Here is a 112,381-nt window from a genome sequence, read left to right as displayed (position 1 = left end):
GATTCGTTGACGAGGCCGCCGGTGGTGGTCACTCGCTCGGCTCAGTGGTCAAGGGTGGGTGACGGGCCCCCGGGTTCGTGGGTGCCATGCTCGCGGCTGGCACCGTCGGAGGGCTCCGTCGACTCTCTTTTTGCCACTGGGGATCTACTGCTCAACCTGGAAGCTCTTACTCGCGGTCGGGACCACGGAGGCACCCGACATCGCACTGAGGAGATCAGGAACTCCGCAAGTTCCAATAGCCGGACCTACCAATATGGAACCCGCCGGACCCCAGCGCCTGGTCCTCGCCGCCGTCGACCCCTACGTCGACCGCGACGTCCTCGACCAGCAGGTTGCCCGCGAGGAAGAACAGCGCCGCACCCTCGCCGCCTTCATGAGCGGATGGGACGCGGCCGGTGGAACCCCGTCCCAGCGCTGCATCAGCGCAGCGCAACACCGAGGCGTTGCGCCCCTGACCTGCGGTTTCACGCCGGACGGGGATGCCCAGGGCCGGTGTTGCAGCACCGCGTTGCAGCACGCGCGAGGCCCCGGGACATCGTGTCCCGGGGCCTCGCGCGGTCCAGCTCAACGGCCGGACGGCGGCGGTGTCACGCCCACTCCATGCCCGGCTCCCGCAGCGCGTTGTCCGGTCGCGTTTCTTGTTGCATCGTGACCGTTCACCGAGCTGGCGGGTGAAGAGCGGCGGGGACGCCAGCTCCGCGGGTGACCTTGGTGCGGAGCTTGACCGTGGAGAACGTCGACTCGATCGGGTTCGTGGTCCGCAGGTGGATCCAGTGTTCGGCCGGGAAGTCGTAGAACGCCAGCAGTTCCTCCTCGCATCGTTGCCACCGGTCTGCCACGCGTGCGCTGCTCCGCAGCCATCCCACCGAAGCGGCGGCCGGACGCCAGTAGCCGTTCCGACAGGGCAAGATGCCGGGCGCATCGTCCCGGTATCTTGCGCTGCTCGGTCGTCCCGGGCATGTCCAGCCCGGAGAAGAAGCAGTACTTCGTGCCGGGTTCGTCGGGGTGCATGAATAGGCCGTCACGGATTCGTCGGCCTGGACCAACAGCGGTGCCTGATATCCCTCCTAGGGTCGCACTGGAGGCCAGCAGGTGCTCCAGTGCGTCCTCGACGAGGAGACGAAAGCATGCAGACACTTTTGCGTGGTGGCCGTGTCATTGATCCGGGAACAGGGTTCGACGGCATCGCCGACGTCCTCGTGTCCGACGGCGTGGTCAGCGCCGTCGCCGCAGGGCTCGACGCGCCACCGGGATGCGCGGTCGTCGACGTCACGGGTTTGGTCGTCGGTCCGGGGTTCGTCGACCTGCACAGCCATGTGCACTCCATCGCGGGGCAGCGGCTGCAGGCCATGGACGGCGTGACGACGGCCCTCGACCTGGAAGCGGGCCTCATGCCCATCGGGCGTGCGTACGCCGAGGCCGCCGCGGACGGACGCCCGCTGCACTACGGCTTCTCCGCCTCGTGGGGTGGTGCCCGGGCCCAGGTGCTCGCCGGCATCCAGCCCGACGCACAGATCGGGAGCGGCCTCGCGGTGCTGGGAAACCGCGCATGGCAGCGCTCCTCCACCGATCGTGAACTCGCCGAGTGGCTGGCCCTGATCGAGGGTGAGCTGAGCGCCGGAGCGCTCGGCATCGGAGTCCTCCTCGGGTACGCGCCCCACAGTGAGCCTGCCGAGTTCCTTGCTGTCGCCCGGCTTGCCGCGAAGGCCGGCGTGCCGACGTACACCCACGTCCGCGAGCTGGTCGAGGTGGATCCCGGAACTCCCGCAGACGGCTCCGAGGAGATCGTCATCGCCGCGGCCGAGACCGGTGCAGCGATGCACCACTGCCACGTCAACAGCACTTCGGGCCACCACATCGACCGGGTACTCGGCGCGTTGGACGGTTCACGGCGGTCGGGATCTCGGGTGACGGTTGAGGCCTACCCGTACGGGGCCGGCAGCACGGCGATCGGAGCGGCCTTCCTCGACGCCGAACGCCTGCGGATGAAGGGCCTGTCCCCGTCGAGTGTCGTGATGCTCGAATCGGGGGAGCGCATCGCCGACGAGGGGCGCCTGCGGCAGTTGCGGAACAGCGACCCCGGGGCGCCCTGCATTCTGGAGTTCCTCGACGAGGGCAACCCGCGCGAGCTCGCGATGTTGCACCAGTCGCTGGCCTTCCCGGACGCGATTGTCGCCAGTGACGCGATGCCCGTCTTCTGGCCCGACGGCAGCAACGACAGCACCGAGTGGCCACTGCCGCCCGGGGGAACGACGCACCCGCGCACCGCGGGAACGTTCACCAGGACGCTGCGCGTGATGGTGCGGGAGAGCGGTGCCTGGGACTGGCCGGAGGCGTTCCGGCGGTGTGCCCACCTGCCGGCGCGGGTCCTCGACGAGGTGGCGCCGGGCGCTCGGGCGAAAGGACACCTCGGGGTCGGCGCGGACGCCGACATCGTCGTACTCGACCCCGTGGCGATCACCGATTGCGCGACCTACTTCGGCCCCACGCGGCCGTCTGTGGGCGTGCGGCACTTGTTTGTCGGTGGTGTCCCGGTGGTCAGTGCGGGGGAGTTGCAGGTCGACGCGCTTCCCGGACAGCCGCTGCGAGGTGAGCCACGATGACGGCGACGCGCGCCGAGGTGGCGGTGGAGGCCCTCGTCGCGGACATCGAGACCCTGGTGCGGTGCGAGTCGCCGTCGTCCGATCACGAAGCCGTCGCCCGCAGCGCAGACGTCGTGGCGGCACTGGGGCGCAGGCTGCTGGACACGGAACCGGATCGCGTGGTGATCGACGGGTGCACGCACCTGAGGTGGCGGTTCGGCGAGGCGCCGCGTGTGCTGCTGCTCGGACACCACGACACGGTGTGGCCCACCGGATCGGTGGAGACACACCCGTATGCCGTCCGGGACGGAGTGCTGCGCGGGCCGGGCTGCTTCGACATGAAGGCGGGTGTCGTGATGGCGCTGCACGCCGCCGCTGCCGCCGGGAACCGGTCGGGTCTTTCGATCCTGGTCACCGGTGACGAGGAGATCGGCTCGCCGTCGTCGCGACGGCTGATCGAGGAAGAGGCTCGCGGCTGCGACGCGGTGTTCGTGTTGGAGGCTTCGGCAGGCGACGGAGCGTTGAAGTGCCGCCGCAAAGGCGCCTCCCTGTACCGGATCGAAGTGGACGGCCGGGCCGCGCACGCCGGGCTCGAACCGGAGAAGGGGGTGAACGCCGGGGTGGAGGCGGCGCACCAGATCCTCGCAGTCGCGGCACTGGCCGACGCCGAGCGGGGCACGACCGTCGTGCCGACGGTCCTCTCCGCCGGCACCACGACCAACACGGTTCCCGCAGGCGCCAGCGTGGCGGTCGACGTACGTGTGTGGGACGAGGCGGAGCAGCGGCGGGTCGACCGGGCCGTGCGGGACCTCCGCCCCGTACTCGAGGGCTCGCGGATCCGCATCTCGGGTGGCATCAACCGCCCGCCGCTGCAGGCGGACGCGTCGTCGAGGCTGTTCGACCTCGCTGCAACGATCGCTGCCGAACTCGGCCTCGGAGCTCTTACCGCCGCCGCTGTCGGTGGCGCCTCGGACGGGAACTTCACCGCCGGCCTCGGGATCCCCACCCTCGACGGCCTCGGCGGCGTGGGCGGCGGTGCGCACGCGGACGACGAACACGTCGTCGTAGCCGAACTGCCACGGCGCACCGCCCTGCTCACCGCCCTGATCGACGCTGTGCTGGCGAAGTGAACTCTGTGCGCTACGACGAACGCGGCGGACAACCCTGGTGCGGCACCACGGTGACCCGCCCGGTAAGCCCGGAAAGGAAAGTCCCGTGAGAGATCTTGCGACATATGAGTCAGGTCTGGTTTCCCCGGCCGTGAGCGGAGCCGCGCTGGCCGCCGCGACCGCTGCTGCCGCCGCCTCACGTGTGGAAATCCGGGACCTGACCGAGGTGTCCGACCTGACCGATGTCTGCCGGCTCTTCGCATCGATCTGGCAGCCGGGCACGGGCGCCCAACCGGTGACGACAGAGCTGTTGCGGGCGATGGCCGCGGCGGGGAACTATGTCGCGGGCGCGTACGAAGGGGAGGAGCTGCTGGGAGCCTGCCTCGGCTTCTTCGGCAGCCCGGCCACGGCGAGCCTGCACAGCCACATCGCCGGCGTGGCGCCGCGAGGGCTCGGGAGGGGGATCGGATTCGCCCTCAAACTGCACCAGCGCGCCTGGGCGTTGCGCCAGGACGTCTCGCTGGTCACCTGGACGTTCGATCCCCTGGTGCGGCGGAACGCGTATTTCAACCTGGCCAAACTCGGCGCCGGCCCGGCGCGCTACCTGCCCGACTTCTACGGGCCGATGCGCGACGGCATCAACGGCGCCGGTGACACCGACCGGCTGATGGTCCGTTGGGAGCTTTCCGGCCCGGCGGCGTCCGCCGCTTCGCTCGGTGAGGCTGCCCGAGTCGAAGTAACCGCGCTGCGAGAGCGCGGTGCGGCCTCTGCCTTGTCGGTCGCACCTGACGGGGGACCGCTGACCGCAGTGGCCGACGGGCCGGTCGTGCTGGTCGCCGTGCCGCCCGACATCGAGACACTCCGGCGCACGGACCCGGATCAGGGCCAGGCGTGGCGCGTCGCGCTGCGGGAGGTGTTGGGAGGCCTGATGGCGGAGGAAGCCAGGGTCATCGGATTCGATCGTGCCGGCTGGTACGTGGTCTCAAGGGAGAAGTCGTCATGAAGCCCAATGGTGTGGAACTTCTGCGTGTCCAGATGCCTTTGGTGGCACCGTTCCGGACGTCGTTCGGTACGCAGAACGTACGGGAACTGCTGCTCATACGAGTCGTGACACCGAACGGCGAGGGTTGGGGCGAGTGCGTCACGATGGGAGAGCCGCTCTACTCCTCGGAGTACGTCGACGGGGCCGAGCACGTGCTGCGGAACTTCCTGGTCCCGGCCCTGATGGAGGGCGAGGTCACCGCGAGCCGAGTCGCGCCCCGCCTGGCCAGGTTCAAGGGTCACCGGATGGCGAAGGCCGCACTCGAGATGGCCGTGCTCGACGCTGAACTCCGAGCACACGACCTGTCCTTCGCCACCGCGCTCGGGTCCACCCGGGACTCCGTGCCCTGCGGGGTTTCGGTCGGCATCATGGACTCCGTCCCACAACTCCTGGACGTCGTAGGCGGCTATCTCGACGCCGGCTACGTGCGGATCAAGCTGAAGATCGAACCCGGTTGGGACGTCGAGCCGGTGCGAGCGGTGAGGGAGCGCTTCGGCGACGATGTGCTGCTGCAGGTCGACGCCAACACGGCGTACACGCTGTCCGACGTGTCCCAGCTCTCCCGACTGGATCCCTTCGAGCTCCTCCTCATCGAGCAGCCCCTGGACGAGGAGGACCTCCTGGGCCACGCCGAGCTGGCCCGTCGCATCCGCACGCCGATCTGCCTCGACGAGTCGATCGTGTCCGCCCGTTCCGCTGCCGACGCGATCACGCTGGGTGCCTGTCGCATCGTGAACATCAAGCCCGGCCGGGTCGGTGGTTACCTCGAGGCACGGCGGGTGCACGACGTCTGCGCCGCCCGCGGGATCCCCGTGTGGTGCGGTGGCATGATCGAGACCGGGCTTGGGCGGGCGGCCAACGTCGCGCTCGCCTCGCTGCCCGGGTTCACCCTGCCCGGCGACACCTCGGCGTCGGACCGGTTCTACCGGAACGACATCACGGAACCGTTCGTCCTGAAGGACGGACACCTGCCCGTGCCCCAGGGGCCGGGCCTCGGCGTCACCCCGATTCCCGACCTGCTGGCGGAGGTCACGACCTCGAAGGTGTGGCTCGGTTCGTAGCACGCGACGAACTCGCCGTGAAATCCGGTCGGATCGGACCAACAGGTTCCGGTGCGGCCGGAGTTACCTTTGGGCGGTGCTGACACCGACGTCTGGCAAGCCACACACAAGCCTGGCGCGCGTTCTCGAAGACCTAGGGGACGTGTTGCTGGAGTCGATAGCCGGCGGCGCGGGCACGCGCCGGCAGCTGAGCGGCGTAGTCATCCACGACCCGCTCGACGAGGCGCAGTTCCCCGCCCAGGCCGTCGTCCTGGGGGTGGGCTTCCACGAACCGGACGACGTGGTCCGCCTCCTGTACGAACTCGGCCGCAAGGGCGCTGCGGCGCTCGTCGTCCGGTCACCCTTCACCGCGACCGTGGAAATCCGGCGGGCCGCCGACAAGTCCGGCGTCGCACTGCTCGGACTCACCCGAGGCGCCTCGTGGGCGCAGGTCGCCGCCATGCTCCGCACCCTGCTCGTCGAGGGGGACATCGGCGACATCTCACCGCAGACGCTGGGCGGCATGCCGTCGGGCGACCTGTTCGCGCTGGCCAACGCCGTGGCCGCGCTGTTGGACGCGCCGGTCACCATCGAGGACCGCAGCTCACGGGTGCTCGCCTTCTCCGGCCGCCAGGACGAGGCCGACCAGTCCCGAGTGGAGACGATCCTGGGCCGCCAGGTACCGGAACGGTTCACGCTTGGCCTGGCTCGCAACGGCGTCTTCGAGCGTCTCCATCGCGGCCATGCGCCCGTGTACGTCGACCCGCTCCACGACGAGACGATGACCGTTCCCCGGGTGGCGCTGGCGGTGCGGGCCGGCGACGAGATCCTCGGTTCGATCTGGGCGGCGGTGCCCGGGCCCTTGTCCAAAGAGCGGACGCAGGCGCTGATCGACGCCGGCAAGCTCGTCGCGCTCCACATGTTGCGTCTGCGTGCGGGCGCCGATGTCGAACGCCGCCTGCGCGCCGACCTGGTGAGCACCGCCCTCGAAGGCGGCGCGGGCGCACCGGAGGCGATTGCGCGGCTCGGGCTGGTGGGGCAGCCCGCGATCGTGCTGGCGCTGGGTCTGTTCGGTGGTTCGGACGCCGATCCGTCGACGGAGGACGGTCTGCGCCGGGTCGCGGATCGCCAGCGGGTCGCGGACGCGCTGGCCATGCACCTGAGTGCGGTCCAGGCGCGCTCGGCCGTGGCGCTGGTGGGCGACGTGGCCTACGGCATCGTGCCGATGCCGGGAGGCCAGGCGGACTGCCAGGAGCGGTCGATCCGCGTCGCGTCGACCTTCCTGGAGCGCACCGGGCAGCGCGTGGACGCGGCGATCGGCATCGGCCCGCCCGCACTCGACGGCTCCGGACTCAGCCGCTCGCGCGACGGCGCGGACCGAGCGCTGCGGGTGCTGCTCGCCAACGAGGGCGCCCGGCGGGTGGCCACGGCGGAGGACGTCCACGTCGACGCTCTCATGCTGGACCTCGCCGATCTGGCCGCCGCGCGCGGGGGCGTGGCGACCGGGCCCGTCGCCCGCCTGCTCGACTACGACGTCCGGCACCAGTCGCAACTCGTCCACACGCTGTCGTGCTGGCTGGACACCTTCGGCGACGTGGCCGCCGCGTCCGCCGCGGCGTACGTGCATCCCAACACCTTCCGGTACCGACTGCGACGGGTCGCAGAGGTCGGTGAGATCAACCTCGACGACCCTGGCGAGCGGTTCGCGGCGATGCTGCAACTCCGGCTCCACACGCCCGGCACCATGAGCAGAAGCCGGACGCCGCAACGAGTCAACATTCGTCCGCACCGCCCGAACACCACCTGAAGGTTTGTGGAACTCCACGAATCCGCTGCGTCACCTGATGTCCAGGATGGGCCATCACCCCCGACGCAGCGGTACGGAGGCAACCATGACCGCGGTGGTCACCGAGGACACCTGGACACCTGAGCGGGTCAACCGGACAGCAACGATCACGATGGTGGTCATGCTGTGCGCCTGGTCGATCGACTACATCGACCGGTTCTCCATCAGCATGGCTCTGCCGTCGATCGGAGAGGAGTTCCATCTCGGCAAGACCGCGCAGGGCTCGCTGGTCACCGTCTTCGCGCTGGTCTACATGATCTGCCAGATACCGGCTGGCTACCTGGCCGATCGGTATGGCTCCCGCAAACCGATGCTGATCACGCTCGTGCTGTGGTCGCTGTTCACCGCTTTGACCGGAATGGCCGGCACCTTCGGTCTGCTCCTGCTGTTCCGTGGCCTGTTCGGTGCTTGTCAGGGCGCCTTCCCGGCGGCGTCGTTCAAAGCCATCGCGGAACGGACGACACCGCGGAGACGGGGAACCGCCACCAGCGTGATGTTGTCCGCCAGTGGGATCGCCGGCCTTGCACCCCTGCTCGTCGCCCCACTGCTGACAGCCATCGGCTGGAGGCACACCTTCCTCTGGATGGCGGGTTGTGGCGCGGCCATCGGCATCGGGCTGTGGGCGCTCCTGCCCAAGGCGTTGCCGGACCGGCTCAGCCGGCTCCCGCAAACGACGGTGACGACGCCCGAAGTCTCGCGTGCGCAAGTGCTGAAGTCCCCGGCCGTGTGGAAGTTCGCGGTGCTGTTCTGCGCGATGAACATGCTCAGCTACGGCCTGGTCACCTGGGTGCCCAGCTATCTGCTCGAGGCCAGACACCTGTCGCTGAACGCGACCGGCGTGCTGTCGGCGATCCCGAGTCTGGTGGGCTTCGCGACGACCATCTTCGGCGGCTGGCTGTTCGACCGGTACTTCCATGACAAGGCCAGGTGGTACCTGGTGTCCATCGCGACGGTGACCGCGGTCCTGCTCGCCCTGATGGTGTCGGCGGGCAGCGCGGCGACATTCACGGTCTACGAGACGTTGGCCGTCGGAGTGTTCGGGATGGCGACGATGTGCGTCTTCGGCCTTCCGCTGCGGGTGCTTCCCACGGCGGTGGCCGGACTCGGTGCCGGGATGACGAACTTCGGCGGCCAGGTCGCCGGCGTCATCGCGCCGCTGGCGATGGGCTGGCTGGCCGACGCGTTCTCCTACACCGCGGCGTTCGGCTTCCTGATCGGCACCACGCTGCTCACCGGAGTGATCGCGTTCTGGGTCCCGCAGCGCGCCGAACAGTTCAACTTCCCGTCGACCGGAACCAAGTAGTCGGTTGGCGCACCAGCAAACAGATCCGGTCCGGACAGAAAGTCCGCACCGGACAGACAGAAGGGATCACCCCATGGTCACCGAATCGGAACTGATCGCGACAATCACCGCCCGAGCGGCGGAAGTCGGCGTCCGCGTCTGGCTGCACGCGGCCGATCTGGACGGCCCGCGACAGATGGGCATCGACGCCGAGGAGCCGGTGGTCACCGCCTCCGTGTTCAAGGTTCCCGTGGCAGTGGAACTTGCCCGGCAGGCGGCCGACGGTGAATTCGACCTCGCCGAGCGGATCGCGGTGGCACCGGGACATCCGACCGCCAGCCCGTACGGCCTTGCGACGTTCCGCCACGACGTCACGATGTCCTGGTACGACCTGGCCGTCCTGATGATCGGCATCAGCGACAACGTCGCCACGGACCTGATCCTCGGGAAGGTGGGAAAGGCCGCGGTCGCCAAGACGCTGCGGCGGCTCGGCCTCCCGCACACGGCCGTCCCCCACGACTGCGGGGAGCTGTTGCGCACGATCGGCGAAGACCTCGGGATCGACTACCAGGACGACGAACGGATCCTGGCCGCGCTGCCGGCCGAACAACTCGCCAGGCTACGTGCGTTGACACCCGAAGAGACCTGCCGGACCACCGCCGCGGAAAGCACCCGGTTGCTGGGCCTGATCTGGCGAGACGAAGCAGCCCCCGCGGCGGCATGCGTCGACGTCCGGCGCTGGCTGGAACTGCAGCTGTGGCCGCACCGACTGCGCTCCGGCTTCGCGGACGACGACGTCAGGATCAGCGGCAAGACCGGAACGCTGCCCTCGCTGCGCAACGAGATCGGCGTGGTGGAGTACCCGGACGGCGGCCGGTACGCAGTCGGTGTCTTCACCAGAGCCATCGACGCCCGATCGAGAGTTCCCGAGCGTGACGCCTTCATCGGGTTCGCCGCCGCCCGGGCGGTGGACTGGCTTCGGCGGTAACCCATACCGGCGGCCGGGTGTTTCGTCGGCCGCGATGAAGGTATCGCCAGTTCTCGTCGTTTCTCACGAATCGGCCACGAGCGCGTAGGTCGTACCCTCCCGGAATCACCCGTTCTCCCTCGCAGAGACAAGAGGTGCACATGCACGAACTCAATGAACTCTGTAGCTGGTTGGAAAGTCGCCTTCCCGAGTTGCTGTCCGAGTACAAGGTGCCGGCCGCATCGATCGCCGTATACGCACACGGCGAGGTGATCGACCGCGCGGCCGGGGTACTGAACAAGGACACCGGCGTCGAGGCCACTGCGGACTCCGTCTTCCAGATCGGTTCGATCACCAAGGTCTGGACGACCACGCTGGCGATGCAGCTCGTCGACGAGGGCGCGCTCGACATCGACGCCCCGGTCCGGGGGTACCTGCCCGGATTCGCCGTCGGTGACGAGACAGCATCCGCGAAGATCACCGTCCGTCAGCTGATGTGCCACACCTCCGGTTTTGAGGGCGACATCTTCCTCGACACCGGACGCGGCGACGACGCGGTGCACAAGCTCGTCACCCTCCTCGCCGGCGTGCCCCAGTTGTTCGCGCCGGGCGAGATGTTCTCGTACAACAACGCCGCCTTCTGTGTGCTCGGACGCATCGTCGAGGTGCTGCGCGGCAAGTCCTACGACGACTGCCTGCGCGACCACCTGTTCACGCCACTGGGGCTGACCCATGCCGCCCCCAGCCCGTACGAGGCCGTCAGGTTCCGTGCCGCGTCGGGGCACCTCTCGCCGGAGCAGGACGCCGAGCCGCAGCCCGCGCAGGCCTGGGCACTGCCCCGGTCGAACGCGCCCGCAGGATCGATGCTGGCGATGCGAGCGCGGGACCTGCTGACGTTCGCGCGGATGCATCTCGACGGGGGCAGGGGGCCCGATGGGACGGCGGTGCTCACGCCGGAGAGCGCGCTCGCCATGCGGCACCGCGAGGTGGACCTGCTGGATCTCGGTCTGATGTGCGACGCCTGGGGACTCGGCTGGTCGCTCTTCGACTGGCCGGGCGGCGCGGTGGTCGGCCACGACGGCGGCACGCTCGGCCAGTCCGCCTTCCTGCGGGTGGTTCCCGACCGCGACATCGCGGTGGCACTGCTGACCAACGGCGGCAACCCGCTCCCGCTGTACGTCGAACTCGTCGGCCGAGTGCTGCGCGAGCTGGCCGGAGTGGAAATGCCGGCGCTCCCGGTGCCGGACGCCAACGCCCCACGCGTCGAGACGGCGAGGTTCGTGGGCGAGTACTCGTCGTCCGTCAGTGACACCGTGGTCAGCGAGGACGCCGACGGCCGGCTGTGGGTCCAGCGGAACCCGAAGGGGGTGTTTGTCGAGCTCGACGGCGGTCCGTCGGAAAGGATCGAACTGGTCGCGTACGACGGCGACAAGCTGATCCCGGCCGAGCCGCAGCACGGCATGCACATGGTGCACGCGTTCGTCGGTGACGACGGGAACGGGCGGGCGCAGTTCCTGCACACCGGCCGGGCCGATCGGCGGGTGAGCCGGTGAACGCCATCGCTCGAAGAGATCGAAGCCGCCCGCACGCCCGCTGGCGGCTGGAAGCGTGACCAGCTTGCCGCCTGGGGCGTTCCGTGGCCCCCGCCGAAGGGCTGGAAGGACAAGCTGACCGAGTGCTGGAAGGCCGCACAGCAGGACGGCGCACCACTGCCCCGCCCGACCCCGGCCGCCCCCGCACAGGAGACGCTCGACTTCGGCTGACCGACGACATTGGGGCCGGACAGGATCACTCTGCCCGGCCCCACTATTCGTCCGTACGCTGCTACGCCCACTGCATCCCGATGGCGAGTGCGGGCCTGCCACCGGTCATAGGTAGCCGAGTGAGCGGGCGGTTTCGCGAAGCAGGCGCTCGGTGATCTTCGGGCCGTTGCGAAGGATCTCGGCCTCGGCAGCGGCCACGGCTCCAACGGACACCCCCACATACCCGAACCAACCGATTCAGCCACCCGCGAAGTACGGAGCTAGTCAGCACCTCCCGCACAACGAGGTGCCTCTGTGTCTTGTCAAGTCACGTGAAATGGCTGGTGTTTAGACCTGCGCTCGTCGGCGATCACGCACCACACGTGGTCGGCGAGACGGCGCTTCAGTAGGGTCGGGGACTGGCGCGGTTGCTGACGCTCCGTTTCCAGTCCCCGCCGCTTCAAACCGTGCATGCAGTTCTCCCGCACACGGCTTTCCTCCACGGCCGCCCCGCCCTCGTGGCCGGCTCCTGCACGCCAGAGGCGTCAACGTAACCGTCTTCGGCATCGACCCCGTCCGCCCCGGCAGGCATTCCCGCAGAGCCTCGCCGTCGCTCCCAGCGAGAGCACGCTGACCGGGGCCGTCCGCCAGAGAGCAGTCCACGGCACGCACAATGTGCGATCGCAGAGTCTTATGCAGATGGTGCATAAATGACGAGCTGCGGGACACGCAACTCGACCGGACCGGCGCAAGTTGGCGGCCCGGTCGTTACCGCCCCACCGCCGTCGGCTGCGCCAGCCCTGCGGCAGCCGCTTTCGCCTCGGCGTCGGACACACTCAGGGCGTCCTCGCATCCGGCGTGCAGGTCAAGGCCGACGCTTACGTCGGCCACCTCCGGTCGCACCTGGCCGCGGGTGCACTGGTGTTCGAGGTGTGGGAGGCGCTGTGCGCAGTCAGTTGTGCTATCCAGCTCGTCGAAAACTGAAGTGGGCGTTGGTCGACCCAGTGGGTGTGGCAGTCATGGAATCTCCGTCGACCACAACGTCGAGACTGTTCGGCACTTCGACAGTGACGCACGATGAATGCTTCGGAAACTCGATCCTAAAGCTCTGACCTTTGCCATCGGAGCCTTCGGTCGCTTCCACCGTGGCATCTCCGCACATGCTCATGGGCGAGCTGCCCAAAGTGGCAGTGCCGTCCTCATCGACGCTGATCAACGCTCCGTCAGCGAAATCGGCATATCCTGTCGGCTGTGGTCCGTCCGCTGTCGCTTCCACGATTGCGCTGGACAGCCACGGTAGGGGCGGCTCCGGGCCGCCATGCCGACTGGCTCTCAAGCAGGCCGGATCGCCGAACTGCTGAACCAGCTCGAGATTCAGCATGCACCGGATCGTGGAAGGCCACCCGGACACAGCGAGCAGAAGCCGGCAAGCCGACCACTGACGGACGATCTACTCCCCAGACAGCCGCCCACGACCAGCGCGAGTACCCCGAGAGCCGGTCACACCAGCCCTTTGACCAGCGACTTCAAGTTGGCGGAGGCTCAGTGATCTGACCTGCGTACGCAACCTGCGAACCACAGGTGACGACGAGCGCTTCGACCTGGGTGGTCAAGGTTCAGTGACACAAACCGCCCTCTCTACGCGATGCGGCTTGACCTCTAGGCTCCTGAGATGTCTACGGCCAGGTGGCGAGTAACGCTGGGTAATGTTCCGGGCTGTCGTTTCCCCTCGTCCGCGATTGCCGTTGTCGCGGGTGATCGCGAGGCCCGGTCACGCGACCAGGCGCAGCCAGGCCGCCGCGAGTGCGGCGTGACCGGCCGGCGTGGGGTGTACGCCGTCCGCGGCCCAGTACTCCGGCCCGGTCTTCGCGGCGAGCTCGGCGAACATGTCGTCGGCGTCGAGCAGATGCGCGCCGTACTTGCGGGCGAGCTTGCGCACGGCCTGGATCTTCGGGTCCAGATCGGTGCGCCATTCCTTTCGCTCTTCCTCTCCGATGAGTGCGACTCCGGCACCGGCCTCGACGACGCCGTGGATCGGCAGGAGGAACGGCTCGAGGAGGATCAGCTCCGTGCCCGCCTCGGCGAGGGGCGCGAGCAGGCGGTCATAACCCGCTTCGAACTCCTCCACGGCGATCACGTACCCCTTCGGGTCTAGTGTCCTGCACCGGAGATCCATCGTTAGTTCCTGTATGAGTGTTTCTGCGGGTGTGCCCGCACCGCGTCGTGGTCCGAAGCTGGAACCGTTGTTGTTGTCCGTTGACGAGCGTGCGGTGCTGGAGCGTTGGGCCCGGCGGGCGACGTCTGCGCAGGCGGTGGCGTTACGGGCGCGGATCGTGCTGGCGTGTGCAGGCCCTGACGTTCCGCCGATTGTTGTGGTGGCGCGGGATCTTCGGGTAGCGGCGGATACGGTCCGCAAGTGGCGTCGGCGGTTCCTGGCCGCCCGGCTGGACGGGTTGATGGACGAGCCCCGGCCGGGTCGACCGCCCACCATCAGCGTCGACCAGGTGGAGGCCGTCGTGGTCAGCACGTTGGAGGAGATGCCGAAGAACGCCACGCACTGGTCGCGCAAGTCGATGGCCGACCGCAGCGGGCTGTCGAAGTCGACCGTGGGCCGAATCTGGCGCAAGTTCCATCTCAAGCCTCATCTGACGGACACCTTCAAACTGTCGGCGGACCCCTTGTTCGTGGAGAAGGTCTACGACGTGGTCGGGCTGTACTTCAATCCGCCCGAAGGGGCGGTGGTGCTGTCGGTGGACGAGAAGTCGCAGATCCAGGCGCTGGACCGGTCTCAGCCGGTGCTGCCGATGATGCCGGGCATGCCCGAGCGTCGCACCCACGACTACGTCCGCAACGGTCTGACCACCCTCTTCGCGGCCTTCGACGTCGCGACCGGCGAAGTCATCACCTCGCTGCACCGTCGGCACCGGGCAGCGGAGTTCAAGAAGTTCCTCATCAAGATCGAAAAGGAGGTTCCCGGGCACCTCCAGGTCCACCTGATCTGCGATAACTACGGCACCCACAAGACGCCCGCCATCAAGGCATGGCTGGCCAAACACCCCCGATTCCACCTGCACTTCACCCCTACCAGTTCGTCCTGGATCAACCAGGTGGAGAGGTGGTTCGGCTTCCTCGCCGACCAGAAGATCCGCCGCGGCTCCCACAAAAGCGTGCGTTCCCTGGAAGCCGACATCCGTGCGTGGGTAAAGGAGTGGAACGAAAACCCAACACCGTTCATCTGGACCAAGACGGCCGAGGAGATCCTCGACTCCCTCGCCCGCTTCTGCCGACGGATCTCCGGCGCAGGACACTAGCGTGTGCCAGCCCATGTCATTGACCCCGACGAGGATCGACACCACGTCCGGGCGCGCGTCGAGCACGTCTGTCTGCCAGCGGGCTTCGAGGTCCATCACCTTGTTGCCGCCAATCCCGGTGTTCAGCCACGTCACGGGCCGGTCCGGGTGCCGGAAGCCCCACTCGCCCGCAACGCGCAGCGGGTAGCCGAACCCGAGACCGTCTTCGCTCTCCAGCCGTTGGCAGTCGGTGATCGAATCGCCGGTGAACATCACGGTGCTTCCCGGTCGGACAGTGATCGTCATGTGCGCTCCTTGAACTCGGGTGGGGAGAGGAAAGCGGAAACCCACAGCCGGATGGGCACCCGGCAGGACCTCTCGAAAGGTGCCAGACCCCACCGACACCGGACCGACAGCCCCCGATACGCCACCGACACCACGGCTCCGCCGCCCGATCCTCGGGCTCACCAGGACGCCCTGACGAAACCGGACGTGATCACTTCGCGCAATGGCCTGGACCCACATCAGCAGCGATGCGCGGCAATGGCGGAAACGTTAGGGTCACGGATCGGCAATGTCAGCACATGTTTTCCGTAACGCTGGCACATTTGGTTGACCGACCAGCGAATGGGGCCTGAATGTCGTCTCCGAATCCACCTCAGCCGCCTCGCGGGACACCGATATTCCTCGACAGCAGCGGAACCCTGACAGTCGGCCAGTGGCATACTCCCGCGAGCGGCGCAACCGTCCAGACCATCGACGGCACAGGCAAGCGAATCACCGTGACACGATTGTTCGCGACCGGCCTGTTCGCCTTCGCACTCAAGAAGAAGACCGGTGCGCTGTCTGTCGTGATCTGTGGAAGGGACGGAGACAGCACAACGGTGAAGGTCTCGGCCAAAAAGGCACAGGACGTCATGGCCTGGGCTGTCGCATTCAACGGCTGGTCCGAAGCTAACAGTTGACAGGCGTCAACCCTCTGTCAACTCCTCTCCCGACGGCTACGCCTGCCAGGTCATCGCTGCCACAACGCCCCCTCCCCCACCCCTACCCAGGCGCGCGTGAGATCCGGATCGACATCGACAACCGGTTCTTCGACCAGCGCGCTCCTGTACGGGCGACGACACCGCCGGGCGTGCGGCCGAGGTGCTGTTCGAGATCGAGTTGGCCTTTAAGGGTCTCGTTGACCGACTCGGTGATCTGCCGTAACGGCTTGAGTAACGGCGTTCCGCGCCGCTCCGGCTTGCCCTTGTGGGCCGGCCGAAGTAGCCGGATGTCCTGCTCGGCCAGCTCGTGCTCGAAGCCCCGGCCGAAGTAGTTCTTATCGCCGATCAGTGTCTGGGCAGGACGTGCGGCGACGAGGCCGGGTTCGGCGGCCAGGAGGTCCAGCAGCGTCTCGCGCTCGTCGGCCTTGGCCCCGGCCAGGGCGAAGGCGACGGGCAGGCCCTGGAGGGTGCACACCAGGTGCAGCCGCAGTCCCCAGAAGAAGCGGCTGCGGCTGGCGCAGTACCCGTACTCGGCCCATCCGGCCAGGTCGGAGCGTTTGACGGTCTCGCGTGAACGGCCGCACTCCACCGGCGTGGAGTCCACGATCCACACCTCGTCGCTCCACACAGACGTGTCGGTGGCCAGCAGCCGGCTGATGCGCCGGAGCAGTCCGGCGCCCTTGCACAGCCGCTTGTTGTAGCCGGGCTGCTTGGGCAGGTAAAGGAAGAGATGTCGCAGGTAGGAACGGGCGTGGCGGAGCCACCTGGCCTCGGAGGTGAAGCCGAGCATGGCCTGCATCATCGCCAGTGTGACCAGCTCTGCGCCGCTGAGCTTTGGGGCGACCCCCACGGCTGGCCGCCATGGCGCGAGTTGCGGAGACGCTTTCAGCGCATCGTCGGTCTTCACATGGAGTGCGGTCGCGAGGGTGTCCAACTCTGGTTTCACGCACCGACGTTGGACTTCCATCTTCCAGACACGCAGGCAATTCTCTGGAAGCGATCAGCATTTTGCCTCCAGCGGACTCAGGCGCCCACGGTCCCGTCGACACCCTCACGCAGGAAGTCCGCGTGCCCGTTGTGGCGGCCGTACTCCAAAAGCACATGCACCATCACCATTCGCAGCGATACCTCCTCGCCCCATCTTGGCTGATGCCCGGCCAGGTCCAGGGATTCAGCCTCCCGCTCGATGCGGCGCGAGTTCTCCACCTCGGTCTCCCAGGCTGCGAACGCCTCGGCCCTGGTCGACGCGCTCGCGTCGTACGCCGCCTGGAAGTCGATTTTGTCGGACCAGACCATGGGCGCGTCGTTGTCCTCGAACACCCGACGGAACCACGCGCGCTCCACCTCTGCCATGTGCCGCACCAGGCCGAGCAGCGACAGCGTCGACGGGGGCATGGACTGCTGCCGCAACTCCTCGTCGGTAAGCCCTTCACACTTCATGGCGAGGGTCACACGCTGGTAGTCGAGGAAGGCCCGCAACGTATCGCGTTCGCTGCCAAAGCTGGGCGGTCCTATGCGATTGTCGCTGGTCATTGGCCGTGCTCCTCATCTGTGCCTGTATTCAGGGCAAGTATCTACTCTCGTCGGCGTCCCAGGATGAGGGCCGTCCGCCGGACCCGACTGCCACCACAGGAGCCGACCTTTGCAGAGATCAGCGAGGCTTGTCCGTCACCCGCAACCATAGATGCCCCTTGGGATCAATCGGGCCCTGACCCCGGATTTTGAACACTGGAGAGACTTGGATCTTGATGGTCCAGAAGAACGGAGTCCCTGTGGGGATGAAGCACTACCCCGCCGAGTTCAAGGCGGACGCGGTCGCGTTGTACCGGTCCCGTCCAGGAGCGACGATCAAGTCGGTCGCCACCGACCTCGGAGTGAACACCGAGACGCTGCGGAACTGGATCCGGGCCGCTGACGGACGCCGGTCCGGCGCTCACTGGACGCGGACACAGACGGTCACTGGGAACAAGCCAACCACTATCTCGACGGCCTCGACGCCGAGGCCGTCGTCCTCGGACTACTCTGTCACAGCTGAGTCGTCAGACCGGGCCGACCCACAGAGGTAAGCCCGGCGGCTGTGCGGCAGGCGCCCATGATCGCCCGGACAGGCTCCAACCCTCCGACGGCTGCTCGCCAGCCTTCTCGACAGTCGCGGTGTACAGGGCCGTCCGGCGACGGTGGTGTCCCCGCCCAGGGGACCGGGGACACGCCAGCCGCCCCGCTCCAGTACCCGGGTGGCGGCCGCGGGGCATCGCGCAGTGGCTCATCGCCCTGCTCAGCTGTCGAACCAGACGACAAGTCTGACCGCCTCGTTCCCGTGCAGACCCGCGAGAGTGCGCATGACCGTCCAGACCGGCTTCCACTGCCCGTCCGGACGGACGACGTCTTTGCGCCTGAGGCGGCCTATGCGAAACAGCCGGTCGCCGTCGGGCCATTGGGTGCCTTCGGGGAAGTGGAGGCCGGCCCTGTAGGCGACGTCCTCGGGGCAACCGCAGAGGTCGAGGAATGCTTGCGGGGCCCCAAAGTGCCGTTCGTGAAACTGCCAGTCGCCGTCGGCGTTACGACGGTACTCGTGTACGTAGGGGTCCGGCTGCAAGGACAGCTCATCCCAGTCGACCTTCTCGACTTCTGCCCAGCTGATCGAGGTTGCGCTGTGCCCCTCGTGGTCCTCGTACAGGTCACGGACGCGTTTCGACACATCGTGTGGAAGGCCGCGGCCGGCGGCGAGCGGTTCGAAGGCTTCATCGTTGAGAATCCCGAAATCGTTGCGGACCCCGAAGAGGCATCCGAAGGCGTCGTAGTCCCGCACATCGTTCAGGTGATCCAGGTTGATGGCGGCGTGCCAGTACGAGTCGTTCTCGTAGTCGCGATAGCTGCGGCGGCATTCGATGAAGCCGTGTATGTCACATCCCATGCAGACCATCTTCGTGATCCAGGACAGGCGCCCGCCACCCAAAATTGAGCGGACGTCAGCCAGTCGCCACGATGGCGGGATCGCCCGCTGTTTTCGGCAGGGTGAACGGGAGCCACTTGGGTAACGGGAATGGGAGCCACCTTGCTCTGTTCGTGGCGGAGTGGGACCGCGACACAGGTCCGTGATCGGCAACGAGATTGGGAGCCACCCCTATCGGGTGACAGACGACGCTGCCGGGATGGGTGTCTTGTCGTTCTCGACATCACCGCGGTTGACGAAGCGACCGTCCACGCGGTCATGACCGTACTCGAACAGCGAGTTCAGCAGAGTAATGCCGATACCCGCGTACGGCTCGGGTTCCAGCGACAGGACCGTGAGCGGCTCCCCCGCCTTCACCGCGTGCCAGGCGATCGCAGCCGCGTGAGCCACCGGCCAGTCACGGCTAATCGAACTCCAGAAGCACTATTACAAACTTGCTGGCGACTCGAACGGCATCGCGGGGCGGGCGGTGAAAACCTGCTGACGCCGGGCTCCGTGGGCTGCAGAGCGCCGTGCCCTCGGGTTGTCCTAACCTCGGGCTTTCACGTGGCTGGGTGTCCGATGCGTGATCGGAAACGCGAAGAGTGCTCCTGACCTGCAACGATGGGACTTGTCTAGGGTCCAGGTCGGCGCATGAAAGAAGCACTCCTCAGGTGAAGAAGCGTATCGGGTCCTATCCGCGTGTCCGCATCGAGGGCGGCGGGAGCGGGGTGGTCTCGCAGGCTGGCGGAGTACTGCTGGTCGAGACTGCCCGTAAGACCGGCCTGGATACCGAGATATCGGCGGCGCTGACGCCGTGGCGGCGGCCTCGGGCGGTGCACGATCCGGGCAAGATCCTGCTGGATGTGGCTCTCGCGGTCGCGCTGGGCGGGGACTGCCTGGCCGATGCGGGACTGCTGCGGGCCGAGCCGGCCGTGTTCGGGCCGGTGGCCTCCGACCCAACGGTCTCCCGGCTGATCGACACCCTCGCCGCGGCCGGGGACAAGGCCCTGACCGCGATCCGCTCGGCGCGCGCCGAAGTGCGCGAGTACGTCTGGACGTTGGCCAAAGATGCGGCGCCGGATAGGGGCGGCCAGGTGATTGTGGACCTGGACGGAGTGCTGGTCCTGGCCCACTCCGACAAGCAGGACGCGGCCGCGACCTGGAAGAAGTCGTTTGGACATCACCCCCTGATGGGCTTCGTCGACCACGGAAGCGGTGGCACCGGGGAGCCGGTGGCAGCACTGTTGCGGCCGGGGAACGCGGGATCCAACACCGCCGCCGACCACATCACCGCCACTCAACTCGCTTTGGCCCAGCTCCCCAAGCGTCACCGGCGCGGCCGGTCCACACTGATCCGTACCGACTCCGCGGGCGGCACCCATGAGTTCCTCGCCTGGCTCACGAAACGGGGCCGGTGGCTGTCGTACTCGGTCGGGATGACCATCACTGAGCAGATTCATCAGGCCGTGTTGAAGGTCCCGGCCTCCGCCTGGACCCCAGCGGTCGAGCCGGGCGGCGAGATCCGCGACGGCGCCTGGACCGCCGAACTCGACGGCGACACACTCAAGGGCTGGCCGAAGGGAATGCGGCTGATCGTCCGCAAGGAACGGCCCCACCCCGGCGCCCAGTTGCGCTTCACCGACGCCGACGGCCTGCGGCTCACCTGCTTCGCCACCAACACGACGGGCGGGAAGATCACGGACCTGGAACTGAGGCACCGCCGACGGGCGAGGGCAGAGGACCGCATTCGGAACGCACGGGCCACCGGCCTGCGGAACCTGCCCCTGCACGAGACCGCACAGAACCGGATCTGGCTGGAGATCGTCCAGCTCGCCCTCGACCTGCTCGCCTGGATGCCGATGCTCGCTCTGACCGGCAAACCCCGCCTCTGGGAGCCCCGCCGCCTGCGGTTGCGGCTGTTCTCCGCCGCTGCCCAACTCATCACCACCGCCCGCCAACGGCACCTGCGATTCGCCCACCACTGGCCATGGACCGACGTGATCACAGACGCGATCAGACGGCTCGACACCCTCCCGAACCCACGCTGACCAGCAACAACCCGTCCCGACGAGCAGAAGAGCCACCGACCGGAACCGTGGAATCCGGCGCCCACCCGATGCGACGATCGGGCCACCCGTATGCCCGCACACGCTCCACAACGACGCATTGGCCGCCAGCCGAAGCTGACGACCAATCACGAAAGATCGAGGCTAAGGGACGTAAAACGCCGGTTCCTCGCGTACTCTTCTCCATCACGCTTGCCGGACCCGCCCCATCTGGCAGTACTGGACACGTCCCGGCTTTGTCAGGGCCGCTCTCGCCCTCCCCGGCATCACCCGGATCAGGCTGCCCTCAGCTTCAACCCACCTGCTGCGACAGAAGGTTGGTGCAAGTCTTCCACCTCCACTCGAACCAAACAGCGCCTCACGACGCAACCAAGATCTGCGCCAGAACCCAAAACTCATGAAGATCCGCGGAGTCCTTGGCCGGACGACGGCGTCAGAACTCTTCAACAAACGCTGTCGCAAGACATGAACGAAGCCAGGGGCCGAGATCGAAAACTTCCGGAGTGCCCGATTCCCCCATTGTCGGGCTCGGGTACTCCGCCCCTTCGGAATCAACATCATGTTGACAACAGAGTGTTGATGCACTGAGGTGGTGTGGTGCCCCTCAGTGATCAGGACCGTGCTGCCGACCTCGACCGTGCCCGCGCTGTGGTCAACGACGCCGGCGCCGCCGGTCTCGAACGACGACCATGGCAGCAATCCGGACAGCCCGCCTCGGACGCCGACTTGGTGCGGTTCACCACTTGGACCGCGCGTGATGCGAAGACGGCTGATCCCACGGTCATGAACGCGGGGCTGCGACTGTTGGCCTCCGCTCGGGCAGAGCTCGACCAGGCCGAGTCCGCCTTGTTGTTCGCCGCACGCGGGGTGGGGATGACGTGGCCGCAGATCGCCGGCGCTCTCGGCCTGGCCTCGGCTCAGGCCGCTCAACAGCGCCTGAATCGAGTGCTCACCCGGACCAGCGATCCCGAGACTCGTGCTCAGCCGTGATGATCCCGCTGAGTCACGCCGATGAACGGTGCGGGGCCAAGGCCGCCAACCTCGCCCGGCTGCTGCGCGAGGGCTTTGCCGTGCCGGCTGGGTTCGTGATCGAGGACGTGAGCGACGACAGTTGGGTCCACGAGCTCGAGTCCGCGCTGCGGGGTCTGGGTTCCGGGCCGTTCGCGGTGCGCTCCTCCGCCGTGGGCGAGGACGCCGTCCAGGCGTCATTCGCCGGCCAACTGCACACCACTCTCGGCGCGACCACTACGGCGCAGGTGGCCGTGGCGGTGCGGCGCACCGCCATGTCCGGAACCAGCCCGCAGGCCGCCGCGTACACCGCCCGGACAAGTCGGTTACCCGGACCCGCGGTGTCGGTCATCGTGCAGAGGCTGGTCCGCGCCGAAGTGGCCGGGGTGTTGTTCACTCGCCAACCGGTCACCGGCGCCGACCAGGTGGTGATCGAGGCGGCTCGCGGACTTGGCGACAAGCTCGTCAACGGGAGCCTCACCCCGCAGAGGTGGACCATCGACGGCGACGTGCTCACCACCCCGGACACCATCGTAAAAACGGTCCTGACCGCGGCGCAGGTGCGCGCGCTGGGCGAGACCGGCCGCCGGATCGAGGCCTCGTTCGGATGCCCACAAGACGTCGAGTGGGCCATCGCCGACGGCACGGTATGGGTGCTGCAAGCTCGCCCCATCACCACGGTTGCCGTGCCGGACGGACATGCAGCCCGCAATGCCGGCAAGGCGCTTGTCACAGGCACGCCAGCCAGCCCCGGCACCGCAACCGGGCTGGTACGGATGATCGGCGGACTGGACGACTTCACCCGCTTCAGGTCCGGTGACGTGCTGGTATGTCGCACGACCTCACCGGCCTGGACCCCGCTGCTGGCCCGCGCCGCCGCGGTCGTCACCGAGGTCGGCGGGGTTCTCAGCCACGCTGCGATCGTGGCCCGCGAGTTCCGGATTCCGGCAGTCACGGCCGCCAACGACGCGACGACTGTGCTGGCCGACAGACTTTGCGTCGTCGTGGACGGCAGCCGCGGCAACGTCGCCCTCGCTGGACAGGCCCGGCAACGAGATCACACCACGGAGCGCAGATGAGCCAGACTTCCCCGATCGACCTCCTGGTGCTGCACGCCGTTCGGACCATGGGCTACGCCGACACCGCACGGGTAGCCGCTCGCCTGAGCATGACTGAGGACGAGGCGCGTGAGTACCTGCTGGACCCCCAGGCCCAGGGCTGGATCACCTTCTCTTCCTTCGCCGGTGACGGGGGCTGGTCGCTGACCGAGTCCGGCAAAGCACATGGGGAGCGGCTGCTGGCGGCTGAGCTCGACGAAGCCGGCGTCCGTGCAGCTGTCGAGAAGGTCCACCGGGACTTCCTGCCGCTCAACGACCTCATGGCCGCCGCCTGCACCGCCTGGCAGCTGGCCGAGATGGGCATCGACGATCAGACCGTGACCCTCGCCCAGACGATTACGACGCTCGAAGGCCCCGCCGCTGCGCTGGCCGGGCTCGAGGGCCGCCTGACGGCCCATCTCGACCGGTTCTCCGGCTACCAGCAGCGTTTCACCGAAGCCCTGACCAAGGCACATGCGGAACCTGCCTGGATCACCGGCACCGACCGTGACTCCTGCCACCGGGTCTGGTTCGAGCTGCACGAAGACCTGATCGCCACCCTCGGCGTGACGCGCTGATCCCGCCCGAACAAGCAGGGGGAGACCGGGGCCACCGCGAGTTCGTGTCACCGAAGTTTGAGTGGCAGGCAACGTAGCTGGTCAGAAGGCTGGCCCCGCGCGGGTCAGGCGGCCGGCCCGCGGGAAACGTCCAGCGGGTGCGCCACATCGGCCGTTCCTTGCCGTCGGTGTCCTGCATCTTCCGCCGAAAGAACCTGGCGTACTTCTCCAGCTTGTCGGCGATCTCCTTCGCAGTCTCATGGCAGTTGTCGACCTCGATGAACAGTAGGGGCACGTCGTCCTGCGGGGCGGTGAGGACGATGTCGGCCTGGGCGCCGCCCTTGTCGGGCCCGTTCCAGATGCCGGTGGCGGGCAGCGGGACCTCGGTCCAGTACGAGGCGATGGTGCCGATCCCGTCCGGCGCGTCGACGGCGGCCTGGGAGGGCGTCCGGGCCCCAGAACCCGATGCTCTCCTCCAATACGGACATCAGTAGGAGAAAAGAGGGTTGTGACGGTGCCGAATTCGCGCCGAATCCCGGCCTGACCAGGGGCTTTTCCCCGACCCCGGGTACGGAGCACCAAAGGGGGTTCCCAAGTGCCCTCCGAAGTGGGGCCCGCAGGAGACCACTTCGGCTTGCCCGCCACGGGCCGGCCTTCTTCCGGCTCGATCGGCCCGAGCGCTGCCCCGCCCTTGAGTGGGTGGTCGTCATCATCTCGTCTCCTTCGCTGCCCCAGCCCGGGGCGTTGATCCGAAGGAGCAGCGTGCAAGAGCACCCCTTGGCCGCGGTCTAACGGTGACCGGCAACGAGGCTGGCCAAGGGGGAACGTGGGCGCGCCACGATCTGGGCCCCGGGCGGACTACACACGCGGCCTGTACACGGCCCGTGGTTCAGCCGACGTCGGGATCGAATCCGGTACTCGTACGGGTGGGATGCGCGGCGCTGGCGAACCGATGAGAAGACGACCGCGTCAGGATGAGGCATGGAACGGATCAACGCGCAGCACGTCAGAGAGCCCGGCCTGGTGGTCCTGGACATCACCGCCCCCGATGAAGCAACCGCCCAAGCAGTGATGGTTCCTCTGGAGCAGGGGTGGGCACCTCCGGTATCACACCCGTACGACGCGAACCCGGAGCGCAGGGTGTGAAGGCCCGTGTGTACGCGGACACACGCCGCAGCCCCGCCACCTCCGCATGAATCAGCGGCCGCGTGCTGGAGATCGGGACGGCTCGATCCCCAGGGTCAGCGGCGGAGGGCGTAGTGGGTCAGGCGGGAGCGGGCGGCCTGTTCGCTGATCCCGAGCGCCTGGGCGACGGTGTCCCACTGCGGCCCGTCCACGGTGTCGACGCTGAACGCAGCGTCAGTTGCCACACGGTCGGTGAGAAGCCGTTGTCCTTCCGATCAGGCGGTCGCTCTTGATCGAACAGGGTCCTGGATCGGGTGAGTTGGCGGCCATACGCGCATGGAGAGGGACCTCCTGGTAGCTCACGGTTGTTGAAGCCAGAGCGAGCAGGAGGCCCTGTGGCGCGGTTGTACGCTGAGTGGTTCCTGATCAGACTGCGATCGGGAGCTCCGCAATCCAGCATTCGACTGACTTCGCAGTGATCACGGCTTGGGCCTCTTCCGCTTCGGCTCTGGTCAGGAAGACGCCCGCTCCCTTGACGTCGGGCCCGTCGGAGCGGATGACCCGCATCATGACAACGTAGACGTAGCGGTGACGCTCCCGACGTATCGTGGCGTTCTCTTCAGCCAACAGTGCGTCGATGAGTTCCTGAGCCGAGGCAATGTTGAGGCCGGCGTCGGGCCCGCCGAGAGGTTGGTAGGGCCAGATCGCCGAGGCGGGGTGGAAATCGTCGAAGAAGCTTTGGCGCGTTAGATCGAGTATCCCCTCCGTCCAGCCGACGGCCATGGCGACCACGTAGTCGGACTCGCCCTGGCTCTCCAGAACGAAGACGTGATCCTCGCCAGAGGAAACGCTGGTGTAGTCGGCTTTGACCTGCGCACTCTCGGCCGCGGTCGCGCACCTGATCGCCAAGCCGCGATAGTCATCACGGATCTTCACTACGATGGCGGGCTTGAACAGCAGGTCAATCGTTGTCTCGGGTTCGCCAGGAGTGTCGGGCTGGCCGATGCTCCGCATCAGGAGACGGCCGTGGCTATTCGAGTAGGCCAAGAGGTGGAACCTGCGCTCGCTCCGAAACACCTCCTTGCCGGGAATGAGCTGGTGACTGCGGCGGTTGAGCCACGTGCTGTCCGTCATGCGCTTACGATCTCTGTCTCGCCCGAGCTGGTCAACGTGATTGGTCAGCGGAGAAGCCGCTGCCCGACCGAGATGCCCATCCTGTGGGCACTGGCGAACCCGAAGCTGGACGAGCGGGAAGTGCTGTCGGCGATGCTGGACCGCGAACCGCACCCGGCCACGGACCGGCCGAGCCTGCTGGTGATCGCGGACAAGGGCTTTGCCTCCAAGGAGTTCGAGGCCGATCTGGCCTTCCGGGGCGCGGAGTTGCTGCGTCCTTCCTTCAAGCGCGAGAAGAAGCGCAGGGGCCAGAGCCTTCTGAAGTCGGTGCGGCAGCTGATCGAGTCGGTCAACGACACCCTCAAAGGCCAGCTCGACCTGGAACAGCACGGTGGCCGGACCTTCGAAGGTGTCGCCGTCCGCGTCGCCCAACGCATCCTCGCGATGGCCGCCGCGATCTGGCACAACCACAAGACCGGCCGGCCCCTCATACGATCCTTGATCGCCGAGCGGTGCCGTTCCTTCCACGCCGTGATCACCGGCTCGATCAGAGCCCACTGCTCGTCCGATAAGTCGCTTGGGTACGGCGTGCGTTCACTCACCCCGCCACCCCAACAGAGCACCGGCTGCGGACCGGCAGATTGCGCCCGCACCCACACCATCAGGCGACGACAGAACCACTCAAAGTCTTACGAACCGCCCTCCGACAGCAACGCCGGCTTCCTGGTTCGTTCCTACTCGGACCCCGGACACTGGGGCTCGCCCCGTCCAATGCGACCCGTCGACGGCATACCTCCGATGATTTCAGCCCTTTCTCGCTGCAAGCTCCCTTGACAGGCTTTATTAGGCAGCCTCAAGATCAATAGAACCGATGTTTGAGTCTTCAGTCGGATGCCAGGAGATCCCACTCACACACGGCTGCAGAAGCAGCGGGAGGACAGTGACGATGCACCCCCAAGTCACCAGTTTGACCAGAAGTTTGAAGGCGGCGTTCGCGACAGCCGCCCTCGTGGCCGGTTGTGCTCTGGCCGCCGGCGGCCCGGCCCAGGCCAATCCAGCCCCCAAGCCCATCGATGCCTACCCCGCAGCGATCCCGCTGAGCACCGACACGAACATCGCGAACTGGGAGAAGCTCCAGTTCGGCATGTTCGTGCACTGGGGCATGTTCTCCTCCTACGGTGGCTACTACAACGGGGTGCAGCAGACCATCGGCTACCCGGAGCAGATCAAGGCGTGGATGAACATCCCGACCTCCGACTACCTGGCCGGCGCGCACCAGTTCACCGCCGACAAGTTCGACGCTGCCCAGTGGTGCGCCACCGCCAAGGCGGCGGGTGCCAAGTACTTGGTGCTCACGTCGAAGCACCACGACGGCTTCGCCATGTGGGACACCGCGACCACCGACTACAACGTCGTCGCTCAGACACCGTTCGGCCGTGATCCCATCAAGGAGCTGAGCACCGCCTGCCGCGCTCAGGGCATGGGCTTCGGTCTGTACTTCTCCATCATCGACTGGACGTTGCAGACCCCCGAGCCGTATCAGAACCTGAACCCGATTCCCGACTCGATGATGCCGTACATCAAGTCGCAGCTGACCGAGTTGCTGACTAAGTACGGGCAGCTCGACGAGCTGTGGTTCGACATGGGCAAGCCGACCGCCGCACAGAGCGCGGAGATGGCGGCGACGGTGCACCAGCTGCAGCCGCAGACCATGGTCAACTCCCGGGTCTGGAACAACAAGGGCGACTTCGAGGTCGGCGGCGACAACTCGGTGCCGACCAGGCAGCTGCAGGCACCGTGGCAGTCTGCCTACTCGATCTTTCCGATGTGCTGGGGTTACTGCACCTGGCCGAACGCCGATCGCTCCGACGCCTCCAAGACGTCCAAGACCACCCAGCAGGTCAGGTCCCTGTTCACCGTGACATCGGGCGGCGGCAACTACCTGTTGAACGTCGGACCGCAGGGCAACGGCGCCATCGACGACTTCCAGGCCGGTGTGATGGCCGGAATCGGCGCCTGGAATGCACGCCACCCCAACGCCGTCGAGGGTGCCCGGCCTACGCTCTACGGCCGGATGTCCTGGGGCGACAGCACGATCAAGGGCAACGCGGTCTACCTCGGCGTGAGCAGCTGGCCGAACGGCGGTGGCGACATCAGGCTGCCCGGTATGGCCAGCACGATCCTCGACGTCACAGTGGACGGCACGGCTGACCAACTGCCGTACCGGATGGACGGCAACGATCTGGTGATCACCCTGCCGGCTCAGCCGACCGATGCCGACCTGCCGGTCATCAAGGTGCACACGGACGGTGCGCCGCTCGTGCGGCCGGCCGGCACCGCCGTCAGCGCGGACCGGCACTTCTCGATCGCCGCCGGTTCTCTGACCAGTCGGCTCTCACCCATCAACGGCGGCCGCAATGCGTCCTCCGTGACCGGGTGGCTGGCCGGCCAGGATGGCAACAGCGGTTGGAACGCGGCCAGGGTCACCGTGTCCGGCACGTTCAAGGCGGACACGAAGTACCGGATCACCCTCGGCGAGACGTCCGTGGTGGCCACTGGAGCGCAGTTGGCTTCCGGAGCGGTGGACGGCCTTCGGTACCGATCGCAACGGATCACGCCGATCACGATCGCGCTGGCCGACCCCGACTACTTCGCTGATCCGTTGGGGGCGACCGTCACGAACATCACCGTCGACGGCTACCGCGGGAACTCCTGAGCGTCCGATCCCGGTGCCGACTTCCCTCCCGAGCCGGCACCGGGGTCCTCTCTCCGGCTCATGAGCGCCGCGGGCGGTGGGGTGCACAGCGCCCTCACCACCCGCGGCGTTCTTACGGCCCCGACGACGTCTCGCGGACGGCCTCGGCGACAACGTCGACGAGCTGACCCGTCTTCTCGTTGCACCCGAGGTGCACGGGCCGCTGCAGGCGGAGGTCACTACATGCGCGGTCATGGGGGTGTACGTCATGCCCGGATGCATCGAATTGACGCGAATCCTCGCCGTGCCCAGCTCCACCGCGCCGACGTTGGTCAGCCCGCGCACTCCCCACTTGGCGGCTCCGTAACCAGCGGTCATCGCCAGGCCCATCAGGCCCGCCGACGAGGAGATGTTGACGATCGAGCCACCCCCTCGCCCCTTCATGAGCGGGATCACGCTGCGCATGCCAATGAAGACACCGGTGAAGTCGATGTCGTCGAGGGTCCGCGTCACCGGATCAACGGCCCGCATCTCTCCCTCCTCCCGCGAAGGGCAGGGTAATCGCTTCCTCTCACTGTGCCGGAAGGGGATCGGGGTGCTGACGCGTCGGGTTCATCGCCTCGACTGCCGTGACCAGGGGAGCCAGCTCGGGGTTCTTGGCGGCTTCGTCAAGCGCCTTTCCGAGGGCGGTGTCGTTGGTCGGCCGGGCCTCTTGCAGGAGCTTCAGGCCCGCGTCACTGACGTCGGTGTAGATGCCGCGGCGGTCGGTCGGGCACAGGTAGCGGGAGAGTAGGCCACGGTCCTCCAGGCGGGAGACCAGGCGAGTGGTGGCGCTCTGGCTGAGCACCACCGCGTCGGCTACCTGCTTCATCTGCAGGTGCCCGCCCTCGCCGTCGTGCTGGCGGCTGAGCACGTCGAGCAGCGAGTACTCCCGCACGCTCAGGCCGTGCTCGGACTGCAGGGCGCGCTCGATGTGCGCCTCGATCCTGCTGTACAGGAGGGAGAGGGCTGCCCATCCGTTGGCAAGGGCGGTCAGCGCGGGATCCGTGGCGGTCATGGTCCGGGTCTCCTTCTGGATGCGACTGGAGTCCAGGATAAGCCCTTCCTGAAAATATCAGCCAGAGCCTGCATAAGGCTTTTGCAAGCATCTCTTTGGGGGTCGGACCGGGGCGAGTCGATCGCGTTCCGGCCCCGCCTTTCGCGCGGGCGGGCACGCTCCCGGCGTTCCGGTTCTTCGGTCCGGCTGGCCGAGCACCGTTGTTCGGGAACCCCGGCGCCGCGCACGCCCATGGGCTGCCAGGGGTGACCGGATGCTCATAGCGGCAGCGTCGACGGCGGAGCACCACTTCAAGGCGGTACCCCGCAGGACGTTCGGCACCCGCCGCAGGGCGGCTATGGGGTGCCCGGTGTCGGCGAAGAGCGGGCGGCCGCCGCGGCGCGGACCGCATCCACACGCCGTCCCGCCGATGCGGCTTTAGGCGAGGACGCGACCCGGACCGCTTCTCGCCCGGACAGAGCAACGGGCGACACCGGCGCGCCACCGGGCCCCGAGCGCCACTGGAATCCAAGACCCAGGAGGAATACCCGCCCTTGCACTTATAACGCGTATGCAATTATTGTTGAGGCTCGTAAGACGCACAAGCAATCGCACGGAGGGTAGCGCCATGCCTCTCGCACTTCTCGCTCTGGCCATCGGAGCCTTCGGGATCGGGACCACCGAGTTCGTGATCATGGGCCTGCTGCCCGAGATCGCCGGAGACTACGGCGTGTCCATCCCCACCGCCGGCCTGCTGGTCACCGGCTACGCGCTCGGCGTGGTCATCGGCGCCCCGCTGATGACCGTGCTCGGCAACAGGATCAGCCGCAAGACGATGCTGATCCTGCTCATGGGCTTGTTCGTGGTCGGCAACCTGCTCTCCGCGCTCGCACCGAGCTTCCCGCTGATGCTCGCCGGCCGGATCGTGACCTCGCTGGCCCACGGCGCCTTCTTCGGGATCGGCTCGGTGGTCGCCGCCGACCTGGTCGCCCCCGACAAGAAGGCCGGTGCCATCGCCACCATGTTCACCGGGCTGACCATTGCGAACATTGTCGGCGTGCCGCTGGGCACGTTCATCGGGCAGGCAGTGGGCTGGCGCACCACGTTCGCCGTCGTCGCCGCGCTCGGCGTGGTCGGCCTGCTCGGCATCGTCAGGCTCGTGCCCGCCATGCCCCGGCCCGAGGGCGCGCGCCTGCGCGGGGAGCTGACTGCGTTCCGTAACCCGCAGGTGCTGCTCGCGATGGCGATGACGGTGCTCGGCTTCGGCGGTGTCTTCGCCGCGATCACGTACATCGCCCCGATGATGACCCGTGTGGCGGGCTACTCGGACGGTGCGGTCACCTGGCTGCTGGTGCTGTTCGGCGTCGGCATGTTCCTCGGCAACCTGCTCGGCGGCCGCTACGCCGACCGCAAGCTGATGCCGATGCTGTACACCACCCTCGGCGGACTCGCCGTGGTGCTCGCACTGTTCACCGTGTTCGCGCACAACAAGATCCTCGCCGCGATCGCCATCCTGCTCGTCGGGGCGCTCGGCTTCGCCACCGTCCCGCCGCTCCAGAAGCGCGTCCTCGACCAGGCCCACGGTGCGCCGACGCTGGCCTCGGCGGTCAACATCGGTGCCTTCAACCTCGGCAACGCGCTCGCCGCCTGGCTGGGCGGTCTCGTCATCGCCGCCGGCCTCGGCTACACCGCCCCGAACTGGGTCGGCGCTGTCCTCGCCGCCGCCGCGCTGGTCCTCGCCTTCTGGTCCGCCGCCCTGGAGCGCCGCACCCCCGCGCCTGGGGCCGCGGCCGCCGTCCCCGCCCCCGTCCACCACTGACCTCCCCTCCCTCCACATCCCCTTGCCCCAGGAGAACCACCCTCATGAGCACCACCGCCGTCACCCCGCTGACCACCGCGCCGCCGCCGAGACTCTGATCGCGGCCGCCCGGGCCGCCGCTGAGGAGGCCGGGGTCCCGGTCAGCGTCACCGTCCTGGACGCGGGCGGGCACCTGCTCGCCTTCCGCCGCGACGACCGCGCCGTCCTGATCTCCGGCGAGACCAGCACCCGCAAGGCCTACACCGCCCTGCAGCTCGACGCGCCGACGGCCGACCTGGTCGACCTCGTGAAACCCGACGGGCTGTTCCACTCCCTGCCGACCGCGCTCGACCGGCCGCTGCTGTTCATCGCCGGTGGCGTCCCCGTCCACCGCGACGGCCGTCTGATCGGCGCGGTGGGTGTGGGCGGCGGCGCGCCCGAGCAGGACCACTCCTTCGCCACCGCCGCTCTGAAGGAACTCGCCCGATGACCCGCACCCCGCAGGAGGTCTTCGCCGACCACGGGAAGCGGCTCGGCACCGAGGACCTCGACCTGATCGCCGCGAACTACACCGAGGACGCCGTCCTGATCACCCCCGCAGGGGTGTCCCACGGGTGGCACGGGGTCAGGCAGGTCATCGGCCGCTTGCTAGCCGATCTTCCGGACGCCGACTGGCAGCTCACCCCGCAGTTCGCCGGCGAGGTGCTGTTCCTCCGGTGGAGCGCGTCCACCCCCGCCCACCAGGTCACCGACGGCATCGACACCTTCGTCTTCCGCGACGGCCTCATCAGCACCCAGACCGTCCACTACACCCTCACCGACCGCACCGACTGAAAGAGCCAGACACCATGACCACCATCCCCACCGTGAAGCTGAACAACGGTGTCGTGATCCCCCAGCTCGGCTTCGGCGTCTTCCAGGTCCCCGACGACCAGACCACCGCCGCCGTCTCCGCCGCCCTGGAGGCTGGCTACCGCAGCATCGACACCGCGGCGATCTACGGCAACGAGACCGGCGTCGGCCGGGCCCTCACCGCCTCCGGACTGCCGCGCGAGGACCTGTTCGTCACCACCAAGCTGTGGAACGCCGATCAGGGCTACGACTCCACCCTGCGTGCCTTCGACGCCAGCCTCGCCAAGCTGGGCCTGGACCGGATCGACCTCTACCTGATCCACTGGCCCACCCCGGCCCGCGACCTCTACCTGGACTCCTGGCGGGCCATCGAGCGCCTGGCCGCCGACGGCCGCATCGGGGCGGCGGGCGTCTCCAACTTCCAGCCCGCCCACCTCCAGCGGCTGCTGGACAACAGCGAGCTCGTCCCGGCGGTCAATCAGGTCGAACTGCACCCCGGCCTGCAGCAGACCGAGCTGCGCGCCTTCCATGCTGAGCACGGCATCGCCACCGAGGCGTGGAGCCCGCTCGCCCAGGGCGCCGTCCTGAGCGATCCGGCGATCACCACGATCGCCGAGCGCACCGGCAAGTCCCCCGCCCAGGTGGTCCTTCGCTGGCACCTTCAGCTCGGCAACATCGTCATCCCCAAGTCGGTCACCCCGTCCCGCATCCGCCAGAACCTCGACGTGTTCGACTTCCAGCTCACCGACGAGGACATGGCCGCGATCGCCGCCACCGACCGCAACCTGCGCACCGGCCCCCACCCGGACCAGTTCAACTGAGCCGCACGTCCGAGCCGGTACACCGTCACCGATACGGCTCCCGAGCTGTACGGCTCGGCCCGTACACCCCTCCGCTTCGTTCCGGGCAGACCGCCCGGAACGGGGCGCCGTCCCCCGCCCCGGAAGGACCCACCGTGGCATCCCCGCACCCCGCACTCGCCCGTCTGGCCCCCGCCCCCGGGCGGCTCACCCTCGGACTCGAACTCCCCCTCGACAACGACTGGGACCCGGCACGGCAGCACGCCGTGCGCGAGGCCGGCCGCCCCTTCGGCGTCCCCGACCTGACCGGGCACACCCGGCTCGCCCGGCTCGCCGACCGGCTCGGTTTCGCCGCCCTGTGGCTGCGCGACGTCCCGCTCTACGACCCCGTGCAGTTCGGCGACGCCGGATCGGTCTTCGAGACCTTCACCACCTCGGCCACCTGGCCGCCGTCACGGACGACGTCGTCCTCGCCACCGGCGCGATCGTGCTGCCCCTGCGCGAGCCCCTGCTGGTCGCCAAGGCCGCCGCCAGCGTGGACGTGCTCTCGGGCGGCCGCATGCTGCTCGGGCTCGCGAGCGGCGACCGCCCCGTGGAGTACCCGCTGTTCGGACGGGACTTCCAGCAGCGTGGCAGAGCGTTCCGCGAAGGCGTGGAGACCCTGCGCGCCGCCTGGCACGGCGGCCCGCTGGAACTGCCCCGGGCCGGCCTCGGCGCCGACTGGCAGCTCGACGCCCTGCCCAAGCCCGTCCACAGGGCGGGCATTCCGATCGCCGTCGCCGGCAGCGCGCAGCAGACTCCCGAGTGGATCGCCGAGCACACCGACGCCTCCCTGAACTACCCGCGCAACCTCGGCGCCCTGCGCCTGAAGACGCGCGAGTGGCAGCGGCTCACCGCGGGCGGCGGCAAGCCGTACCTCACGCCCATGGTGCTGCGCCTGCGGGAGGACCCCGACGCCCCGCCGCAGCCCATCCGGCTGGGACTCAGCACCGGGAGCAAGGCCTTGATCGATCACCTGGGGCAGATGGCCGATCTCGGCGTCGCCCATGTCTCCTTCAACCTGCGGCCCAACGAGCGGCCCGTCGACGACGTGCTGCACGAACTCGCCGAGGACGTCCTGCCGCACTTCCCTCGCCAGGACCTCGCGTAAGAACCCCTTGAACCGCGGCCTGCTCTCCCGCTACCTGTGCCCCATCGACCGTCGCGGCATCTACACCAACGTGAGCGAGGACGGCCTGAAGCTGCTGGCCAAGGCCCGCCCGACCAGTGAGGCCGCCCTGCGCGAGGCGCTCGCCGAAGCCACCCCGCCATCCCGAGCCGGCCTCGCTGGTCACCGCGGTCGAGGCCGTGAACACCTCGCGACGCCGGTCGCGCCGGGCCGCTGCCTTCCCAGCCGGACCAGCGGGGAAGGCAGCGGACCGGCGCCCCGTCTCGGGAGCACCTGGACAGGCTAGTTCCCCGCGCGGCCCCGTGTTCCGGCGGGGATTCTTTGTTCCGGCCGTCCAAGGCGCTCATTCGCGTGCGTGTAGTGCGCCGGTGAACCGGACTGCCCGGCCCGGCGAGCTGTGGCTCATGCCCGCAAGCTTTCCCGGGACCCCGAGGAAGGAAGCACAGGCATGGAGGCATACGCACAGATCGGCGTGACGGGGCTGGCGGTCATGGGCCGCAACCTGACGCGGAACTTCGCCCGCGACGGCTTCACGGTCACGGTGCACAACCATCCCCCGGGACGGACCGGGGCCCTGATCGAGGAGTTCGGCCACGAGGGCGCGTTCGTCCCGACGGAGTCGCCGCAGGAGTTCGTGACGGCGCCGGAGCGCCCCCGCAGGCTGCTGATCATGGTGAGGGCCGGTGAGGCCACCGACGGGGTCATCGAGGGGTTCGCCCCCGCTGCTGGAGCCGGGCAACCTGGTCATCGACGGTGGCAACGCGCACTTCGCCGACACCCGCCGCCGCGAGCGGGCACTGCGCGAGCGTGGCCTCCCCTTCGTCTCGGCTCCTACCTCATCGGAATCACCGCCGAGCTCCTCGCCCACACCGACCCCGACACCGGCAGCTCCTTCCCCTGCGCAGCGAGCGCCTGCCCGCCGCCCCGCTCCAGGGGCTGCGCGACTTCTTCGGCGCCCACATCTACCGCCGCACCGACGTGCGGGCAGCTTCCACACGCGATGGGCCGAGCCCGGCCGTCCCGGGAGGCCCGCCGTCCCGAGAGGCCCGCGCGGACGCCGGGGCGGCGCAGGCACGAATCGGACACGGCCCGCCACCGACGGGCCGCCACCACTTCTGGAGAGGTACTCGCCCGATGCAGATCGATCTCAGCGGACGTATCGCCCTGGTCACCGGGTCGACGGCGGGAATCGGCGAAGCAGCCGCGCAGGCGCTCGCTTCCGCCGGGGCCGACGTCGTGGTCAACGGCCGCAACGCCGACCGAGTCGCCGAAACGGCGGAGCGGATCGGCGGACGCGGCGTCACAGCCGACGTCGGGACGGCCGAAGGGACGGCCGACCTGATCCGGCAGCTGCCCGAGGCCGACATCCTGGTCAACAACACCGGCGTCTTCGAGACCAGGCCCGTGTTCGAAATCCCCGATGCGGACTGGCTTCGCCTCTACGAGGTCAACGTGCTCTCCGGCGTGCGCCTGGCACGCCACTACACGCCACGGATGGCCCGGCGCGGGTGGGGCCGCGTGATCTTCGTCAGCAGCGAGGCCGGCGTCCAGACGCCGACGGACATGGTCCACTACGGGATGACCAAGACGGCGCAGCTGGCCGTGTCCCGCGGCATGGCCCAAGAGGTTGCCGGCACCGGGGTCACGGTGAACTGCGTGCTGCCCGGACCGACGATGAGCGACGGCGTGCTGGCCATGTTCGACGAGCTCTACCCCGGCCTCGACCCCGGTGAGCAGGAGCGGCGCTACCTGGCCGAGAACCGTGCGGCCGCGTCCCTGCTCAAACGCCTGATCCGCCCCCACGAGGTGGCCAGCATGATCACGTACGTGGCATCGGAACAGGCCTCGGCGACCACGGGCAGGGCGCTCGGCGCCGACGGCGGCCTCGTCCCCACGATCGTCCCCTGAAACGGGCATCCGGCATGGTGCCGGTACCCGTGCCGGACGGCTCGCACCCGACGCGTGCACGGGGTGATCCACGGTGCCGGTCCGCTGCGCCCGGTTCGCCCTCCTCGGCGCGTCCGGCATCACGATCGGCAGCGCGCCCCGGCGCAGGGCCGTTGCGGACGACAAGGCCGACGCGCTCGACCGCCATGGCGCCTTCCACCTGGGCGAGGGGCGGTGTGGTTCCTTCTCCGGGATGCGCTCCGGCCGGGAGCCTCGGCGACGCGCGCGGCGTTCCCCCCGGGATGCGGTGCGCCATCGTCGGCGCGGGCGGGCGGTCGTCGTGCGGACGCCTTCGGCTTGCAAGCCCTCGTGTCGGGTGAGGGTGATGGCAGGGAAGGCCTGTGCCTCATGGGCCTGGCGCCCGAGCCCGGATCGACCGGCCCCGGTGTGGCAGCCACTGCATTACCTAGCGTCTGCAATTATTGTTCTTACATGTAAAGCGCTTCTGCATCTATCTGCGCCGCGCACCTGGCTCCGGCAGGACGCCACCGTGCATCCACTGCCACGGCTCCGCCGACAGAGCCGCCAACCGCAGAGGCATCCGTTCACTCATGCCTCATCCCCGCGCCGGGACGCCGTCGCACCCCGGCTCCACTGATCGAAAAGGCACCGTCATGTCCCTCAAGGAAATCCTTCCCGGCCGGCTCGGCTTCGGCACCGCCCCGCTCGGCAACATGTTCCGCGCGATCCCCGACGAGGAGGCCGCCGCCACCGTCGAGGCCGCCTGGGACCAGGGCATCCGCTACTACGACACCGCTCCGTTCTACGGCGCCGGCCTCTCGGAGTCCCGCCTGGGCGAGGTCCGGTCCACCAAGCCCCGCGACGCCTACGTCCTGTCGACCAAGGTCGGCCGGGTCATCCTCGACGAGCTGGAGGAGGGTGCCCGCGACCTCGGCGAGAAGGGCGGCCTGTTCGAGCACGGCAATCCCAACAAGATGCTCCACGTATGGACCGCCGAGGCCACCGAGCGTTCCATCGAGGACAGCCTCAAGCGACTAGGCACCGACCGGCTCGACATCGTCTGGGTCCACGACATCGCCCAGGACTTCCACGGCGACCTGTGGCTGCAGAAGTTCGAGGAGGCCCGTACCGGCGCCTTCCGGGTGCTGTCCCGGCTGCGTGACGAGGGCGTCATCAAGGCCTGGGGCCTGGGCGTCAACCGCACCGAGCCGATCGAGCTGACCCTCGCCCTCGACGAGCCGCAGCCGGACGGATTCCTCCTCGCCGGACGCTACACCCTCCTCGACCACGAGCACGCCCTGCAGCGGCTGCTGCCCATGGCCCAGGAACAGAACGTCGACATGGTCGTCGGCGGCCCCTACAGCTCCGGCGTCCTCGCCGGCGGCACCCACTTCGAGTACCAGCAGGCCCCGCCGGAGATCGTCGAGAAGGTTTCCCGCCTGAAGGCCCTGGCCCAGAAGCACGGCGTCTCCATCAAAGCCGCCGCCCTCCAGTTCTCCCTCGCCCACCCGGTTGCCGCCGCCGCCGTTCCCGGCGCGACCCGGCCCAGCCGCATCGCCGAGGACATCGCCGCCCTGAACGAGACCGTCCCGGCCGCGTTCTGGCACGAGCTGCGCACCGCCGGCCTGGTCAGCCCGGCCGCCCCGCTGCCCAACGGCGCCTGACCACACGCCCCGAAACCCCCACCACAGCACCAGGATCCAGGAGAAAGATCATGGCTTCCACCTCCGTCAGCCGCATAGTGCCCGCCTCCCCCGACAAGGTCTGGAGCCTCATCGGCGGCTTCGACGCCCTGTCCGACTGGCTCCCCTACATCCCCGAGAGCACCCCGCTCGAAGGCGGCCGCGTCCGCCGGCTGACCAACCCGGACGGCGAGGTCATCATCGAGCGCCTCGTGGACTTCAACGAGGCCGAGCGCCACTACAGCTACGCCATCCTCCAGGCCCCGTTCCCGGTCAACGGCTACGTCTCCACCATCCGCGTCCACACCGTCCCCGGCCGCGACGACATCGCCGAGGTCCAGTGGTCCGGCCGCTTCAACCCCCACAACGCCACCGACGACGAAGTCGTCGACCTCTTCACCGGCATCTACCGCGACGGCCTCGACGCACTCCACAACACACTCACGGCCTGACACCGGGGCCATCCATCGCGAGGCCCCACCGCGCAGCCCGGGTACGCACCCCGCATACCCGGGCTGCGGTGTGCCCGGGTCGCACAGTCACCCACCGCGACGGCCGGCACGTCCAGCACGTGGCGCCGGAGCGGATCGCTGCGCTGCCGGAGGACCGCCAGGCGGTCACCACCCCGATCGACCGACCTCGGAGGCCGAGCGCCAGGCACCCTCGCTCGCGCCGTGTGCTCGCCCGTACCGACGGGCGCACGGGCGCACGGGCGCACGGGCGCACGGCAGCGCCATACGCGAGCACACTTGTGGCCCGAGCCCGCCCGAAGGGTGGTGAACCGCACGGTGTCGTCGCCGGGTTCGGCGTTGGCGGCGATGATGCGCGGGCTGCCCAGCAGCGCGTCGGCGATGCGGACACCGTCGTGGTCGGCGTCGAACAGCGGGTTCTTGTCGCGGCCGATGAGCGGTGTGCCGAGGCGCGGTAGCTGCCACCGTCGAGTTACGCCGACCTGCGATCTTTCATGAATGAGGCACCGTAGTTGTCACGGGCGAAGCAAGGTACTTCGCACCACTTCTCCGAAAGCATGGCGGCTGTCTTCACCGAGGTGGAGCGCTTCGTTCTCTGGCGTCAACACGCCCTTTTTTTACACGTCGGACGGACCCGCCGTAGCCGGAGGTCAGTCCGCGTACACGAAGATGAGACACAGAGCTGCGAAGGGCACGACGGACCCGCCGAGCAGCGCCAGCACCGCCGGGACCGCCGCCGTCAGTCGCCTCTTGCCCTTGCGCCGGCCCGAGCGGAACACCACACGGGCCAGGACGAGCGGCAGCGCCACGAGGGCGAGGAAGATCACCGGCACCAAGAACCGGCTGAACGCGGTGGTGCCGGTGTCGGTGATCAGATGCCAGGCGGTCGTACCGAAGAACACTGCCGGGCCGGCCAGCAGGTAGAACGAGAGGCCCAACGCCACGGCGACGGTCACTCCTTCCGTCAGCCGCTCGGCCCACGCATGCTCCCGGCGCACTTCCGCTATCCCTCTGTCCCCCATGCCCATTCCCCCCAGTTGCCGCAGTTCGGTGTCGCCGCGCCAGCGCTTCGGTCGAACAGCTCAGTCCGTGGCCAGCAGAAAACGATAGCGTCAGGGCCCAGGGCGGCGGACACGATGATCTATGGGCCTACCGGCCCGTCAGACTCCTCCGCTCCTCTGTACGACTGTACGACTGGCGTTCCGCTCGGCCAGCGACCCCTTCCGCGGCCGGTCTCGCACCCGCGGGACATACGCGGGCTGTCCTCCGGGGCAGGTGGCGGTGAAGTCCCGGCCGATCAGATCCGGTGACGGGGCGGCCTTGGTGTCGGCCTTGGTCAGACCACGGCGCCGGATGCGCCGGCTGTTTCCGGCGATGCCGTGCTCCCGCATGACCCGCTCCACCCGCTTGCGGTTGACCGGACGGCCTCGCCGGCGCGGTTCGGCGGTGACGCGCGGGACGCCGTAGTTCCGCCGGGACGCGAGGTGGATCACCGTGATCTCGTGGGCCAGGGCCTCATCCTCCCATTGCCGCGTTTCGCGGGCTTCCCGTCCGGCCACCCATGCGTAGGACGTGGAGCGGGCCGTTTTCATCACCTTGCACAGCAGCGTGACGGTGTGGCTCGCCTTCTCCGCGTGGATGAACCGGCATACCGTGCTCACCGGTCGCTCTCCTTCACGAAGAAGGCGGTGGTGAGCTCAAGGGGTCAGCGCAACAGCTGACGCGAGTTTATCAGCGGGGGTTTCGTACCGGAGGGTCTTACGGGGCCGGGCGTTGAGTTTCAAGGCGACGGCGTCCAGGTCGGCCTGGGTGTATCCGGACAGGTCAGTGCCCTTCGGGAAGTACTGCCACAGCAGCCCGTTCGTGTTCTCGTTTGATCCGCGCTGCCAGGGGCTCTTGGGATCGGCGAAGTAGACCTGGACGTCCGTGGCGAGACTGAAGCGCTTGTGCTCGGCGAGTTCAATGCCACGGTCCCAAGTCAGGGATGTCATCAACCCCTTTGGCAGGGAGCCGACTTGGTGCGTCGGCGCGGACACGACGCTGGTAGCGTCCTTCCCTGCGACGCGGACCAGCATCACATAGCGGGAGTGACGCTCGACGAGGGTCGCGATGTGGCTGTTCTTCGCGCCGGTGATCAGATCGCCCTCCCAGTGGCCCGGCACGGCCCGGGCCTCGGCCTCGGCAGGGCGTTCGCGGATGGACACTGCGTCGCCGATCTGGCCCCGGCACCGACTCCTACCGCCTCGCCAGCACTCGGGCACGGGCTGATGAGCCCGCCGCGGCCAGCTGACTCCTGCGGTTCCCTCTCGACGGCCCGCCGCCCGGGAGGGCGGCGGGCCGCCCCATGCGCTGACGTCATTTCGGAGGGTTCCGTCTGGCTTCTTGTGGCCGACGATCTCGTAGATCACCAGCCCTGGCACAAACACGCAGGTCGCGTCTTCAACTCGCCGGGACCAGCGCCAGCGCCTCGTTCAGGTGATGCTCGGCAACTCCCCGCATGAACTCCCGGTCGGGGAAGTCCCCGTCGAGCAGGCGCAGCGGGCCGGCTGTCAGCGATAGATGCTGGGTAAGTTTGTAGAGCGCAAGGCGATCTTCATCGAGGCCGTCCACCGTCAGCTGCTGGTACTGGCTGCTGGTATGGCGCAGGCGTAGGAACGCATGCTCCCACTCGACGTCAAAGTACAGCAGGTTCTCGATGTCGATCACGACGGGGCGACCGTCTCGATCGACCATGACGTGGTCCAGGCCCAGCTCGCCGTGGACGACGGAGTACTCGGCGCGCGGCCGCACCGCCGCGGTCAGCTGACGCAGCCGCTCCTCCAACTGATCGCGGGCCGCGGCGATCCTGTGGTCGCGCGCGGTCGCCTCGGCAAGGCAGCGCAGCGCGAAGGCGAGCGCTGCCTGCTCGCATGAGGCCGAACGTGACGTGCCGCCTCCCTCGATCAGGGCCACCTTGCCGAAGGACGGTGCCCGGTGGCCGCGCATCATCGCCAGGCTCTCAGCGAGGCGCATCATGGTCGGCTCTGCGGCGCGCGGGTCGCGGTTGCGCAGATCCATCAGATCCTCGCCGGGCACGTCCTCGACGATCGCGAGGTCGGCCGGGTAATGGGTGCGGTCACGGTCGACCAGGTGGATCTTGAGGACCCGAAGGCCCAGCGCCTCCAACCGCGTGTGCGCGGCCTCGAACAAGTTGAGCCCGATGCCGGGCGAGAACGGGTCAGCGAGATCGCCATCGTGCTCGGTGATCGGCCAGTAGTTCTCGGAGTCCTCCCACAGATAGGCGATCGCCGTCATGGCGTCGTCCATCGTCAGCCGGTAGACGCCCTTCGTGGTGCCGCCCGCGAGTCGCTCGACCGCCTCCAGTCGTCGCCCACCGCCCAGCGCGGCCCGCGCCGCACCCGCCAACTGATTCCGCGTCACTCTCTTCGGTGCCACGCCCGCAACCCGCCTTCCGCCTCGATGACGGGGGCACCCTACGCGAGTCATCGTTCAACACCGAACGAATTGTTTCGAAGGTGTCATGCATGATTCGAGAACAGGCACCAGGCGGCATGCCATCCCATGCACTGACGTCATTTCTCGTAAACATTCGCGCGTCCATCGGCCTCCAGATGCTGCCCAAAGCGCCGGACAAACGCTGCTGCTGAAAGCGAACGAAGCCAGGAGGCGGTCGTCATGAGGTGGCGGCCCTTGGGTGTGCGTCGGTCAGATGCGGTAATCGGCGTGCGGGACGGCCAGCTCCCACACCGACCGGAAGGCCTCGGTGCACAGCTTGATCGCGCTGGGGTCTTCGGTGTGGTCGGGTTCGAGGGCCTGGCCATCACCGGAGAAGACGTTCCAGCGCACGACCTGGGTCGTCGATGAGCCAGAAGTCGTTGCCGGGCAGTGCGAGCGTGGAGGCGCGGCGGCGGCCGAGCCAGCGGATGTCCTCGCCTGCACGGAGGTTGGCGTCAGTGATGGCGTGCTCGAGGCGGATGTAGTCGGTGACGGGCTCGGACACGACCCGGGCGCGGAGGACCTTCACACCTCGGGCGATGGTTCTCTCCACCAGCGGCAGCCATCCACTCCAGAAAGCAGAGTCGTCCGCAGGCACGCTCCCGTCTCTCAGGAACGCGTCGTAGACCTCGCATTCCTCCCTCACGGCGTAGACGTCCCACAGTTCCAGGTGCAGGGCGCTGCTGGGCGGAGTCGAGCAGGTCCTCAAAGCTGGGTGCCGGCGGCCTCTGCGGCATCGCACGCCTTTCTGATCTGCGGCACCATCCGGGCCGGGATACGGATGACCGTCTCGTCGTCCGCGGGCGGGCTGTCCTGGCCGCAGGAAGCCCGGGTGGCCACGTCGACGGCCCCTGCAGGACCAGTTCCGGCCCTTCGGGGGTGTCGGGATCGACCCACACCGCGGGACAGTTCCCTCCGCCCGAGTTCGGGTCCGTGCCGAAGAAAAGTAACGCCGTGCTCGCCTCCCGAGCGAGCCGGTTGCGCGTAGTTGCGCACCGACCGTCCCGCGCCGTGACGTCGGGGGTCAAGAGCACAGACAGCACCGCGACCGGTTCGTGTGACGCACGGGGCCGGATCATCGTCGGCCTGTGCGATTCCAGGGGGCGGGCCCCGGGATGTCATGGCTGATCCCCCGGCGCCCGTGGTGTGTCCGGACTCGGGGTCAGATCTCTCCGGCCGCCGTGGCGGCGACCCACGCGGCGGCTTCGGCCTCGGTCAGGAGCAGCACCTGCGTCGGGTGGGCGGTCCAACCCTGCACGACGTGGACGCGGGTGCGTGCTGCCCTTCGGGGCGGGGTCGACCTGCGGGGCGAACCGGTCCCAGGTGCTGGTGGGAACCCGTGCCAGGACCACGGTGGAGAACAGCTCGCGTCCTTCCGCGCCGTCGAGGGCGCTGTTGGTGGGGTGGCCGTCGAAGAGGACGTAGATGCGGGCCTGGCGGCCCGCGAAGAGGATCTCGTTGAGGGCATCGACGGCCGGGGACGTCTTCGGGTCGTCCTTCTGCCGGATCGTGTCCCAGTAGCGGGCCAGTTTCCGCAGGGTGGCGTCGGCTTCCTCGAACACCATCGTCAGGCGCGGCAGGTCGTCGGCGTTGCCGTGCTGGTCGGCGTGGTCGATGCGGCGCTGGAGTTCGGTCGCGAGTCCGACCAGGGCGTCGTGGATGTCGGCGCGCTACGTCACCGTCGGCAGGTCGCGCGCCCACCGGTGGGAGACCCGCTTGATGCCGAGGACCAGGGCCTGGGCGCCGCGCTGCAGGGGCTGGGCCGCTCCGGCCAGGGCCATGGGCGAAAGCGGCCGCAACGCGGATGTCAGCTCCCGACCACACTCATACGCACGCACGTGGTGCCCTGGGACAACTCCGGGACGCGGTGAAGGCTTGCGCAACAGACGTCGCAACCCGGCGCGGTTCAGCGCTCCTGGGCGCAAGAGGCCGCCCAGAGGGGCCTCATACGGCCCGTGCCGCTTCCCGACAGTCCTGGTGATGACACGGCTGTACCCCGGGCCAGAACGCTGATCCGGGGTACAGGGTGCTGGGGTGAAGAACTGATCACCGGGTGGTGAACCGGCCGTCCTGCCGTCTCAGGAACGAACCGAGATCAGCGGGTCAGGTGAACCGCCGAGAAACATCCAGCTAAGCCTTGATCCACCGATCTGATGGCTGTGGATGACTCTTCGAGAAACAAGGAAGTGCCTTGTGACCTGCGATGATGGGAGTTCTTGAGGCTTCCAGCACGCACGATCGGCAAGGCACTTCCGAGATGCAAGTTTCCCATACTCCAGCGGCGGTCTCCGCTGCGTTCGATGACCCGAATCTGGTCGCGCATGCCGGGCTGGTTCCGGTGATGCGGCTGGCCGAACGGTGCGGGCTGTCGGGCCTGGTGGCGCAGAAGGTGAAGCTGAGCGGGACGAGGAACGGCGCGGGTGCGTCGGCGGACGTCAAGGTCAGCAGCATCGTGGCCGGCATGGCGGCGGGCGCGGACAGTATCGACGACCTCCATATCCTGCGGCACGGCGCGATGCCGGCCCTGTTCCGGGGGGCCCGTGCGCCGTCCACGCTGGGCACCTTCCTCCGTTCGTTCACCCACGGTCACGCACTCCAACTCCACGCTGTCCACCGCAGGTTCCTCGGTCAACTGGCCGCGCACGCCCCGCTGCTGCCCGGTGCCGGCGACAAGGCGTTCATTGATATCGACTCCACCCACAAGCGGGTCTACGGCCGGGCCAAGCAGGGTGCCGAGTACGGCCGGTTCAAGGGCATCCGCACCCTGCACCCCCTGCTCGCCACGATCTGCACCCCGCACGCGCGGCCGGTGATCGCCACAGTACGGATGCGCCGCGGCAAGGCAGCCGATTCCCGTGGGGCCCCGAAGTTCGTCAGTGAGGCGCTGTCCACCGCCGTCGAGGCGGGCTGCACCGGCACCCGGATCCTGCGAGCGGACTCGCAGTTCTACAACGCCGGGGTGATCTCGGCCTGCCGCCGGGCCGGAGCCCACTTCTCGATTACCTGCGGGTTGAACCCCTCCATCAAACGGGCCGTCCTCGGCATTCCCGACCAGGCCTGGCAGCAGATCACATACCCGACCGCGGTGCCCGATCCTGCAACCGGTGAGCTCGTCTCGGACGCCGAAGTCGCCGAGATACCCGCCTACACCGCCTTCGCCAGCCGCACGAAAGCGCAGCGGGTCACCGCGCGGCTGATCGTGCGCCGGGTCCGTGACCTGGCCAAACCCGCCATTGTGGGTGAGCAGGGCGAGTTGTTTCCCGTCTGGCGCTACCACCCGTTCTTCACCGACCAGCCTGCACAAACCCTCCAGGCCGAACGCGAACACCGCCACCACGCGGTCATCGAGCAGGTCATCGCCGACAGCAAAGCCTCCGCCCTGGCCCACCTGCCCTCCGCACACTTCCACGCCAACGCAGCATGGCTCACCCTGTGGGCGATGACCTACAACCTGCTGCGGGCCACCGGCGCACAAGCCTCCGCCTTCCACGCCAGGGCCACCACCGCCACGATCCGCACCCACCTGGTCCATGTTCCGGCCCGGATCGCCCACTCCGCCCGCCGCATCACACTGCACCTACCGCACAACTGGCCCTGGCAGCACGCCTGGACACACCTGTTCTCCACGGCCCACGGACCGGCCGGCTGATACGAACAGCCCCTGCCCACCCCGCCCGCAAGGGCCCGACCGGAACCGAACCGTGGAAATGCTGGGCAGACCAGCGGAAACAACCTGCCCTCACCCGACCACCCGACCCCAAGCCGATCAAAAGACCACTCTCAAACCACCTCGGTGGATCAAGGCTAAGGCTCAAGGGGTGCCACGGCCGATGCTGTGCTGCAGTGTCGGCGCTCGATTCCTCATCGAGAGTCAGCCGTCCTCTTGGGTCAGGCGCCGGCTGCCTGGCTGGTGTGGTGTCGTCACCAACGGTCGTGTTCGTGCCGGTGGCAGCGTTCACTGCGCCTAATGCCGGTGGGATCGGTGGCGGTGTGGGTGGTGCTGTCGCCGCCTCCGGTGGCTGTGACGGTGTTGGTGCGCTGGGAGGGGGCGGTACAGGAGACGTGCACCCTGAGTGTGATGGGCGGGTAGCTGTTCCCGGCGGGGAGGACGTCGCTGCGGGTGCAGGTCAGGGTGGATCGGGTGCAGTTCCATCCGGTGCCGGTGAGGCGGGTGGCGGTGAGTCCTGTCGGCAGTGTGTCGTGGACGGTGACGGTGCGTCCGTTGGTCGGGCCGGGCCCGGTGTTGCCGACGGTGATGGTGTAGGTGCCGCGCTGTCCCTGCGTGAAGTGCCCGGTGTGGCTCTTGGCGATGGACAGGGACGCTGACGCATTCGCCGCGATGGCGTCTCCGAACGGATTGGTGATGCCGGTGATGGTGGTGCTGACGGTGTTGGTGCTGGTATCGATCACCGACACCGAGCTGGTGGAGAAGTCCGTGACGTAGACGCGTGTGCTGTCCGGGGTGGCCGCCAGCTTGTAGTTGCTGGACCCGGCGCCAATGGTGATGGTGGGGGTGTTGGTGCTGGTATCGATCGCCGTCACCGTACCGTCGTTGAGGTTGCTGGCGTAGACCTGCGTGCCATCTGGGGTGATCGCCAGCCCGTACGGGGCGAGGCCGACGGCGATGGGGCTGCCCACGATGGTGTTCGTGGTCGTATCGATCACACTCACCGTATTGGTGCCGAAGTCGGCGACGTAGGCGTCCAGGCCGTCCGGGGTGATCGCGATACCGGTCGGCTGGGTGAAGCCGGTGATAGTGGTGGTGATGGAGTTACTGGTGGTGTCGATCACCTGCACCTGGCCGAGCCCCAGCTCGGTGACGTAGACGAACTTGCTGTCCGGCGTGATCGCCAGGAAACCGGGGGTCCGCGCCGCTGGCGAGGGTGATGGGGCTGCCCGCGATCGTGTTGGTGGTCGTATCGATCACGTACACGAGGCCCGAAAAGGTGATCACGTAGGCATGGAGGCCGTCCGGTGCGATCGCGATTCCCTGCGGGCCTCCGGTGAAGCCGGTGATAGTGGTGCTGACGCTGTTGGTGGTGGTGTCGATCACTGACACCGTGTTGCTGGTGCGGTTGGAGACGTAGACGTGTGCGTTGTCCGGGGTGATGGCGATGGAATTAGGGTTGGCTCCGACACCGATGGTGGTAATGGGGGTGTTGGTGGTGGTGTCGATCACCGTCACCGAGCTGGCGGTGTAGTTGGCAACGTAAGCGTTGCCGTTCGTGACGGCCCAGGCCGGGGGCGGGGCGACGGCCGGCAAGGCCAGCCCTGCCAGCACTGCCAGTCCCGCCATGCAGACCCGCTGCCACGCCGCCCAGGACCACAGACGTCGCTTTCGGCTCTTGGGCCCCGGACCGCGGTGTGGCCCAGTCTGCTGTCTCTCGCGCCTGGTCACCGGAACCTCCAGTTAGGGAACATTGGGCGGCTTACGGCGACCACACCCATGGCGCCGACACCAAGCCGCGAATCACTCAGCGTGATCGCAGCTCAGATTAGGTACCGGTGAAGCGTTTACTGCTATTTGAAACGGTGAATCCTTTTAACGAAATATGCCTGATAAGCACGAAAGTCGCTGTTCGTGATTCTGGGCCCAGCGACTTCCTCGGCTCCCCTCGGGGAGCAGGGTCCACTTCCGTCCACTCGGCCCCGCTGCGTTCGGGGGTGACGGTGCTCTTGCCGATTTCCCCATCCGCCCTGGTCATGCGGCGCGTGTGTACTCGTGGAGGATGCCGCCGAGGCGATCGCGTCGTCGTACATCGAGGCGGGCGATCCGGTCCGGACCGGCGATCGGCTCAGGCAATGGGTGGAGCGGGCGGGCGAGAGGGCGTCTCACGGGTGAGGCTCCGCCTTCTCCAGGCAGTATGCGTACGGCCTGTGAAGTCGGCCCGGTATGGCCCGTCTGCCGTACGACGAGAAATGGCCGGGGGCATCAACACCACAATTCAGTTGGTAGACGGCACACGAGCGGCAGGGCGGGTTCCACAGCCATCCACCACTGCACCTTCGTATCCATGGCCTCACGGACCGTCACCACCGGGAGCGGGACAGAGCCGAACGATTTACAGTCCCCAGAAAACGGCTGCCTTTCCCCGTGCTGTCCCGGCTGGCCTCCCCGACCAGCCGGGACCACGCTTGGTTCGAGTCCCTCAGCCGATGATGGCGACAGGGGCGTCCCAGGCGTTGCGGTCGACCGTGATGGTGTAACCGCCTCGGGTTTCCTTGCTGTTGACCATGTACTGGTGGCCGCGGCTGTGGTCGGTGTACTGGGCGGGGTTCCACGGCCAGTCCGTGGTGGTCGTGTTCTTCTTGTCCCACAGCGCGTACCAGAGGTTGCCTGGCAGGTCTGTCTTGTTCGTGGCGGTGGCGATGGCCTTGGCGCTGGAGCTGCTGAAGCCGTAGAACCCGCCACGGTAGGTTGCGTTGCGCAGCGTCTTGGTGAAGGAGCGTACGTAGGTCAGGACGGCGTCGTTACACGCCTTGTTGGTGACGTCGTACGGTTCCATGTCCAGGTAGATCGGGCTGCCGGCTTTCATCCCGAGCACTGACGCCTTGGCCACGGCGTCCTTGGCGTTGCTCGCACCAACAAAGGCAGCCGTGGACGCGGTGAATCTTTCAGGGTTCGCACTCTTTTGACAGGGTGGCTGAGCGCCGACGTAGAGCGGTATGAGCTTCCAGCCGGTGGAGTTGACCGACTTCACCCAGGACGCGGTCAGGTTGGGCTGGGCGCAGCCGCGGTTCTTGCCACCGATGTAGACGGCGGCAGCGCCGTAGAACTTCGTGTTCCACGCTTTCATCGCTGCGAGCGAGGGCGCTGTGCACGTATCGAACGCTCGACCGGTGAAGGTCTTCTGCGCAGGCCAGGCCGTGGCCGCCATGGAGGCCTGTGCCGCGATTCCGGCACCTGCGGCAACGACGACGCCCGTCGTCGCCCAAGCGATGTAGCGGCCCTTTTTGGACAGCCGATGTCTGGACAATTCCCACCCCATTCATACTGCGGCCCCTGGCCGCACGAACCCGATCCGCTTGCAGAGAACAGCCCGCGCTGCGACACAACAGGACTGCAGTACGGAGGCAGCGTCCGCATATAGGAGCCTGCGGTATCTCGGCTCCGGATGTCCGAAGCGGATCGCAGAATAGCCGACGTCTGTACCATGACGGACGGGCAGAAGCTGATTAGCGGGTCTGGCGTGTTGCTGGCCGGCTGCGGCCTTCGCGGCGGCAACCGCTTCGGCCGGCTCCCCCGCGACCAGGTCGGGCTTCGGGCGGATCAGCGCGATGACCGTCTCGTTCACCGCCATGGGGTGGGAGGCGCCCGAGCGGCCCGCGCTCTTGGGCATGCCGCCCATCTCCTCCGGCTCGCAGTCCAGGTCGATCGCGGCGGCGGCCAGCCCGTCCTTGGTGAGCAGCCGGACCTCCTCACCGCTCAAGTACGGCCGCCGTCGACGGACAGACCGTGACGCCGCAGATCGTTCGCCGCGCCACGGTGGGAGGCGGTGCGCGCTTCCTTCCGCTTGGCCGCCGTGTCCTTGAGCGTGTGCCGGTAGGTCAGGTGCGGCGAGGCCAGCCGCTGGATCTGGTCGGCGATGGCGACCTTGAGCACTCCGAGTACGCGCAGCACGTCGCCGCGAAGGTCGTTGGTCGATCCCGCCTCGTTCGCCTTGCGCTTGCCCGCGTCGTCCGCGCCCGGCCTCTGGCCGGACGCGGACGCCGGGCTCGGCCGGGACGGTTCCCGCTGGCGGCTGGCGGATCAACAACCCGGCCAAACGCAGGGAACCCACACCACAAACCCCATAGCGTCAGGACCGTCTCACTGGACTTGAAATCTTCCGGCCCGCGGGCGGGGGTTAAATGACGACGCTGCAGACTTCACTTCATGTTGCGGACTGGTCGGTTGCACGCCCCCGAAGGGCGCTTGTCACTCCACTTCGACGCCACCATTTCGAGTGACGCCGGGAGTCAGCTACCGGGGACCCTGGAGTCTCCCCGGACTTACACCGGCCGGCTATCCTGAGCTTGACGTCCGGTTACATCACCTGCACCCCTTCTGATCTGCAATGACGCCCGGACTGCTGGACGTACGCTTGTCGTTTAACCCTGTCAGGGCGTGACGTAGTCGCCCCAGCCGAAAGTGGCAACGTAGGCCCGCCGGAGGGCATCCCCGCCACGTCCACCGCGGAGGCGAATGACTGCCAGCGCGAGGACAAACCAGGCGGTGAAGCACCCGGAGACGATCAAGGTCCAGCGAGGACCTGAGAAACTGGCGATGACGACCAGGGCAATGACCGTCACGAGCAGTCCAATGTGGGCACCGCCGACGTCTGCGCGCAGTGCTTGCCGTATGGCCTGACGGTCAGCACGGATATCTTGCGTGTACTGGTCCGATGATGCTCCGGCGTCATTGCCGGACTTGCCGCCATGTGTCATGAGATCCACCCGTCGAAGTCATGTCAGCCCACGCCACGAGCAGATTACGACGCTCTGCCACCGGTGTCGGCATGGCTTCCTCGCCGGGGTTTGGTCCCCTTCTTGTGATGGGCGGGGCGGCTGTATGCCTCGCCGGTGGCAAGGACCCGGCCGACGTCATGCCGGGTGGCCGGTCGGCGGTTCTTCGAACCTGGCGGCCGACCGGGACCTGGGTGGGAAGGTTTCGGTGCACCGGCTGGGGAGCCGGCCTTCGCACGCAGGTTTCTGAACCCCTTGCGGACCCGGACAGGCGTGAGCCTGTCCGGGTCGGCGGGCTTCTCCCAGGGCCTGCGGAGGTCAGTGGCCAGCGGGCGGGCGAGCCGCAGCTTGGCATGGGCGGCGATCACCAGCCATGTCCACCGGTCGGCCGCCTCCGAGCTGCGAAGCCGGGGCTTGGTCCGGCCGAGCGTCTGCTTGAACAGGCGGAATGTGTGCTCGATGTCGAAGCGACGCAGGAAGGACTGCCAGCAGCGGTCGACGTCCGCCGCGCTGGCGCCGGTGCCCGACCACCACAGCCAGACCGGCTTGTTCACCCCGCCGCTGGGCAACTTCTCGACGACCAGGCGGACGACGTTGCCTTCGATGATGGGCAGCGGGCCGTCGTGGTCGTTCCAGGCCGCACGGCGGGTGAGCCGCGGGTGCAGCCGGGCCCACGCTTGCGCGGTCGCCTTCCCGTAGAGCCGGGTGTCCATGGTCGTCACGGCCTGTTCGGTGCCCCAGGTACTGGGATCGCCGAAGACGGACTCGCCGCCGTGCTTGGACGGCCGTCCGCCCTTGGGGTCGTAGACCCGTGGCGATGTCGCCCGACGCATCACGCGGTCGGAACGGAGCCGGCCGAGGATCTCGACCGGAAGACCTGCCAGCAGGTGGGCGATGCGCGGGGCATCGTATCCAGCGTCCAGCACCACCAGGACCTCCGGGTCACCCGGCTTCCACTGGCCGGCGGCGACGAGCCGCTCGACGACTTCGCAGATCTGCACCGTGGTCACTGCGGCGACGTCGGCGCCGGACTCCAGACGGACCGCGTCCAGGAGGTGCGGCCGGTCTCCAGCGCGACCACCATCGAGTACGGCCAGCCGCGCACCATCTGGTGCTTGCCCTTACCTCGGCCGAATGTGTGACAAAAGGCCCGGTCAGCACAGGTGTTGGCGTCCGGCCGCAGCCACGGCGAGACATCCACGGCCAGCACCAGCCGACCGTCCGCCGCCCTCGGCAGCGGTAGCCCGGCCAGCCCACGACGCAACCGTCCGAGTTCAATCCGCCCCTGGTTGAGCCCGCCATTCAGAGCTCCGTGACCGCGACGGTGTTCCGGTGCGAGCGCGAGATCGACCAGCGTCCGCACCGGCCCATCGTGCACAGCAGCGCGTCGCATAACTCGAACAACGCGTCGCCCCGCGCGGTCATGCACGCGTACAAATCCGACCGGAAGTGTGACACTTCCGCGAACGCATCCCGCAGGACGCCCTGATGTACCAAGCTCACGACCACGGCCTTCTCGCTGTTCCTCTGCCTCTGTGACGGAGCACAGGATCAGACAAAAGGCCGCCTTCACGCCCGCTGAACTGCGAAAATGCCGATCAAGTTCGAGCCACGCTCGACGGCGGACCATAAATGACGAGCTGAGGGACCGTTGGCGGGGGTGCGGTGCGGTGCTGGGCCGCGACGTGGGACAGGAACGTTGAGGGTCGGCTTTCGGGCGGGGCGGGTGGTGCGGTCTGGTCTCGGACGGTGATGCCGGCGGGCGTGCTGCCACCGGTGTCGCGGGGGGTACTGCCACGCTGCTTCTTCGCGTTCTCCGTCTCGGTGTAGGTGCAGTTGCGGTTCAGTGCCAGGCGTTCGGGCGTGGCGGCGCGTGACCGCCAGGGCAACCCGACCGGCGCCTCGTCCGGCCCGTACGCGCACGGTGCCGCGCGCCTCGCGATTGCTGTTGTGGGGTCTTCGTGGGTGAAGGCCGCGCGGAGGTTTTCCAGGGCACGCGGGAAACGTGACGAAGCCCTTCCCCGGTGGGGAAGGGCTTCGTGAGTGAGCGCTGGGCAGGCCTTGCACCTGCATTTCCCCGCAGGAAGCGGGGCGTCTTTCCTTGGACCACCAACGCAGTGTCAGTCACCACCGCGAGTTGCGGCGAACTTCCAAGATCAACTATAGCGCATGCGGCCGTCGGCGAGCCTCGGCCATCGCCGAGGCTGTCGAGCGGCAGACCAGGGCGATGCGCGCGCGGCTACGCGCGGCAAGTGCGTCTTCGTGGTGCCAGCCGCCGCGGTGATCCGGGCCGAACTGCCGTTACTCCTCCACGTCGCCGATGGCGACACGCAGCGCATGCATGCCCGTCAGCACTTCGGCGACCGCCCCTTCGGCCCGGTCCAGAGCCCGCCGGGCGCCTTCCTCGTCGCCCTGCGCGGCTTGGAGGTGCGCGCTGAGCAGGTCCGCTGATGCCACCACGGCGGCCATGGACGCTGCCTGGCCGACGGGAGGCGGCTCTTCTTCGTCGGTGCCCATCAGCTGCACGGCGGTTCGCTGCATCCGGTTGGACAGCAGGAGGGATGCCAGAGGGGAATCGACCCCCACCTTCTCCATCCACCCCATGACCGATTCAGCAAACTCCTCGAACAGGTCCTCGCCCGATCCGGTCGCAGCGGTGATCTCCAGTTCCACGGTGGCCAGCAGTGCGCCCATCAGCCGCAACCGGTCCTCCGCCTGCGGCCCTGCGGGCCACAGATCCGGGTCCAGCACCGGTTCGGCGCCCAACGCGACCAAGGCCGAGTAGATCTGTTCCGCACTCACCGGATGTTCGCTGCTGATGCCCACGACTTCAGCTTCACCGAAACCAGCGCCAGAGCGCGCGGCCACGCCGCCCTGCGGACGAAGGTTCGCCCAGGCTTCCATTCTTTGGCGAGGGACGCGCGTCCCGGAGATGGCCGAGCTCGGCGGTATCACCGCCTCCACCCTGCGGGCCTACATCTCCCGCGGCAACAGCGAGGTTCCCCAGCCGCAGGCGACGGTGGGCGGCCGTGACCAGTGGGCGAGGGCGATGGCCGACGACTGGGTGGAAGCGCGCTAGCGGTGGTTTGTTAAGCCGGGGAGTAGAGGTCAAGCGGGTGGCCTGCGCCGACGGCGTTGATCAGGGCTTGGAGTTCGGGTGGTGGGGGTGCATTCGTCCAGGCTCGCCAGCATCGTTGGAGGCTGGTCCAGGGGTCGAGCCAGGCCCGGACGGCGCGTATCGCCTTGGGCCAGGTGGCCGTGTGGGGCTGGTGGGGTCTGGTTGGTCCCCCTCTCGGGCCGGCCCGGTTCTTCGGGCGGCTCCGGTGGTGCTGTTTCGGGCGAAACCTCGGGTGGTGGACTGAACCAGGCGTCCCAACAGAACGAGAAGGCGCAGGTGACCAGGGTCTGGTGGCGGCGGATGGCGGTGTCGGAACGGACTTGGAAGTCGGCCCACCCGAGTTCGCCCTTGACCTGTTTGTAGCTCTGCTCGATCCAGTGTCGGATGCCGTAGATCCGGACGACTTCGTGCAGCCCGGCGGCCGGTTCGGGGCTGTCGGCCTCGCGGGGGCCGCCGGGGCGGGGCAGGTCGGTGGCCAGGTACCAGGTGGCTTGCGGGGGCAGCGTGGCCGGGTCGGTGGTGGCCACGACCAGGCGGACGTTCCCGTCGGGTCCCCACCAGCCGAGGCGGGCGTCGGCGGCCCACCAGGTCTCGGTGTGCCCGTCACGGAAGGTTCGCTCGACGGCGGTCCAGTCACCCGGATGCTCGGGGTCCGTCCAGGTCAAGGCGCGGGCGGCATCGACGGGAGTGTAGGCGTCCTTGCCGTAGGCCCAGGTGCCGTGGCTCGGTTTGAGGTCCATGACGAACGGTAGCCCTGCCGAGGCGAGTTGTCTGCGGAAGCTGTCCTGGTCGCCGTAGGCGCAGTCGGCGGCCACGGCCCGGAAGCCCACCCCGGCAGTCTTCGCGGTGCGGGCCAGCTCTGCGGCGATCTGCAGCTTGGTGCGGAAGCCGGGGTCGCTCTTGCCCTTGGGGAAGTGATGGGCGGGGCTGTAGGGCACGGCGTGCAGCGGGTAGTAGAGGTTCTCATCGGCCCAGCAGGTGGTCACGGTGACGATGCCGTTGTCGGTCTTGCCCAGCCGGCCCAGCCACTGCCGTCCGATGTGCGCGGTCGCCTTCCCGTCCTTACGGTCCCCGGAGTCATCGATCACCAGCACCCCGCCCGGGTGCGGCGCGGTCGCGGGGTCGGCCAGCAGCAGTTCCACCCGGCGGGCGTTGACCTGCTCGTGGTCCCAGGTCGATTCGGACAGGAAGAACTGCAGCCGCTGCACCGAGGGGTGCTGGGCCCCGACGACGGGTTCGGTGCCGGCCAGGCAGGTCAGCGTCTTGTTGCGGTTCCGCGGCAACAGTAGCCCGGTCAGGTACTCGCGGAACCCACGGCGCTGTGCCAGTGTGGAGAACAGGTCATCGAAGCGTGCGGCGTAGGCTTCCAGCGGGCCCGGTGCGGGCGGACACGGCAGACGACGGGTCATCACAAGCCCCCAGGCGGCGAGGCAACGTTCCTCTGCTACCGGCCTACTACGGCCCTGACCCGCAGTCAACAAACCACCGCTAGTGTCCTGCGCCGGAGATCCGTCGGCAGAAGCGGGCGAGGGAGTCGAGGATCTCCTCGGCCGTCTTGGTCCAGATGAACGGTGTTGGGTTTTCGTTCCACTCCTTTACCCACGCACGGATGTCGGCTTCCAGGGAACGCACGCTTTTGTGGGAGCCGCGGCGGATCTTCTGGTCGGCGAGGAAGCCGAACCACCTCTCCACCTGGTTGATCCAGGACGAACTGGTAGGGGTGAAGTGCAGGTGGAATCGGGGGTGTTTGGCCAGCCATGCCTTGATGGCGGGCGTCTTGTGGGTGCCGTAGTTATCGCAGATCAGGTGGACCTGGAGGTGCCCGGGAACCTCCTTTTCGATCTTGATGAGGAACTTCTTGAACTCCGCTGCCCGGTGCCGACGGTGCAGCGAGGTGATGACTTCGCCGGTCGCGACGTCGAAGGCCGCGAAGAGGGTGGTCAGACCGTTGCGGACGTAGTCGTGGGTGCGACGCTCGGGCATGCCCGGCATCATCGGCAGCACCGGCTGAGACCGGTCCAGCGCCTGGATCTGCGACTTCTCGTCCACCGACAGCACCACCGCCCCTTCGGGCGGATTGAAGTACAGCCCGACCACGTCGTGGACCTTCTCCACGAACAAGGGGTCCGCCGACAGTTTGAAGGTGTCCGTCAGATGAGGCTTGAGATGGAACTTGCGCCAGATTCGGCCCACGGTCGACTTCGACAGCCCGCTGCGGTCGGCCATCGACTTGCGCGACCAGTGCGTGGCGTTCTTCGGCATCTCCTCCAACGTGCTGACCACGACGGCCTCCACCTGGTCGACGCTGATGGTGGGCGGTCGACCCGGCCGGGGCTCGTCCATCAACCCGTCCAGCCGGGCGGCCAGGAACCGCCGACGCCACTTGCGGACCGTATCCGCCGCTACCCGAAGATCCCGCGCCACCACAACAATCGGCGGAACGTCAGGGCCTGCACACGCCAGCACGATCCGCGCCCGTAACGCCACCGCCTGCGCAGACGTCGCCCGCCGGGCCCAACGCTCCAGCACCGCACGCTCGTCAACGGACAACAACAACGGTTCCAGCTTCGGACCACGACGCGGTGCGGGCACACCCGCAGAAACACTCATACAGGAACTAACGATAGATCTCCGGCGCAGGACACTAGCTCTCCCACGAGGGAATCACGGCCACCATGTCCGCCGGCGACCGGGACAACTTCTCGCCCGGCGCGGCCGAGGTAGGCAACCGGTTGGCTGCTGACTTCCAGCACACGTTATGGGGGACGACCGAACGTACGTAAGCGGTGGATCCTGCGCCGGCGCAACGAGACGTCCGTACGCGAGGTGTCCGACGTGCTCGCCTGGAACGTTGCGGTCAGTCTGGACCGGATCCTGCCCACCGAGATTCTGGGACCGGTTGTCGAGGGCGCGGTGCTCAACAACTTCGCCGAGGCCGTCGAGCTGGCCGGGGACGTCGCCGAGCCAGGCGAGGAGAAGGAGGGGAAGGACTGGTGGCACCTCTACCTGACTCCCCCAGTGGCGACGATGCTCGACTGGTACATCCGCCACCACCCCAGCCCCGCCCACTGGTACATCGGCGAGATCATGCACGAGCCACGCACCCGGTGGAACGTCCCACCCAAGGAGACGCTCCGCACGCTCCGGCAGGCCCTCGCCCTCGACGGTGAGCTGACCGACGAGCAGCGCGCGACGTACTTCGCGCTCCTTTCCCCACGCGAGGACATCGACTGATCTGTCCGCTGTCAGCAGGGGGCCGGAGCCAATGCCGGTGGCTCCGGCCCCCTTCGCGTGGCTGTAGCCGCGGGCCCGGCCGGCCCTCCTCCCGTCCGGCGGGCTTTCCGCCCGCCCGGCAGGAGCCGGGGAAGGAGTTTGAGGGTGTCGAGGGCGTACGCGACTGAACTCCGCAAGCGGATAGCACAGCTGGTATGCGAGCGGGACCGATTTACAGGCATTCACTCCAGAGAGTGAGCGTATCGCCGTACAGCCTTTGGCCCAAGTTGTGACGCCTGTCACTTTGATCTTCAGGCAAGCACGGAACTTGGCGGCGTGACTGCCCGTGAACAAGAAAGTCGGAAGGGTTGACGACACGTCAAGACGCTCACACAGCTGGCCGCCGGCGCCGGACACGGAGCCGCCGCCTACTGCCTCTACCTGCGCCACCTCTGTCTCGGAGAATCACGTGAGGCGACGCACTGGCTCAACCAGCTCCAGCGCTACCTCGACGACCTCTCCCACGAGGTCATCCACGGCTTGGAGCACTTCGCCGGCTACGTCGGCCGCCACGGCTCGAACGCGACCGTCGCCACCGGCGGACTGGAAGCCGAGATCGGACGCCTGGTCGGCAGCGGCAATACCGGCGGACTGGTCTGCCGCCCCGACCAACTCGCCGACCGACTCCACGAACTCTCCTGCCGGAGCTGACCCAAAAACAAGAAGCCCTACCGACGACCCCGGTTCCTAGGCCAATGGGTCGACAGCGGGCTCCTCGCACCGATGCACCCCCGCGATGGAAGGAACACCTCCGTGAACTCTAAGCCCAACCCCCTCAGACCGATCTGGAACAAGCGATTCCTGAACGCCCGGCACTGGATTGCTCGCCGTCGCCGCGTCATCGCCGCCAACATTCTGCGCGGCGCCTGCTACGGCACCGGCGCCGCCGGCCTCGTCTTCTGGTGGATCGAGCAACGGTCGTAGCGCGACTGGTGCCGCGTACGCCATCAGCGGCTCTTGGTGGGCGGCGCGGTTGCGCGGGGAGCGGACATGGCTGGCGGTGGTGAACACCGTGATCCGCTTGCCGCCGCTATTCGGGAACGTCTTGTTCAGGGCCTTGCGCCACAGGTGGAGTCGTAGTCGACGTTCTTGCGGTAGGGGCCGTTCGTTCCGCAGCTCACGCCCAATCGAGCCCAGGGCCCAGCCTGGATCCGCGCTGTCCAACAACCGTGCACCCCCGGTGTCACGCGGTGGCCGGCTCCGGCACTTCGAGGCATGCGGCAACCCGGCGGGCCATCGCGCCTATCGCTGGATGACCTCTTCTGTTTGCGATATCGGAGCACTCAGGTTAGCGGGCTACCGCTCCCAAGACGCGATTTGGCGGCTGTTCGTGGGATCAGGCCCTGGTTAGCAGGTTATGTCGTTAATTCGTAACGGCGCTGGGCGAGGGGCAACGTGCGGGGCGGCCGGCTCATCTGGATAGTCGGCGAGGCGCACCGGGCGCCTTCGCGAAGGGGTGGGTCTCACCAGGTGGGGGATCCGCGGGAGGGAAGTCCATGACCAGGACGAAGAAGACCGGGGTAAAGACGCGGTGCGGCCGTGTGGCTGGGATCGGTGCGCTGGGTCTGGCCTCAGTGACTCTGGCCGCCGGGCCGGCGTTCGCCAAGGGCGGCGTGGAAATCACGGCGCCGCGCACGGCGCATGTCGGCAAGACCATCACGGTCAAGGCGCACGGCGGCGATGACAGCGCCGGCTACCTGCATCAGCTGTGCCTGGAGGAGAAGGGCTTCGGCGAAGGGTGGCACCAGGAGAATTGCAGCGCCGCGGTCGAGGGCGACGCACGGGTCACTGCACACGGCACGTCCGCACGCCGCGGCAACCTGGAATTCCGTGCGGTGCTGTACGGCCTGACCAGCCCGCATGACCAGAATCCCGTGCGCTTGCAAGCCTCTGACGTGGTGACGGTGCACGTCCGCTGAACCAGCGGCGCGGCCGTGGACAGCCGGCACGACCACTGCCCACGGCCGTGCACCGAATCGCCTCTCGGAAAAGCGCCCCGGCTTCGTGCAGGGTGGTCACGAGGACGCGGCGGACCGCCTCCACCACGAAGTCGCCGTACGTCGCGACACCACACTCCATACCTGGCCTTCGCTGGCATCGCGGCCACTTTGATCTGCTACGGCAGGCTGGCGACCTGGCCGAAGACAACGGCTGGGATGATCCATGGGGTAAGCCGATGCCCGAGCACGGCCTCGGCCTCGGCCTGCAGCTTTGCGCCGTTGGCCAGATGCGTCTTTCAGAGAGGTACCCCATGCCTGACTATCTGGCCGCCACCATGGCCATGCTCGGCCCGCCACAGAACCGCTATGCAGACCCGTCCGCCTGGGACCGACTTCACGAAGAACTCGGAATACAGCTGCCCTCCGACTACCAGGCCCTCGTCGACGCATACGCTCCGATTCACCTTAACGGCCATCTGTACCTGTCCCATCCGGCGACCGAGCGATGGAACCTGAGGCAGTGGATCCGGGACACAATCCGGGCGTGGTCCGAGGTGCCCTGGGACGAACTCGACCTCGATGCGGACCAGGATCCCCGCCTGCTGTTCGGGCTCAAGGAGCTGAGCTTCGGCACCATCGACGGACTGTGGCCGATCGCGAGCACCGACCGTGGTGAGACCATCTTCCTCGCCGCTGGATCCGTCACCCCACGGCTCCTGGTCGAAGATGGGGAGATCGGCTGGGCCGAGTATCACATGAGCTTCGCTGAATGGCTCTACCGCTACCTGATCGGCGAGGAGATGGCCGGTCCAAACAGCTCAGCCTTCTACCCCGGTCCAGTGCAACTGCGGCGGCTCCCGATGTCTGCCACCGAACGCCCGGAGCCGTGGAGCGGCCCGGATCGTGGCATGTAGTCCTGTCAGCCACAAAAGTCTGGGCACCTCAGGATGAGAAGCGACAGCCCAAACGAGGCGATCTCTTTAAACGCCAAGCTGAGTACGCGAAGAGGCCGGGCAGGACACGTAGCCATCCCGCCCAGCCTCTTCGTCATCCGCCCGCGTGAGTCTCCGCGGCCACGAGCGGCCCCGCCGGGGCCAGTGTCCGGTGGTCGAAGGCGATCAGCGGGTCCCCAGTCAGTGGGTGGTCGACCACCGCCGCCCGCACCCCGAACACCTCTGCCATCAGAGCGGGCGTGAGGACTTCGCGGGGCGGACCGGAAGCCACCACGGCTCCGGCGTGCAGCACGTGCAGCCGGTCGCACACGGCGGCGGCGGCGTTGAGGTCGTGCAGCGACACGAGTGTCGTACGGCGCTGGGTGTGCAGCAGGGCGAGCAACTCGACCTGGTGGCGGACGTCGAGGTGGTTGGTCGGTTCGTCCAGGACCAGGACGTCGGGGTCCTGCGCGAACGCCCGTGCCAGCAAAACGCGTTGGCGCTCGCCACCGGACAGGGCCGTGAAGCGGCGTCCGGCGTACCCGTCCATGCCGACGTCGGTGAGGGCACGGGCGACAACGTTACGGTCGGTGGCGTCCTCCCCGGCGAAGGCCCGCTTGTAGGGCGTACGGCCCATGGCGACGACCTCGCGCACGGTCAGCTCGAAATCGCTGCCCCGCTCCTGCGGAAGAGCGGCCACATGGCGGGCCGACCGGGCCGGGGTCAACTCCCGGATGTCGGTCCCGTCCAGCAGCACCCGCCCGGCCGTCGGCTTCAGATGCCGGTAGACCGTGCGCAGGAGCGTGGACTTTCCGCTGCCGTTGGGCCCGACCAGGCCCGCGATCTCGCCCTCGGCAGCAATCAGGTGGGCGCCGGACACGACCGTGCGGCCGGCGTAGGCGACGTGCAGGTCCTCGATGTCGATCCTCAACTGCCGCTCCCCAGGCGCCGGTCCAGCAGATACAGCAGGGTTGGAGCCCCGATGAGCGAGGTGACCACGCCGACCGGCAGCTCCTGCGTGTCCATTGCCGTACGGCAGACGATGTCGACCACGACCAGCAGCAGGGCGCCGAACAGTGCCGAGATGGGCAGCAGGCGGCGGTGGTCGCCGCCGATGACCAGGCGGCAGACATGCGGCACCATCAGCGCGACGAAGGCGATCGCGCCCGAGACCGCGACCAGGACACCAGTCAGCACGCTTGTCACCGTGAACAGTTCGCGGCGCAACCGCGTCACATCGATTCCGACGCCGGCCGCCGTCTCGTCGCCCATCAGCAGGGCGTTCAGGCCGCGGGCGCGGGCCTGGAGCCAGAACCCGGCGGCCACAACCGCGACCGCGGGCACCGCGAGCAGCTCCCAGTTCGCCCCGCTGAGGCTGCCCATGAGCCAGAACAGCACGCTGTGGGTCTGCTGCTCGTCCCCGGCCCGGAGCACCAAGTAGCTGGTGAAGCCGGACAAGAACTGCCCGATCGCTACCCCGGCCAGGACCAGCCGGAGAGGGGCGAAGCCCCCGCCGCGGCGAGCGACCGCCCACACCAGCGCGAAGGTGGCCAGTGCGCCTGCAAAGGCGGCACCGGACAGGCCCAGCGCCCCGCCCGCCCCGAGGCCGAGCACGATGGCGGCGACCGCCCCGAGGGAGGCACCGTTGGAGATACCCAGCAGGTAGGGGTCGGCCAGCGGGTTGCGTACCAGCGCCTGCACCGCCGTACCGACCAGACCGAGTCCGGCACCGACAAGCGCAGCCAACAGGGCGCGAGGCACGCGGAGTTGCCACACGATGAGGTCGTCCGTGCCGGGGCGCGGCGTCTCTCCGGACAGCCGACGCCACACCACGCTCCACACCTCGCCGGGCGGGATGGACGTCGAGCCGCAGGCCACGGCAGCCGTCAGCGCGGCCAGGAGTGCCACGCCCAGGACGGCCGCCAGCGGTCCGGCTTGCAGACCGGCACGCGCCTCTACTGTGGTGGCCTTCCGGCGCACCAGCGTGAAGGCCACGGTCAGCCGACCTTGCCCGGGTAGAGCGTCTTGGCGATCGTCTCCACGGTGTCGGCGTTCTCGACACCCGCGATGGTGGTCTGCTCGGAGCCGATGCGCAGGAAATGGCCATCCTTGACCGCCTTCAGTCCCTTGGTGGCCGCGTTGGACTTCAGCCACTGCTCGGCCTCGTCGAACGCCTTGTCGTTCGCCGCCCCGCTCCCCCGGTTGCGGACCCCGAGCTGGATCCAGTCCGGGTTCCTGGCGATGACGTCCTCCCAGCCGACCTGCTTGTAGTCGCCGTCGCAGTCGACGAAGACGTTGCGGGCGCCGGCCAGGGTGATGACCGCGTTGGCGACCTGGCGGTTGCAGACGACGGTGGGCTGCTTGGTGCCGGTGTCGTAGTCGAAGAAGAAGTACGTGGGCCGCGCGCTCTGCGCCGCAGCGCCGACCGCCTGCTGGACGGCGTCCGTCTTCTCCTTCATCCCCGCGACGAGTTCCTTGGCCTTGGTGCTGGTGCCGGTGACCGCGCCGAGGGAGGTGATGTCGGCCTCGACCGCCGAAAGGTCGGTCAGGGCGCTCTTGCTCGTCGCGGCGCAGGCGGTGGACTTGAGGTGGATGTGCCTGATCCCGGCGGCCTTGAACTCCTCCCCCGTCGGCGCGTCCCCCATCCCGCCGCCCATGTTCATGTTGGCGAAGGTGTCGATGTAGAGGTCGGCGCCGGAGCCGAGCAGCTTCTCCTTCGGGATGACGGTGTCGCTGAGCACCTTCACTTTCTGCGCCTGCGCGTCCAGGTCGTCGGGCAGGGTCCCCTTGCCCGGCGGGAAGCCGGTGCCGATCACGTCGTCACCGGCGCCGAGACGGAGCAGCAGCTCCAGGCTGGATGCATTGCTGGTGACGATCTTTTTCGGGGCGCTGGAGAAGGTGGTTCTGGCGCCCATGCAGTCGGTGACGGACACGGGGTAGCCGCCAGAGACGTCCTTCCCGGCACTCTCGCCCGCCCTGTCCTTCTCCCCGCCGCCGCAGCCGGCTGCCAGCAGGCCGCCCAGCACGACGGCCGCCGTACCGCCCCACACACGAGAACGCATCGAACTACTCCCGGATCCACTCGGCACGCGGGCGAACCTCCGTCACCCGGTTCAGTAGTCGGGACGAACGCGCCCTGAGTTCCGGGCCAGTTGGAGATCGGGCTCAGGTGAACCGCTCGCGGTACTCGCACGGCGAGACACGCAGCACCCGTAGGAAGGCGTGGCGCAGTGTGGCCTCCGTACCGAAGCCGGCCTGCCGCGCTATCGCCTCCTGGCTTTCGGCTGTCTCGGTCAGCAGCCGGGACGCGAACGCCACCCGCGGGCCTGCTGCCGCAGCTGGCCGTTCTCGGTTCGGAGCCGCTTGATCTCCTGGCGGGCAAGAAGCAGGCCGGTCTGTTCGCCGGCAGTGGAGACCTTCCGTCCGCTGTGCTGGTCCTGGTGGCCCTGGGCGGCCTGGCGAGCCCGCGCCTGGTCGATGCGCTCGCGCAGACCGGGGCATAAACGAGCCAGCTGGAGACGCCCACCTCGCGGGTGACCGTGGCGAAGGCGGCGCGGCAGTTGTCGCGGAGCATGTTCTGGACGGCCTTGAGGACGCGTCCGAGTTTGTCGGCACTGTCCCGCTGACGTGCGGCTTTGAGGACCTCTGAGGGTGTCCTGGAGGGCTTCACGGACGTCTCAGTAGGCGTCCGGGGTCTCCTTGCGGATCACGGTCAGCGGCAGCAGCTTGTGGTCCCGGGTCGCGCGGACCTTCCGAAGGACCGCGCTGGCCTCCTCGATCTCCTCGCGTTCGTCCTGGGGAGGCTGCCGAGCCGGTCGCGCATGGTGTCGGATCGACGGGAACAGGTACTTCCGGCTGCGGGAGGGGACCTCCATCTGACGTCGACGGGCCTGCCAGGTCTTGATCACCTCGGCGGTCTCGCAGGTGACGGGCAGCTTGCGGCCGTAGCGGCGTTTCTTGACGTTGTCCCAGATGAGGGTGTTCTCGTCCTTGCGGGTCTCCAGGCACTTCAGCCGCAGGCTGGCGACCTCGATGGGACGGCGGCCGGTGTCGCGGAGGACCAGGTAGGCCGTCTGCATCATCAGTTCGATATCGGCCTGCTCCATCTCGCCGCAGGAGAAGGCGGCTCCCATCAGGGCGAGGTCAGCATCGAGCTGGGCGATGACAGGCTCAGGGACGGCCCGGCGGCGGCGTCCTCGTTCGGCTCCTCGGGCGGCAGAACCAGCATCTCGTCCCGATCGAAACTGCCGGGCATGCCGGTCAGCATGTCTGTCTTGCGGCCGAAGTCGACGATCTCCACGAAGCAGCCGAACGACTGCTGGCGCCAGCTCCTGCTGGCGAGTTCGTCGTCGGTGCTGCGGCGGATGCGGCTCATCGCCGTGTCGATCGCCTGCATGTCGGCGAACCGCAGCTTCGTGTAGTCCTGGCCCCCGCCGGGCCGGGCATGCAGGGCGTCGGAGGCGGCGACGCGAGTTCCTCGCCGATCGCGTCGCACAGCGGCGCCAGGACGTCGGCGGCCTGCCCGTCGGACAGGTATGCCGGGGCGACTTCGAGCATCAGCTCCTCGATCGCGTGCGTGCTGGCAGCGAGGTCGTCGACGGTTCGGCGCAGCGCGGCGAGCGCGGGATCCGCCGACGGATCCTCGGGCGGCGGGGGCGGTGCGGTGCGGACGTCGCGGACGGCCTGGCGGCCACCGCGCGCGCCGTCGGCTCATCAAGGGCCGTCAGGCCGCTGTGGGCGAGCGCGGCGAGTCGGCGGGTGATCAGCTCCACGACGTCGCCCGTACGGCCGGAGACGGCGATCAAGGCGCGCTGGGACAGTCCGAAGTCGAGCGCGGCCACGGCGGCCGGGCCGGTGTCTCGCGTGCGAGACGGATCGGTGCCGGCGGCGACGGCGCCGGGGATGACGGCCAGAGCGCGGGCGACGTCGAGCAGCCGGTATGCGTGCGCGCGGCTCATGCCGAACTCCGGGGCGCAGTACGCTTCCCCGCTCGGGCAGCCGAGGGGCGCCCAGACGTGGGCGGTGTGCGCGGCACGGACCCGGGCGGCGAGCACGGCGACCGTACGCCGGACGTCGTCCATCGCCTCACGCAGCGCGGCCGTCACCTCGCGGGCCTGCACAGCGGTCGGCGGCGGCCGCGCCAGCTCGGCGACGTCGTCCTGGTCGTGCTCGCCCATGCCTCCTTCGTCCTCCGCGCCGGCGAGCCGGGCCGGGGCGTACGGAGGCGCGGCCGCGGACACCACCTGGTGTCCGGCGCGGTACGCGGGCCGGACTGCACCGTTGGGCAGGGCATGGAGCTGGCGGGTCGTGTCGAGGTGCTGTCGGACGCGGCGTGCAACGTGTGAAACGCGGTGGCGACAGGCGGGTGGTCACCGTCGGCGGCGTCGGACACGCTGGCGACGGTCGACGCCCTCATCGCCGCCCTTGCCCAGATGGGTCCGGAAGCGGAGACGACGCTGGCGCCCGCGCTGGCCGCGACGGCCGCGGTCCGCGCGATCCTCACCGAGCTCGCGCCCGAGGCCGCCCAGGAGCAGAGCGGACCGCCCCGTGCGGGGCAGGCGCCGGCACCGGAGCAACGGCAGGCCGTCCAGAATTCTGGATTCACCTCGACATGCGGGTGGCGGAGCAGCTGAGGTGGGAAGCCCAGGAGGGCCGGGGCGGCGCGCTCGCGGACCTCTTCGCCGCCCTGCCGCCCCAGGCCAAGATCGAGGCGGTAGACCGGCGGCACGGGGGCGAACAGTGGCGTGCGGTGCTGGAGGACCTGACCCGTCGCCACGGCGGCTGAGACGGGTACCTCACAGCCTCACAGCTCACCGCGTCTACCTGGTGAACGGGGTGTGAGCCTCACAGACCTCGCAGGTTCGACCCGACGTGACACCAGGTGCGGGGGGGTCCCCCGACAATGATTCTGGACCGTTTGCCACCGAAGTTGGATCGAAGTCCCATTGTCAGTGCGGTGTGCTTTCCCGTCCGCTATGGAGTTCACGCAATCGACCCTTAACGACCTGCTGGCCCGGCTTGCCGTCACGGGCGGGTCTCTGTACCTGCCTGAGGACAGCGATCCGCATGCGCTCGTAGAGTTGCTGACCGACCGTTACGGGGTCCCGCGCACCTTTGTCTTGGACGGCTTCACGGACCCGACCGCAGACGATTCCTGTGGCACGGCTCTCCTCGCTTTCCTCGAAGGTCGGGGCATGACGATACGGGCATGGGCCTACGGGAATCAGTGGATCGGCGCCGGGACCGCGTATGACGCGCAAGGTGACGTCCGGCCGGTGTTGGCAACCGCGCCGCGGCGGACACAGGTCCCCCAGGCTGCGACAGCTGAGGAGAGGGCCTGCCAAGAAGTGAACTGGCTCGGGCAGCTCATCAGCATCACCGGCTGGACCCAGCCCCCGCGACGGCCGAACGTCGACTGGGCACCGATCGAGGCGAGCTTGGGCAGGCGCCTTCCCGGCGACTACAAACGCATGGTGGAAACGTTCGGGGATGGAGCCTTCGACGCATACCTCACTCTGAACCAGGAGCCATGGACCTCCCTCAGGGAGGACGGCCTGCTCATCTGGGCAAGCACCGAGCACAAAAACCTGTACTGCTGGCGGACCAACGACAACGATCCCGACCGCTGGCCCGTCACGGTTCAGACGTTCGTCGGCGAGATCGTCCCCTTCGACTGCTCGACCGCGGAGTTCGTCTGCCGCATCCTCCTCGACCCTCGCCACCCGTTCACGATGGCCCACTACTTCGACACCCACTGGTTCATGAACTACAGCGAGAACAAGTGACCGGACCCCGCCGCCACCGATTGCGCAGGCCAGATGGTGCGTGCTGCCACCGGTTCATCCAGGTGATCTGGCGGCACGATCGTGGGACTCCTTCGTGCAGGCCAGGATGCACTCCAGTGACGTCGCAGTAACCGGTCCAGCTTTGTTGGCAAACGGTCCAGGTTCGCTGCCGGGGGACACGGGGGCGTGCGGACGCGGTCGAGGTACGAGCTCGTTATCCGCGATGCGCGCCCGGGCCTACCGTTCTGGCGCGAGTGCCGCAGTGATGGCGGCCTCGGCGTGCAGTCGGGTGGTGGCGAAGACGGGAACAGGGCTGTGTTCCGGGCCGATGAGGAGCTCGATCTCGGTGCAACCGAGGATGATGCCCTCCGCTCCGGAGGCCACCAGCCTGCTGATCACCTCACCGTAGGCCGCTTGGGACTCCTCCCGGATGATGCCCAGACACAGCTCCTCGTAGATCACCCGATGGACGACGGCCCGGTCGTCTTCGTCGGGAACGAGGACCCCGAGGCCGTGGCTGGTCAGGCGGTCGCGGTAGAAGTCCTGCTCCATGGTGAAGGCGGTGCCCAGCAATCCCACGCTGCGCAGACCTGCGGTACGCACCGTCGCCGCCGTCGTGTCGGCCAGATGCAGCAACGGAATGTCGACCGTCGCCGCCACTTGGTCGGCGACCTTGTGCATGGTGTTGGTGCAGATCAGCAACAGGTCTGCGCCAGCGGCCTGCAGGGACCGGGCGGCGTCGGCGAGTACTTCGCCCGCCTTGTCCCAGTGCCCGGCCACCTGCAGCCGCTCGATTTCGGCGAAGTCGACCGAGTACAGCACGCACTTGGCCGAGTGGAGGCCACCCAGCCGCTCCCGGGCAAGCTCGTTGAGCAGCCGGTAGTACTCAGCCGTCGACTCCCAGCTCATGCCGCCGATCAACCCAATGGTCTTCATCGGGTCACCCTCGCACATCCTTCGTAGGCCACCGCGCAGAGGTGTGACTGGGCATTCGAGTTGGCATCATCCGCCAGATGACGTGCTCAGTACGGTGTGGTGCTCAGGGGGCACGGAAGTCCTTCGTGTCCGGGTACGTCACATGGGTGCAGCCGCGCCGCTTCGTGATGTCGTCAACGTACGCGCGGAACAGGGCCGACAGCGTCCGGGGGCCGAGCACGTTGTCATAGGTGTAGCTGGAGCTGAGGGTGTGCAGGGCGGGCTTGCCGTCGCAGATGGAGGAGGCCCACCACGCGCCGCTTGCCTGTCCGGCCGTTCCCGCTGTGATGATCTTGTCCTCGCCGCCCAGGACGTCGTATCCCACCGTGCGCGCCTCTGCGCCGAAGTAGGAGACGGTGCGCAGCCACCATGGCGAGTGAGTGAGCGCACTGCGTGCGTAATCGTGTTCGTCGTCGTGCAAGCCGTCGGCGATACGGCCCACCTGGTCGGGGCTGACCGCTAGAAGGCAGCTTTCGATGGGGGACGCGTCCAGGGCAGGTGCCGCGAGGGCGCGGTCGGGCAGCCGGCCTTGCCCTCGCTCCTCGATGTGTCGGGCAAACCAGCGGCATGAACCGTCCGTCGCCTGCGCGGGGCGGAGGTCAGACGGTACGGACGCCAACTGGTGGTCAGGCAGGGCGGGCAGCTGGCTCTGGCAGCCGATCCGGTCGGTGAGCTCCTCGGTGGCCGAGCGAGCGATGTGGGCGAGGCGCTCACGGTCCGCTGAGGAGACGTCCTCGTAGTCGGCGCGGGCCGTAACATTCAGCAGCTTCGGGGCCGTCGCGCGGCTGCCGGGGCCGCACTCGGCGCGGATGGTGGTGTACCAGTTTCCGTACCGGCCCAGGGTGCCATCGCCGATTGGTCGCGGTTCGGGGCGCCGGTCGGCTATCGCGGTGACATCGGATTTCTGACTGCCGCGACTGTCGCGGAACGGCTCGAGATCGTTGTCATCACCGATCCAGTGCAACGGCTCGGAAGTGTCACTGCCCCGCACCGCCAAGGTGAACAGGCCCGTGGTCTTACCGGGACCAGGCACCTTGTAGACGGTGCAGGAACCGGGCAGCTCGCCCACATCGAGCCTGAACTCGTCGTAGTCGCTGCCCTTTGCCCGGACCATCCCGCCCTGCAGGTCCATCACCGCGGCCGCGGACACAAGCCGATCACACGCCGCGCTGATGTCGCGCTCGCTGGAAGCGCGGTCCCGGATGTCATCGAACATCAACCAGCCCGCATACAGACTCAGCCCGATCCCGCCACACGCCGTCCACTGCCACAGCCTGATCCACCCAGCGCGCATCGCGCACTCCCCTCGGAACCCGTCCGGGCGATCACTGCCGCCCGGGCATAGAGCGTAGATGTCCGGCCTCAGGCAAGTCGAGGCAGGGCGTTGACCTGCAATGCCGCAACTTGCACGGAATGACTTGCTGCACGTCATGTCCAGCGGCCGGGTGTGACTGATTCCCAATCGTCTTTGTCAAGCGTGCGGAAGGGGCGGTCGATCTTGGTGGTCCTCTGCGGGCGGTGGCACGTGGGGGCAGCGTTGAAGTAGCCAGCGATACCGCTCGGGGTTCGCCAGAATGATGCGCCTGGCCTGCTCGTGGCTGGGTTGGAGATCGTCGGGGTAGGCCGCTGGGTCAAGGCTGAGCCCGAGGGAAAGGTCCTGGCGTGTCTCGGGGTCTTCGCAGGTCAGGAACGCGGAGAGGCAGGCCGAGCGGTACTCATCGCGGAGATCGGCCAGTGCCTCCAGCGCTGCCTTGCTTTCCTCTGTAGACACTCCGCGCCTGAGATCTTCCATGGAGGCGTACTCGAGACCCGGGCCGGCGCAGTACCAGGCCATGGTGGCACCGACTTTCTCTGCATCGGATTCATCGAGACCGAGCACTTCGGCATCCGTTTCCCGGCCCGGGCCAGCCACATCGACCTCACCGCCATCTCCCAGCGTTGGCTTCGGGACCTGCTCTGGGACTACACCGCCGACCTGATCAGCTCACCGCGCCGCCCGCGCACCGCCGCGCCGATCGACGGCATCCGCCGGGCCTGCACCGAGCTCAGCGCGTTCCTGGAGGTCGACGCCACCAGCGGCGGCCACGACCCGTCCGCCTTGCGGGTGGAGCACATGACCCGGTTCATCGCCGACCAGCGGCACCGTGAGCAGAACAGCCTGCCGTCGCTGGTGATGAAGGGACTGACCGAGGAGCCCTCGACGGTCACCCAGGTCACCCGCACCGACGTCTTCAACGGGGTGCGCAAGCTGCTGCGCGACGCGCTGGAGCACGGGACCGCCGAACGGCTCGCGCTGGACCGGGAGTTCATCATCGCGATGCCCTATGCCGGGAACGAGACACTTCGGGCCCGTCGGCCGTTTCCCGACGAGGTCGCTCGCGCCCTGGCCGACAGGGAGAACCTCACCCGGCTCGCCGAGGCCCACGACCCGGACGACCTGGGGTTGAGGGACGTCCGGGAGACGATCGTGGTGACCGGTCGGCGCGTCGGTGAGGTCGTGAAACTGCGCTGGGACTGCATCGGCCGCTACGGCGGGCTGGCGATGTTCTGGCACGACCAGACCAAGGTCGGGAACTACGACGTGGCGATCCGTATCCCGGACCGCCTCTACGACCTACTCGCCGAGCGCCAGCGCAAGACGCTGGACCGCTTCGTTGCCCGGCACGGCCGTCGACCGACGGGCAGCGAACGGGCCCGGCTGGCCCTGTTCGCCACCAACGTCCGCAACCCCGCCGGCACCACCGCTCTGTCATACACGTGGTTCAACCGCGGCTTCCGGGCCTGGGTGAACGAACTCGACCTGGGACAGCTCGTCCCCCATCAGGCTCGCCACACGCTGGCCACCAATCTGCTGCGGGCCGGTGCCTCGCTGACCCACATCCGCCGTTACCTCGGCCAGGTTTCGGACCGCATGGCCGAGCATTACGTACATCTGACCAGCACTGATCTGGAGGACGTGCTCCAGCATATCTGGGTTGCCGGTCCCGGCACCGCCCAACCGGGCGAACTTCTGGCCGGGGATGCCACCCCGCTCACCCGCGCGCAGGCCCAGGCCCTGGCGATCGACTTGTCGCGCCGCAGCACCCCGGCCGAGGGCGGGTTCTGCACCTTCCAGCCCGTCGTCGAGGGCGGCGCCTGCCCCTGGAACCTGGACTGCCACAACTGCGACAAGTTCGTCCTGTCGGGCGCCGACCTCCTTTACTGGCGGCGCAAGCGCGAACAGTGGCGGCTCTTGGCTGAGGGTGCCCCCGATGACGCCACCGCCGACTACCTCCACCGCTACTTCGAACCCACCGCCCGCGCCATCGACGGCCTGGAGAGCGCCCTGGCCGGCCTCGGTCTGCTCGACGACGCCCTCGCCCTGGACCTGCGCAAACCCCAGGACTACTTCCACCGCGTGTGGTCCACCGCCTTCCGCGCCGCCGACCTCGCCCAGGCAGTTGGCGATGAGCAGGACCAGGCCGACGACACCATCGACGAACAGGAGCAATGCGCGTGACCACCACCGTCCCCGATCCGCGCACGGCCGCCGCCCTGGCCGCCCGCCACCGCACCACCGACGCCGCCCTCGGACGAGTCCGCGACGCCATCACCCGGCTCCGCCGCGAGAAGACCCGGGTAAGCGTCTCCGTCGTCGCCCGTCGCGCGAATGTGTCCCGCACCTTCCTCTACGACCACCCCGATGCCAGGGCTGCGGTCGCCTCGGCGAAGGCCGAGTCCGGCGAACGCCGGACTCAGATGGTCGCCGACCAGGACGAGGCACGCGAGGCGACCTGGCGTGAACGGGCCCTGAACGCCGAGGACGCCCTCAAGGCCGCTCACGTCGAGATCCTCGCCCAGCGCACCCGCATCGGCGAACTCCTCGGACAGGTACGTGATTTGGAAGCCGAGTGGACCCAGGAGGCCATCCAGCGGGTCACCACCGAGAACACCACCCTCAAGCAGCGCGTCCGCCAGCTCACCGCCGACAACCGGTCCTTCGACGAGCGGCTGAAGGCCGCCCGCTCCAACCTCCGCTTCCAGGACCGCCGCGTCGCCGACCTCGAAGCCCAGATCGCTGAACCAGGGCGAACTACGTCCTGATCTCGCGGGGACCGCTCACCCGCACTTCGCCGCCGGGCCGGACGTGGAGAAACTCATGGAATCGGACTGACACGCCCCATGCGGAACGCTCGTCGTCGGGCGGAACTGTCAGACACCAGCCACTCGCGAACAGGATCCGAAGGACGCCCTGATCGGAAGCGCTGACCTCGGCAATGACCTGGCCCAACAGCTCGGTCGCCTTGCCGAGGTTAGTCTGGGGCCATGCGGCCAGTCTGTATGTCTGTTCGTCCGCCGCGAGTTCCGACCATGAGTGCAGCTCGATCTGGTGCGATCCGAAGCGGAGCCTCAATTCCCGGGAGATGGCCAGCTCGCTCACGCCCAGTCCGCGAAACGTAGGTACGCGCCAACCATCATCGACGCGGATGATCTCCCGGCTCATTCTTTGCCGCGGGGCATGTGGACCGCAACGTCATAGTTGGCGATCTTGTCGGCCAGACCACGCGGGCTCACACCGTGCGCGTTCTCCTGGTCGGGATCGGCTCCGGCTGCCAGCAGCACGCGAAGCATCGCGCCCTCGCCCTCGCCCCGGAAGGTGAACACCGCCCGCCAGAGCGCGGTATTGCCATGCCGATCAGCCACGTCCACCGACGCGCCGGCCGATAGGAGCACCTCGGCGGCCAGCGCGTCCTGGGCCTGCGCGGCGAAGTGCAACGGCGTCCAACCTGCCTTGTCCACAGCGTCCGGATCCGCCCCGCGCTCCAGCATCGCCCTCAACCCAGCGACATCGCCATCCACGACGGCATTGTGCGCCGCCGTGCGGCCGAACAGGTCCTGCCCCTGATCCTCTTGCATCATGGCCCCCATCCTCTCCGGGCCTGACGGGAGAGACTGCGGCACCCCCATAGCCAGAGCCACCTCAGGCGACGCAGTCGAGACCTCCGCTTCCAAGGCCGTCGTGTCGCGGACCTCGAAGCCCAGATCGCCGAGCCACTGGGAGTGGTTCAGCAGACATCGCGTGCCGGAGCGTCGTCTCCGGTCACAGGTCGGGCGTGAGCCGGATTCTCTCGACGGTGGGTAGCGCGGCGGGCATCTCGTCGGTGATCCAGGCGTATTCGAGCCCGGCCAGCATCCCGTCCTCGATCCATACGAGCAGCTCGCCGACGTACTCGCCGAGCTCGTCGAGCACCTGCGCGCCCACCGGGACAAGACCAGCGTTCAACGGAGCCCGCGACGCGGGTTCGAGCACTCTCAGGTCGACACTCATCGATCCTGGCGACCAGGTGGCGACGACCTCCGCCTGACCGATCTGGCTCCGAAGCTCCGAGGAACCAGTGAAGTCGCTGGCCAGGATGTGTTCCAGCACGGCCCTCTCGGCTGCATTCAACGATCGCGGATCAACGGGAGCGGGCGGCATACCCCCATGATGCCCCGGCGACGTCCAGAACTGCCGACGGTGCCCCGCCGTCCCCAAGGCGAGGTTGGGACACGAAAAGGCGAGGTTGGGACACGAAGTCGAGAACCACTCCATCGGGCGATGCCAGAAGATAATGAGGCACCGTCACGAACATGTAGTCTATGAATAGTCGCAGTTCAGAGCCGGTATCCGAGCTCCTGCGGTCGGTAAAGGTCACGACATCACCCGCCTGCGCAGGCACCGGGCCGACGACCAGGACACCCTCGATCTGATCCGTGCCTTCGTGAGCATGAACGTCACCCTGATCCTCATCGCGGTCGGCATCCTCGGCTCCGGCCTCCTGCGCCAGGGCCGCTGGGACCCGCAAAAGCGCCAGCGGGTACTGCCGCCTTCCCAGCACGCCCGCGTCCACGGCCTGGAAGCCACCCAGACCGAGCGCCGCTTCGACCTGGTCGAACTCGACCGGTTCCGCTACTCCACCCCCGGCCAGATCGCCGCCTTCCACGACCACCTCGCCGGCCTGCAGGCCAACCTCCGCCTGCTGAAGGCCCCGCCCGACATGCTCACCGGCGGCCACATGCCCGAGTACCTGATGCGCCGCACCGACGGCGTCGTCGGCCTGCTCGAACGGCTCATCGAGGACGGCTGCCAGGAAGCCATGGACAGCAGCAAAGAGACACTCGACGAAGCCCTCCTCGACAACATCGTCCTCAGCCTCGACGACCCGGACCGCGACCCGCAGGCCGGCGAAGTCCCCGCCATCCCCGGCCACTCCGGCCCAGCCCCCGCAGCCCCCGAGACGACCGCGTCCGGCACCGGCCGGGCTCGCGGCCGCAACACCACCATCGACGACCACGGCCGCGAAACCCGCACCGGCAGCTGACCCCCATGCCTCACCTGCCCGACCCGCTGCCCCGCGCACTGGCACCGCTGCCCGGCGAGGGCCCCGTCCAGTGCCGCAACCCCGTCGAGGACCAGGACATGCTCGCTCTCATCTGCGGCGCCCACCTGGACACTCCTCCCGCAAGCCCCCGGCTGCCGGCCGCCTCGCCGGCCTTGCTGCACCTGCGGGACCGCATCGCGCCCTTTTCGACGGCGCCGGAAGTCCTCAAACGGCTCGCGAGTACTTCACAGACCTGCGGATCCTGTCCGCGGTCGTCCTCGCCACCTGGCCGCTGGCCAGGGAATTCAATCCCGCACCGCTCGCGAAGGCCGTCGAGCATCACCTGACCATGCACCTCGTGAGATCGATGCCCTCCCTGGTGAGCGCCGACAGCACACCTGGGACCGGCCACCGGAGTCGGCCACCGCCTCAGCGGCTCTTCTCCACACCGCGGACCAGATCCTCGCTCTCGACCAGCACGACCGCGACGAAGCCCTCAGATCCATGCTCCGCTCCGGGCCCGACCCGGGCTCCGGTAAATGGGGACGGACCGACCTTCACCTGTTCCACGCTTCGCTCTCCTTTCGCAGCGCGGTCATACAGGCCCGAGACCGCCGGACGCAGAATCTGGCGCGCGGTCCCAGCAGCCGACTCGGCCCGAACAGCTACCGCCCAGAACACATCCCCCAGTGGCTGCCGGACCGGCAGCCTGACGCAGCGCGACTGGTGACCGCGGAGGGTCACGCCGGAAATAGCGCCTGGGGCTCTACGCGGCAAGGGGCCAAAAAAGCCACTGAGCGGCCCTCTGTCGCATTTTCAAGGGTTCAAGGCAGGGGGGATTGGCCTAGGTGGATTACGGGCCGCACGGTGGCGCATGGAGGCATTGTCGCCCCATCGGTAAGGGGCATCTCCGGTATCCTGGGCAACGCCCCAGCAGTCAATGGCCCCGAGGCCCGTGAGCCTCCGGGGCCCTGTTTGGGCTGCTGTGCCCTGTATCCGCCAGCTGTCCGGCCGCTCCCGCACCGTGGTGTTGGAGCGCGGTCTGCCATGCCCGAAAGAGAGCATCTGTGACCACTTACGACACTCGCACCGCCATCGATACTCCCGGATCCCAGCAGCCCGGCCATGCCGGGGCGGCGTCGTATGACGCCAACACGATCACTGTTCTGGATGGCCTGGACGCCGTGCGCAAGCGGCCCGGGATGTACATCGGCTCCACGGGAGAGCGGGGGCTGCACCACCTGGTGCAGGAGCTCGTGGACAACTCCGTGGACGAGGCACTCGCGGGAGTGGCCGACCGGATCGACGTGACGATCCTGGCCGACGGTGGGGTGCGGGTGGTCGACAATGGCCGCGGCATCCCGGTGGGCATGCACCCGGTGGAGAAGCGGTCGGCCGTCGAGGTGGTGCTGACCGTGCTGCACGCGGGCGGGAAGTTCGGGGGCGGCGGGTATGCGGTCTCCGGCGGTCTGCACGGTGTGGGTCTGTCGGTGGTCAACGCCCTGTCGACCCGGCTGTCGGCGGAGATCTGGACCGACGGCTACCGCTGGACGCAGGACTACAGGGACGGCGCCCCCACCGCCCCACTGGCCCGCCACGAGGCCGCCTCCCGGACAGGCACCTCGCTGACGTTCTGGGCAGACGGCGACATCTTCGAGACCACCGAATACTCCTTCGAGACGCTGGCCAGGCGTTTCCAGGAGATGGCCTTCCTCAACCGCGGGCTCACCCTGACCCTCACCGACGAACGGCCCTCCGCGCGCGCGACGGCCGCGGCCGACGAAGCCGACTCGGACCCGGCAGCGAAGACGGTCTCCTACCGCTACGACGGCGGCATCACCGACTTCGTCGCCTACCTCAATGCCCGCAAGGGCGAGCCGGTCCATCCCTCGGTCATCACTATCGCCGCCGAGGACACGGAACGGCTGCTGTCGGCCGAGGTCGCCCTGCAGTGGAATGGCCAGTACACCGACAGCGTGTACTCCTACGCCAACGCGATCCACACCCACGAGGGCGGCACCCACGAGGAGGGCTTCCGCGCGGCCCTGACCACCGTGGTCAACCGCTACGCGCGGGAGAAGAAGCTGCTGCGGGAAAAGGACGCGAACCTCTCCGGCGAGGACATCCGCGAGGGCCTGACCGCGATCATCTCGGTCAAGCTCGGCGAGCCGCAGTTCGAGGGCCAGACCAAGACCAAACTCGGCAACACCGAGGCGCGCACCTTCGTGCAGAAGATCGTCCACGAGCATCTGACCGACTGGTTCGACCGCAACCCGAACGAGGCCGCGGACATTGTGCGCAAGGCCATCCAGGCGGCCACGGCCCGGGTCGCGGCCCGCAAGGCGCGCGACCTGACCCGCCGCAAGGGCCTGCTGGAAACGGCGGCGCTGCCGGGCAAGCTGTCCGACTGCCAGTCGAACGACCCGGCAATGTCGGAGATCTTCATCGTCGAAGGAGACTCCGCCGGCGGCTCGGCCAAATCCGGCCGCAACCCGCAGTACCAGGCGATCCTCCCGATCCGCGGCAAGATCCTCAACGTCGAGAAGGCCCGAATCGACAAAATCCTGCACAACCAGGAGATCCAGGCGATCATCTCCGCGTTCGGCACGGGCGTGCACGAGGACTTCGACATCGCCAAACTCCGCTACCACAAGATCATCCTGATGGCGGATGCCGACGTCGACGGCCAGCACATCAACACCCTGCTGCTGACCTTCCTGTTCCGCTTCATGCGCCCACTGATCGAGGAGGGCCACGTCTACCTCTCCCGCCCCCCGCTGTACAAGATCAAGTGGAGCCGGGACCACGTCGAATACGCCTACTCCGACCGCGAACGCAACATGCTCCTGGAGCGGGGCAGGCAGGACGGCCGCCGGATCAAGGACGACTCCATCCAGCGCTTCAAGGGCCTGGGCGAGATGAACGCCGAGGAACTGCGCGTCACCACCATGGACCCCGACCACCGGGTCCTGGGCCAGGTCACCCTCGATGACGCGGCCGTCGCCGACGACCTCTTCTCCGTCCTGATGGGCGAGGACGTCGAAGCCCGCCGCCACTTCATCCAGCGCAACGCCAAGGACGTCCGCTTCCTCGACATCTGACCATGGGCACTGCTCCCGCCCCATCGGGAGGCCCGACCGAAGCCCGACAACTACCCTCTGTTGCCCAGGAGAGCACTGCGTGAGCACGTTTCCCGTCCCAGCCACCGGCAGCCGCCCCCAGGCCGGATCCGACTACACCGCACGGCACCTGATGGTGCTCGAAGGACTGGAGGCCGTGCGCAAACGCCCAGGCATGTACATCGGATCCAGCGACAGCCGCGGCCTGATGCATTGCCTGTGGGAGATCATCGACAACGCCGTCGACGAAGCCCTGGCCGGCGCCTGCGACCACATCGAGGTCATCCTCCACGACGACGGATCCGTGGAAGTCACCGACAACGGCCGCGGCATCCCGGTGGACACCGAACCCCGCACCGGCCTGTCCGGCGTCGAAATCGCCTACACCAAACTCCACGCCGGCGGAAAATTCGGCGGCGGCTCGTACGCCGCCTCCGGCGGCCTGCACGGCGTCGGCGCCTCCGTCGTCAACGCTCTCTCCGCCCGGCTGGACGTCCAGGTCGACCGCCACGGCCACACCCACGCCATCAGCTTCCGCCGCGGCACACCCGGCACCTACACCGGCCCCGGACCCGACGCCCCCTTCACCCCCGCCCAGGGCCTGCGCCAGACCACCAAAGTCCCCAAGAGCCGCACCGGCACGCGCGTGCGCTACTGGGCCGACCGACAGATCTTCCTCAAGGACGCCAAGCTCTCCCTGGCGAACCTGCACCAGCGCGCCCGCCAGACCGCCTTCCTCGTGCCCGGCTTGACCATCGTCGTCCGCGACGAGTACGGCCTCGGCGAGGGCGGCAGCAAAGGCGAGGAGTCCTTCCGCTTCGACGGCGGCATCAGCGAGTTCTGCGAGTACCTGGCGAGCGACAAGCCGGTCTGCGACATCCTCCGCTTCACCGGACAGGGCACCTTCGAGGAGACGGTCCCGGTCCTCGACGACCACGGCCAGATGACGCCCACCGAGGTCACCCGCGATCTCGGCGTGGACGTCGCGCTGCGCTGGGGCACCGGATACGACACCACCGTCAAGTCGTTCGTCAACATCATCGCCACCCCCAAGGGCGGCACCCACGTCACCGGCTTCGAACAGGCCGTCACCAAGACGATGAACGAGGTGCTGCGGGCCAAGAAGCTCCTGCGGGTCGCCAAGGACGACATCGTCAAGGACGACGCCCTGGAGGGGCTCACGGCGGTCGTCACGGTCCGTCTCGCCGAGCCACAGTTCGAGGGGCAGACCAAGGAGGTCCTCGGCACCTCGGCGGCCCGCCGCATCGTCAACACCGTGATCAGCAAGGAACTTAAGGCGTTCCTGACCTCCACCAAGCGTGACGCGGCCCAGCAGGCCCGTGTGGTCATGGAGAAGGCCGTCGCCGCCGCCAGGACGCGCATCGCGGCCCGCCAGCACAAGGACGCGCAGCGCCGCAAGACGGCCCTGGAGTCCTCCTCGCTGCCCGCCAAGCTCGCCGACTGCCGCAGCGACGACGTCGACCGCAGCGAGCTGTTCATCGTCGAGGGAGACTCCGCGCTCGGCACGGCGAAGCTCGCCCGGAACTCCGAGTTCCAGGCGCTGCTGCCGATCCGCGGCAAGATCCTCAACGTCCAGAAGTCGTCCGTCACGGACATGCTGAAGAACGCCGAGTGCAGCGCGATCATCCAGGTGATAGGAGCCGGTACCGGGCGGACCTTCGATCTGGACGCGGCACGCTACGGCAAGATCATCATGATGACCGACGCCGACGTGGACGGCTCCCACATCCGCGCCCTGCTCCTGACCCTGTTCCACCGCTACATGCGGCCCACGGTCGAGGCCGGCCGCGTCTTCGCCGCCGTGCCGCCGCTGCACCGCGTCGAGCTGATCCAGCCGAAGAAGGGCCAGGACAAGTACGTCTACACGTACTCGGACCACGAACTGCGCGACAAGCTGCTCGAGTTCCAGGGCAAGAACATCCGGTACAAGGAATCCATCCAGCGCTACAAGGGCCTCGGCGAGATGGACGCCGACCAACTGGCCGAGACCACCATGGACCCGCGCCGCCGCACCCTGCGCCGGATCAATCTCTCCGACCTCGATGCCGCGGAAGGCGTGTTCGACCTGCTGATGGGCAACGACGTGGCTCCCCGCAAGGAGTTCATCGCCAGCTCCGCTGCCACGCTCGACCGGTCCAGGATCGATATCTGAGAATCGCGCAACCCGCCCAGGCGGCCCCCGCCTGCTCCGTTGCCCGGACCAACGCCCGATTGGCCAACTACTGGACGACGTAATGGCCAACTAGACGAAGAGCGCCGACGAGATCCTCGAACGCCTCGCCTCATATCTTGATCGAATTCCCGGCGCAGGACACAAGGAGACCGTTGAAGATCTTGAAATTGCGCCCGGATTACGCCGGTTTAACCCGATTTACAATTACTGGCAATCCGGCATGAGCCGGGCGGCCCGAGCAAGATCTTCAGGAGTCTTCCAGTCCACCCCCAAGGCTCCCCAGGCAGATCCGGCCCGCCGCCGGCGAAGGGCTCGAGTCCTTCATCGAACGCCTCGCCGCCACCAACCACCTCAAGGTCGCACACCTACGCCTCTACCTCCGCGACCCACCGGGCTCATACCGCGGTTCGCCCAGCTGGGAACGTCCGGCCGCCGTGGTCGGCCGGGATCCCGCCGCCCTGCAGCAGATCCTTGTGGGCACTCGGTGTGTTGAATGCGGGGCTCTCACCTTCCGGCGCTCGAACGGCAGTTCACGGCAGACCTGCTCGCAAGCATGCCGACAGAAGGCATACCGAAGACGGAACCCGAAACCGCGGAAGGAGGAGCGAAAGGTGACCTGCCGGGCTTGCGGCAGGAAGCTGATCTTCGCCGTCCGCGGGGCAACCCGCCTCTGGTGCTCAGACTCCTGCTGCCAAAAGGCATACCGTCAGCGTCAGCGCGATGAAGCTGAGGCCCTAGCCACCCGAGCTGCGGCTTCTGCGATACTCCGCTCGGACGTGGCAGCCGCCCCGGAGAATGGTGTGAACTGTCCGCCCGGATGCGGTTGTTGCCGCGACCGGGCCTCGGCATGATGAATGCCGCACGCCGTGAACCACCACTGACCATCGCCTCTCCGTGATGAGACCCAGCCGGGATCCATATCGCGATATAGCGTTAGTCTTCCACTCGCGCCGCTGCCTGCGTCGCGCGGAGACGTTCGACAGGACCAGGACGGAAGCATGTCAGGAGAGATTTCGCCCACCGGAAAGCGCTCCGGCTCCGGCTCGTCGCCCGAGCTGCGAGCCTCTCATGCCGACCGGGACCGGGTGGTGGATGTGCTGCGTATCGCGGCGGGGGAGGGCCTGCTGACCACGGACGAGTTGGACGAGCGCCTGGAAACTGCCCTGTCGGCGCGAACTTTGCGCGAACTGACCACGCTCACCGCTGACCTGCCGCCCGTATCGGCCACAGTCGGCGCGACTGGAGCAGAGGTCAAGGACATGGTTCGGATCGAACAGGCACACAGCGGCGCGGTCGAGCGCGTGGGGCGCTGGGTGGTACCGCGGAGGCTGGAGCTCGCGGTGACGTTCTCCAAGGTGACGCTTGACTTCACTGACGCAGTGATCACGCACGACACCTTGCGGATCGACGTGGGCATGACGGGGAAGACCCTGACACTGGTCACGAGACCGGGCATCGTGGTCGATACCGATGGTCTGCAGCTGGTACACAGCAGAGTCAAGTACCGTCAGACTCCGACGAATCCCGATACGCCGGTCACTCTGCGAGTGGAGCTGGTCGGTCGGAAGGCCCACGGCCGCGTGGTGGTGCGGCCCCCGCGCCGGACGTTCGGGCAGTGGCTGCTGCGCAGGCACACGTCGCTTTCTGTAGGCGCTTGACTCCATCACCCACGAACGCGAGTGACCCAAGCCACTCAAGCTTCGATGAGAAATGCCCAACCTTCGGTGCGACAGATCAGTGTCCCGTGCAATCGATTCCTGAGCGTGTGCCAACGATCTTTGGGGACTGCGCGCTGGTGCCAGTGAACATTGAGTGCGCAGGTCAGACCCTGGGGCGGAGACACCCAGGAGCTCTCTGCAACCGCAACCCGCCCGGGACGGGCGGGTTGCGGTTGCTCAATCTTCGATGGCACACGCTCAAGATTCACCGTCACAGGACAGTTGGTGGCTGGTTCTCGCGAACGCGTCATGACGTCGACGGCGGCTCAGTAACGTGCCGCCCCATGGCGAGCGGTGCGAAAAGGCAGGTCAGGCCCGCTGAATGGGCCGTTGGCAGATGGGCAGAGCGACGGCCGCGATGTCCGGGGGCAGATCCTGCCGGAGGTTCTGCAGGGTTCGGGCGGCGCGGGAGCAGGTGACCAGCGTGTCGAAGTCGCCGTGGCGCATGCCTTCCAGGGTGTCGAGCGCGTCGTATGCCGCTCTGAGCTGGGCCGTCTCGTGGTATTCGGTGTCGGCTAGGGTCTCGGCGACGTCGCGGAAGAGTCGTTCGATGCTGGCCAGGTACTGCCAGTGCTTGACCGGGCTGCAGACGTTGGAATTCCGGTCGGCGAAGTTGACCGGATCGGTCGCCACTGCCAGGACCTTGTTGACCTGGGTGGTCCACCAGGTGAAGAAGGCCATAGTCTGCTCGGCGGTGGCGGTGGGAGGGTTCTGGCCTCTGCGCCGGCCCGGCCCGTCGAACCGCTCGGCAGCTGGCCTGACGGTGTCGATGAGCTGGTCGGTGGGGTATGTGAGCCCGGCGACAGGCCGGCCGAACAGCCACACAGCCGCGACACGAGCCCGGCTCGGACAGCTGAGTGGGCGCCAGTTCTGCGGTGAGTAGGAACTTGGACCAGCCGCGCCAGCAACCACTGGATCAGCGCGGCGATGCGCGGGCAGGATGCGACGCTGGAGCGGCTCCGCGTCGACCAGCCACTCGAAGAGACCCTGACCCACGGGCCCGATCCGCTCCACCTCGCCGAGGTGTTCGGGCTCGACGAGAAGACCGCGATGCGCTACGCCGACTCCGCGCGGTCGCTGCTGAACCAGGCCGCTGAACAGCCACTTCAGTGAAGTCTGCTTGACCGGTCCACGCCTTTGTCGAGGGTGAGTAGGCCGGGCGGAGTCAGCATCCGGGGCCGATCGGCGGAGACGATGTCAGGGCGAGGGCAGCGATCCGCAACTGAGCCGCCCACGTCTGCTGGTCAAGCCCCAATGTGTACTCAATGCAGCATTCGCATTGCGGGATCAGTGCCACGAACGATTGCTCCGCCGCGGTATCGACATCCGTCTCCCACCAGTCGTCCGTCGCCAGGTCGGCGGGAGTGATTTCTCCATCGATGAGTCTCGCCGCCATCCGGCGCAGAGCGTGGCGCCGTGCCAGGACCCGATCCGGCAACCCGATTCCCGACTCGGCAAGTGCTTGCTCGAACGCGTCGCGAATATCGCGGGCATCCGCGTTGCGAGGCCAACCGGCGAGTTCGCACAGCGTCGGGGTGTCCAGCCCGACCGCGAGTACCTCAGCCGCGATCATCGGCAGGTCCTCCGGCCGTACCTCATCCGCCTGATAACGGCATGCCACCTCCCCCAGAGACGTGAGGACACTTTGCATAGGGGTTTCCGGTTCCGGTGCCGTTCCTTCTGCTCTCATGACTCCTACGGTGTCAGCACCGTTCCCAGGGAAGGCACCCAGGGACGGCCCGTCGGCACCCACCCCGCGTGTTCGTCTGAACCCGAAGGCCGAACCCACGAGAACACGACAGTCCATCCTCGGGTTCCCGCGAAAAGCCCTTCAGTTTCCGTGAACTCGCGGGCCTCACCGGCCGTGGTACTGGTGGGCTCTCCTATTCAACTGTCGTCAGATCGTCCCGGTGTCCGGCCGGATGGTGACCGTAGGTGATCGTCGGTGGCGTACCGGCTCCAGATTCCTTCGCTCTGCCGTTGGGGTTCGGCGGGACGGCGCCGGGCGGGGCCGAGTCCTGGCCAGGGTCAGGTCGTGCCGGTGGGATTTCCGGAGGGGCAGGTGACGGCCCAGGCGGCCTCGATCATCTGGAAGATCTCGTCCACCGCGGTCTGCGGATCGGCCGCGTCACGGGCCAGGGAGTAGGCGTCGATCACGAACCTCGCGATCGTCCGGCAGGCCGTTGTGGTCTGCGACAGGTCGGGATCGGCGGCGATGGCCGTCGCCAGCGACTCTGCATGGCGCAGCCTCATCGACTCCTCGTACTCGCGCAGGGCGGGTGATTCGTCGATCATGCGCCAGATCGGGGCGGCGCTGTCCGCCGTGCAATGTCGCACCAGGGCCTGGATCTCCCGGCGCAGCGCGGGGATGAGCGGCTCGTGCGGTGCCCGGATGGTGACCGCCTGCGTGAGGCGTTGCTCGAAGCCTTGGTCCTGCTCGAACACCAGGGCCTCTTTCGAGGCGAAGTGGGAGAAGACCGTGGTGACGGCGACGTCGGCCTCGGTGGCCACATCGCGGATGCCCACCGTGTCGTACCCGCGTTCCAGGAAGAGCCGCAGGGCGGTATCGGCGATCTTCTGACGGGTCGCGGCCTTCTTGCGTTCGCGTCGCCCGGACGGCACGGTCATGCCCTAACGCTATCAGATCCAAATCCAGAACTGTTGTTAAACACTAACCGTTATGGTTATGGTCGGCGGCATGAAGAGAGTGAGCTTTGCTGAGTTCGGCGGTCCGGACGTCCTGCGACTCGTCGACGCCGAGGAGCCCCACGCGGGGCCCGGTCAGGTACGCATCGCCGTGCGGGCGGCGGGCGTGAACCCCGTCGACTGGAGGATCCGTGAAGGCCAGATCCTCAAGGCCCATCCGATCGAGTTGCCCTCCGGAGTCGGGCTGGACGCCTCCGGGGTGGTGGACGAGGTCGGTCAGGGCGTCGAAGGGGTCGAGGTCGGCGACCACGTGTTCGGCGAGGGCTCGAACACCTATGCCGAGTTCGCCGTGCTGTCGGCCTGGGCCCGTATGCCCGAGGGACTGACCTTCGAAGAGGCGGCCGGGTACCCCTCCGTGGTGGAGACTGCGCTGCGGATCATCCACGAGGTCAGCGTGGAGGCCGGGCAGACGCTGCTGGTCAGCGGTGCGTCCGGGGGGGTTGGATCGGCGGTGCTGCAGATCGCCCGCCACCGCGGCATCAGGGTGATCGGCACGGCTGGGGCCGCGAACCAGGACTACCTGCGCGGCCTGGGTGCCCTCGCCACGACATACGGCGAAGGCTGGGTCGAGCGGGTGCGGCGGCTCGGCCATGTCGACGCAGCTCTCGATCTGGCCGGCTCGGGCGTGATCCGCGAGCTCGTCGAGCTGACCGGGGATCCGCAGAAGGTGATCTCCATCGCCGACCTCGCCGCGCCGGAGTTCGGTGTCCGATTCTCCGGTGTGGCCGGGAGTGTGCCGGAAGCGCTCGCCGAGGCCGTCGGCCTCATCTCGCGGGGAAAGCTCCGCATCCCGGTCGAGAAGTCGTACACGCTCGCCGAGGCCGTGGCGGCGCACATCGACAGCCAGACCGGTCACACGCGCGGGCGCCGGGTCCTGGTCGTCTGAAAATCGGCTGCGCGTCGTTCCCAAGCAAAAATTGAGGACGATGCTGGCCTTGGGACTGGTCAGCCCGCATCGCGCGGCGGCGGCCGGCGCGGAGCCGCGCGGCATGGGTGCTGTGTCAGGGGGCGACTCGTGAACTCGTATCTCCAGGTGCCGCGCTACAGCCGAGCCATGATGGCTTATTGCTCCGAGTCGTCATTGGGACCCCGACGGGCATCAACGACCGGGCATATCGTGGCGGCGTTTTACTGGTGGGCTCTCCTATTCAACTGTCGCCAGCTATCGGCATGGACCATGCCTGGCGGTGACCGAGTGTGATCTACGATGCGGGCGCCTTCTGACCGTGGATGGCGTCACGTGTGGCGGCCAGCGCCTTCATCTCCATGAGCAAGCCCTTGCCGCTGTCGGGCTTCGCCACCCCCGTGGCCGGTTGATCACATCATCGGACGGGCGGGGCACCTGCGGGGCCTGAATCGGGTCCTGGCCGCCACTCAAGCGCGGGTAGGTTAGCTGACTGCCAGTCGGCCAGGGGAGGCCGAACGGCCTGCGTGACGGACTTTCCGACAGACGGCCGCTCATCGCGGGTATGGAGAGCAAGCGTCGGCAACGACTGCTCTGCATAGCAGAGTTGAGGAAGGCCCTCAAGCCGTTTCGGCCGTGCTCGCTGTTCTCGGCCCACCAGGCGTCTTTGTCGATCTGGCCGCATGAGGCGAGGGTGGTGTTCCGCTTGCTCAGCCACTGGAGAAAGGCCGTGGCGTACTTGATCTGCTCGGCGGCGAATCGGCGGATGCTGGGTGTGATGTGGCCCCGGTCGGCTTGCGCCCGCAGCCGGGGAAGGACGCGCCAGGTCGCGAAGAACCTGATCGTCTTCGCGTTTTCGGGATCGGCGATATCGACCAGATGATCGGGCAGCCAGCGCTGGAAGGAGCAGATGTACTTGTCGACGGCGGGCAGGATCCCGCTTGCCATCAGGAGTTCTTCCCTGTGAGCGGCCGACCGCCAGGGCTTCAGACCGTGGAACGCGTCGTGGGTCAGCGGGATCTGCCCGAGGCCGAGCTGCCGCAGCCGCTCAGAGCCGTTTCCCGGCTGATCACGGCGCATGGCCAGCCAGGCCAGCCCGCTGCTGGGCTTGTCCATGGCAACCAGCAGGTCGAACAACGGTGTCAGCTCAGGACGGACGCGGCCGGTGCCGTCGTCCAGGAGAGCGGTCAGCCGGTCGGCGAGCGTGCAGCGTTCGCAGAGCCGCCCGCCCAGAAGTTTCCCTTCGAAGCCGCAGCGTGAACAGTCGAAGGTCTGGGAGAAGCTGGCGCAGGTCGTGCAGATCGCGGCGCCGCCACCAGGGCGGACACCGGGAAGGGCCCGGTCCTGGCCGTATCCCGGGCAGATGCCCCGTGTCCGCGCAAGGGGTCAGCGGCCACCCACTGCAGACGCAGCCCCGTAGTTCCACGCGCGCCATCTCGTTCAGCAGCTGCCGGTCGAGCGCGTCGTCGTCCAGGACTTGGTGGTCGGCGAGCCAGTCCGGCGGGGGCGCGTCGGACAGGATCTGTGCGTGGATCGCGGCGCGGGTCGACTCTGGGGTGTCCTGACGGGCGAAGATGCGGAGCCTGACCTGTGGGCTGGGATCATCAGCAAGTACGTCGCGTAGCTGCGGCGGGAGGTCGGGGTGCTCTGCGAGTTCCTTGCGCACCTCCTCGTCCGGATCGTCGGCCAGCCGACGGGCCGTGTCGGCATCCAGCGTGCGGTGGCGCACCGCCCCGGCGCGCGTGACCGGATCGGCCAGCAGCGTCGGGAGCAGGTCGGCAGGTAAGGCGGGGTGAGAGGGCCGTCGGTAGTAGGTCGCGCAGGCTGCCGCGCGCACCGCGTCCTCCCGATCCGTCAACAGGTGCCGAAGCACCGGTTCCGGGGCTCGTGTCCACCATTGGGCAAGCGTCACTCGGATCTTCGGGTCCGGGTCGGTCGCCGGCTGCGGCTTCTACGACTGGGCGGTGGCGTCGGACCACCGCTTCGCCAGGACGCGCCGGTTCCCGCCCGGAGTCGGCCGGGTGGTCACCCCAGTGCGGGGCGTGTGCGGCGTGCGGTGTGTGCGGGCCCCTCCGCTGTGGTGAACCAGAACAGGGTCGCGCACAGGAAGGCCGCTGCTGCGAAGACCAGCGATTGTGTGACGGAGTCGTCCCGCGCGCCGGCGACGAGCGCGCCGGCCGCTGACAGTGCCAGGGCGACCGCCGGCAGCGCACGAGGGCGCCGCGTGACGTCTGGTGCGGCGGCGGGTGGCAGCAGCCGGGCCGCGAGGCAGTAGCAGGCGCAGGCCAGCAGTGTGGAGCCCAGTACGTCGCTGGGCCGGTGGTGGTAGGTGGCCTGGACGGCGCCGGCGGTGACGGCGAGCCACAGCATGCCGGCCGCCGTGACATAGGGGCGGATGCGGGGGGAAGCGATGAGGACGGCGCCGAGGGCCAGCCCGGCGGGGATGGCCACGTGCCCACTGGGGAAGCTCGGCTCGATGAGGCTGACGTGCGCGCCAACCAGGTCGGGGCGGGGCAGGATCACCTTACTGAGTGCCTCCGTGCCCCCGAGCGTGGCCATGACCACTCCGGCCGCCGCGCAGCCTTGCCACCAGCACCTCCGGACCAGAGTGACGGCCACGATGACCGCCATGCCCACGACCAGGGTGGGCATGGCAGCGTCCTCCAGCGGCGGCAGGGCCGGCGAATCGTAAGCCGCCCCCGACCAGTCGTAGATCCATGCCGGGTTGGCGCCGCTACTGTTGAACAGGGCATTTTCCGCCCGTTGCCCGAACGGTGTGCAGACGGCGATCAGGTAGACCGCCAGAAACCCCACGAGGCACAGCAGAGCTGAGATCCGTGGCCGTATCGTCCGCGAAGGGCTGCGTTCGGCCGTGGCTCCCGGGACCTGGCCGGGGGTGTCCGGGTGCGTGGACAGGGTCGAGGGGTCTTGCTGAGTCATCGTTCTCTCTCTATGTCCGTCGGCAGCAGTTCGGTCACGTGCCTCCTCTGGCACGCAATGGGCCGACAGGCTCGGCCGGCCCACCGGGGATCTGCTCCTATTCGAGGAGCGCCTGGCCCTGCTGGCGCTGGGCGGTGATCGCCAGGGCCGGGAGAGGCGCGATCAGGAGGAGGAGGACGACCAGGTCGGGCAAGGACTGCATGAACCAGTTCGGCTGGATGACGATCGCCTGCGTGCGGATGAACACGAACGCCGCGACGGGGATCAGCCACCGGTAATCCCCGGTTGCGGCCGTCGCCACCCACGCGGCGATCAGCGCAGCGACTTCGAGTGCGAACAGGCCGCGTTGGAAGGCCGGACCGATGGAGATGATGTGCAGGCCCCCGGCCACGAACATGGCGAGCACGACGGGCACCAGCCAGCGGTACGAGTGGCGTCGCAGCCGGCCAAGACGGCAGACCACCAACACGGCGCACGCGGTGCACAGTGTCCCCGACAGCACCAGGTCACGGGCCGATATCGGGGCGCCCAGCCCGTAGTAACCCAGGCCCACCTTGCCCTCGTCGCCGAAGAACGTATTGCTGTTGAACGTGGCACCGACGTAGATCATCGCTGCTGCGGCCGGCAGGGCGATCCACGGCTTGCCGCGCAGCAGGGCGATCAGGCAGACCAACGGAAGCAGCCCGTAGGGCAGGAGCCGGGTCCGCGTGCCGGGACCTTGCGCCCACGGGTACCAGCCGGAGAAGTGGAAGGCGATGGCATGCCGGCCGGGATCGATGCGCAGTCCCCAGTGCCAAACATCCTGCAGGTACGGCACCAGCGCCAGCGCGGCAAGGACGAGAGCGGTCAGATGGATGCCGTCCAGCCACCACGGCCGGGCCGTGTCGTCGACGACGGCACGGGCGCGGGCCTGCACCCCGGCACGCGCCAAGGCGACGACCTCCCGCGGCGGGGGCCAGGAACGGCCGGGATACGCCTCGGCCAGGCAGGCCAGCAACTCCTCACCCTGCCGGGAACGGTAGGGCTCGGGATAGGCCGCAAGCAGCAAACGGTTCATGCCGGGGCCGCCCCGACATCGCGCGAGCGTCCGATGACGACGGCCGCCGCCTGCTGCATCCGCAGCGCCTCCCGGCCGAGCGCCTCGGTGCCGTCCTCCGTGAGCCGGTAGTAGCGCCGTGCCCGCCCGTCCACGATCTCCTCATGGCCAGCGGCCACCAGCCCGGCCCGCTCCAAGCGCTCTAGCGCGCCATAGAGAGTGCCGACAGCGATCCGGAGCCGCCCGTCGGTGGCCTGCTCGGCAGCCTTGATGATGCCGTAACCGTGCAACGGCCCGTCCATGAGCGCAGCAAGGATGAAGTACTGCGGTTCCGTCAAGGACGGGTTCTGTCTTGTCATGCGTCGAGCATATATCGAGCTACGAAATATATCTGCCAGCCCTGGGTGATCACGGCAGCGCCTCCACGCCCGACCGGCGGGCGCGACGGCGGTCTCCTCGACGCACCCGTGCGGCATTGGCGGATGCTCACCGCGACCTGGTCCGGGCCGAGCGGAACGTCATTCCCACCGTGTCCGCCGGACCCGTCTCACCTCCGTTGAACTGCCCGTGGATCAGACTCTGTTCGCCCGGACCGGCCGCGCGCAGCCGGCGAGGCAGCGTTCGATGAGGCTTGACCCGAGCGGTCGCTCCCCCAGTGCCCCCGGGAAGCGCAGACAGCCGCCTGCGGGCGCATCAGCCTCGACGCCCGCACGGACAAACGAGGCAGCTCCTTGAACTCGGACTGCCGACTCTCGCCGCACACAACACAGCGGTGATCGCCATAGCCGCTCACCTTCCACCGATCGTCGCCAGCGACCTCTTCGGCATCCACGTCAGCACCGCGATCGAGTGAGCCGCACTGACACAGGACAGCTGGGCGGACTACCTGGCGGCCCGGAAAGGCACCGAATAGCGCACGGTTGGAACGCTGACTCTTCACCAGTACCGGCCTCGCCGCAGCCTGTTCCGGCCGACGACGGATGATGATCTGCACAGGTCAAAATGGCGTGTGAGTTCATAGGGGGATGCGGCAATGATCGAGGTCGAGCGCAACGGGGCCTTCAACGTCAACAGCGTCGGGATGAATCGATTGCCGTTCCCGCTGAGTTTCACCGTTCGTGAGGCCGACGGGTCGTGGCAGATCAGTGCTTCGGCGGCCCAGGCCAGTGAGTTGATCGATGTGCTCTCGCGCTCGGCGAACGACACGATCCTCGTCGTGGACCTTGCGACGAACAGCTTCCTGCACGAGGACTTCCAGCAGTGGCAGCCATCGTTGATCGCCGCTGAACAGGGGGCCGACTTCACCGTTCACCCGGTCGGGGCATGGGCTTCTGCCACCCCAGGACTCGGTGAGGAGATCCTGGCGATGCACCGCAACAGTCTGCCTCGGTTCCTGGATGGCAGCTGGTCGCCCTACGAGCTGTCTCTGGTCGACGCGCCGATGGTGCCGACCCCGGCCCAGCTTGACGAGATCGCCCTGGTCATTGGAACGGCTGCTCTCGACGAGCCGGTCCTACCTCGCCTCAAGGGCTCGCGCTTCTGGTATTCCGGGCATGACGACTGCTATCTGGCGGTCGAATCAACAGATCCGACTATGCCCGCATCGGTCCTGAGCCGTTTGCTGGCCCTGCTGGCCGGCTCTGCACTCGTCAGTGCCGGTGAAACCTCATCAGTGATGATCCCCGAACCGGACATCGCAACGATGGGCCAGCTGATCCGTGAAAGCCCCCACTGGATCGGAGTCGTTGGGGCCACGTCAGGAACCTTGGCGACCATCCACCTGTCTGCCTTGCCGCAGCGGTGGCGTCTCGGCCAAAAACCGCCCGCACACGTCGACCATACGGCGACGCTCGACCTGATCCGAGGCACCTGGCAGGTCGCCCCGCCGACAGACGGTGCCCTCTGATGGGCGAATAGTGCAGGGTCGGAACACTGCCTCTTCACGATTGAAGTGCTCTCCCGGCTGAGGCCGGGAGATTCCTGCTTACCTTGCGGCAGCGGGCTTGACGCGCTTCGCACGCCTGACGACTGCCCTCCCGGCAGCCGGGATGAGCGCGAGGCCCATCCGGTACAGGTGCAAGACGTTCCGGGCTGCGTTGTGGTCGGCGTTGCCCGACCAGCCGCAGTCGGGGTTCTTGCACACGAACACGGCCTGGCTCTCCCGGTTGCCGGGCGTGGTGAAGCCGCACGCCGAGCAGCGTTGGGAGGTGCCGGGGGCGGGGACCTTGTGCAGGGTGCCGCCGAGCCGGGCGGTCTTGTACGTCAGCATGGTGACCGTGCGGCCCCATGCCTCTTTGCTGATGGAGCGGTTCAGCCCGGACTTCTGGGCAACGTTCTTCCCTGGCTCCTCGATGGTTCCCCTGGCCGACTTGACCATGTTCGTGATGGTGAGTGCTTCGACCACGACGGTGCCGTATGTGCGGGCGATGGCGGTGGTCGTCTGGTGCTGCCGGTCCAGGGCCCCGCGCTCGGCTTTCGCGCGGAGTCCTGCGATCTGGTCGTAGGTGCGGTGCAGCCGGCGGCTGGTGCGCTCGCCGGGCTTGCGGTGCTGCTTGCGCTGCGCGGCGCGCCGCTCCAGGTGCAGAAGCCTGGCCTTCTCCTTCTTTGTCAGCCATTCACCGTGCTCGTACGTCTCGCCGTCCGAGAGGGCGATGGGCACGGTGACGCCCACGTCGATGCCGGCTTCCGGCCCCTGGTGGGGCTCGGGCTTGACCTCAACGCTCTGGACACGGAAGGCGATGTGCCAGCCGAGCGCGTCCTTGACCAGCCGTGCCCCGGTGATCCGGTTCTCCGCGCCTGCGTGCTTGCCCACGGGCAGGTCCTTGGTCCACCGGAACCGGAACCGGAGCCGGCCGCGGGACGCGGCGATGGCGCCGACGGTTCCGTCCGGTGCGAGCACCGGGGCAGGTGAGACCACCCCGGTGCCGACAGCCCACCTCTGCCGCGGTGGCAGCGCGTCTCAGCGGACCGTCACGTTGAAGACCGGCGAGGCCGTGGTGCCGCTGACGATGCGCAGGTCGTTCTTGCCCTTCAGCCCGAGCTTGACGCCGAGCGAGTAGGAACCGTCCCGCGAGATGCTCGTGGACGCGGGCAGGCTGACCCACTTGCCGTGCTGCTTCTGCTGAAGGGTCACCTTGCTGCCCGCCTTGAGACCGGTGGTCCGACCCGTGACCCGGAACAGCTGCCAGGCGCGGACGGAGGACACCGACGGATTGGCCGTGATGCCGGCCTTGGCGGGCACGGCCTTCTGCGCGACGACGACAGGGGTTGCGGTGTGCACGGCCGGGGTTGCTGCCATCGCGGTGCCCATAAGGGCGAGGGAGGCCGCGCCGAGGACACCGACGACGGCTAGGCGCAGGGAGCGCCGCTTTGAGACCATCACAGATCTGCCCCTTCTATGGTGAGAACAGCCTTTCGCGCCAAAGGGCACCTACGTGTCGATTGGCGTAGTCACTAGAAACGACGGCACAGCGGCGGCAGACGTTCATCGGGGCTTTGTCACTGTCTTGTAACAGCCGAGTGGGGCCGGGGCGATGGCGCCTGGAACAGCTCGGCGGCGAGGTGGCGGCGGCCGGCACCCCACGGCCTCGTCATGCCGGCGTGGGCGACCCGAGCGGCCCGCACGCCGCAAAGCGGAGCGAGGCGGTGCCCATGGGTCATGTTGTGGGCGCTCTCCGCTCCAGTCTCCGGACGGGTGAACTCCACACTCCCCCAGCAGCTCCACCACGGCGGCCTCGTCGACATGCAGCGGCTCCCGGATCAGCAACCCGCCGTTCGCCGTGCGTTGCGCTCGTATCGGGAGCCTACTGAGATGTCCCGGTGGGGTGTGAATGGCGTAAGAGTCGAGTGTCGAGTGAGTAATGCTGAGTTCAAGCGAGACGCGGTGGGGCTGATCCGGTCTCTCGGGTGGACGCTGGCCGAAGTCGCCCTACCGCCACTTCACCATCGCCCGGGTCTCCGCATCCGGTCACGCCAGCCTCCAGGCGGCCCGGCGGTCGGCGAGGCACGGGCTCGCAAGAACCCAGCCCTGGTTGCCGGAGCCACGGGGGAGGTCCTCTTGGGCCGTCGGCCGCTCGCGGCGCACGAGTCCTGTACTGACTCGGCTGACGACCGGCCACAGCCGTGCAGAACGACCGCAAGGCAACGACCGCTTTGACGGTTGCTTTCGCCGTCTGCCGCCACCACCCGAGCGACTGGTTCAGCTCCTTGCTCGCCGGATTCGAATCCATCGACGCCCGTCGCATCACCGTTTCCACCATGAACGGTCATGGGTCCAAGGGGTTCAGATCCTCGCCCGCAAGCCGACCCCGCACCGCCACGTTTCCACTCGCTGACACTGCGGCCGGGAAGACACATCCACGGGTATTGACGATTACTCCTCTATGGCCTATCGATCGATCCATCGGGAAGATACGCCTCCTTCCGTCAGGCCGATCCACAAGTCCTGAGCATTGCTCACCACACGTTCTCGTTCTCGGCGCGGGTGGGCACGGGTGCCGGTGACGCCCATGACGGCCGCGGCGTACTCGCGGGCCTGTCTCCCCGGAGCTCGGTTCCGTCAGGACGAGCGAAGCCCGTATCCCAGGGCGCGCCTCAGCGCGACGTGGGTAAGCCAGGCCGTCCCAAAGGTAAACGGAGCGGCGGTGTTGCCGGAAGGGCCGGGAATGGCGGAGCAGATCGCCATGACGGCGAGCGGGATCCAGACCCGGAGCAGCGTGTGCTGAACGGCCGCCGAGCCCGGCGCGAGCCTGGCCAGGAAGGGGACGAGGAGCCCGATCACGGCGAACGGGATGGTGAGGCCCGTGTGCTTCGCCGCCTCGAACACCGTCAAGGCGAGCAGGAAGAGGCCGAGCACGCCCCAGGCGAAACGTGCGGCCCAGGACGCCGGACTCGTCGCGGCACTGGCGGTCTCACGTGTCATGGTGTCGGGCCAGCCTCGCCCTGCAGTTCCCGCAGTCGGTCAATGATCAGCGTCATGGTGTACATCCTCCCGTATGTGAGCTGCTGGCGTCCCAGCATCCGGCCGCCCCCGGGCCGCGGCGACGGACGTCGCCTCACGTGCCACGTTGGCCGGGTCGGCAAGCCCGACGACGTGGCCGACATCGCCGCGTTCCTCACCTCGCACGACGCGCGGTGGGTCACTGGGAAGGTGATCGGCGCGACCGGTGGCGTCAGGCTGTGACCGGCCCGTGCCCCCGGCACCGTCACCGTCGTCACCGTGAGACGCCCGACAGCAACATCGCGCCACCGCCACGGTAGGCAGACCGACGTGCGCCCAGGCGTAGCTCCGGTCGAGGATGCGCGATGGGCGCCGCCGCAGCACCTCGATGACCGGCAGGGCACCGACGAGCAGGGCTGCGGCGGCACTGGGGTCGACGAGGCCCACCAGGTGGACGAGGTGGATATGCGCACCGGCGGAGCGCGGTGCCGCCGAGCGAGACCGCGGTGGCCGGGAGCGCGACGGCCAAGGTGAGAGGTTGGCCGGCGCGCTCATCACGTGCAACGTGTGCCCGGCGCGCCGCATCGCGGGGACGGTCATGACGCTGCCCCCTACGCCGAGGAAGGCCGCGACCGCGCCGATGGGGGCGCCGAGGGCGGCCGACAGCGACTGCGGTCCCCCTGCCGGCTCTCGCCACCCGCCTCGCCCCGCCGGCGCTGATTCTCTGGTTGTTCGTCGCGTACGCGGCCATCACTATCCGATGTTCCCCAAGGTCGCAGATCAATCTCAGCGCCAACCACGGTTCCATTGGCGCGTGCTCGGCGCCCTCCGCGGCAGCACTGGGCTGCTCCTCTTGCTGGTGGACGCCTCCTGACCGATCACAGCCTGCCGCTGCGGTCCCGGGTCGCGGCTGCCATCGTCCTGCTCTACGCGCAACCGCTCAGCCGCATTGTCCGCCTCACCGTCGACGACGTGGTCCACGACGGCGACCAGGTCCTCCATGGCTCGACGAACCGACATCCCCAGACCCCGGACCGGTCGCCGATCTCCTGCTCAGCTGGATCGACAGCCGGCGAAGAACGATTCCTTGACCTCCTCGAAGCCCTCGCCCTGTAGATGTCGACCTGCGGGACGATGAAGCGCCGCGCACGGCCTACAAGCGAAGGTTGATGAACTCCGAGGCACCGTCGGGCGCGTCGGTGATGTCCCCGGAGTGCTCGCCCTCGACCTGTGTGAGCGCGGTGTACGACAGCCAACAGACGGTCGTGTACAAGGCGTTCAGGAGCAGCGCGGAAAGGTCGAAGTCGGTGGTGCGGCTGGTCTGCTTCCAGTGGACGAAGAACCGGAGCAGTTCCCCGTCGGCTGGGGAGAGGGAGCCACGGGGCAGCACACCGAGCTCGGCGGCCGTCGCCTTGCCGCTGAGCGGGAGCGCGACGTCGAGGACGTCGGGGTCGATCAGCAAGTGCCCCGGCTCCGGGAGACGGCGGCTCGTCTCGGCGCCCAGCGCGGTGATCAGGCGCTTGCGCTCGGGCGGCAGCACGGCTGGGCGGGTATCCGTGGTGACCCGGGCGCGGCCGAGGCGGTTGACGAAGACACGGCGCCCGCCCGTCTCCTCCGTCCGATTGTGGAAGTGCTCACGTACCGACAGCAGGACCCGGCCGGAAGCCTGCGAGGCGACCTGCTCGGCGGCAGCCACGACGGCGTCGCGCTCGTCGTGGGTGCGACACGCGCGAAGCAGGCGGTCCAGGGAGCGGAACAGCTTGCCCGGGGCGGCCGTCAGCAGCCGTGCCGCCCCCATGGCGTCGTTCGTGCCGGGCAGCTTCTCGATGCGGCTGTCCGCTCCCTGGAGCGGTACGCCCGTCCCGGCGTCGATGCGGTCGCCCGGTACGTCGCCGAGCGCGACCCCGGCGCCCGCCGCCGTCAGTGAACCTCCAAAACCAACCGTCGGGCTACTTCCTGCCATGTCCAAGTGCATCTGGCAGATAGCGGCTCGCTGACCTGCGGAGGTGCCAGGTGGTTTGAGAACGCTGGTGGTCGGTGTTCTCAAACCACCTGGGCTTCGCGGAAGTCGCGTTCGCGGTAGAGGCAGAAGCCACTTCGACAGGACAGTCATGTCATGAGATCTGCACTGGTTGACTGAGCGTCTTCCTCAGGTCGCCGCTTCGGGGCGCCTCGCCCACGCACGTGGTCCATCTCGCGCCACTCCGGCCGCAGCCCAGTGAGGTTCGTGGTGAGGAAGTATGAGGCCCCGCCGGCGAGGAGCACTGGCACAAGTCCGACGGAGGCCACCGCCGCCCCAGCGATCAGTCCGCCGAGAGGGATACCGGCCCAGGCCAGCGAGTCGCCGAGCGCGTTGACCCGGCCCAGCATCCGGCGGGGCACCCGTTCGAAGAGGATGGCCCCCAGTACCGGGTTGAGGAAGCCCGCCCCGAATCCACTGACGGCGAACACGGCCAGTACCGCTCCCATCGGCGCATCGGAGGCGAGGATCAGGAATCTCGGCGCCCCGGCCAACAGGAATCCGGTGAAGAACACCACTCGGCGCCGCAGCCGGTGCGCGGCCATCGCAGCGATCAGGCTCCCACCGACCGCCGTGGCCCCCAGCACGCTGCCCGTCAAGCCGATGGCGGTCGGCCCGTTGCCGGACTCTCGGGCCCAGATGGGCATGAGCACCGCGGCGAAAGCTGCGTCCAGCAGGTTGGTGATCCCGACCACGACGATGACAGTGAGCAGCAACGGCTCGCTGCGCAGAAAGGTGAAGCCCTCGCCGAATCGTCGCCAGTAGCCCGGTCCCGTCCCGGCCTGCGAGGGGGTTTCCTCAGCTGCATGCCCCATGCCGCGAGGCAGCGCCAGTCCGATTATCACGGATCCGAGAGCAAAGCAACCGGCGTTGACGACAAGCCCCGTCAAGGGGCCGAACAGCGCCACCAGGGAACCGCCGGCCGCCGGGCCGATAGTGGAAGCGAGCCGCTCGGTCACGCCGGTCAGCCCAGTGGCCCGTTCCAGCGGCACCCGGCCGCGCTCGGCCGCCTCCGGGACCATGACCTCCTTGGCGAGATCGCCGGGGCCGCGGGCCGCGCCGATCAGCGCGACCAGGGTCAGCAGGAGCGGAAAGGAAAGCAGGTTCAGGGCGTGCAGCACGGGAACTGCAGCGGCGGCAGTTGCGCTGGCCAGATCGGTGGTCCAGGAAATGGCCCGCGGGCCTATCCGGTCCACCAGTGGCCCAGTGAACGCCTTGACCACCACGTAGGGAGTCATCTCGCAGAAGGCGACCAGCCCGGTCTGGGCGGCGCTGCCGGTCGTGACGAGCACGAACCAGGGCAAGGCAACGGCCGAGACCCGAGTGCCGGTCAGCGACACGGCCATGGCCGCCAGCACCCCGCCCAGCGGCCGTAAAGAGCGTTTGCTGGATGTGCCGTCGGCACCCGGGACGTCCGCCGTCACGACGTCTCCGTCCCTGTCGCTTTCTGAGGGCTGGAAGGGGCCGCCGAAGCGGCGGGCGCATCCAACTCAGGCAGAACGTGCGTGATAACGCCGACCCGCTCAGCTCCCTTGGGGGCACTTGCCGCCGCCTCTGGGGTATCCGGTCGGTAGCGGGCGATGACGTCCCTGAATTCCTGGTGCAGGGCAGTAGTCTCCTCGGGCGTGAGCCGCAGAGCCCAGTCGCTCATGTCGAAGTTGTCCCGCCACGCGCGGGGCATCGTCTGAAGCTCGTTGAGCGTCTGCTGCGCGCGAAGTGTGTAGGTGGCGGCCACCGACTGCAGGTAGGTCAATGCGGCCTCGGGTTCCCGGTCGGCCAGATTCGGGTCGCTGAACCACGTACTTTGGTGCACCGAACGCCACCAACGCTCTCGCGCGTTGCCGCGTTCCGTGTCCTCCTGGACGAACCCTGCCGCGCCGAGTTGGCGGAGGTGGTAGCTGGCCGTGCCGGAATTCACGCCCAGTCGCTCCGCGAGGCGGGTAGCCGTTGACGGGCCGTACTTCCGCAGCAGCCCTACCAACTGCACGCGCACCGGGTGCGCCAGGGCGCGCAGCCCCTTGGCATCCAGAACAACCGCGTCCGCTTCGGTGTTGGAGTCATCCGGCCTCTCGCTTGAGTCAGTCATACCGCGCACTCTAAACCGCAAACGGTTCTTCGCAAAGACTTCTTCGCGAAGAACCGTTTGCTGTCCTGGATAGCGGCTCGCTTACGGCCCGGGTGCGGGCCAGCACCTGGGCAGAGCCGGCAGGCGGGTTCCCGGACCGGCACAGAAGCTTGGCCAGAACCTGGGCGATGGCGGTCTCGGTGTCGTCGCGTCCCTGATCGACAAGAAGCTGGCGCGCGTGTCGCCAGATGAAGTCGGTGAACGGGCCCGGACCATGGGCTGATCACCTGACGCATAGCCTCGGTCGCTGCGAACTTCACCGCGTCCTCCGGTCCCACCCGGTCCGCCTGCCGGACGTCGACGACCAGCCCCGAACCGTCGTCCAACTGCGCGAAGTAATCCGGCGTGTGGGAGATTCGGCGCGTCGGCCCTGACCACGTCCCCCGGAACGGCTGCGAGGCCAGTCTCACCACCGCCGATCGTGATCGAGCAGCATCGCCCGGTCCCGCTCCAGCCAGGACTCGAACCCCACCAACGACCCCGTCGTCGCAGCCCAGTACCAGCCCGGAAAGTGCCGCTGTCCGCGGTAGGACGCGAAACGCCGGACAGGGTGCACCGACTCGATCGCGGCAACCTGGAGCAGGCCGGCGAGGCTCTTCAGCGTCCGGCCGAAGGCGTCGTACGCACGGGAGCCGCCCGTGAGCCGGTCCGCCGAGTCATACGTGTACGGGACCGTTTACCGGTCAGCAGATTGAGGGAGCCCGGGCCGACCGCGCCGGACGGAGCGCTCCCGGCGTCTCTGTCGAGTGTGGTCCCGACCGTCTGGGAATAGCCCTTGCGGCTCCCGTCCGTGAACACGGCCCATAGTTCGATCACGCCGTCCGAGGCCATCGATTCGGCCGCGTCCCAGACCAGGCCGGTGGCGTTTTTTCCCCCGTGACCGCGGCGGGCCAGGTGGAGAGCTTGCCGTCGGCGGAGGACACGTACAGTGCGGGCACGACATGCCAGGAGTCCTCGGGACCACGGCGGTACTCCCACGTCACCCCGGTGTAGGAAGTGAGCCCTTTGGCCGCGAGTCGAGAGCGGCGGGCCGTGGTGTCACCTTCGTGCGGCGACAGCACCGCCGCCCCGTCCACACCGATACCAAAGGCGCATTCGGCCAGGTGAGATGGTGCCGCCGGAGTCGACAGTCCTGGCGTACAGGGTGTGCCAGCCGTCGGCGGGCTTGACCGTGATGGTCAGCGGATCACCGCCGTTGCCGTCGACCGTGTCGTTGATCCGGTTCAGGACCTTCGGGTCGTCGAGTCCCCCAGAGATAGCCCTGCCCGTCGGACGAGGTGGTGTCCAGGACGTACTCGGCGCCGCCGGGGTCCTTTCGGTCCAGGTGTCCTTGGCGTAGGGCTCGCACTCGATGCGCGGTGCCGCCGGCAGCCCGGTGTTCATGACGAAGTTGGTGTACCCGGTCCAGTCGCCTTAGACGGTGCCGTCATGGCCTCGCACCCTGTACCGCAGATGCGAACCGGCCGGACAGGCGGACGCGGACGGAATCGTGACGGTCGCTGTGCCACCCGATGCCACGGCCGCGCTGGTCGCGGTGTACGTGTAGCTTCCGGCGTCCTTGTAGGCGGGGGCGGGGGTGATCTCGAACTGGTCCTTCTGACGCGGCGCCCAGACCGGGTCAGCTCCCGCGCAAGCGTGCGGGTGGACTTCACCGTCCACCGCAGCGGCGACATCGGATCGCCACGCACATCCGGCTCTACCAGCGCCAGCAGTGCCGACCGCAGCCCCGGATCCAGATCCGCGACCTGTTTGCGGCCCCCGCCCGGACGACGCACCCGCCCCAGGGACCCCTCGCCCGCCTCGAGTTCGAACACCGCTTGCGGACGGTCGTCTCGCTGACCGCGGCGGCCTGCGCGACGGCCCGGACACCGTCGTGCCGCAGTACCCGGGCCTCCGTACCCATCAACAGCCGCCGCTGCCGCTCGTCCAGATGCGGGAACAACACAGCAAACTTCACAGCGAGTTGGTCACGATTCTCGTTCGGGATGCGCATACCACACCAACGAGCTTCAGGACGGGAAGGAACACCTTGATTCTCTGCAAGCCCTCAAGCTCAGGCCGCGCAAGAGGTCGATCAGCTCACGGACTTCCGCACCCAGGCCCTGGCCCGGCTCGCCGCAGAGCACGAGGAGATCATCCGGCTCCGTAAAGCCGCCGTCGCAACAACTCGGGGCAGCCGCCTGCCGCCGCCCCGAACCACCGCCATCGGGACGACAGGGTGCTCGCTCTCGCATGCTGAAAGTAGACCTCCCCATCGATCAGACCGGGTCCTCGTCAGTCAGCGAAGGCATCGCGCGTGGACGCAGGACCATGAGCGAGCCTTCCAAGGTCGCCACCATGGCAAAGGGGAACCGGTCGACCTCAAGACAGAGCGCAACGTCATCAGGATGGACTCCTTGACGCACCCCCTCCGCCAGTTCGGCAGCGGCGCGCGACTCGGCAGCGCGGCGGAGGAACTCAGCAGCATCCGTCCCAGCCTCGGTGACCCTCCGAGCGATGTATTGAGCACACGCCAGATCTTCATCGGCCTGCCCATCCTCGCCAGTGACCACGAACGTGACACTGTCACTCTTGCGCGTCCGCAAGAGCCGAGCCGTTGCCTCCGCCACCACGAAGCTGGCGCACAGCACCAGCGGCGCCTCCTTGACCGCAAGGGCGCCGACTGTCCCTGCCGTGGTTTTCTGCACAACGGTCCGTCCGACAAGGTCAATAGACCGCAGCAGGCCCGGCGAGTTGACGGTGTCGAACCCGGGCGCGGGCGGGCCGTCTTTGAGCGCCACCCAATCCGGGTGGCGAGCCTTGAGCGCCAGGGCTTCGTCCAGCGACTCAGCAAGAACGATCTTTTCCGCCCCCTGGGCAAAGGCCCAGGCAGCCACGGTGAAAGCACGCATGACGTCGACTACGACCGCCGCGGACGGGGCTTCGACCAGATCAGCGATACCAAGGAAACGAGCGTCCATTCCGGCCATGATCGCGCATGCCCGACCCGAAGTACCCAGAGAATGATACGCATCACATCGATGGCCTCGGAATGCAACACCTCCGGCTGTCTGCGTCGCGAAAGTAGTCCGCAACGACACGCCTGCTCAATCTCCACACGGGGTGACCCGCACACGGTCATGTCGTTTGAGAACCTCGGGCTCGCTGTTCTCAAACGACATGGTTGTCGCGGGAGAGGTGGAAGCTTCGTCCTCAGCAGCCCCGGTCGACGGGGACGTCGCCGAGACGAACGCTGAGCTGGGCACCAAGTTCCTGGAACCCCAGAGCTACAGCCACACGTTGTGATGGGTAGGGACGTGCTCTCCTGCGACAACAAGCCGGCATCGAGGGCATGGGCCACTGCGATGGACGCCACTACCCACGCCAGCTGGTCGCCCCGGCAATGCGGGGCAACCAGCACGCTCAGGTACCCGGCCGCGGCTACCACCTCGTCGCCCCGGCGAAGGCAGAACGCGGGAGAGGAGATGTCCTCCAGACCGCTCTCGCTGGTCTCCTCCTCCCCGGACAGGGCCGGCAGCGCGGTCAGACCGCCGTCGCCGATCGCCAACTGCTCAACCCCGGCGCCTTGATGCGCAGGAAGAATGCCGTCCTGGTCGAGATGGAAGAGCGAAGCCGGCCCGACGACATCGAGGAACTCCAGCAACTGCCGCGGACTCAGCCCCGCGCCTCGCGGAACCGCTTCACCACCTCGCCCGCGCTCACCGCCAGGACCCCCACCGCCGCCACGGTGTAGAAGAACTGGGGGGCCTGCCAGCCACCGTTGGCGTCGGATAGGAAGGCCGGGTTGAACAGCTCCTGCCGATGCAGGACCCACGCCAGCGGCAGCGCGAAGGCCGCCTCGGCGCCAACACTCCAGACCGCCAGCGAACGCGTCCACACCCGCACCGCCCGGATCGCGTCGAGTGTCACGAGGCCGACGAGCCCGGCCAGGATCGGCCAGATCCACCCCGACCACAGGCCCGGGTCGAGCACGTCGAGGCGTGTGCCACCGTCGGTCTGGTACGGCTGCGCGGTGTGCTGCCACACGATCAGGGCGATCAGCAGCGCGTGCCACGCCACCCGGACGTGGGCCGCCGCACCACGCTCCTTCGGCACGCCGCGGTCGGGCAGGTCGTCGGGCGTCCAGGCTTCACCGCCCACGCCGGGCCGCTTGCCGGACCGCTCGATCAGGGCGAACACCACGGTGAGCCAGGCAATCATCTGGGCGCCGACGGAGAGCACCGCCCCGACGGCCCCGCCGATCACCTCGCCGACCCCCTGGCCGTCCAGGACGTCGAGCCCCGCGCTCACGGCGGTGACTACCGGCAGCACGGTGGACAGCAGGACAGTGAGGAGCCGTACGTACGTCGGGTAGAGCCCGGGCCCGATCAGTGCGAGCGGCCGGTCCGCGTACCGGGCGGCGAGCCGGATCGGGTCGCCCATCTCGGTGAGCACCTCGCGCTCGGCGGTCTCCGGATCGGCCGGGCCTCGGGCCTCGACGGTGTCGGCGATTGTGGCGCGCAGCTCGTCGGCCACGTCGCCGCGCTGGTCGGTCGGGATGCGCCGGACGACCTCCACCACGTAACGGTCGGTCAGCGTGCCGGTGCCGGACGCATGCAACTTACTCAACGGTCCCCCTTGGTCAGTCGTGATATCGAGGCGCCGAGGTCCTGCCACTCGCGCAGCAGTCCGGCGCGGACCCGGGCGCCCTCGGGGCTGACCCGGTAGAACTTGCGCGGTCTGGACTCGTCGGTATTCCACTCGCTGATGAGCAACCCCTGCTTCTCCAGGCGGCGCAGCAGCGGATAGAGGGTGTTGCCGTCGACGGCGAGCCCGGCATCGCCGAGCGTTTCCAGGAGCGCGTAGCCGTACTGCGGCTCCTCCAGGAGCGCCAGGCAGGCCAAGACGACCGTGCCGCGGCGTAGCTCCTGGGCCTGGCTGAGGATCAGTTCATCGGTGCCCACACACGACACCATACTGTGCGTCACACAGTAATGTCACGTCACAGTATTGGGAGGTGCTGGAGACCGACCCCGCGACATCACCACGAACCCACGGGCCCACCCCCTAGCATCAGGGCATCGGACCCTCGGGTTCCCACTGAGAACCCTTCAGTTTTCGCGAACTCGCTGGGGTCGCAGGGTGGGAAGACAAAGAGGCCCCCCGGGACGCCGGGAGCGGGAGCCTTCGTGCGGTAGAACCGGCAGGGGATTTGATGGAGCCACCGACCTCGCCGTAGCGCCTGCACCGTCGCGAGGAAGCTCGGGCTCCACCTCGATCCGCCGGTGCCTCTATATGCGGTTGTGGGGCGTCAACCCGGCAGCGCCCGTGGCGCCCAGTCAAACCGTCTGGCCACAGCGGGTATAGCCCGTCCGGCCCCGCCCCGGAGCAGCCGTCCTACAGCCCTGCTCGGCAGTGCGGCAAGGCGCTCAACCATGCCGGGGCGTGCACGGTCGGCCTTGAAGCCACGGCCTTTGGTCATGGCGCGCAGGTGGTCGAAGCACACCACGCGGTCGCTCGTGGCGAGCTGATCGCCGGCACCGACCTGAGCGCTCCGCACCCGCCGGGTGAGCGGTGCTGCACCGTCCGGCCCTCGCGGTCGCCGGACCGGCCTGGAGAGCGCCGGGCGCACCGTGCTCACCGAGCGGGAGGTGTGCTCAAACAGGCTGCCCAGGCAGAGCAGGGCAAAGGCGCCCGCCGGTAGACCGATGACCACGTGCGTCACGAGCCACACAAGGTTGCGGCGGGTGGCGCGCGGACGCGGCTCGACCGGCTGTCCCATCAGCGCTGCGCCACGCGCGGGCCGCGCCGAGTACGCCGAGCACTTGTTTCATTTTCCCTCTGTCGTACCGGAAGATTGTGGGAGGCCCCACGTGATTCACCCTAGCCTCGGGCTTTCACGTGGCTGGGTGTCCGATGCGTGATCGGAAACGCGAAGAGTGCTCCTGACCTGCAACGATGGGACTTGTCTAGGGTCCAGGTCGGCGCATGAAAGAAGCACTCCTCAGGTGAAGAAGCGTATCGGGTCCTATCCGCGTGTCCGCATCGAGGGCGGCGGGAGCGGGGTGGTCTCGCAGGCTGGCGGAGTACTGCTGGTCGAGACTGCCCGTAAGACCGGCCTGGATACCGAGATATCGGCGGCGCTGAGGCCGTGGCGGCGGCCTCGGGCGGTGCACGATCCGGGCAAGATCCTGCTGGATGTGGCTCTCGCGGTCGCGCTGGGCGGGGACTGCCTGGCCGATGCGGGACTGCTGCGGGCCGAGCCGGCCGTGTTCGGGCCGGTGGCCTCCGACCCAACGGTCTCCCGGCTGATCGACACCCTCGCCGCGGCCGGGGACAAGGCCCTGACCGCGATCCGCTCGGCGCGCGCCGAAGTGCGCGAGTACGTCTGGACGTTGGCCAAAGATGCGGCGCCGGATAGGGGCGGCCAGGTGATTGTGGACCTGGACGGAGTGCTGGTCCTGGCCCACTCCGACAAGCAGGACGCGGCCGCGACCTGGAAGAAGTCGTTTGGACATCACCCCCTGATGGGCTTCGTCGACCACGGAAGCGGTGGCACCGGGGAGCCGGTGGCAGCACTGTTGCGGCCGGGGAACGCGGGATCCAACACCGCCGCCGACCACATCACCGCCACTCAACTCGCTTTGGCCCAGCTCCCCAAGCGTCACCGGCGCGGCCGGTCCACACTGATCCGTACCGACTCCGCGGGCGGCACCCATGAGTTCCTCGCCTGGCTCACGAAACGGGGCCGGTGGCTGTCGTACTCGGTCGGGATGACCATCACTGAGCAGATTCATCAGGCCGTGTTGAAGGTCCCGGCCTCCGCCTGGACCCCAGCGGTCGAGCCGGGCGGCGAGATCCGCGACGGCGCCTGGACCGCCGAACTCGACGGCGACACACTCAAGGGCTGGCCGAAGGGGATGCGGCTGATCGTCCGCAAGGAACGGCCCCACCCCGGCGCCCAGTTGCGCTTCACCGACGCCGACGGCCTGCGGCTCACCTGCTTCGCCACCAACACGACGGGCGGGAAGATCACGGACCTGGAACTGAGGCACCGCCGACGGGCGAGGGCAGAGGACCGCATTCGGAACGCACGGGCCACCGGCCTGCGGAACCTGCCCCTGCACGAGACCGCACAGAACCGGATCTGGCTGGAGATCGTCCAGCTCGCCCTCGACCTGCTCGCCTGGATGCCGATGCTCGCTCTGACCGGCAAACCCCGCCTCTGGGAGCCCCGCCGCCTGCGGTTGCGGCTGTTCTCCGCCGCTGCCCAACTCATCACCACCGCCCGCCAACGGCACCTGCGATTCGCCCACCACTGGCCATGGACCGACGTGATCACAGACGCGATCAGACGGCTCGACACCCTCCCGAACCCACGCTGACCAGCAACAACCCGTCCCGACGAGCAGAAGAGCCACCGACCGGAACCGTGGAATCCGGCGCCCACCCGATGCGACGATCGGGCCACCCGTATGCCCGCACACGCTCCACAACGACGCATTGGCCGCCAGCCGAAGCTGACGACCAATCACGAAAGATCGAGGCTAGATACCAGGCGACCCTGCGGCACTACAGGCAGCTGTACCTTTCATCCGGCGGTCTGTGGTAGGGACCCGCAACCCGATGCCTACCTAGCTTGGGGGCATGAGATCCACAAGCCCGGCCGCCGAGCCGCACCACCCGCACCTACCCGACCAGCCCGATCGGCAGCACCGCCGCACCGGCAAACGGAGGCTGGCCGCCGCTGCGGCCACCCTCCTCACTGCCGGCGCGGCCGTCGCCATCCCACTGCTGGCCGACGCGCACGAAGCAACCGCGCCCGGATACCGGCAAGACGATCTGCGCCGGGACACCGACGCCATCCAGGCGCTGGGGGTTACCGGCGTCCAGACACGGGTGACCACCCGCCCTGGCCGGGATCTGGTCGCCACCAGCGGCGTCGCCGAGGCGGACACGGACCGTCCGGTGCCCCGCAACGGCTACTTCCGGATGGCCAGCACCGGCAAGGCGCTTGTGGCCACCGTGGTCCTGCAACTGGTCGACGAGCACAAGCTGGCGCTCGACGACACGGTGGACCGCTGGCTGCCCGGCTTGGTGGACGGCAACGGCAACGACGGACGCCGGATCACCATCCGCCAGCTCCTCCAGCACACCAGCGGCATCCACGACGACGATCTCCCCGGCTACACCACCCCGCAGGAGTACTACGACCGCCGATACGACACCTACACACCCCAACAGATCGTCGCGCTGGCGATGAGGCACCGCCCGGACCCACCCGGCACCGGGTGGAGCTACTCCAACACCGGCTACGCCCTGCTCGACATGATCATCGAGAAGGTCACAGATCGCCCCTGGCACCAGGAGGTCCAGGACCGGGTCCTGAAACCGCTCGGCATGGACCACACCTACCTGCCCGGCAGCACGCCCACACTCCGCCGACCACACGCCAACGGCTACCAGCTCTTCCCCTCCGGCGAACGGGTCGACGTCACCAAGGTGATCCTCCCCGACCCCGGCGGCTACGTCTCCACCACTGCGGATGTCAACCGCTTCTTCCAGGCCCTGCTCGGCGGCGAGTTGCTGCCCCAGGCACGACTGGCCGAGATGCAGGACACCGTCCCGGTCAACAAGAAAATCCAGGTGTTCTGGCCACACGGACGCTACGGCCTCGGCCTGGTCAACCGGCCCCTGTCCTGCGGCGGCAGCTACTGGAGCCACGAAGGAGGCGATGCCGGCTACATCACCCTGAACGGCGCCACCGACGATGGCAGCCGCGCCGTCACCGTCTCCATGTCCACCGCTCTGGGCGACTCGCCCGACAACGCACTCCGACAGGAGCAAGCCGCCAGTAACCTCCTCGACCACGCGCTATGCGACACCCCCGGCAGCGGGCAGGACACGTAACGGTCTTTCCCGGCATCCGGGCATGGCCGACGGTGGACGGTGTCGTCGGCGAGTGGAACGAGGCGAAGGTCGCCGGCGAGGTCCGCAGCGGCTCCAGCTGCGAGACCCCCTTGCCGTCCGGCACCAGCAGCAACCCCCTCAGTGCCCCGCGCATCCCGTCCGGGACGGCTTGGTGCAGCGTGGCGTACGACCGCTCGTTCTCCTCCTGCCGCACGCTGGGGACCAGCCAGCCGGCGTCGTGATCGCCGGCAGCAGCACCCGGTTGCGGATCAGCCGGGAGCCACCGTCGGATCCTCGGGGAGGAAGGTGCCGAGCATCCGCACTTGCCCCACTGCAAGTACGTCTGCATGTACCGCGCCGCCGGCTGACGCTTCCGCGACACCTCGGCCTGCCGACGCGGCGATCGACCGGGCCCCCGATCGCTCCCTTGATCGGGGGCCTTCGCCGTGTCCCTACTCGTCGTCCGGATCCTCCGGGTCACCGCCGGCAACGGGATCGCGCAGGGGCCCGCAGTCCGCCCGCGGGCTGGGAGGCGGTGAACGCGTACTTCCCCAGGACGTTCAGGTGCTTGTGCTTGAGCGGGGAGAGCCGGGCCACGTCCTCCTCGTGGCCTCCGCCCCCGAGCCCGGCTACGTCCCGCTCGGCGGGGTCGGCACCCTCCTGGTGCAACTCGGCGATGTCCTCGTCCCGGAGTTCGTGGCCCTACTCGCGCAACCGCGCCACCGCCGCGTCCGGATAGCGGGTGTTCCAGAGCACGACTGCGTTCAAGACCAGTCCCAGAGCGGCGAGTTGGTTCTCCTGGCCCTCGCGGTAGGCCTGGAGTATCTGACCGCGTTTGCCGTGGCAGATCACCCGGGCGAGGTTGTGCCGCGACTCCTGCACGGTGAGCTGCCGGTTCATCCGGCGCCGGTAGGTGTCGTCGACCGGGTCGACCACCGCCATCAGGTGCACGGTCTTGGCGATCCGCCCGTACTCGGCGAACGCCTGCCCCAACGGGGTCGGGCGGCCCTCGCGGCCGAACATCCGCAGCAGGTCGTACGCGCGGACCTGGTTGGTCACCAGCGAACCCGCCACGCGCTGCATGTCCGGCCACCAGGTGATGATCCGCTTCATGTCGGCCTTGTTGCGGGCGATGGCCTCAAGGGGCCCGTAGTCGCCCTCGATCAGTTCGCCGGGCATCTCCGCGCGCCAGAAACGTTGGTCGGCCAGGTCGCGAAAGCGCGGGCTGATGCGGAAGCCCAGTTGGCCAGTGCTGCCCCCAAGGAGCACGACCCGACGGCTACGCACCACGCGGGAAGGCCAGTCCTCAGGACCCCCAGGCCGTTAGTGACACCAGGTCAACCCTTTGATCTTCAGGGCCCATAAACGACCTACACCGCCCCCGAACACGCATGGATCCTTGCGCCCAGGGCCCTGGCCGGTTTAGGCCCCGCCCTCTACCCCGCCGTCAGCATTGCGCGTTGACTCTGTTCGCAAGGTGGTGCCGGATCGCAGGAAAGGACATAGCCATGCCCCCTGGCGGGTCGACAGAATCAGGAGCACCTGCAGTTCGCCACTCCCCGCAGCGGACTGTCCCCGCCGGCGGGGGCATGACCCCGTTCGACGACACCTACAACCAGCCGGACCCGCGCGCCTATTTCCGAGCGCTGGGGCCCTGGGAGTACCAGAGCCCGCACCACGCGCAAGGCGTCTTCCGCCGCATGCTCACCGCCTGCACGTCCCCGGAAGGCACCGCAGGTACGGCGACGGTGCTGGACATCTGCTGTTCGTACGGCATCAACGCCGCCCTGCTCAACCACCACCTCACCTTCGACGACCTGTACGCCCACTACGCATCCGCGCAGGCCACCTCCCTGTCCACCGCCGAGCTAATCAAGTGGGACCGGGAGTTCTACGCGGCGCACCGCCGCCCGGACCCGGTCCGTGTCATCGGGCTCGACGCCGCCTCCCGCGCCGTGTCCTACGCACACGCCGTCGGCTTGATGGACCAGGCGTTCGCCGAAAACCTGGAAACCGCACCGGCCAGCCCCGCCCTGTGCCACGCCGTGCGCCACACCGGTCTGATCACCATCACCGGCGGAGCCAGCTTCCTGTCACCGCGCACCTTCCAGCCACTCCTGGACAGCATCCCCGGCCCGGTCTGGGTCGCCGCGTTCGTGCTGCGCACCGGCTCCTACCAGCGAATCGCCGACTTCCTGAAAACGTACGGGCTCATCACCGAGAAGACCGCCGACCGCACCTTCCCGCAACGCCGCTTCACCAGCGACCAGGAACAGAAGTACGCCATCGACGCAGTGACCGCAGCCGGCGAAGACCCGCGCGGCAAGGAGACAGACGGTTACTTCCATACCACGCTGTACCTGTCACGCCCCCCCCAGCACACGTGGCACAAACACCGCTCGCCGCCCTGATCCAGTCACCCTGACCGGCAAGCCCCCGCTCAGCCCAGAAGATACGGGCGCGCCGGGCCGGTCAGCCGCCCAGGACGTTGTCGAAACAGCCGGACCCCGAGCTCGGCAGGACGCGGGCGGCGCTGGTGTAGCGCAGGGTCTCGGTCTGCCAGGCGTGATAGCCGCCCATCCACGCGGGCATCACCTCGATGATAGGTGTCCACGTGCACGATTCACTCGGTGAACGAGAGGCCGAGCGCCGCCCACTCAGACTGCGGCCAGCGCATCGATCTCGACTCGGAACGCCGGGTTCACCAGGGCGCTGACCCGCACCAGCGAACTGGCAGGCGGCTTCTCCAGCGAGATGTACTCGTCGCGCACCCGCCTGAGGGCCTCCAGGTCTGCGAGATCAGTCAAGTAGAACGTCAGCTTGACGACCTGTTCCATGCCTGCGCCGGCCGCAGCGAGAGCTGTCTTGAGGTTCTCGAAAACCTGCCTAACCTGGGCCTCCGGGTCGTCCGGTCCGACAAGCTGCCCCTGCCCGTCCAGCGGCACCTGACCGGAGACGGCGACCATGCTGCCGCTGAACGAGACCGCATGGCTGTACCCGTTGACCGGAGGTAGACCGTCAGGCCGGACGTAGTGCTGCTGCATGGGATCCCCCGGGGTCGGTGCTTGAGAGTCGGGCTCGGCCTATGACGAGCCCGGAATCGTGTGTCCGACGCGAGACTAACCCGGTGATCACCGCCTCCGCCCGTGCCCTCCTCAAAGCGGGCCGTCACACAGTCCCACCCCGACCACCGGAACGGCCATCCAGCACCCCAGCCTGTTCACTCCGCACGACTAGCGGTGGTTTGTTAAGCCGGGGAGTAGAGGTCAAGCGGGTGGCCTGCGCCGACGGCGTTGATCAGGGCTTGGAGTTCGGGTGGTGGGGGTGCATTCGTCCAGGCTCGCCAGCATCGTTGGAGGCTGGTCCAGGGGTCGAGCCAGGCCCGGACGGCGCGTATCGCCTTGGGCCAGGTGGCCGTGTGGGGCTGGTGGGGTCTGGTTGGTCCCCCTCTCGGGCCGGCCCGGTTCTTCGGGCGGCTCCGGTGGTGCTGTTTCGGGCGAAACCTCGGGTGGTGGACTGAACCAGGCGTCCCAACAGAACGAGAAGGCGCAGGTGACCAGGGTCTGGTGGCGGCGGATGGCGGTGTCGGAACGGACTTGGAAGTCGGCCCACCCGAGTTCGCCCTTGACCTGTTTGTAGCTCTGCTCGATCCAGTGTCGGATGCCGTAGATCCGGACGACTTCGTGCAGCCCGGCGGCCGGTTCGGGGCTGTCGGCCTCGCGGGGGCCGCCGGGGCGGGGCAGGTCGGTGGCCAGGTACCAGGTGGCTTGCGGGGGCAGCGTGGCCGGGTCGGTGGTGGCCACGACCAGGCGGACGTTCCCGTCGGGTCCCCACCAGCCGAGGCGGGCGTCGGCGGCCCACCAGGTCTCGGTGTGCCCGTCACGGAAGGTTCGCTCGACGGCGGTCCAGTCACCCGGATGCTCGGGGTCCGTCCAGGTCAAGGCGCGGGCGGCATCGACGGGAGTGTAGGCGTCCTTGCCGTAGGCCCAGGTGCCGTGGCTCGGTTTGAGGTCCATGACGAACGGTAGCCCTGCCGAGGCGAGTTGTCTGCGGAAGCTGTCCTGGTCGCCGTAGGCGCAGTCGGCGGCCACGGCCCGGAAGCCCACCCCGGCAGTCTTCGCGGTGCGGGCCAGCTCTGCGGCGATCTGCAGCTTGGTGCGGAAGCCGGGGTCGCTCTTGCCCTTGGGGAAGTGATGGGCGGGGCTGTAGGGCACGGCGTGCAGCGGGTAGTAGAGGTTCTCATCGGCCCAGCAGGTGGTCACGGTGACGATGCCGTTGTCGGTCTTGCCCAGCCGGCCCAGCCACTGCCGTCCGATGTGCGCGGTCGCCTTCCCGTCCTTACGGTCCCCGGAGTCATCGATCACCAGCACCCCGCCCGGGTGCGGCGCGGTCGCGGGGTCGGCCAGCAGCAGTTCCACCCGGCGGGCGTTGACCTGCTCGTGGTCCCAGGTCGATTCGGACAGGAAGAACTGCAGCCGCTGCACCGAGGGGTGCTGGGCCCCGACGACGGGCCCCTCTATCCCAAAAATTAGCTGCGACGGTCTACTAGTAGGGCTTTGTTAGGTCCTGTGGTGGGGTTCGGGGGTTGGTGCGGGTTGGCCGCATATCGAGCAGGCGCCGGTCCAGGTGGCCAGGAGGGCCTGGAGTTCGCGGAGGACCGCGTAGAGGGTCAGGCCGGCGCAGGGGCTTTTGGGTCGAGTCTGAGCAGGGTGCAGAAGGCCTGGGCGAGGGAGGCGAGGGTGACGTGGCGGTGCCAGCCGAGGTAGTTGCGGCCCTCGAAGTGGTCCAGGCCGAGGCCGTCCTTGAGCTCGCGGTAGTCGTGTTCAACTCTCCAGCGGATCTTGGCGATTCGCACCAGCTCGCGCAGTGGGATGTCGGCGGGCAGCGTCGAGAGCCAGTAGTCGGTGGGCTCGGCAGAGTCGGGAGGCCACTCGACGAGCAGCCAGCATTCGGGCAGGGAGCCGTCGGCGGCGCGGCGGATGGACCGGTTGGCCGGGCGGACCCGTAGGGCCAGGAATTGCGAGCGCATCTCGGCCCGTGGGTTGTGCTTGGTGGCCTTGCTGCCCTGACGCCAGGTAACGGTGCGGGTGGCCGCTTGCCCGGCGGCCAGGGCCAGCACGCGCAGGGTGGTGTGCGGCTGGGGGTAGGCGGACACGGGAGGGCGGCCCTGCCCGGAGTACGGCGGACGCTCGGGCGTGGCGTCGCCCGGGTGCGCGGTCGTGGTGGCCTTGACCGCGACCGCGTAGGTCAGGCCTCGTTCGGTCAGACCCTCTCGAAAGCCCGTGGCGTCGCCGTATCCGGCATCGGCGACGACCGGCAGGCCCGGCAACTCCCAGTCCCCGCGAACCTCGTCGAGCATGTCCAGGGCCAGGCGCCACTTCTCCCGGTGGCGAGCAGTCTCGGGGATGCCGGCCTTGGCGCGGCGCCGGCGGATCGCCGAAGCCAGCAGCGCGTCCTCGGTATGTTTGGTGTCGTCCCAGCCCTCGGGCAGGAACAGACGCCAGTCGACGGCCGAGGAGGCGCGGTCGCTGACCAGGTTCACACTGACCCCGATCTGGCAGTTGCCCCGCTTGCCCAGCGCGCCGCAGTACATCCGCGCCACCCCTGGCGAGTCGTAGCCGTCCTTGGGGAAGCCGACATCGTCAATCGCGTACGCCTCGGGCGAGATGTGCGCCGCGGCCCAACGGGCCAGCCGCTCACGGACCTTGGCGTAGTCCCAGGTGGAGGAGGACACGAACTGCTGGAGCTGCTGGTGGTCCACGCCCAGGCGCTCGGCCATCGGCTGCATCGACTTGCGCTTGCCGTCCAGCATCAGCCCGCGCAGGTACAACTCACCCTTGGCCCGCTGGTCCCGACGCGCCAACGAGCCCAGCATCTCGGCCGCGAACGCCTCCAGACGCGGACGGACCTCTTCCATCTCCTCAGGAGTCACAACTGAAAGAAGATCACAATCTATCCAACGAGGATCACTTGGGGTACCTAACAAAGCCCTACTAGTAGACCGTCGCAGCTAATTTTTGGGATAGAGGTGGCGCAGTTTGATGCGTGCGTCGTGGGTGGTGAACTGCCAGTCCACGTGGCGTTGTTCGGTGTTGGTGGCGTTCTGCCAGGCCGAGAGTTCAGTGTTGAGGATGTCGAGGTCGCCGATCCGGCGGTCGAGACATTGCCGGGTCAGCGCGGAGAGTTCGATCTCGGCGATGTTGAGCCATGACCCGTGTTTGGGCGTGTGGTGGATCTCGAGGCGTTGGGCCAGGGCGAAGGCCTCTTCTGGTTCGAATGCCTCGTACAGTG

At 68.1% G+C, this 112,381-nt stretch carries 113 protein-coding genes and 15 pseudogenes (1 of these 128 running past the window's edge); 55 read left to right on the top strand and 73 right to left on the bottom strand.

Translation table 11 applies throughout. The features are described 5' to 3' along the window. Positions 1-214 precede the first annotated feature (214 nt). The gene (locus OG609_RS44025; RefSeq protein WP_327277858.1) at positions 215-517 is read right to left on the bottom strand and encodes a hypothetical protein; all 303 of its coding nucleotides are present in this window, start codon (positions 515-517) and stop codon (positions 215-217) included. A gap of 172 nt (positions 518-689) precedes the next feature. Continuing rightward, positions 690-1,025: pseudogene (locus OG609_RS44020) on the bottom strand (transposase); the annotation flags it as partial. A 102-nt stretch (positions 1,026-1,127) separates the two neighbouring features. On the opposite strand from OG609_RS44020, the gene OG609_RS44015 reads away from it, so the two are divergent. The 8 genes from OG609_RS44015 to OG609_RS43980 all read left to right on the top strand — a co-directional run bounded on the left by OG609_RS44015 (position 1,128) and on the right by OG609_RS43980 (position 11,421). After that, complete coding sequence (locus OG609_RS44015) at positions 1,128-2,603, top strand: amidohydrolase family protein (protein WP_327277857.1); 1,476 nt, start codon at positions 1,128-1,130, stop codon at positions 2,601-2,603. Beyond that, positions 2,600-3,712, top strand: coding sequence for a M20 family metallopeptidase (locus OG609_RS44010; RefSeq protein ID WP_327277855.1), 1,113 nt, complete (start codon positions 2,600-2,602; stop codon positions 3,710-3,712). The genes OG609_RS44015 and OG609_RS44010 overlap by 4 nt, the downstream gene beginning before the upstream one ends. Before the next feature lie 85 nt (positions 3,713-3,797). Next, a complete protein-coding gene (locus tag OG609_RS44005; protein ID WP_327277854.1) occupies positions 3,798-4,694 on the top strand; it encodes a GNAT family N-acetyltransferase in 897 nt (298 codons plus the stop codon). Continuing rightward, complete coding sequence (menC, locus tag OG609_RS44000) at positions 4,691-5,794, top strand: o-succinylbenzoate synthase (protein ID WP_327277853.1); 1,104 nt, start codon at positions 4,691-4,693, stop codon at positions 5,792-5,794. Before OG609_RS44005 ends, menC begins: the two co-directional genes overlap by 4 nt. 142 nt (positions 5,795-5,936) lie before the next feature. Further along, positions 5,937-7,580 (top strand): helix-turn-helix domain-containing protein, encoded by a 1,644-nt coding sequence (locus OG609_RS43995; protein WP_327277852.1) that lies wholly within the window; start codon positions 5,937-5,939, stop codon positions 7,578-7,580. A gap of 85 nt (positions 7,581-7,665) precedes the next feature. Further along, entirely contained in the window at positions 7,666-8,922 is a 1,257-nt protein-coding gene (locus tag OG609_RS43990; protein WP_327277851.1) for an MFS transporter, read from the top strand. Positions 8,923-8,995: 73 nt separating this feature from the next. Beyond that, positions 8,996-9,889 (top strand): serine hydrolase, encoded by an 894-nt coding sequence (locus OG609_RS43985; RefSeq protein WP_327277849.1) that lies wholly within the window; start codon positions 8,996-8,998, stop codon positions 9,887-9,889. A 170-nt stretch (positions 9,890-10,059) separates the two neighbouring features. Continuing rightward, positions 10,060-11,421: a serine hydrolase domain-containing protein gene (locus OG609_RS43980; RefSeq protein WP_327277848.1), complete on the top strand. Its 1,362-nt coding sequence runs from the start codon at positions 10,060-10,062 to the stop codon at positions 11,419-11,421. 957 nt (positions 11,422-12,378) lie between these two features. Here OG609_RS43980 and OG609_RS43975 read toward each other — a convergent pair. From OG609_RS43975 to OG609_RS43965, 3 genes are all read right to left on the bottom strand, one after another. Beyond that, positions 12,379-12,501 carry a hypothetical protein gene (locus OG609_RS43975; RefSeq protein ID WP_327277847.1) on the bottom strand — a complete coding sequence of 41 codons (123 nt, stop codon included), beginning with the start codon at positions 12,499-12,501 and terminating at the stop codon, positions 12,379-12,381. Positions 12,502-12,571: 70 nt separating this feature from the next. Then, positions 12,572-12,991, bottom strand: a complete 420-nt coding sequence (locus OG609_RS43970) for a hypothetical protein (protein ID WP_327277846.1) — start codon at positions 12,989-12,991, stop codon at positions 12,572-12,574. Between the two features lie 390 nt (positions 12,992-13,381). Beyond that, the gene (locus tag OG609_RS43965; RefSeq protein WP_327277845.1) at positions 13,382-13,786 is read right to left on the bottom strand and encodes a GDSL-type esterase/lipase family protein; all 405 of its coding nucleotides are present in this window, start codon (positions 13,784-13,786) and stop codon (positions 13,382-13,384) included. Positions 13,787-13,799: 13 nt separating this feature from the next. On the opposite strand from OG609_RS43965, the gene OG609_RS43960 reads away from it, so the two are divergent. Then, entirely contained in the window at positions 13,800-14,921 is a 1,122-nt protein-coding gene (locus OG609_RS43960) for an IS630 family transposase (protein WP_327272935.1), read from the top strand. On the opposite strand, the pseudogene OG609_RS43955 reads toward OG609_RS43960, so the two are convergent. Continuing rightward, a pseudogene (locus tag OG609_RS43955) lies at positions 14,919-15,173 on the bottom strand (GDSL-type esterase/lipase family protein); the annotation flags it as partial. The gene OG609_RS43960 and the pseudogene OG609_RS43955 overlap by 3 nt on opposite strands. A gap of 365 nt (positions 15,174-15,538) precedes the next feature. Between OG609_RS43955 and OG609_RS43950 the strand changes: the two are divergent. Continuing rightward, positions 15,539-15,865, top strand: coding sequence for a hypothetical protein (locus tag OG609_RS43950; RefSeq protein ID WP_327277844.1), 327 nt, complete (start codon positions 15,539-15,541; stop codon positions 15,863-15,865). An 82-nt stretch (positions 15,866-15,947) separates the two neighbouring features. Here the strand turns inward: OG609_RS43950 and OG609_RS43945 are convergent, their stop codons facing one another. Beyond that, the gene (locus OG609_RS43945; RefSeq protein ID WP_327277843.1) at positions 15,948-16,832 is read right to left on the bottom strand and encodes an IS982 family transposase; all 885 of its coding nucleotides are present in this window, start codon (positions 16,830-16,832) and stop codon (positions 15,948-15,950) included. Positions 16,833-16,909: 77 nt separating this feature from the next. Then, a complete protein-coding gene (locus OG609_RS43940; RefSeq protein ID WP_327277842.1) occupies positions 16,910-17,419 on the bottom strand; it encodes a DinB family protein in 510 nt (169 codons plus the stop codon). A gap of 215 nt (positions 17,420-17,634) precedes the next feature. Between OG609_RS43940 and OG609_RS43935 the strand changes: the two genes are divergently transcribed. Continuing rightward, positions 17,635-17,952: a transposase gene (locus tag OG609_RS43935; protein WP_385655497.1), complete on the top strand. Its 318-nt coding sequence runs from the start codon at positions 17,635-17,637 to the stop codon at positions 17,950-17,952. A gap of 209 nt (positions 17,953-18,161) precedes the next feature. Here OG609_RS43935 and OG609_RS43930 read toward each other — a convergent pair whose 3' ends face one another. Both OG609_RS43930 and OG609_RS43925 read right to left on the bottom strand, forming a co-directional pair. After that, positions 18,162-18,800 (bottom strand): hypothetical protein, encoded by a 639-nt coding sequence (locus OG609_RS43930; protein WP_327277841.1) that lies wholly within the window; start codon positions 18,798-18,800, stop codon positions 18,162-18,164. 210 nt (positions 18,801-19,010) lie between these two features. After that, complete coding sequence (locus tag OG609_RS43925) at positions 19,011-19,229, bottom strand: hypothetical protein (protein ID WP_327277840.1); 219 nt, start codon at positions 19,227-19,229, stop codon at positions 19,011-19,013. A 263-nt stretch (positions 19,230-19,492) separates the two neighbouring features. Between OG609_RS43925 and OG609_RS43920 the strand changes: the two genes are divergently transcribed. The 4 genes from OG609_RS43920 (at position 19,493) to OG609_RS43905 (ending at position 23,570) form a co-directional block, all read left to right on the top strand. Beyond that, positions 19,493-20,869: an IS1380 family transposase gene (locus tag OG609_RS43920; protein WP_327271204.1), complete on the top strand. Its 1,377-nt coding sequence runs from the start codon at positions 19,493-19,495 to the stop codon at positions 20,867-20,869. Positions 20,870-21,484: 615 nt separating this feature from the next. Further along, complete coding sequence (locus tag OG609_RS43915; protein ID WP_327277839.1) at positions 21,485-21,877, top strand: hypothetical protein; 393 nt, start codon at positions 21,485-21,487, stop codon at positions 21,875-21,877. Further along, positions 21,877-22,974, top strand: a complete 1,098-nt coding sequence (locus OG609_RS43910) for a PEP/pyruvate-binding domain-containing protein (RefSeq protein ID WP_327277838.1) — start codon at positions 21,877-21,879, stop codon at positions 22,972-22,974. Before OG609_RS43915 ends, OG609_RS43910 begins: the two co-directional genes overlap by 1 nt. Continuing rightward, entirely contained in the window at positions 22,971-23,570 is a 600-nt protein-coding gene (locus OG609_RS43905) for a transcriptional regulator (protein ID WP_327277837.1), read from the top strand. The genes OG609_RS43910 and OG609_RS43905 overlap by 4 nt, the downstream gene beginning before the upstream one ends. Here the strand turns inward: OG609_RS43905 and OG609_RS43900 are convergent. Beyond that, positions 23,485-23,910, bottom strand: a complete 426-nt coding sequence (locus tag OG609_RS43900; protein WP_327278391.1) for a replication-relaxation family protein — start codon at positions 23,908-23,910, stop codon at positions 23,485-23,487. The genes OG609_RS43905 and OG609_RS43900 overlap by 86 nt on opposite strands. A 620-nt stretch (positions 23,911-24,530) precedes the next feature. Between OG609_RS43900 and OG609_RS43895 the strand changes: the two genes are divergently transcribed. Further along, positions 24,531-24,695, top strand: coding sequence for a DUF6207 family protein (locus OG609_RS43895; RefSeq protein ID WP_327277836.1), 165 nt, complete (start codon positions 24,531-24,533; stop codon positions 24,693-24,695). Between the two features lie 95 nt (positions 24,696-24,790). On the opposite strand, the gene OG609_RS43885 is transcribed toward OG609_RS43895, so the two are convergent. Both OG609_RS43885 and OG609_RS43880 read right to left on the bottom strand, forming a co-directional pair. Beyond that, positions 24,791-24,919 carry a hypothetical protein gene (locus tag OG609_RS43885; protein WP_327277835.1) on the bottom strand — a complete coding sequence of 43 codons (129 nt, stop codon included), beginning with the start codon at positions 24,917-24,919 and terminating at the stop codon, positions 24,791-24,793. A 181-nt stretch (positions 24,920-25,100) separates the two neighbouring features. Then, a complete protein-coding gene (locus tag OG609_RS43880) occupies positions 25,101-25,808 on the bottom strand; it encodes a hypothetical protein (RefSeq protein WP_327277834.1) in 708 nt (235 codons plus the stop codon). Positions 25,809-25,871: 63 nt separating this feature from the next. Here OG609_RS43880 and OG609_RS46625 point away from each other — a divergent pair. Next, positions 25,872-26,294 (top strand): annotated as a pseudogene (locus tag OG609_RS46625) (transposase); the annotation flags it as partial. A gap of 14 nt (positions 26,295-26,308) precedes the next feature. On the opposite strand, the pseudogene OG609_RS46620 reads toward OG609_RS46625, so the two are convergent. Beyond that, positions 26,309-26,389: pseudogene (locus tag OG609_RS46620) on the bottom strand (transposase); the annotation flags it as partial. Between the two features lie 365 nt (positions 26,390-26,754). Between OG609_RS46620 and OG609_RS43870 the strand changes: the two are divergent. Further along, positions 26,755-28,503: an alpha-L-fucosidase gene (locus tag OG609_RS43870; RefSeq protein ID WP_327277833.1), complete on the top strand. Its 1,749-nt coding sequence runs from the start codon at positions 26,755-26,757 to the stop codon at positions 28,501-28,503. Between the two features lie 219 nt (positions 28,504-28,722). Here OG609_RS43870 and OG609_RS43865 read toward each other — a convergent pair. Next, positions 28,723-28,977 (bottom strand): annotated as a pseudogene (locus tag OG609_RS43865) (SDR family NAD(P)-dependent oxidoreductase); the annotation flags it as partial. A gap of 76 nt (positions 28,978-29,053) precedes the next feature. Next, a complete protein-coding gene (locus OG609_RS43860; protein ID WP_327277832.1) occupies positions 29,054-29,539 on the bottom strand; it encodes a MarR family winged helix-turn-helix transcriptional regulator in 486 nt (161 codons plus the stop codon). 607 nt (positions 29,540-30,146) lie between these two features. Between OG609_RS43860 and OG609_RS43855 the strand changes: the two genes are divergently transcribed. The 11 genes and pseudogenes from OG609_RS43855 (at position 30,147) to OG609_RS43805 (ending at position 38,654) form a co-directional block, all read left to right on the top strand. Next, positions 30,147-31,337, top strand: coding sequence for an MFS transporter (locus OG609_RS43855; protein WP_327277830.1), 1,191 nt, complete (start codon positions 30,147-30,149; stop codon positions 31,335-31,337). Between the two features lie 44 nt (positions 31,338-31,381). Continuing rightward, positions 31,382-31,806 (top strand): annotated as a pseudogene (locus OG609_RS43850) (GlcG/HbpS family heme-binding protein). Further along, positions 31,803-32,150: a nuclear transport factor 2 family protein gene (locus OG609_RS43845; protein WP_327277829.1), complete on the top strand. Its 348-nt coding sequence runs from the start codon at positions 31,803-31,805 to the stop codon at positions 32,148-32,150. The pseudogene OG609_RS43850 and the gene OG609_RS43845 overlap by 4 nt, the downstream one beginning before the upstream one ends. 14 nt (positions 32,151-32,164) lie before the next feature. Beyond that, positions 32,165-32,989 (top strand): aldo/keto reductase, encoded by an 825-nt coding sequence (locus tag OG609_RS43840; RefSeq protein ID WP_327277828.1) that lies wholly within the window; start codon positions 32,165-32,167, stop codon positions 32,987-32,989. A 337-nt stretch (positions 32,990-33,326) separates the two neighbouring features. After that, positions 33,327-34,118 carry an LLM class flavin-dependent oxidoreductase gene (locus tag OG609_RS43835; RefSeq protein ID WP_327277827.1) on the top strand — a complete coding sequence of 264 codons (792 nt, stop codon included), beginning with the start codon at positions 33,327-33,329 and terminating at the stop codon, positions 34,116-34,118. A gap of 10 nt (positions 34,119-34,128) precedes the next feature. After that, positions 34,129-34,318, top strand: a pseudogene (locus OG609_RS43830) (MarR family transcriptional regulator); the annotation flags it as partial. 266 nt (positions 34,319-34,584) lie between these two features. Beyond that, positions 34,585-34,975, top strand: a pseudogene (locus OG609_RS43825) (NAD(P)-binding domain-containing protein); the annotation flags it as partial. A gap of 295 nt (positions 34,976-35,270) precedes the next feature. Beyond that, positions 35,271-36,044: an SDR family NAD(P)-dependent oxidoreductase gene (locus OG609_RS43820; RefSeq protein ID WP_327277826.1), complete on the top strand. Its 774-nt coding sequence runs from the start codon at positions 35,271-35,273 to the stop codon at positions 36,042-36,044. Between the two features lie 653 nt (positions 36,045-36,697). After that, positions 36,698-37,708 (top strand): aldo/keto reductase, encoded by a 1,011-nt coding sequence (locus tag OG609_RS43815; protein ID WP_327277825.1) that lies wholly within the window; start codon positions 36,698-36,700, stop codon positions 37,706-37,708. A 50-nt stretch (positions 37,709-37,758) separates the two neighbouring features. Beyond that, positions 37,759-38,178: an SRPBCC family protein gene (locus tag OG609_RS43810; RefSeq protein ID WP_327277823.1), complete on the top strand. Its 420-nt coding sequence runs from the start codon at positions 37,759-37,761 to the stop codon at positions 38,176-38,178. Between the two features lie 224 nt (positions 38,179-38,402). Beyond that, positions 38,403-38,654, top strand: coding sequence for a hypothetical protein (locus tag OG609_RS43805; RefSeq protein WP_327277822.1), 252 nt, complete (start codon positions 38,403-38,405; stop codon positions 38,652-38,654). Positions 38,655-38,846: 192 nt separating this feature from the next. On the opposite strand, the gene OG609_RS43800 is transcribed toward OG609_RS43805, so the two are convergent. The 8 genes and pseudogenes from OG609_RS43800 to OG609_RS43765 form a co-directional block, all read right to left on the bottom strand. Continuing rightward, positions 38,847-39,218, bottom strand: a complete 372-nt coding sequence (locus OG609_RS43800; protein ID WP_327277821.1) for a hypothetical protein — start codon at positions 39,216-39,218, stop codon at positions 38,847-38,849. Positions 39,219-39,356: 138 nt separating this feature from the next. Then, the gene (locus OG609_RS46615; RefSeq protein WP_442818050.1) at positions 39,357-39,857 is read right to left on the bottom strand and encodes an IS3 family transposase; all 501 of its coding nucleotides are present in this window, start codon (positions 39,855-39,857) and stop codon (positions 39,357-39,359) included. 36 nt (positions 39,858-39,893) lie between these two features. After that, positions 39,894-40,418 (bottom strand): annotated as a pseudogene (locus OG609_RS43790) (IS30 family transposase); the annotation flags it as partial. A gap of 217 nt (positions 40,419-40,635) precedes the next feature. Next, positions 40,636-41,616, bottom strand: coding sequence for a phosphotransferase family protein (locus OG609_RS43785; RefSeq protein ID WP_327278389.1), 981 nt, complete (start codon positions 41,614-41,616; stop codon positions 40,636-40,638). 285 nt (positions 41,617-41,901) lie between these two features. After that, positions 41,902-42,042: a DUF6879 family protein gene (locus OG609_RS43780; RefSeq protein ID WP_327277820.1), complete on the bottom strand. Its 141-nt coding sequence runs from the start codon at positions 42,040-42,042 to the stop codon at positions 41,902-41,904. Next, positions 42,017-42,337 (bottom strand): DUF6879 family protein, encoded by a 321-nt coding sequence (locus tag OG609_RS43775; protein ID WP_327278388.1) that lies wholly within the window; start codon positions 42,335-42,337, stop codon positions 42,017-42,019. The genes OG609_RS43780 and OG609_RS43775 overlap by 26 nt, the downstream gene beginning before the upstream one ends. Before the next feature lie 59 nt (positions 42,338-42,396). Next, positions 42,397-42,531 (bottom strand): hypothetical protein, encoded by a 135-nt coding sequence (locus tag OG609_RS43770; protein WP_327277819.1) that lies wholly within the window; start codon positions 42,529-42,531, stop codon positions 42,397-42,399. 278 nt (positions 42,532-42,809) lie between these two features. Next, positions 42,810-43,256 carry a hypothetical protein gene (locus tag OG609_RS43765; RefSeq protein WP_327277818.1) on the bottom strand — a complete coding sequence of 149 codons (447 nt, stop codon included), beginning with the start codon at positions 43,254-43,256 and terminating at the stop codon, positions 42,810-42,812. A 692-nt stretch (positions 43,257-43,948) separates the two neighbouring features. Here OG609_RS43765 and OG609_RS43760 point away from each other — a divergent pair. Further along, positions 43,949-45,340, top strand: a complete 1,392-nt coding sequence (locus tag OG609_RS43760; protein WP_327277817.1) for an IS1380 family transposase — start codon at positions 43,949-43,951, stop codon at positions 45,338-45,340. A gap of 272 nt (positions 45,341-45,612) precedes the next feature. On the opposite strand, the gene OG609_RS43755 is transcribed toward OG609_RS43760, so the two are convergent. From OG609_RS43755 to OG609_RS43715, 9 genes and pseudogenes are all read right to left on the bottom strand, one after another. After that, the gene (locus tag OG609_RS43755) at positions 45,613-46,482 is read right to left on the bottom strand and encodes a hypothetical protein (RefSeq protein ID WP_327277816.1); all 870 of its coding nucleotides are present in this window, start codon (positions 46,480-46,482) and stop codon (positions 45,613-45,615) included. Further along, the gene (locus OG609_RS43750) at positions 46,463-47,089 is read right to left on the bottom strand and encodes a YncE family protein (protein ID WP_327277815.1); all 627 of its coding nucleotides are present in this window, start codon (positions 47,087-47,089) and stop codon (positions 46,463-46,465) included. The genes OG609_RS43755 and OG609_RS43750 overlap by 20 nt, the downstream gene beginning before the upstream one ends. 303 nt (positions 47,090-47,392) lie before the next feature. After that, on the bottom strand, positions 47,393-47,527 hold the full coding sequence (locus tag OG609_RS43745; protein WP_327277814.1) for a hypothetical protein: 135 nt from the start codon (positions 47,525-47,527) through the stop codon (positions 47,393-47,395). 313 nt (positions 47,528-47,840) lie between these two features. Continuing rightward, positions 47,841-48,668 (bottom strand): glycoside hydrolase domain-containing protein, encoded by an 828-nt coding sequence (locus OG609_RS43740; protein WP_327277813.1) that lies wholly within the window; start codon positions 48,666-48,668, stop codon positions 47,841-47,843. 12 nt (positions 48,669-48,680) lie between these two features. Next, positions 48,681-49,121 carry a hypothetical protein gene (locus OG609_RS43735; RefSeq protein WP_327277812.1) on the bottom strand — a complete coding sequence of 147 codons (441 nt, stop codon included), beginning with the start codon at positions 49,119-49,121 and terminating at the stop codon, positions 48,681-48,683. Beyond that, positions 49,118-49,312, bottom strand: coding sequence for a hypothetical protein (locus OG609_RS43730; protein WP_327277811.1), 195 nt, complete (start codon positions 49,310-49,312; stop codon positions 49,118-49,120). Before OG609_RS43730 ends, OG609_RS43735 begins: the two co-directional genes overlap by 4 nt. Before the next feature lie 479 nt (positions 49,313-49,791). Further along, the gene (locus OG609_RS43725; protein WP_327278387.1) at positions 49,792-50,118 is read right to left on the bottom strand and encodes a hypothetical protein; all 327 of its coding nucleotides are present in this window, start codon (positions 50,116-50,118) and stop codon (positions 49,792-49,794) included. A 44-nt stretch (positions 50,119-50,162) separates the two neighbouring features. Then, positions 50,163-51,639: pseudogene (locus OG609_RS43720) on the bottom strand (NF041680 family putative transposase). A 798-nt stretch (positions 51,640-52,437) separates the two neighbouring features. After that, positions 52,438-52,962: a hypothetical protein gene (locus OG609_RS43715; protein WP_327277810.1), complete on the bottom strand. Its 525-nt coding sequence runs from the start codon at positions 52,960-52,962 to the stop codon at positions 52,438-52,440. Between the two features lie 106 nt (positions 52,963-53,068). Here OG609_RS43715 and OG609_RS43710 point away from each other — a divergent pair, with 106 nt between their 5' ends. Beyond that, positions 53,069-53,215: a MerR family transcriptional regulator gene (locus OG609_RS43710; protein WP_327277809.1), complete on the top strand. Its 147-nt coding sequence runs from the start codon at positions 53,069-53,071 to the stop codon at positions 53,213-53,215. Between the two features lie 29 nt (positions 53,216-53,244). On the opposite strand, the gene OG609_RS43705 is transcribed toward OG609_RS43710, so the two are convergent. Continuing rightward, the gene (locus tag OG609_RS43705; RefSeq protein WP_327277734.1) at positions 53,245-54,663 is read right to left on the bottom strand and encodes an IS701 family transposase; all 1,419 of its coding nucleotides are present in this window, start codon (positions 54,661-54,663) and stop codon (positions 53,245-53,247) included. Between the two features lie 79 nt (positions 54,664-54,742). After that, positions 54,743-55,864, bottom strand: a complete 1,122-nt coding sequence (locus OG609_RS43700; protein ID WP_327275480.1) for an IS630 family transposase — start codon at positions 55,862-55,864, stop codon at positions 54,743-54,745. Between the two features lie 216 nt (positions 55,865-56,080). On the opposite strand from OG609_RS43700, the gene OG609_RS43695 reads away from it, so the two are divergent. The 5 genes from OG609_RS43695 (at position 56,081) to OG609_RS43675 (ending at position 59,381) form a co-directional block, all read left to right on the top strand. Further along, positions 56,081-56,488, top strand: coding sequence for a hypothetical protein (locus OG609_RS43695; RefSeq protein ID WP_327277808.1), 408 nt, complete (start codon positions 56,081-56,083; stop codon positions 56,486-56,488). A 519-nt stretch (positions 56,489-57,007) separates the two neighbouring features. Next, complete coding sequence (locus OG609_RS43690) at positions 57,008-57,178, top strand: hypothetical protein (RefSeq protein ID WP_327277807.1); 171 nt, start codon at positions 57,008-57,010, stop codon at positions 57,176-57,178. Between the two features lie 102 nt (positions 57,179-57,280). Then, positions 57,281-57,451: a hypothetical protein gene (locus OG609_RS43685; RefSeq protein ID WP_327277806.1), complete on the top strand. Its 171-nt coding sequence runs from the start codon at positions 57,281-57,283 to the stop codon at positions 57,449-57,451. A gap of 572 nt (positions 57,452-58,023) precedes the next feature. Next, the gene (locus OG609_RS43680; protein WP_327277805.1) at positions 58,024-58,446 is read left to right on the top strand and encodes a hypothetical protein; all 423 of its coding nucleotides are present in this window, start codon (positions 58,024-58,026) and stop codon (positions 58,444-58,446) included. 257 nt (positions 58,447-58,703) lie between these two features. Further along, positions 58,704-59,381: an SMI1/KNR4 family protein gene (locus OG609_RS43675; RefSeq protein ID WP_327277804.1), complete on the top strand. Its 678-nt coding sequence runs from the start codon at positions 58,704-58,706 to the stop codon at positions 59,379-59,381. Positions 59,382-59,514: 133 nt separating this feature from the next. On the opposite strand, the gene OG609_RS43670 is transcribed toward OG609_RS43675, so the two are convergent. The 7 genes from OG609_RS43670 to OG609_RS43640 form a co-directional block, all read right to left on the bottom strand. Then, positions 59,515-60,330 carry an ABC transporter ATP-binding protein gene (locus OG609_RS43670; RefSeq protein WP_327277803.1) on the bottom strand — a complete coding sequence of 272 codons (816 nt, stop codon included), beginning with the start codon at positions 60,328-60,330 and terminating at the stop codon, positions 59,515-59,517. After that, complete coding sequence (locus OG609_RS43665) at positions 60,327-61,394, bottom strand: FecCD family ABC transporter permease (RefSeq protein ID WP_327277802.1); 1,068 nt, start codon at positions 61,392-61,394, stop codon at positions 60,327-60,329. Before OG609_RS43665 ends, OG609_RS43670 begins: the two co-directional genes overlap by 4 nt. A gap of 2 nt (positions 61,395-61,396) precedes the next feature. Continuing rightward, a complete protein-coding gene (locus OG609_RS43660) occupies positions 61,397-62,461 on the bottom strand; it encodes an ABC transporter substrate-binding protein (RefSeq protein ID WP_327277801.1) in 1,065 nt (354 codons plus the stop codon). Positions 62,462-62,564: 103 nt separating this feature from the next. Then, positions 62,565-62,717, bottom strand: coding sequence for a helix-turn-helix domain-containing protein (locus OG609_RS43655; protein WP_327277799.1), 153 nt, complete (start codon positions 62,715-62,717; stop codon positions 62,565-62,567). Positions 62,718-63,076: 359 nt separating this feature from the next. Further along, a complete protein-coding gene (locus tag OG609_RS43650; protein WP_327277798.1) occupies positions 63,077-63,532 on the bottom strand; it encodes a tyrosine-type recombinase/integrase in 456 nt (151 codons plus the stop codon). After that, positions 63,532-63,795 carry a hypothetical protein gene (locus OG609_RS43645; protein ID WP_327277797.1) on the bottom strand — a complete coding sequence of 88 codons (264 nt, stop codon included), beginning with the start codon at positions 63,793-63,795 and terminating at the stop codon, positions 63,532-63,534. Before OG609_RS43645 ends, OG609_RS43650 begins: the two co-directional genes overlap by 1 nt. Before the next feature lie 160 nt (positions 63,796-63,955). Then, complete coding sequence (locus OG609_RS43640; RefSeq protein ID WP_327277796.1) at positions 63,956-64,576, bottom strand: hypothetical protein; 621 nt, start codon at positions 64,574-64,576, stop codon at positions 63,956-63,958. On the opposite strand from OG609_RS43640, the gene OG609_RS43635 reads away from it, so the two are divergent. The 4 genes from OG609_RS43635 to OG609_RS43620 all read left to right on the top strand — a co-directional run bounded on the left by OG609_RS43635 (position 64,565) and on the right by OG609_RS43620 (position 66,184). Beyond that, positions 64,565-64,744 (top strand): hypothetical protein, encoded by a 180-nt coding sequence (locus OG609_RS43635; protein ID WP_327277795.1) that lies wholly within the window; start codon positions 64,565-64,567, stop codon positions 64,742-64,744. The genes OG609_RS43640 and OG609_RS43635 overlap by 12 nt on opposite strands. Positions 64,745-64,750: 6 nt before the next feature. Further along, a complete protein-coding gene (locus tag OG609_RS43630; protein ID WP_327277794.1) occupies positions 64,751-65,032 on the top strand; it encodes a hypothetical protein in 282 nt (93 codons plus the stop codon). Continuing rightward, a complete protein-coding gene (locus OG609_RS43625; RefSeq protein ID WP_327277793.1) occupies positions 65,011-65,184 on the top strand; it encodes a hypothetical protein in 174 nt (57 codons plus the stop codon). The genes OG609_RS43630 and OG609_RS43625 overlap by 22 nt, the downstream gene beginning before the upstream one ends. 409 nt (positions 65,185-65,593) lie before the next feature. Continuing rightward, positions 65,594-66,184: an SMI1/KNR4 family protein gene (locus tag OG609_RS43620; protein WP_327277792.1), complete on the top strand. Its 591-nt coding sequence runs from the start codon at positions 65,594-65,596 to the stop codon at positions 66,182-66,184. Positions 66,185-66,421: 237 nt separating this feature from the next. Here OG609_RS43620 and OG609_RS43615 read toward each other — a convergent pair whose 3' ends face one another. Together OG609_RS43615 and OG609_RS43610 are read right to left on the bottom strand one after the other, a co-directional pair. Continuing rightward, positions 66,422-67,120 (bottom strand): aspartate/glutamate racemase family protein, encoded by a 699-nt coding sequence (locus OG609_RS43615; RefSeq protein ID WP_327277791.1) that lies wholly within the window; start codon positions 67,118-67,120, stop codon positions 66,422-66,424. A gap of 103 nt (positions 67,121-67,223) precedes the next feature. Next, a complete protein-coding gene (locus OG609_RS43610) occupies positions 67,224-68,453 on the bottom strand; it encodes a hypothetical protein (protein ID WP_327277790.1) in 1,230 nt (409 codons plus the stop codon). A gap of 300 nt (positions 68,454-68,753) precedes the next feature. On the opposite strand from OG609_RS43610, the gene OG609_RS43605 reads away from it, so the two are divergent. Then, the gene (locus OG609_RS43605; RefSeq protein ID WP_327277789.1) at positions 68,754-70,658 is read left to right on the top strand and encodes a tyrosine-type recombinase/integrase; all 1,905 of its coding nucleotides are present in this window, start codon (positions 68,754-68,756) and stop codon (positions 70,656-70,658) included. Next, complete coding sequence (locus OG609_RS43600) at positions 70,655-71,242, top strand: DUF6262 family protein (RefSeq protein ID WP_327277788.1); 588 nt, start codon at positions 70,655-70,657, stop codon at positions 71,240-71,242. The genes OG609_RS43605 and OG609_RS43600 overlap by 4 nt, the downstream gene beginning before the upstream one ends. On the opposite strand, the gene OG609_RS43595 is transcribed toward OG609_RS43600, so the two are convergent. From OG609_RS43595 to OG609_RS43585, 3 genes are all read right to left on the bottom strand, one after another. After that, positions 71,232-71,642 carry a DUF6188 family protein gene (locus OG609_RS43595; protein ID WP_327277787.1) on the bottom strand — a complete coding sequence of 137 codons (411 nt, stop codon included), beginning with the start codon at positions 71,640-71,642 and terminating at the stop codon, positions 71,232-71,234. The genes OG609_RS43600 and OG609_RS43595 overlap by 11 nt on opposite strands. After that, positions 71,639-72,058, bottom strand: coding sequence for an ankyrin repeat domain-containing protein (locus OG609_RS43590; RefSeq protein ID WP_327277786.1), 420 nt, complete (start codon positions 72,056-72,058; stop codon positions 71,639-71,641). The genes OG609_RS43595 and OG609_RS43590 overlap by 4 nt, the downstream gene beginning before the upstream one ends. 181 nt (positions 72,059-72,239) lie before the next feature. Next, entirely contained in the window at positions 72,240-72,566 is a 327-nt protein-coding gene (locus OG609_RS43585; protein ID WP_327277785.1) for a hypothetical protein, read from the bottom strand. Positions 72,567-72,906: 340 nt separating this feature from the next. Between OG609_RS43585 and OG609_RS43580 the strand changes: the two genes are divergently transcribed. Next, on the top strand, positions 72,907-73,500 hold the full coding sequence (locus tag OG609_RS43580; protein ID WP_327277784.1) for a hypothetical protein: 594 nt from the start codon (positions 72,907-72,909) through the stop codon (positions 73,498-73,500). Between the two features lie 429 nt (positions 73,501-73,929). Here the strand turns inward: OG609_RS43580 and OG609_RS43575 are convergent, their stop codons facing one another. Beyond that, a complete protein-coding gene (locus tag OG609_RS43575; protein WP_327277783.1) occupies positions 73,930-74,070 on the bottom strand; it encodes a hypothetical protein in 141 nt (46 codons plus the stop codon). A gap of 497 nt (positions 74,071-74,567) precedes the next feature. On the opposite strand from OG609_RS43575, the gene gyrB reads away from it, so the two are divergent. The 3 genes from gyrB to OG609_RS43560 all read left to right on the top strand — a co-directional run bounded on the left by gyrB (position 74,568) and on the right by OG609_RS43560 (position 80,471). After that, positions 74,568-76,601 (top strand): DNA topoisomerase (ATP-hydrolyzing) subunit B, encoded by a 2,034-nt coding sequence (gene gyrB, locus OG609_RS43570; protein WP_327277782.1) that lies wholly within the window; start codon positions 74,568-74,570, stop codon positions 76,599-76,601. 79 nt (positions 76,602-76,680) lie between these two features. Continuing rightward, positions 76,681-78,792, top strand: a complete 2,112-nt coding sequence (locus OG609_RS43565) for a DNA gyrase/topoisomerase IV subunit B (protein WP_327277781.1) — start codon at positions 76,681-76,683, stop codon at positions 78,790-78,792. Between the two features lie 1,019 nt (positions 78,793-79,811). Then, positions 79,812-80,471, top strand: a complete 660-nt coding sequence (locus OG609_RS43560) for a DUF1707 SHOCT-like domain-containing protein (protein ID WP_327277780.1) — start codon at positions 79,812-79,814, stop codon at positions 80,469-80,471. 369 nt (positions 80,472-80,840) lie between these two features. Here the strand turns inward: OG609_RS43560 and OG609_RS43555 are convergent, their stop codons facing one another. Continuing rightward, positions 80,841-81,356, bottom strand: coding sequence for a hypothetical protein (locus OG609_RS43555; RefSeq protein ID WP_327277779.1), 516 nt, complete (start codon positions 81,354-81,356; stop codon positions 80,841-80,843). A 102-nt stretch (positions 81,357-81,458) separates the two neighbouring features. Here OG609_RS43555 and OG609_RS43550 point away from each other — a divergent pair, with 102 nt between their 5' ends. Next, positions 81,459-81,644: a hypothetical protein gene (locus OG609_RS43550; protein ID WP_327277778.1), complete on the top strand. Its 186-nt coding sequence runs from the start codon at positions 81,459-81,461 to the stop codon at positions 81,642-81,644. A gap of 52 nt (positions 81,645-81,696) precedes the next feature. On the opposite strand, the gene OG609_RS43545 is transcribed toward OG609_RS43550, so the two are convergent. Together OG609_RS43545 and OG609_RS43540 are read right to left on the bottom strand one after the other, a co-directional pair. Continuing rightward, complete coding sequence (locus tag OG609_RS43545) at positions 81,697-82,104, bottom strand: hypothetical protein (protein ID WP_327277777.1); 408 nt, start codon at positions 82,102-82,104, stop codon at positions 81,697-81,699. A 455-nt stretch (positions 82,105-82,559) separates the two neighbouring features. After that, entirely contained in the window at positions 82,560-83,159 is a 600-nt protein-coding gene (locus OG609_RS43540) for a TetR/AcrR family transcriptional regulator (protein ID WP_327277776.1), read from the bottom strand. Between the two features lie 70 nt (positions 83,160-83,229). Here OG609_RS43540 and OG609_RS43535 point away from each other — a divergent pair, with 70 nt between their 5' ends. Next, on the top strand, positions 83,230-84,123 hold the full coding sequence (locus tag OG609_RS43535; RefSeq protein ID WP_327277775.1) for an NADP-dependent oxidoreductase: 894 nt from the start codon (positions 83,230-83,232) through the stop codon (positions 84,121-84,123). A gap of 372 nt (positions 84,124-84,495) precedes the next feature. Here OG609_RS43535 and OG609_RS43530 read toward each other — a convergent pair whose 3' ends face one another. The 5 genes from OG609_RS43530 to OG609_RS43510 all read right to left on the bottom strand — a co-directional run bounded on the left by OG609_RS43530 (position 84,496) and on the right by OG609_RS43510 (position 88,476). Further along, positions 84,496-85,278, bottom strand: a complete 783-nt coding sequence (locus tag OG609_RS43530) for a hypothetical protein (protein WP_327277774.1) — start codon at positions 85,276-85,278, stop codon at positions 84,496-84,498. 10 nt (positions 85,279-85,288) lie between these two features. Beyond that, positions 85,289-85,978: a hypothetical protein gene (locus tag OG609_RS43525; protein WP_327277773.1), complete on the bottom strand. Its 690-nt coding sequence runs from the start codon at positions 85,976-85,978 to the stop codon at positions 85,289-85,291. Between the two features lie 188 nt (positions 85,979-86,166). Further along, positions 86,167-87,081, bottom strand: a complete 915-nt coding sequence (locus tag OG609_RS43520; RefSeq protein WP_327277772.1) for a phosphatase PAP2 family protein — start codon at positions 87,079-87,081, stop codon at positions 86,167-86,169. Positions 87,082-87,178: 97 nt separating this feature from the next. Further along, positions 87,179-88,138: a hypothetical protein gene (locus OG609_RS43515; RefSeq protein WP_327277771.1), complete on the bottom strand. Its 960-nt coding sequence runs from the start codon at positions 88,136-88,138 to the stop codon at positions 87,179-87,181. Continuing rightward, positions 88,135-88,476, bottom strand: coding sequence for a PadR family transcriptional regulator (locus OG609_RS43510; RefSeq protein WP_093895425.1), 342 nt, complete (start codon positions 88,474-88,476; stop codon positions 88,135-88,137). Before OG609_RS43510 ends, OG609_RS43515 begins: the two co-directional genes overlap by 4 nt. A 674-nt stretch (positions 88,477-89,150) precedes the next feature. Here OG609_RS43510 and OG609_RS43505 point away from each other — a divergent pair. After that, positions 89,151-90,023, top strand: coding sequence for a hypothetical protein (locus OG609_RS43505; RefSeq protein WP_327277770.1), 873 nt, complete (start codon positions 89,151-89,153; stop codon positions 90,021-90,023). 78 nt (positions 90,024-90,101) lie between these two features. Here OG609_RS43505 and OG609_RS43500 read toward each other — a convergent pair. The 3 genes and pseudogenes from OG609_RS43500 to OG609_RS43490 all read right to left on the bottom strand — a co-directional run. Continuing rightward, a pseudogene (locus OG609_RS43500) lies at positions 90,102-90,962 on the bottom strand (RNA-guided endonuclease InsQ/TnpB family protein); the annotation flags it as partial. A gap of 114 nt (positions 90,963-91,076) precedes the next feature. Further along, complete coding sequence (locus OG609_RS43495; RefSeq protein ID WP_327278386.1) at positions 91,077-91,496, bottom strand: hypothetical protein; 420 nt, start codon at positions 91,494-91,496, stop codon at positions 91,077-91,079. Positions 91,497-92,675: 1,179 nt separating this feature from the next. Beyond that, the gene (locus OG609_RS43490; RefSeq protein WP_327277769.1) at positions 92,676-93,038 is read right to left on the bottom strand and encodes a hypothetical protein; all 363 of its coding nucleotides are present in this window, start codon (positions 93,036-93,038) and stop codon (positions 92,676-92,678) included. Between the two features lie 54 nt (positions 93,039-93,092). Here OG609_RS43490 and OG609_RS46610 point away from each other — a divergent pair, with 54 nt between their 5' ends. Continuing rightward, positions 93,093-93,299: an SDR family oxidoreductase gene (locus OG609_RS46610; protein WP_385656230.1), complete on the top strand. Its 207-nt coding sequence runs from the start codon at positions 93,093-93,095 to the stop codon at positions 93,297-93,299. Between the two features lie 831 nt (positions 93,300-94,130). On the opposite strand, the pseudogene OG609_RS43480 reads toward OG609_RS46610, so the two are convergent. The 7 genes and pseudogenes from OG609_RS43480 to OG609_RS43450 all read right to left on the bottom strand — a co-directional run. Continuing rightward, positions 94,131-94,893: pseudogene (locus OG609_RS43480) on the bottom strand (hypothetical protein); the annotation flags it as partial. A 272-nt stretch (positions 94,894-95,165) separates the two neighbouring features. Continuing rightward, positions 95,166-96,500: an MFS transporter gene (locus OG609_RS43475; RefSeq protein ID WP_327277768.1), complete on the bottom strand. Its 1,335-nt coding sequence runs from the start codon at positions 96,498-96,500 to the stop codon at positions 95,166-95,168. Beyond that, positions 96,497-97,162 carry an ArsR/SmtB family transcription factor gene (locus OG609_RS43470; RefSeq protein ID WP_327277767.1) on the bottom strand — a complete coding sequence of 222 codons (666 nt, stop codon included), beginning with the start codon at positions 97,160-97,162 and terminating at the stop codon, positions 96,497-96,499. The genes OG609_RS43475 and OG609_RS43470 overlap by 4 nt, the downstream gene beginning before the upstream one ends. A 1,077-nt stretch (positions 97,163-98,239) precedes the next feature. Next, complete coding sequence (locus OG609_RS43465; protein WP_327277766.1) at positions 98,240-98,584, bottom strand: hypothetical protein; 345 nt, start codon at positions 98,582-98,584, stop codon at positions 98,240-98,242. 30 nt (positions 98,585-98,614) lie between these two features. Continuing rightward, a complete protein-coding gene (locus OG609_RS43460; RefSeq protein ID WP_327278437.1) occupies positions 98,615-98,860 on the bottom strand; it encodes a hypothetical protein in 246 nt (81 codons plus the stop codon). Continuing rightward, positions 98,800-99,194 (bottom strand): annotated as a pseudogene (locus OG609_RS43455) (ISAzo13-like element transposase-related protein); the annotation flags it as partial. The gene OG609_RS43460 and the pseudogene OG609_RS43455, both read right to left, overlap by 61 nt. 265 nt (positions 99,195-99,459) lie before the next feature. Further along, on the bottom strand, positions 99,460-100,161 hold the full coding sequence (locus OG609_RS43450) for a 2-phosphosulfolactate phosphatase (protein WP_327277765.1): 702 nt from the start codon (positions 100,159-100,161) through the stop codon (positions 99,460-99,462). A gap of 371 nt (positions 100,162-100,532) precedes the next feature. Between OG609_RS43450 and OG609_RS43445 the strand changes: the two genes are divergently transcribed. After that, on the top strand, positions 100,533-100,934 hold the full coding sequence (locus tag OG609_RS43445) for a hypothetical protein (protein ID WP_327277764.1): 402 nt from the start codon (positions 100,533-100,535) through the stop codon (positions 100,932-100,934). Here the strand turns inward: OG609_RS43445 and OG609_RS43440 are convergent. Then, entirely contained in the window at positions 100,856-101,809 is a 954-nt protein-coding gene (locus tag OG609_RS43440) for a permease prefix domain 1-containing protein (protein WP_327277763.1), read from the bottom strand. The genes OG609_RS43445 and OG609_RS43440 overlap by 79 nt on opposite strands. After that, the gene (locus OG609_RS43435) at positions 101,806-102,144 is read right to left on the bottom strand and encodes a PadR family transcriptional regulator (RefSeq protein ID WP_327277762.1); all 339 of its coding nucleotides are present in this window, start codon (positions 102,142-102,144) and stop codon (positions 101,806-101,808) included. The genes OG609_RS43440 and OG609_RS43435 overlap by 4 nt, the downstream gene beginning before the upstream one ends. 1,044 nt (positions 102,145-103,188) lie before the next feature. Between OG609_RS43435 and OG609_RS43430 the strand changes: the two genes are divergently transcribed. The 3 genes from OG609_RS43430 (at position 103,189) to OG609_RS43420 (ending at position 106,332) form a co-directional block, all read left to right on the top strand. Further along, a complete protein-coding gene (locus OG609_RS43430) occupies positions 103,189-104,565 on the top strand; it encodes an IS1380 family transposase (RefSeq protein WP_327270970.1) in 1,377 nt (458 codons plus the stop codon). A gap of 262 nt (positions 104,566-104,827) precedes the next feature. Further along, positions 104,828-106,090 carry a serine hydrolase domain-containing protein gene (locus OG609_RS43425; RefSeq protein ID WP_327277761.1) on the top strand — a complete coding sequence of 421 codons (1,263 nt, stop codon included), beginning with the start codon at positions 104,828-104,830 and terminating at the stop codon, positions 106,088-106,090. Between the two features lie 32 nt (positions 106,091-106,122). After that, on the top strand, positions 106,123-106,332 hold the full coding sequence (locus tag OG609_RS43420; RefSeq protein ID WP_327277760.1) for a hypothetical protein: 210 nt from the start codon (positions 106,123-106,125) through the stop codon (positions 106,330-106,332). 210 nt (positions 106,333-106,542) lie between these two features. On the opposite strand, the pseudogene OG609_RS43415 reads toward OG609_RS43420, so the two are convergent. Beyond that, positions 106,543-107,332 (bottom strand): annotated as a pseudogene (locus OG609_RS43415) (Tn3 family transposase); the annotation flags it as partial. Positions 107,333-107,679: 347 nt separating this feature from the next. Between OG609_RS43415 and OG609_RS43410 the strand changes: the two are divergent. Further along, entirely contained in the window at positions 107,680-108,501 is an 822-nt protein-coding gene (locus tag OG609_RS43410; RefSeq protein WP_327277759.1) for a hypothetical protein, read from the top strand. A 246-nt stretch (positions 108,502-108,747) separates the two neighbouring features. Here OG609_RS43410 and OG609_RS43405 read toward each other — a convergent pair whose 3' ends face one another. The 4 genes and pseudogenes from OG609_RS43405 to OG609_RS43390 all read right to left on the bottom strand — a co-directional run. After that, the gene (locus OG609_RS43405; RefSeq protein WP_327277758.1) at positions 108,748-109,134 is read right to left on the bottom strand and encodes a RidA family protein; all 387 of its coding nucleotides are present in this window, start codon (positions 109,132-109,134) and stop codon (positions 108,748-108,750) included. A 222-nt stretch (positions 109,135-109,356) separates the two neighbouring features. Then, positions 109,357-110,601, bottom strand: a pseudogene (locus OG609_RS43400) (IS701 family transposase); the annotation flags it as partial. 158 nt (positions 110,602-110,759) lie between these two features. Next, entirely contained in the window at positions 110,760-112,022 is a 1,263-nt protein-coding gene (locus OG609_RS43395) for an IS701 family transposase (RefSeq protein ID WP_442817924.1), read from the bottom strand. Between the two features lie 78 nt (positions 112,023-112,100). Beyond that, a protein-coding gene (locus OG609_RS43390) for an IS630 family transposase (RefSeq protein WP_327278385.1) crosses the window boundary here: on the bottom strand, positions 112,101-112,381 show its 3' portion. 376 nt of this gene lie beyond the right edge of the window; 281 of the gene's 657 nt are visible here — the last part of the coding sequence; its start codon lies beyond the right edge, outside the window; its stop codon occupies positions 112,101-112,103.

Source organism: Streptomyces sp. NBC_01224 (genome assembly GCF_036002945.1).
GTDB lineage: Bacteria > Actinomycetota > Actinomycetes > Streptomycetales > Streptomycetaceae > Streptomyces.
Note: the sequence above shows the minus strand (reverse complement) of the source record. Positions and strands in the feature narration are given on the sequence as shown.

Bases quoted from the DNA above. Each gene is read 5' to 3' on its own strand.
- OG609_RS43700 (WP_327275480.1), bottom strand. From the start codon at position 55,864: ATGAGTGTTTCTGCGGGTGTGCCCGCACCGCGTCGTGGTCCGAAGCTG.
- OG609_RS43590 (WP_327277786.1), bottom strand. From the start codon at position 72,058: ATGATGCAAGAGGATCAGGGGCAGGACCTGTTCGGCCGCACGGCGGCG.
- OG609_RS43725 (WP_327278387.1), bottom strand. From the start codon at position 50,118: ATGACACATGGCGGCAAGTCCGGCAATGACGCCGGAGCATCATCGGAC.
- OG609_RS43465 (WP_327277766.1), bottom strand. From the start codon at position 98,584: ATGAACACCGGGCTGCCGGCGGCACCGCGCATCGAGTGCGAGCCCTAC.
- OG609_RS43470 (WP_327277767.1), bottom strand. From the start codon at position 97,162: ATGACTGACTCAAGCGAGAGGCCGGATGACTCCAACACCGAAGCGGAC.
- OG609_RS43940 (WP_327277842.1), bottom strand. From the start codon at position 17,419: ATGACCAGCGACAATCGCATAGGACCGCCCAGCTTTGGCAGCGAACGC.
- OG609_RS43800 (WP_327277821.1), bottom strand. From the start codon at position 39,218: ATGGGGGACAGAGGGATAGCGGAAGTGCGCCGGGAGCATGCGTGGGCC.
- OG609_RS43560 (WP_327277780.1), top strand. From the start codon at position 79,812: ATGTCAGGAGAGATTTCGCCCACCGGAAAGCGCTCCGGCTCCGGCTCG.
- OG609_RS43950 (WP_327277844.1), top strand. From the start codon at position 15,539: ATGTCGTCTCCGAATCCACCTCAGCCGCCTCGCGGGACACCGATATTC.
- OG609_RS43410 (WP_327277759.1), top strand. From the start codon at position 107,680: ATGACCCCGTTCGACGACACCTACAACCAGCCGGACCCGCGCGCCTAT.
- OG609_RS43710 (WP_327277809.1), top strand. From the start codon at position 53,069: ATGGCCGAGCTCGGCGGTATCACCGCCTCCACCCTGCGGGCCTACATC.
- OG609_RS43615 (WP_327277791.1), bottom strand. From the start codon at position 67,120: ATGAAGACCATTGGGTTGATCGGCGGCATGAGCTGGGAGTCGACGGCT.
- OG609_RS44015 (WP_327277857.1), top strand. From the start codon at position 1,128: ATGCAGACACTTTTGCGTGGTGGCCGTGTCATTGATCCGGGAACAGGG.
- OG609_RS43620 (WP_327277792.1), top strand. From the start codon at position 65,594: ATGACGATACGGGCATGGGCCTACGGGAATCAGTGGATCGGCGCCGGG.
- OG609_RS43545 (WP_327277777.1), bottom strand. From the start codon at position 82,104: ATGATCGCGGCTGAGGTACTCGCGGTCGGGCTGGACACCCCGACGCTG.
- OG609_RS43905 (WP_327277837.1), top strand. From the start codon at position 22,971: ATGAGCCAGACTTCCCCGATCGACCTCCTGGTGCTGCACGCCGTTCGG.
- OG609_RS43650 (WP_327277798.1), bottom strand. From the start codon at position 63,532: ATGGGAGCCGCCTTCTCCTGCGGCGAGATGGAGCAGGCCGATATCGAA.
- OG609_RS43610 (WP_327277790.1), bottom strand. From the start codon at position 68,453: ATGCGCGCTGGGTGGATCAGGCTGTGGCAGTGGACGGCGTGTGGCGGG.
- OG609_RS43970 (WP_327277846.1), bottom strand. From the start codon at position 12,991: ATGCTGAATCTCGAGCTGGTTCAGCAGTTCGGCGATCCGGCCTGCTTG.
- OG609_RS43810 (WP_327277823.1), top strand. From the start codon at position 37,759: ATGGCTTCCACCTCCGTCAGCCGCATAGTGCCCGCCTCCCCCGACAAG.
- OG609_RS43910 (WP_327277838.1), top strand. From the start codon at position 21,877: ATGATCCCGCTGAGTCACGCCGATGAACGGTGCGGGGCCAAGGCCGCC.
- OG609_RS43550 (WP_327277778.1), top strand. From the start codon at position 81,459: ATGCGCGGGCAGGATGCGACGCTGGAGCGGCTCCGCGTCGACCAGCCA.
- OG609_RS43960 (WP_327272935.1), top strand. From the start codon at position 13,800: ATGAGTGTTTCTGCGGGTGTGCCCGCACCGCGTCGTGGTCCGAAGCTG.
- OG609_RS46610 (WP_385656230.1), top strand. From the start codon at position 93,093: ATGGTGTACATCCTCCCGTATGTGAGCTGCTGGCGTCCCAGCATCCGG.
- OG609_RS43880 (WP_327277834.1), bottom strand. From the start codon at position 25,808: ATGACGGACAGCACGTGGCTCAACCGCCGCAGTCACCAGCTCATTCCC.
- OG609_RS43505 (WP_327277770.1), top strand. From the start codon at position 89,151: ATGATCGAGGTCGAGCGCAACGGGGCCTTCAACGTCAACAGCGTCGGG.
- OG609_RS44010 (WP_327277855.1), top strand. From the start codon at position 2,600: ATGACGGCGACGCGCGCCGAGGTGGCGGTGGAGGCCCTCGTCGCGGAC.
- OG609_RS43490 (WP_327277769.1), bottom strand. From the start codon at position 93,038: ATGACACGTGAGACCGCCAGTGCCGCGACGAGTCCGGCGTCCTGGGCC.
- OG609_RS43425 (WP_327277761.1), top strand. From the start codon at position 104,828: ATGAGATCCACAAGCCCGGCCGCCGAGCCGCACCACCCGCACCTACCC.
- OG609_RS43820 (WP_327277826.1), top strand. From the start codon at position 35,271: ATGCAGATCGATCTCAGCGGACGTATCGCCCTGGTCACCGGGTCGACG.
- OG609_RS43640 (WP_327277796.1), bottom strand. From the start codon at position 64,576: ATGGGCGAGCACGACCAGGACGACGTCGCCGAGCTGGCGCGGCCGCCG.
- OG609_RS43845 (WP_327277829.1), top strand. From the start codon at position 31,803: ATGACCCGCACCCCGCAGGAGGTCTTCGCCGACCACGGGAAGCGGCTC.
- OG609_RS43815 (WP_327277825.1), top strand. From the start codon at position 36,698: ATGTCCCTCAAGGAAATCCTTCCCGGCCGGCTCGGCTTCGGCACCGCC.
- OG609_RS43580 (WP_327277784.1), top strand. From the start codon at position 72,907: ATGAACGTCACCCTGATCCTCATCGCGGTCGGCATCCTCGGCTCCGGC.
- OG609_RS43680 (WP_327277805.1), top strand. From the start codon at position 58,024: ATGACCAGGACGAAGAAGACCGGGGTAAAGACGCGGTGCGGCCGTGTG.
- OG609_RS43495 (WP_327278386.1), bottom strand. From the start codon at position 91,496: ATGGTCTCAAAGCGGCGCTCCCTGCGCCTAGCCGTCGTCGGTGTCCTC.
- OG609_RS43840 (WP_327277828.1), top strand. From the start codon at position 32,165: ATGACCACCATCCCCACCGTGAAGCTGAACAACGGTGTCGTGATCCCC.
- OG609_RS43405 (WP_327277758.1), bottom strand. From the start codon at position 109,134: ATGCAGCAGCACTACGTCCGGCCTGACGGTCTACCTCCGGTCAACGGG.
- OG609_RS43510 (WP_093895425.1), bottom strand. From the start codon at position 88,476: ATGACAAGACAGAACCCGTCCTTGACGGAACCGCAGTACTTCATCCTT.
- OG609_RS43855 (WP_327277830.1), top strand. From the start codon at position 30,147: ATGCCTCTCGCACTTCTCGCTCTGGCCATCGGAGCCTTCGGGATCGGG.
- OG609_RS43765 (WP_327277818.1), bottom strand. From the start codon at position 43,256: ATGGTGTTCGAGGAAGCCGACGCCACCCTGCGGAAACTGGCCCGCTAC.
- OG609_RS43445 (WP_327277764.1), top strand. From the start codon at position 100,533: ATGGGCCACTGCGATGGACGCCACTACCCACGCCAGCTGGTCGCCCCG.
- OG609_RS43450 (WP_327277765.1), bottom strand. From the start codon at position 100,161: ATGGACGCTCGTTTCCTTGGTATCGCTGATCTGGTCGAAGCCCCGTCC.
- OG609_RS43595 (WP_327277787.1), bottom strand. From the start codon at position 71,642: ATGAGCCGGGAGATCATCCGCGTCGATGATGGTTGGCGCGTACCTACG.
- OG609_RS43965 (WP_327277845.1), bottom strand. From the start codon at position 13,786: ATGGATCTCCGGTGCAGGACACTAGACCCGAAGGGGTACGTGATCGCC.
- OG609_RS43645 (WP_327277797.1), bottom strand. From the start codon at position 63,795: ATGCAGGCGATCGACACGGCGATGAGCCGCATCCGCCGCAGCACCGAC.
- OG609_RS43990 (WP_327277851.1), top strand. From the start codon at position 7,666: ATGACCGCGGTGGTCACCGAGGACACCTGGACACCTGAGCGGGTCAAC.
- menC (WP_327277853.1), top strand. From the start codon at position 4,691: ATGAAGCCCAATGGTGTGGAACTTCTGCGTGTCCAGATGCCTTTGGTG.
- OG609_RS43515 (WP_327277771.1), bottom strand. From the start codon at position 88,138: ATGAACCGTTTGCTGCTTGCGGCCTATCCCGAGCCCTACCGTTCCCGG.
- OG609_RS43860 (WP_327277832.1), bottom strand. From the start codon at position 29,539: ATGACCGCCACGGATCCCGCGCTGACCGCCCTTGCCAACGGATGGGCA.
- OG609_RS43520 (WP_327277772.1), bottom strand. From the start codon at position 87,081: ATGACTCAGCAAGACCCCTCGACCCTGTCCACGCACCCGGACACCCCC.
- OG609_RS43895 (WP_327277836.1), top strand. From the start codon at position 24,531: ATGGAACGGATCAACGCGCAGCACGTCAGAGAGCCCGGCCTGGTGGTC.
- OG609_RS43535 (WP_327277775.1), top strand. From the start codon at position 83,230: ATGAAGAGAGTGAGCTTTGCTGAGTTCGGCGGTCCGGACGTCCTGCGA.
- OG609_RS43760 (WP_327277817.1), top strand. From the start codon at position 43,949: ATGCAAGTTTCCCATACTCCAGCGGCGGTCTCCGCTGCGTTCGATGAC.
- OG609_RS43625 (WP_327277793.1), top strand. From the start codon at position 65,011: ATGCGGGTGGCGGAGCAGCTGAGGTGGGAAGCCCAGGAGGGCCGGGGC.
- OG609_RS43985 (WP_327277849.1), top strand. From the start codon at position 8,996: ATGGTCACCGAATCGGAACTGATCGCGACAATCACCGCCCGAGCGGCG.
- OG609_RS43660 (WP_327277801.1), bottom strand. From the start codon at position 62,461: ATGCGTTCTCGTGTGTGGGGCGGTACGGCGGCCGTCGTGCTGGGCGGC.
- OG609_RS43540 (WP_327277776.1), bottom strand. From the start codon at position 83,159: ATGACCGTGCCGTCCGGGCGACGCGAACGCAAGAAGGCCGCGACCCGT.
- OG609_RS43935 (WP_385655497.1), top strand. From the start codon at position 17,635: ATGGTCCAGAAGAACGGAGTCCCTGTGGGGATGAAGCACTACCCCGCC.
- OG609_RS43675 (WP_327277804.1), top strand. From the start codon at position 58,704: ATGCCCGAGCACGGCCTCGGCCTCGGCCTGCAGCTTTGCGCCGTTGGC.
- OG609_RS43930 (WP_327277841.1), bottom strand. From the start codon at position 18,800: ATGGGATGTGACATACACGGCTTCATCGAATGCCGCCGCAGCTATCGC.
- OG609_RS43705 (WP_327277734.1), bottom strand. From the start codon at position 54,663: ATGACCCGTCGTCTGCCGTGTCCGCCCGCACCGGGCCCGCTGGAAGCC.